A 107362-nucleotide genomic window follows, 5' to 3' on the forward strand; every position below is an offset into this window, starting at 1 on the left:
GCGGCGGCCTGGAGGACCTTGGCGATGTCCAGGTAGCTGGCGGCCGGGGTGTCACCGCCCAGGGCGAACGCCTCGTCGGCCGCGCGGACGTGCAATGCGTCCCGGTCCGGGTCGGCGTAGACGGCTACGCTGGCGATCCCGGCGTCCCGACACGCCCGGGCAACGCGGACAGCGATTTCGCCACGGTTGGCGATGAGCACCTTGCGCACGATGGCTCCCTCCTTGAAAACAAGCTGAGTTTAGGGAAGCCGTACACCGGCGCACGACCCGTCCCCCGTGGTGAGGTTGCCCACACGGAGTGTGACGCGCGGCTCGCTCATGTCGCGAAATCCCTTGTCGCACCACGGTACGCCGGGTCCCTGCCCGGCACATTAGCCTTCCGGTGTGGTCAAGGTCTCTGTCCCGAAGGCCAGGGGGCGCCTCACATTCTTTGTGGAGTCCCTACGAATGGCCGAATGATTCTTTGCCGTCACGAGATCGTGGTCCCCCTCGGCGTGCAGGACCCTTGCCCAGGGGTTTACCCATGAGTAGCGTTCGGTTGTCAGACGTACTACCGGTAACAGGGGCTGGGTGTCAGCAGGGGGGTGGTGCGCCGTGGCGCGCAGAGCGGTGGCCGTGGTGGGCGCGATCGTTCTTCTGGGCGAGGCCGTCGGCTTCGTGCTGGTGAACTGGTTCCTCGGCCGGGTCGTGCACGAGCAGAACATGTCGCTGGGCGGGATCGACTCGGGCACCATGTCGACCGCCACGTACGTCATGGGCGCGGTCTTCGGCCTCTATCTGGCCGTGTGCGGCGCCATCCTGCTGTTCACCGGCGTACGCGACCGCGCGCCCGGCCGGTTCGGCCGGATCCTGCTCATCACCTGCGCGGTGGTGCACGGCGTGCTGGGGGCGCTGACGGTCGGGCTGATGGGCTGGCCCGCGTTCGCCTTCATGATGCTGGTGCTGGCCCTGGTCGTCCTCGCCCTGCTGATGTACGCCGCGCCCCCGCTGCCGGCCGAGCCCGAGGACGGGCAGCCCGTCGAGGCCCCGCCGGGCAACGGGACCCCGCCGGAGCCGGCCGCCGCCTGAGCGCCGGTCAGCGGTCCGCCCACAGGTCCGTGATCGCGATGTCCAGCTCCGCCAGCAGCGTGCGCAGCAGCGGCAGGGAGAGGCCGATGACGTTGCCGGGGTCGCCGTCGATGCCGTTCACGAACGGGGCCGAGCGGCCGTCCAGGGTGAACGCGCCCGCCACGTGAAGGGGTTCGCCGCTCGCCACGTACGCGGCCACCTCCGCGTCGCTGGGCTCGCCGAAGCGGACCGTGGTGGACGCGGTGGCCGAGGCGCGGCGGCCGGTCGCTGTGTCGATCACGCAGTGGCCCGTGCGCAGCACGCCGGAGCGCCCGCGCATGGACTTCCAGCGGGCCGTGGCCTCCTCGGCGTCGGCGGGCTTGCCCAGCGCCTCGCCGTCCAGCTCCAGCACCGAGTCGCAGCCGATGAGCAGGGCTCCGGCGGCCTCCGGGCGGGCGGCCACCGCGTCGGCCTTGGCCTCGGCGAGGACCAGGGCGAGCTCGCCGGGGGTGGGGGCGGTGAGGGCGTCCTCGTCGACCCCGCTGACGATGACCTCCGGCGCGAGACCGGCCTGGCGCAGCAGACCGAGCCGGGCGGGGGAGGCGGAGGCGAGGACGAGGCGGCGTGCGGGGGCAGTCATACGGTCATCGTAGACAGCGCTCAGCGGATGCTGACGACGAACATCGCCAGCACCATGAGCAGGGCGAGGACGAGGCCCGCGCGGCGCATCTTCGCCTGCGCCTCGCGCAGTTCCTCGGGCGGCTCGTTCTTCGGGTCGGACCACAGCATGCTTTCGATACTGCGGCGGGAAACGGCCGGGCGCCTGAGTACGGGTACTCAAGGCGGGCCGCCTCCGTACGTACGGAGGCGGCCCGCCCTGGAGAGGGCCTAGGCCGGCCAGTAGGTGCGCGCCCAGGAGCGCGGGCCCGGACGCGGCACCGGGTGGCGGGCGATGCGCGCCGGGTCGGACCAGTCCTCGGGGGGCAGCGGCGCGCCGGACGGCGCGGAAGCCGTCGCCGCGGCGCGCGCGCGGACCACCGCCAGTGCGGCGGCGAGCTCCTCCGGAGTGGGATTGCCCCGTACGACCTTGATCATGACCGCTCCTTGGGGCCTAGAGGGGGATGTTGCCGTGCTTCTTGGGAGGAAGGCTTTCCCGCTTCGTCCGCAGCTGACGCAGACCCCGTACGACGTGGGCACGGGTTTCGGACGGCATGATCACGGCGTCCACGTAGCCGCGCTCGGCCGCGATGTACGGGTTGAGGAGCGTGTCCTCGTACTCCGAGATCAGCTGCGCGCGGGTCGCCTCCTGATCGTCGGCGGCGGCGATCGTGCGCCGGTGCAGGATGTTCACCGCGCCCTGCGCGCCCATCACCGCGATCTGCGCGGTCGGCCAGGCCACGTTGAGGTCGGCGCCCAGGTGCTTGGAGCCCATGACGTCGTACGCGCCGCCGAACGCCTTGCGGGTGATGACCGTGATCAGCGGGACGGTCGCCTCGGCGTACGCGTAGATCAGCTTGGCGCCGCGCCGGATGATGCCGCCGTACTCCTGGTCCACGCCCGGCAGGAAGCCCGGCACGTCCACGAAGGTGATCACCGGGACGTTGAAGGCGTCGCAGGTCCGCACGAAACGCGCGGCCTTCTCCGAGGCGTTGATGTCCAGACAGCCCGCGAACTGCATCGGCTGGTTGGCGACGATGCCGACCGGGTAGCCCTCGACGCGCCCGAACCCGGTGATGATGTTCGGCGCGAACAGCGCCTGCGTCTCCAGGAACTCGCCGTCGTCCAGGACGTGCTCGATGGCCGTGTGCATGTCGTACGGCTGGTTCGCGGAGTCCGGGATGAGGGTGTCCAGCTCCCGGTCGGAGTCGGAGACCTCCAGGTCGGCCTCCTCGGGGAAGGCCGGGGCCTCGCTCAGGTTGTTCGAAGGCAGGTACGAGAGCAGCGACTTGACGTACTCGATCGCGTCCTTCTCGTCGCCCGCCATGTGGTGCGCCACGCCCGAGGTGGTGTTGTGGGTGCGCGCGCCGCCCAGCTCCTCGAAGCCGACGTCCTCGCCGGTGACCGTCTTGATGACGTCCGGTCCCGTGATGAACATGTGCGAGGTCTGGTCGACCATCACCGTGAAGTCCGTGATGGCGGGCGAGTAGACCGCGCCGCCCGCGCAGGGGCCGACGATCAGCGAGATCTGCGGGATCACACCCGAGGCGTGCACGTTGCGGCGGAAGATCTCGGCGAACAGGCCGAGCGCGACCACGCCCTCCTGGATACGGGCGCCGCCGCCGTCGTTGATGCCGATGACCGGGCAGCCGGTCTTCAGCGCGAAGTCCATGACCTTGACGATCTTCTCGCCGTAGACCTCGCCGAGCGAGCCGCCGAAGATGGTGAAGTCCTGGGAGTAGACGCAGACCGGGCGCCCGTCGACCGTGCCGTACCCGGTGACGACACCGTCTCCGTACGGACGGTTCTTCTCGATGCCGAAGTTGGTCGAGCGGTGCCGGGCGAACTCGTCGAGCTCGACGAAGGACCCCTCGTCGAGGAGCAGGTCGACCCGCTCGCGCGCGGTCAACTTGCCCTTGGCGTGCTGCTTTTCCACCGCGCGCTCGGATCCGGCGTGCGTCGCCTCCCCGATGCGGCGCCGCAGATCCGCGAGCTTGCCCGCGGTCGTGTGGATGTCGGTCACTTCTTGCTGCTCCGGCTCGGACATCGGGACGCGGCTCCCTGCCTGGTCACGGGTTTTCGGCTGGCTACTGACTCGTAGGGTAGTGGCGCGCCTACCGTTCGGCAGTGCGTCGTTTGCCACACCGGGGTGCGCTTGCGCCCGCGCGCCTAACCTGGGCCGTATGACGCCCCAGGACGCATCCGAAAGCCGCTGGTCCGACCTCGACCGGCCCCCTCTCAACGCCTCCGCGCTGCGCCACGCCCTGGTGCGGCCCGGCGCCCTGTGGACCTCCCTGGAGGTGGTCGGGGCGACCGGCTCGACCAACTCCGACCTGACCGCCCGGGCCGACGAGCTGCCCGAGGGCGCGGTCCTGATCGCCGAGGAGCAGACCGCCGGGCGCGGCCGCCTGGACCGCAGCTGGTCGGCGCCGCCCCGCTCGGGCCTGTTCTTCTCCGTGCTGCTGCGGCCCGGCGCGGGCGTCCCGGTGGAGCGCTGGGGGTGGCTGCCGCTGCTCACCGGGGTGGCGGTGGCCACCGGTCTGTCCCGCGCCGCCGGGGTGGACACCGCGCTGAAGTGGCCCAACGACCTCCTGGTCACGGTCGGCGGCGAGGAGCGCAAGGCGGGCGGGATCCTGGCCGAGCGGGCGGGCCGGGACGCGGTGGTGGTCGGCATCGGCCTCAACGTCACCCTGCGCGCCGACGAACTCCCGGTGCCCGCCGCCGGTTCGCTGGCACTGGCGGACGCGGTCTCCACCGACCGCGAGACGCTGCTGCGCGCCGTGCTGCGCTCCCTGGAGCAGTGGTACGTGGACTGGCGCGAGGCGGGCGGCGACCCGGCCGCCTCCCGCCTCCAGGAGACGTACGCGGCGGGCTGCGCCACCCTCGGCCGGACCGTGCGCGCCGAGCTCCCGGGCGACCGCGCCCTGACCGGCGAGGCGGTCGCGGTCGACGGCGACGGGCGTCTGGTGCTGGCCACCGAGGAGGGCGTGCGCGAGCCGGTGGCGGCGGGCGACATCGTCCACCTGCGCCCGGCGGCGGGCTGAGCGCGTGCGCGCCGGGCCCGCCCCGCGCGCGCTCCCTCGCCCCCCTGCACCGCCCCGGGGACAAAGGCAACGGGTGCGAGGACGTGAGCTACGGCACACCTGCCGTATCGTGGAGCCCGATCCAGCGACAGATCGGCAGGGAATGCGCAGGGAACGGGCAGGAGGCGGCTGGTGACCGTCGACGACACGCAGTCCGGCGAGGGTGACGGCCCCCACTCGGAGCCGGCGCCCTCCGCCTACCCGACCCCGCACCACGTCGTGGACCACACCGCCGAGCCCACCGCCGATCCGCTCGCCATCCGTCTGGAGCAGCTGATCCTGGGCGCGGACCGGCGGTACACGCCGTTCCAGGCCGCCCGGACCGCCGGTGTCTCCATGGAGCTGGCCTCCCGGTTCTGGCGGGCCATGGGCTTCGCCGACATCGGCCAGGCCAAGGCGCTCACCGAGGCCGACGTGCTGGCGCTGCGCCGGCTGGCCGGTCTGGTCGAGGCGGGGCTGCTCAGCGAGCCCATGGCGGTCCAGGTGGCCCGCTCCACCGGGCAGACCACCGCCCGGCTGGCCGAATGGCAGATCGATTCCTTCCTGGAGGGCCTGACCGAGCCGCCCGAGCCCGGCATGACCCGCACGGAGGTCACGTATCCGCTGGTCGAGCTGCTGCTGCCGGAGCTGGAGGAGTTCCTCGTCTATGTGTGGCGGCGCCAGCTGGCCGCCGCCACCGGGCGCGTGGTGCAGGCCGCCGACGACGAGGAGATGGTCGACCGGCGCCTGGCCGTCGGCTTCGCGGACCTCGTCGGCTTCACCCGGCTGACCCGCCGCCTGGAGGAGGAGGAGCTCGGCGAGCTCGTCGAGGCCTTCGAGACGACCGCCGCCGACCTGGTGGCCGCGCACGGCGGCCGGCTCATCAAGACGCTGGGCGACGAGGTCCTGTTCGCGGCCGACGACGCCGGGACGGCCGCGGAGATATCGCTCCGGCTGATCGAGACCATGGGCCACGACGAGACGATGCCGGCGCTGCGCGTGGGCATCGCCTTCGGCACGGTCACCACCCGGATGGGCGATGTGTTCGGTACGACCGTGAACCTGGCCAGCAGGCTCACCTCGATAGCGCCCAAGGACTCGGTGCTGGTCGACGGCGCCTTCGCGGAGGAACTGGCGCGTACGGGCGACGCGCCGGTCTCCGAGACGCAGGCGGCGGAGGAGGCCGCGCGGGCGGAGAAGGAGGGTGAGGAGCCCCCCAAGTACCGCTTCGCGCTCCAGCCCATGTGGCAGCGGCCGGTGCGCGGGCTCGGCGTGGTCGAGCCGTGGATGCTGCACCGCCGGGGCGCGTAGCGGCCCCTTACGGGGCGCGCGCCCGCCTGCCTAAGATCCCGACGTAACGTTCGTTAACGTCGGTCGGGAGGGTCTCATGGGCACGGATGAGCAGCGGTACGGGGAGTTCGTCGGCGTCAGGCGGCACGCATACGTCGCCGAGCTGGTCCTCGACCGGCCCAAGGCGATGAACGCGGTGTCCACCGAGATGGCCCGCTCGATCGCCGCCGCCTGCGACGCGCTCGCGGCCGACCCCACCGTCCGCGTGACCGTGCTGACCTCCACGCACGAGCGGGCCTTCTGTGTGGGCGCCGACCTCAAGGAGCGCAACTCCCTCACCGACGCCGAGCTGGTGCGCCAGCGCCCCACGGCGCGCGCCTGCTACACCGGCGTCCTGGAGCTGCCCATGCCGACGGTGGCCGCCGTGCACGGGTTCGCGCTCGGCGGCGGGTTCGAGCTGGCGCTCGCCTGCGACCTGATCGTGGCGGACGCGACGGCCGTCGTCGGCCTGCCGGAGGTCTCGGTCGGCGTCATCCCCGGCGGCGGCGGTACGCAGCTGCTGCCCCGGCGCGTGGGCGCGGCCCGGGCCGCCGAACTGGTCTTCACCGCACGGCGGGTGGAGGCCGCCGAGGCCCGCGAGCTGAACCTCGTCGACATGCTGGTGGACGCGGGCGAGGACCGTACGCGGGCGCTGGAGCTGGCGGGGCGGATCGCGGCGAACTCGCCGGTCGGGCTGCGGGCCGCCAAGCGCGCGATGCGCCTGGGCCACGGGCTGGACCTGCGGGCCGGGCTGGAGGTCGAGGACGCGGCGTGGCGGTCCGTGGCGTTCTCCGGGGACCGGGCGGAGGGCGTCGCGGCGTTCAACGAGAAGCGGAAGCCGCAGTGGCCCGGGGAGTGAGGAGTGCGCCGTCCCGGGTATCTGTGCATGACCGACCTTGATCGAATGTGATCGATCTGGCCCAGCCTAACCGATCAAACCGGGGCAAACCTCCCTAAGCTGGAGGGATGCGCGGTGAGGGTGAGGGTGTGGGCGGGACCGAGGACGCACGGCTGCGGGCGGTGGTGTCGCTGGCGCAGGCCATGGCGGCGGCCCACACCCCGCGCGAGTCCTGGCGGGCGGCGGCGCTCGGCGCGCGCGACGCCCTCGGCGGGAGCTTCGCCGCGCTCTCCACCTGGGAGCGGGAGCTGGGGCGGCTGCGGGTGCTGGTGAACGCGGGCGAACGGGCCGCGGGGGAGGAGGAGTTCCCCGAGGACGAGACGTATCCGGTCCACCAGTTCCCCGAGATCACCGAGTTCCTGCACGAGCGGTGGGCGGGCGGGGGCGAGCCCAACGCGTGGGTCGAGACGGCCGCCGGGCCCGCCGACTCGGCGGGCTACTGCCACGAGCGCGTCACCGCCCTGCGCCGGCGCGGGCGCGGCTGCTGCGTGGTCGCGCCGATCGTGCTGCACGGGCGCGCCTGGGGCGAGCTGTACGTGGCCCGGCCGGTGGGCGCGCCCGTCTTCGGCGCCTCCGACGCGGACTTCGCCACCGTGCTGGCGTCCGTCGCGGCCGCCGGGATCGCCCAGACCGAACGCCTGGAGGAGGTCCGCCGCCTCGCCTTCACCGACCCGCTGACCGGCCTGGCCAACCGGCGGGCGGTGGACGTACGTCTCGACGAGGCGATCGAGGCGCACCGGCGGGACGGGTCGGTGGTGAGCCTGGTGGTGTGCGACCTGAACGGGCTGAAGCGGGTCAACGACACCCGGGGGCACGCGGTGGGGGACCGGCTGCTCGAGCGCTTCGGCTCGGTGCTGTCCCTGTGCGGCGCGATACTGCCGGGCGCGCTGGCCGCGCGGCTCGGCGGCGACGAGTTCTGCCTCCTCTCGACCGGGCCGCAGGCGGACGAGGTGGTCGAGGTGGCGTCCGAACTGTGCCTGCGGGCCGGGGAGTTGGAGCTGGGGGACGGGGTGGCGTGCGGGGTGGCGTCCACGGGCGACCCCATCGGCCAGGTCCGCTCGGCCCGCCGCCTGTTCCGCCTGGCGGACGCGGCGCAGTACCGGGCGAAGGCGGCCCGTTCGACGACGCCGGTGGTGGCGGGGCGGGACGGGGCGGTGGTGCAGCTCGCGGATTCGGCGGGGCCGGAGCGGGGGGAGCGCCGCCGCTTCCGCGGCCGCGGCACACCCTGACCCGCGGGCCGCATCCCCGGGGCCCCCGCCCCCCTGAAGCCCCCGCACCCCGCGGCCGGCCCCTGGACCCCCTTTTCCGTCTGCGGCCCGGTGGTGGGTTGCTCGCGCAGTTCCCCGCGCCCCTTGAAGGTGCCTGCGGCTCCCGGGTCTCGTGTACGCCTGCGGGCGGGTGGGGGTTGCCCGCGCAGTTCCCCGCGCCCCTTGAAGGGGCCTGCGGCCCCCCCCGGGTCTCGTGTACGCCTGCGGGCGGGTGGGGGTTGCCCGCGCAGTTCCCCGCGCCCCTTAAGGGCCTGCGGCCCCCGGGGGCGCCGGACAGGCCGAGCGCACTGGCGCCGGAGCCCCGGACCTCCCAGGGGCGCGGGGAACTCCGCGAGCAACCCTCCACTCACCCGCAGTCGAACCTGGGCCGGGGGCGCGGCCGGCCCCCGCTTACCCGCAGGGCGAGCCCCGGACCGCCAGGGGTGCGGGGAACTGCGCGAGCAACCCACCCCCACCCGCACACGAACCCGGGCCGGGGGGCGCGACCGGTCCCAGCTCATCCGCAGGGCGAGCCCCGGACCCCCAGGGGCGCGGGGAACTGCGCGAGCAACCCCCCACCCACCCGCACACGAACCCCGGGCCCCACCCCGCCCCACCCCGCCCCCCACTAGTGACACGCGCCGATTCAATCCGTACGCTGCTGAATATGGATATGCACACTGTCGTGGTGGGGACGTCCGGGACGACCCCGGAGGACGTCGTCGCCGTCGCTCGTCGCAACGCCAGGGTCGAGCTCTCGGCCGACGCCCTCGACGCCCTCGCCCGAGCCCGCGGGATCGTCGACGCCCTGGCCGCCAAGCCGGCGCCCGTCTACGGCGTCTCCACCGGGTTCGGCGCCCTCGCCACCCGGCACATCAGCCCCGACCTGCGCGCCCAGCTCCAGCGCAACATCGTGCGCTCGCACGCCGCCGGCATGGGCCCGCGCGTGGAGCGCGAGGTCGTGCGCGCGCTGATGTTCCTGCGGCTCAAGACCGTCGCCTCCGGTCACACCGGCGTACGCCCGTCCGTCGCGCAGACCATGGCGGACATCCTGAACGCCGGGATCACGCCCGTCGTCCACGAGTACGGCTCGCTCGGCTGCTCCGGCGACCTCGCGCCGCTCTCGCACTGTGCCATGACCCTGATGGGCGAGGGCGACGCGGAGGGCCCCGACGGCGTCGTCCGGCCCGCCGGCGAGCTGCTCGCCGAGGCCGGCATCGAGCCCGTCGAGCTGCGCGAGAAGGAGGGCCTGGCCCTCCTCAACGGCACCGACGGCATGCTCGGCATGCTGGTCATGGCCCTCGCGGACCTCAAGAAGCTCTACACCTCCGCCGACATCACCGCCGCGCTCTCCCTGGAGGCGCTGCTCGGCACCGCCAAGGTCCTCGCCCCCGAGCTGCACGCGATCCGCCCGCACCCGGGCCAGGGCGCCTCCGCCGCCAACATGCTGGCCGTGCTGAAGGGTTCCGGTCTGACCGGGCACTTCCAGGAGGACGAGGCCCCGCGCGTCCAGGACGCGTACTCGGTGCGCTGCGCCCCGCAGGTCGCCGGCGCCGGACGCGACACCATCGCGTACGCCCTCACCGTCGCCGAGCGCGAGCTGGCCTCGGCCGTCGACAACCCCGTCGTCCTGCCGGACGGCCGCGTGGAGTCCAACGGCAACTTCCACGGCGCCCCCGTCGCCTACGTCCTGGACTTCCTGGCGATCGCCGCCGCCGACCTCGGCTCCATCGCCGAGCGCCGCACCGACCGCCTGCTCGACAAGAACCGCTCGCACGGCCTGCCGCCGTTCCTCGCGGACGACGCCGGTGTCGACTCCGGTCTGATGATCGCCCAGTACACCCAGGCCGCCCTGGTCAGCGAGATGAAGCGGCTGGCCGTCCCCGCCTCGGCCGACTCCATCCCGTCCTCCGCCATGCAGGAGGACCACGTCTCCATGGGCTGGTCGGCCGCCCGCAAGCTGCGCACCGCGATCGACAACCTGACCCGGATCATCGCCGTCGAGCTGTACGCGGCGACCCGGGGCATCGAGCTGCGCCACGGCCTCACCCCCGCGCCCGCCTCCCGGGCCGCCATCAGCGCCGCCCGGGAAGCGGGAGTCGGCGGCCCCGGCCCGGACCGCTTCCTCGCCCCCGACCTGGCCGCCGCCGACGCGTTCGTACGCGGCGGGCACCTGGTCGCGGCGGTGGAGACGGTCACCGGTCCGCTGGCCTGACCGCCGCGCGGTACACGTGAAGGGGCGCCCGGGAACTTCCCGGGCGCCCCTTCACGTCCGCGTGCCTCGGCCGGTACCGCCGCGGTCAGTACTGCTGGCGCGCCCTGCGCACCGAGAAGACGACGAACCCGGCCCCCAGGCCGAGGAAGGCCGTGCCGCCGAAGAGGTACGGGGACGTGTCCACCGAACCCGTGTCGGCGAGGGCGGGACCCGTCTGCGTGCCCGGTGCGGCGCCCGCCGCGGCCCCGGGCACGGCGGAGGGCGCGGCGGCCGCCGGGCGGGCCGGGGCCGACTGTGGCTTCTCGTCCGTGGCGTTGGCGGACGGGACGAACCACAGAGCGCAGAGCAGCGAGCCCGCCGCGGTGGCGGTGAGCAGAGGCCGGCGAGCGACGGACACCTAGTCGATCCCCCTTGTGGATACGGCGAATTGGTGGTGTACGCCGATGCTAGTGAAAGCAGCGGGTCGCAGGAAAGTCGCGGAGGTCGCGAGGCCTACGCTCCGACGCATGACGACTGAAGAGACACCACGCTATGTCCGCCTCCGGGTGGATTTGGTACTGGAGATCGATGACGCGGAGGCGCTGACCGGCGCGGCCCTGGAGCGCATCGCGGCGGACGAGCTCCTTCCGGATCAGGAACGCGCGCATGCCCGGTCCGCCGTACGGGAAGACGAGGCGGAGGCCCTGGCGTATCTGGTCGATCCCTTCGACCTGGTCGCCCAGGTGCCGGGGGTCGAACTCGCGCAGGCCTCCTGGAGCAGCGAGGAGATCGCGTACGACCCCGACGACGAGGACTGGGACCTCGACGAGGAAGATGAGGGCGACGAAGAGGACGAAGAGGGCGGCGAAGAGGACGGCGAAGAGGGCGAAGCGGGCAGGGGCGACGGCCCGCGGCTGTGACGTCCGGGGGCGCCCCGGGCCGGCCGGTCCGTCCGGCCCGGGTGGCGTTTCCCACACCTCCCCCGGAAGGGGAACCACAGCTTCAGTGACTATGTTGTTCAGTCGATGGCCTGGGGGACCGGCAACGATGGAGAAGCGTGTGATAACGGAGAGTAAGCGGCGCAAGGGTCTTGTGGCCGCGTCCGCGGTGCTCGGCGGTGTACTGCTGCTGTCGGCCTGCAACGACGACGGCAAGGACGGGGGCAGCGCCGACGCCTCGAAGTCGTCGCAGTCCCAGGTCGACAAGGCGGCCGAGAAGGACACCTCCGACGCGAAGATCACCATCACGCCCAAGAACGGCGCCGACAACGTCGGCATCAACAACGACACCAAGGTGTCGGTGGTCGACGGCAAGCTGACCTCGGTGGTCATGACGTCCGCCGAGGGCACGCCGGTCGCGGGGAAGATATCCGCGGACGGGCTGAGCTGGACGCCGGACAAGCAGCTCAAGCGCTCCGCCAAGTACAAGATCTCGGCGACCGCCGAGGACGCCAAGGGCCGTCAGGCGCACGAGAACTCCGCGTTCGCGACCGTCTCGCCCGCCAACAGCTTCATCGGCAACTTCACGCCCGAGTCCGGCTCCACGGTCGGCGTGGGCATGCCGGTGTCGGTGACCTTCGACAAGGCCGTCACCAACAAGAAGGACGTCCAGTCCCACATCTCGGTGACCTCCAGCAGCGGCCAGGAGGTCGTCGGGCACTGGTTCGGCGCCCAGCGCCTGGACTTCCGCCCGCAGGACTACTGGAAGTCCGGCTCGACGGTGACCATGAAGCTCGACCTCGACGGCGTCGAGGCCAAGCCGGGCGTCACCGGCGTCCAGGAGAAGACGGTCACCTTCAAGGTCGGCCGCAACCAGGTCTCCACGGTCGACGCCAAGACCCACCAGATGACCGTCACCCAGGACGGCAGGACCGTCAAGACGATCCCGATCTCGGCGGGCGCGCCCGACCACAAGACGTACAACGGCACCATGGTGATCTCCGAGAAGTTCAAGGAGACCCGGATGAACGGCGCCACCGTCGGCTTCACGGACGGCGACGGCAAGGGCGAGTACGACATCAAGGACGTCCCGCACGCCATGCGCCTGTCGGCCTCCGGCACGTTCATCCACGGCAACTACTGGGGCGCCAAGTCCATCTTCGGCAGCGCCAACACCAGCCACGGCTGTGTCGGCCTGTCCGACACCAAGGGCGCCGGCGACCCGAACACCGCGGCCGCCTGGTTCTACGAGCACTCCATCGTCGGTGACGTGGTCGTCGTCAAGAACACCGGCGACAAGACCATCACGCCCGACAACGGCTTCAGCGACTGGAACATGAGCTGGTCGGCGTGGAAGGCCGGTTCGGCGGTCTGATCCCTACCCCGTACGGCTCCGTACGGCCGTCGGTACCCCGCACACGGCCGTACGACCTGTACAGCAGCGGCGACGGCCGCGCCCGGTCTCCCCGGGCGCGGCCGTCGCCGTTCTCGTGCGGCCGTGGCCGTCCTCGGGTCACGAGGAGCGCGTCGGCGGTGCGACCGGAGCGGGGCGGCCACCGGAATCCGCGTCGTCCGGGTCCGGAGCGGCCGCCCAGCTCGCCAGCAGCCGCAGCGAGTCCGCCGAGGGCGAGCCCGGCTCCGCGTAGTACGTCACCAGCGACAGGTCGTGCTCCTCGGGCAGCTTCAGCGTCTCGTACGACAGCGTCAGCTCGCCCACCACCGGGTGGTGCAGCCGCTTCGTGCCGTGGCCCTTCTGGCGGACGGTGTGGGCGGCCCACAGCGTACGGAACTCGTCGCTCTTCACCGACAGCTCGCCCACCAGCGCCGTGAGCAGCGGGTCGTCCGGGTAGCAGCCCGCGCACAGCCGCAGCACGCCGACCACCTCGGCCGCCTTGTCCTCCCACTCCAGATACCGCTCGCGGGCGACCGGGTCGAGGAAGACGTGCCGGGCGAGGTTGCGCTCCTCCGCCGGGAGCGAGACGAAGTCGCCGATCAGGGCGGCGGCCATCCGGTTCCAGGCCAGCAGGTCCAGCCGGCGGCCCAGGACGTACGCGGGCACCGACTCCATGGAGTCGATCAGATGCCTCAGCTGCGGCCTGAGCTGCACCTGACGGGAGAGCCCGGCCTTCTTCTTCTTGGCCGCGGTCGGCTTCGCCAGGTGCGTGAGGTGCTGCTGCTCGGCGTCGGTCAGCCGCAGCGCCCGCGCGATGGCGTCGAGCACCTCGGCCGACACGTTCTGCCCGTTCCCCTGCTCAAGCCGGGTGTAGTACGCCACCGACACCCCGGCGAGCTGGGCCAGCTCCTCCCGGCGCAGCCCCGGCACACGGCGGTGCCGCCCGAAGTCGGGCAGGCCCACGTCCCCGGGCTTGAGCCGGGCCCGGCGGGAGCGGAGGAATTCGCTGAGTTCGGCACGCTGGTCCATGACATCCAAGTATCCGCCGTCGTACGACCGTGAGCCTGACCCTGCCAGTGGTACGCACAGCGGACGTACGAAGGACAGGGGGGTGGGTGGCACGCGCAAGGTGGGGCAGCGTGGTGGACGTACCCGACAAGCACGAGGAGTCAAGGCAATGACCACCGTCGCCGCCTACGCCGCCCCCGCCGCCAAGGCCCCGCTGGAGCGCACCACGATCGAGCGCCGCCCCGTCGGCCCCCACGACATCCTGATCGAGATCAAGTACGCCGGTATCTGCCACTCCGACATCCACCAGGTCCGCGAGGGCTGGGGCGAGGCCATCTTCCCGATGGTCCCCGGCCACGAGATCGCCGGTGTGGTCACCGAGGTGGGCTCCGGCGTCACCAAGTACGCCGTCGGCGACCGGGTCGGCGTCGGCTGCTTCGTCGACTCCTGCGGCGAGTGCGAGCAGTGCGCGGCCGGGCAGGAGCAGTTCTGCGCCCAGGCCGTGGGCACGTACAACGCCGTCGGCCGCGACGGGGAGCCCACCTACGGCGGCTACTCCACCCACGTCGTGGTCAGCGACCGCTTCGCCGTCCGCATCCCCGACGCCCTCGCCCTCGACGTGGCCGCGCCGCTGCTGTGCGCCGGAATCACCCTGTACTCGCCGCTCAAGCGCTGGCAGGCGGGCCCGGGGAAGAAGGTCGCGATCCTGGGCCTGGGCGGCCTCGGCCACATGGGCGTCAAGATCGCGCACGCGCTCGGCGCCGAGGTGACCGTGCTCAGCCAGACGCTGCGCAAGCAGGAGGACGGGCTGAAGCTGGGCGCGGACCACTTCCACGCCACCAGCGACCCGGAGACCTTCACCAAGCTCGCCGGCTCCCTCGACCTGATCGTCTCGACGGTCTCGGCCCCGCTGGACCTCGGCGCCTACCTCTCGCTCCTCAAGCCCGGCGGCGCGCTGGTGAACGTCGGCGCCCCCGAGGAGCCGAACTCCCTCAACATGTTCGGCCTCATCGGCGGCAACAAGATCCTCGCCGGTTCGATGATCGGCGGCATCGCGGAGACCCAGGAGATGCTGGACTTCTGCGCCGAGCACGGCCTGGGCGCGGAGATCGAACTGATCCGCGCGGACCAGGTGAACGAGGCGTACGAGCGGGTACAGGCGAGCGACGTGCGCTACCGCTTCGTGATCGACACGGCGACGATCTGAGCTGAGCTGAGCTGAGCTGAGGGGAGGGGGGCTGGGGGGTGGGGAGCGGGCCCGGATTCCGGGCTGAACCTGCCTCTCCGGGTGCCCCGTCCCCCTGGGCGCGCGTCAACGCTCCGGGTGCGCCGGGTCCTTGGAGGGGGCGCGGGGCGCCGGGGGCGGGGCTGGCCTTCCCGCCCGGGGGGCACCCGTCCCCCTGAGGGGCGCGGGGACGCCGGGGCTGACTTTTACGCTTCGGGGCACCCGTCCCCTTGACGGGCGGGGGGCTGACCTTCACGCCCCGGGTGCCCCGTCCCCCTCAGGGGCGCGGGGAACTGCGCGCTCAGCCCCCCACGGCCCGCGGCCGAAATCGGGGTTGAGGGGCGCGGGGAACGGCGCGACCAGCCACACACGGCCCGCCCCCGCACAACAGCCCGACCCCCCCGGGTCAGCACCCCCGCCCCCACCGATAGGAAGACCCCACCCGATACACCCCCGCCCGCCGCACGGCGACCCGCACGAACTCCCCGTCCCGGGACAGACACGCCCCCCCGTCCACCCGCAACCACGGCGAGTACGCGACCCGCAAGGTCACCGACCCCGCCCGGGGCATCCGCACCACCACCGACGCGTCGTCCCCCCGCACCACCACCCCCGGCGCCGACACCAGCGGCACGGCCCCCCGCACCCGGTACACGGTCCAGTGCGCGTCCCCCCACACCCGCTCCAGCCACTCCGGCCCGCTGCGCACCAGGGCCGCCTCCGCCGTGGCGGGCCCGTCCGGCAGCCCGTCGTGGAGGACGACGAACCCGACGGCCCACCGGTCCAGCCACGCCCGGTACGTCCCGGCGGAGAACGACCCGTCGTAGAACAGCCGCCCCCGCTCCACGTCCAGCTGCCGGTTCCAGCCGCGCGCGGTGTTGACGTACGCCGAGAGCACCGCCGCCTCGCGGTGGTTGCGCGCGGGCACCACCTCCACCCGCGTCCGGTCCGCGCCGAGCCGGCGCAGCTCACCGACGAGCCCGTCGGTCTCCACAGCCCACGCGGGCGTGGCGGTGGACACCCGGAGGTCGTCGTCGGTCTTGTCCCGCAGCCAGTTGACGGAGACGAGCAGGACCACCACCAGCACGACCCGCCGTACCTTGCCGAGCCCGGGCGCGAGGACCGCGGCGAGCAGCACGGGCGGCCCAGCGAGCCCGAGGAGCCGCTCGACGTTGGTGCCGACGGGCGAGGCCACGAGGTACGTGAGGACGACCCCCAGCGCGTACACGGCCGCCCCGAGGCGCACGACCCGCCAGGTACGCGAGGGCGGCGCGGCGAGCAGCAGCGCGGCGCAGACGGCGAGCGGCATCCACAACTTGCCGACCGCCATGGGCTGTTCGCCCTCGAAGGGGAAGAGGAGGGTGGTGGCGCCGACGACCGCGCAGGGCGGCACGCCCAGGACGGCGGCCTTGCCCCACTGCCGGTCCAGCGCGTACGCGGCGGCCACCACGACCAGGAAGAGCCCGGCAACGGGGCTGGCCATCGTCGCGAGAGCACTGCTCACCCCCGCGAGCACCAGCCTCCTCCGAGAGCGCCGCTCCCCAGCGGGCCCCACCGCACCCCGCGTGAGCCCCTGCACCAGCACGCATCCCGCCAGCGCGAAGACGACCCCCGTGGCGAAGGTCGTACGCCCCGACACGACGTTGCACCACAACGCCGCCGCAGCGAGCACCGCGGGCCACACGCCCCGGCCACCCCGCGCACCCTCCGCGCGCACGAAGAGCAACGCCATCAGCCACGTACCGCACAGTCCCGCCGCCACCGACACCGTGCGCACCCCGAACGCAGCCATCAACCACGGCGTCAGCAGGCTGTAGTTGGCGGTATGCGCGCCGCCGTACCACGAGAGGTTGTACGCCGACCCCGGGTGCCGGGAGGCGAACCCGGCCCAGGCGAGCTGAGCGGCCAGATCCCCGCCCCCGGTGGCGAGAACGAGCGCCCACACCACGTACAGCGGCAGCACCGCCAGCGTCACCACCACCGGCACACGCCACCCGGCCCGCCGCCCCCTGCCGAACAGGGTCGAGCCCGCCGCGCCTGTGCCAGGATCGGTCCCCAGGACCTGACTGATGCCCATCCGCACACCCTACGGTCCCGCAGGGAAGCACTCCGCTGAAGCAAGTGAGCGAGCCCGGCCGCTGCCTCAGACGTTCCCGGCCACCACCGCCTCCGCGATCCGCACAGCCACGTGCGCGGGGACCATGCCGACGTCCACCCAGGGCGTGCCCCGGCCACTGACGGTGGGCCGCAACCGAACCGTCTGCCCCTCGGGCACCCCGAGCCCCTCAAGGGCCGATTTCAGGGCCTGAGTGGCTTCCTGAGCCCGGTCCCATCCGCCCCGCCATTCATGCATCTCCACCCTGCGCCGCCTCTCGCCGCGTTCGCCGCGCGCATTCCGTTCCGCGCCGCGGATCCCCATGCTCCAGCCGCCCGCCGACTCGGGCTAGGGGCTTTCCTGTTGGGGCAAGAAGCCGTCCCGAACATGGGCGACCAGCGTGCGCATGGGCTCGCCGTAAAGGGCGACGGCCGCGAACCGTGCGAACGTCCGGACGTAGGTCTGGATGTCCTTGGGATCTCTGGTGGTCAGCTCGGAGTGGAACGTCTCCACGATGACCAGCCGGTCGTCGTGCAGGCTGAAGCAGGTCATGGGGAAGTCCGGCATTCGGGCGTCGAGCGGCACCACTCCGATGCGTACGGCCGGGAGCCGGGACAGCGACATCAGACGGTCGAGCTGCAGAGCCATCACGACGGGTTCGCAGATCAGCCACCGCACGACGTGCTCGCAGATCAGGAAGTGAAAGGACCGGCCGGATTCGTACAGGACGGCTTGCCGTTCCATGCGGGCCGCCACCGTGCGGGTCCTGGTTTCCTCGGGAAGCGCCGGAGGCAGGGAGAGTACGGCCGACGCGTACTCCGGCGTCTGAAGGAGCCCGGGGATCAACTGACCCTGAAACAGCCTGAGAACGGTGGTTCCCGCCTCGATGGCCCTGATGGTCTGCTGGTGTTTCCACGGGCCCAGGCGGCGCAGCAGGCGCCACGCCGTCTCCTCGGTGGCGGCTGCCCTGGCGGTTTCCAGGAACCCTGCCTTGACGTCGTCCGACACACCGAGAGCCGACAGGATCAGATCGACGTCCTGGACGGTCGGCAGGACCCGGCCGTGTTCGATCTTCGAGAGCTTGCTCGCGGACATGGAGGCCCTGCGGGCCACGGTCTCGCCGGTGAGTCGCGATGCCGCGCGCAGTGCCCGCAGGGCCTTGCCGAGGGATCCGTCCGCGGTCAGCGGTGGCGCTCCCAGTACTCCGAGAAGGGCACGGCGGCAGTCTGTGCGGCGTCCCGGTACGCGCGGTACTCGGGCAGCCGGGGGGACGTCAACGGCTCCGCGCCGATGAACCTGCCCGCGCTCGTGTAGTGCATGCGGTACACCTCACGGTCGTCGAAGAGCCAGAAGTCGTGATCCGGCAGAGCGGGACCGGGGCCGTCCGCCAGATCGATGATCCCGATGCTCTCCCCAGCACTGATGTTGCCGGGATACGCGGAGAGTTCGTAGCGCAGATAGTCCGTGAGCGGCGAGGTCAGCACGTGGACCCGGGCCACCTGCTTGCCCCTGTCGGTCATCGACCGGATCCAGGGATTGTCCTCCCACTCCGGGCCCATGGGTTCACCGGCCAGGAAACGGCCGAACTCGTCCGCCTCCTCCTCGACGTCGTACACGGCCAGAGTCTCCAGCCGGAACGCCGTCCGCTCGAAGGACTCGAAGAGCCGCCCGAACTGCTCACCGGCGAGCACGGAAGTACTCCTCCAGTACGGAAGCGGGCACGACGACGGCACTCTCCCCGTCGGGAAGGCCGAGCTGCGCCAGTCGCTCGGGGTCGGTGACGACGTACCCCTGGACGACGTAGTGCTCGGCGTCCTCAGTGCCCCACAGGGTCGGACAGGTCCCGTTCTTGCAGTCCGGGTCGCCGGACAGCTTCCGTAGCATCTTGCCCCCGGGGCGTGGAGTACGACTGCCGTAGTCGATGCTCCCGGCCGGGGGCTGCCGGGGTCAACCGCCCCAGGTTTCCACAACAGGAAAGAAGACGGGCCTCACCCCTCCGCCCGAGCCACCCCGATCGGGCACGAAACCCCCGTCCCGCCGATCCCGCAGTACCCCCCGGGGTTCTTGTCCAGGTACTGCTGGTGGTACGGCTCCGCCGGGTAGAAGGGGCGGCCCTGCGCCGGGAGGATTTCCGTCGTGATCGTGCCGTGGCCCGCACCCGTGAGGACCCGCTGGTAGGCCTCGCGGGACGCTTCCGCCTCCGCCGCCTGGGACGGGGTGTGGGTGTAGATCGCGGAGCGGTACTGGGTGCCCACGTCGTTGCCCTGGCGGAAGCCCTGGGTGGGGTTGTGGGACTCCCAGAAGAGCTTCAGGAGCGAGGCGTACGAAACGACCGCCGGGTCGTAGACCACGCGGACCGCCTCCGTGTGGCCCGTCAGGCCCGAGCAGACCTCCTCGTACGCCGGGTTCTGCGTGTAGCCGCCCTGGTAGCCGACCAGGGTCGTCCACACGCCTTCCGTCTGCCAGAACTTGCGCTCGGCGCCCCAGAAGCAGCCGAGGCCGAAGTCCGCGACCTCCAGGCCCTCGGGGTAGGGGCCGAGCAGCGGGTTGCCCAGGACCGTGTGGCGCTCGGGGACGGTGAACTCCGGCTCCGGGCGGCCCTTGAGGGCCTCCTCGGGCTGGGGGAGGACGGGGGTGCGGCTGTTCAGGAACATGCTGGGCTCCTCGGCGGGCGGGGGGCGGTGGTCCACCCCGTGCAACGCGGGAGCGCGGGGAGGGATTCCCCCCGGCCCGAGCCGACCGAGCCGCGCTCCCACGCCCGTGCGGCCGGACCGACGCCCCCCACGCCCACAGGCGCGCCCTACTGCGGCAGCGTCGCCGGGTTCCCCCCGTTCGCCTCGTACCCCGCCACCGCCAGGGCTCGGTATATCGCGTACTCCGCGGCCGGGTCCTCGGACAGGGTCCACGGGAGGGCGCCCACGAAGCCGTCCAGGTGGGCGAACTGGTCCATCGCCTCCGACCAGCGCTCCGCGCGCACCAGGAAGAACGCCAGCAGATGGCGGACGTGGGCCGCGACCGGGTCGTCGGGGCGGGCCGAGTGGACCGCGTGCAGGGCGCCCTCCAGGGCGCGGCTGACCACCTGCGTGCGGTGGAAGTCCGTGACCATGACGATGTCGGGCATGTGCTCGTACACCGCGAAGAGCGGCAGCGCGGCCAGCAGCGAGCCGTGCGGCGCCCGCGCCGCCGCCGACGTCGCGAACTCGTCCGCCAGCACGCGCGAGCCGTGCCACTTCTCGCACCAGTAGTGCAGGGCCGCCAGGTGCGCCCCCATATGGGTCGGCGCGCGGTCGATCACCTTCGCCCACAGCTGCTCGAACTCGGGCTGGGAGTAGGCGAGGCCGCGCGCCACCGCCAGCTCCGTGAGGTACGGAACGGGGTCGCCGGGGGCCAGCAGCGCCGCCTCCGCGCAGACCGCGCGCGCCTCCTCCAGGATGATCCGGAAGTCGTCCTGGCCGGCCGACGAGGAGCGCCACGCCTGCTGGACCAGGAACTCCGCGTGCACCTGCGCCGCGCCCGCGTCCTTGGGGGCCTCCGAGCGCCACTTGCGCAGCCACGCCCCGCCCACGCCGGGGCGCTGCGCGAGCTCCAGGGAGGCCGCGCCCGCGAAGGCCTGGACGCGCTGCCAGCGCAGCTCGCCCTCCTTCGGCGTGCCCGCGAGCAGCTGCGCCGCCGCCCGCCACTCCTGGGTGGCCTGCACCACGTCCAGCACGTCCAGGAGGTCCTGGTCCGGGCCGGGCAGCCGCACGTCCAGCTCCTCCTGGCGCGCGAAGCCGTACGCCGCGGGGTCCGCCGCGTCGGGCGCGCCGGGCTCGGCCAGCTGGATGCCGAGCCGGCGGCGGCGCATCGCCCACGGGCCCAGGGCCATCGTCAGCATGCACGCGGCGATCAGGATCCAGAGAATCTCCATGCCTCAAGCGAACCAGACCCCACGGACTTCTGGCCAACCCGCACCCCGCCCTGTGGAAAACCCGGCGCCCGCGGTCTCACGAAATCGCGACCCGGGTCTCACCCAACGGCGACCGCGCCCGCCCGCGCCACCGGCGAACTACGCTCTGGACCCATGAGCCACGAGCACCTCGACAAGAGCTTCGAGACCATCGCGATCCACGCCGGCAACACCGCGGATCCGCTGACCGGCGCGGTCGTACCCCCGATCTACCAGGTCTCCACCTACAAGCAGGACGGCGTCGGCGGGCTGCGCGGCGGCTACGAGTACAGCCGCAGCGCCAACCCGACGCGCACCGCCCTCGAAGAGAACCTGGCGGCCCTGGAGGGCGGTGTCCGCGGACTCGCCTTCGCCTCCGGCCTCGCCGCCGAGGACTGCCTGCTGCGCGCGCTGCTGGCCCCCGGCGACCACGTGGTCATCCCCAACGACGCGTACGGCGGTACGTTCCGCCTCTTCGCCAAGGTGGTCTCGCGCTGGGGCGTGGAGTGGTCGGTCGCCGACACCTCCGACCCGGCGGCGGTACGGGCCGCGGTCACCGACCGTACGAAGGCGATCTGGGTCGAGACGCCCTCGAACCCGCTGCTCGGCATCACCGACATCGCGGCCGTCGCGGCCGTCGCCAAGGACGTCGGCGCCAAGCTGGTCGTCGACAACACCTTCGCGAGCCCCTACCTCCAGCAGCCGCTGGCGCTCGGCGCGGACGTCGTCGTGCACTCCCTGACCAAGTACATGGGCGGCCACTCCGACGTCGTGGGCGGCGCCCTCGTCACCAACTCGGTGGAGCTGGGCGAGGAGCTGGCGTACCACCAGAACGCCATGGGCGCGGTCGCCGGGCCGTTCGACTCCTGGCTGGTGCTGCGCGGCATCAAGACGCTGGCGGTGCGCATGGACCGGCACAGTGAGAACGCCGGGAAGATCGCGGAGATGCTGAACCGCCACCCCAAGGTGTCGCAGGTGCTCTACCCGGGGCTGCCCGAGCACCCCGGCCACGAGGTCGCGGCCAAGCAGATGCGTGCCTTCGGCGGCATGATCTCCTTCCGGGTCGCGGGCGGCGAGCAGGAGGCGGTCGACCTGTGCGCCCGCACCAAGGTCTTCACGCTGGGCGAGTCGCTGGGCGGTGTGGAGTCGCTGATCGAGCACCCGGGCCGGATGACGCACGCCAGCGTCGTCGGCTCCGCCCTGGAGGTGCCGGGTGACCTGGTGCGCCTCTCGGTCGGCATCGAGAACGTCGACGACCTGCTGGCCGACCTCCAGCAGGCGCTCGGCTGACGCTTCCGCTCCCGCTGTCGGCGGCGGTCCCGGAGCCCGGCCCCGCTCCGGGACCGCCCACGCGCGCGTGGAGCGCCGGAAGTCCGCCGACCGGGCGCGAGCCCGTTCCGGGGCCGGGCCACGGACGCGTGGAGCGCGCCGGTGCGAAGCGAGTCTTCAGGACCTGGTGGTCCGGGACCCTCAGAACCCCTCCACCGGTGGCGCCACCGTCGACGGCGGCGTCGCCCACGGATGCACCCGCCACGCCCACACCGTGAAGACGGCCGCCGCCGCCACGATCACCAGCCACATCAGCCGCCGCGCGGCCTGTCGGCGGCGCAGCAGGCGGCGGCCCAACTCGGCCGCGCGTACGGCGAGTTCGGGCGGAACCGGCGGATGCGGCCCCTCCAGCAGGCGGCGGACCTCCGCCTCCTTGCGGTCCGGCGGGCTCACGGCTGCCCCACGCCCATGGGCACCTCTCCGCTCATGCCCCCTGCGCTCGTGGCCCCCGTATTCGCGATCCCCGCCCTCCTGGCCGCCGCCCTCATGAGGCCCCCTCCGGCGTCGGCCTGGGCAGCGGGCGGCGGGGCGGCGCGGACGCGCTGCGCATCGTCGCGATCGCGCGCGTGCACAGCACCCGGACGCGCTCGGCCGGCAGTCCCATCAGCGCGGCCACCTGCTCCTCGGCGACGCCCTCGTACAGTCGCAGGACCAGGACGATCCGCTCCTGCGGGGTGAGCCGGGCCAGTACGCCGCCCGCACGGTCGCGGTGGCGGTGGTGGCGCCAGGCGGTGCTCGCGAAGCGGGCCGCCAGCTCCCGGCGGGTGCGGTCGTACGGGTCCTCGCCGCGCTCGGGGTCCCAGTGCGCGTACGTCCGTGCCAGAGCGGCGGTCAGCAGGCGGCGGGCCCGGTCGTTGTGTTCGGGCGGCTCGCCGGTGAGCAGGGTCGCGGCATGCAGCAGCCGGCCCCCCGCGCCCGCCACGAACGCCTCGAACTCGCGGGCACCGCGGCGCTGCCGTTCCGTCTGCCGCTCGCGCATGGCCTCATATGAAGCCCGTGCGCGCGGCAGGTCAAGAGGTCGGCGCCGCCGGGTCCTGGGCGGCCGACTGCCGGGCCGACAGAGCGGAGTTGAAGCGGGTCAGGAGGGTGCAGAAGGACTCCCGTTCCGCCTCGGTCCAGCCGTCGGTCACCTGGGCCATGAGCTCGCGGCGCGAGGAGCGGACCTCTTCGAGGCGGGTCTGGCCGCGTGGGGACAGCTGGAGCACGACGGCCCGGCCGTCCTCGGGGTGCGAGGTCCGCTTCACCAGGCCCGTGTCGACCAGCGGGGCGACCTGGCGGGTGACCGTCGAGGAGTCGATGCCCATGCCGGCGGCGAGGGCCTTGACGCCCATCGGGCCTTCCTGGTCGAGCCTGTTGAGCAGCAGGTACGCCGCGCGGTCCATCGAGTTGCGGACCTGGCCGACGCCGCCGAGACGGGTCTGCTCCGCGCGGCGCGCGAAGACGGCCACCTGGTGCTGGAGGGCATCGAGGAGACCTGGGTCGAGATGGGAAGTCATGTCCTGAGTAGTGGGCATGGCCGGGGCTCTCTTGTGCGGCGGTCGGTGTGGTGGGGGACAGAGTACGCGGCCCGGCCGGTACGCGTACCGGCCCTGCGCAAAGCTGTGGACAACTGCCGCGGGGATCCGGTCCGCCCCGGCCGCCGGGCCCATGAGCTGCGAGACTTGAGGGCATGAACTTCCGTACGCCCGGCCCCGCGCATCCCCTGATCCTCGACGATGTGCGAGGCGCGCAGAAGATGCTCGCGGGGGTCGCCAGGATGACCGCCCTCGAGGGGTCGCGGCACCTGACCGGGCTGGTCGGCGCCCCGGTTCACCTCAAGTGCGAGAACCTCCAGCGCACCGGGTCGTTCAAGCTCAGGGGCGCCTACGTACGGATCGCCGGGCTGCGCCCCGAGGAGCGCGCGGCCGGGGTGGTGGCCGCGAGCGCGGGCAACCACGCGCAGGGCGTGGCGCTGGCCTCCTCGCTCCTGGGCGTGCGCTCCACGGTGTTCATGCCGGTCGGCGCGCCCCTGCCGAAGGTCGCCGCGACCCGGGAGTACGGCGCGGAGGTCGTCCTGCGCGGCACGGTCGTCGACGAGACGCTGGCGGCGGCCGAGGCGTACGCGCGCGAGACGGGCGCGGTCTTCATCCACCCCTTCGACCACCCGGACATCATCGCGGGCCAGGGCACCGTCGGTCTGGAGATCCTGGAGCAGTGCCCGGAGGTGCGCACCATCGTCGTCGGGGTCGGCGGCGGCGGTCTGGCCGCGGGCATCGCGGTCGCGGTGAAGGCGGTCCGCCCCGATGTGCGGGTGGTCGGCGTGCAGGCGGCGGCCTCGGCGGCGTATCCGCCCTCGCTGGCGGCCGGGCGCCCGGTGGTGATCGACCCGGCCCCGACGATGGCCGACGGGATCAAGGTGGGGCGGCCCGGGGACGTGCCGTTCGCGCTGGTCCAGGAGCTGGTGGACGAGATCCGTACGGTCTCCGAGGACGAGCTGTCCAGCGCCCTGCTGCTCTGTATGGAGCGGGCCAAGCTGGTCGTGGAGCCCGCCGGGGCGAGCCCGGTGGCGGCGCTGCTGAGCGACCCCGGGGCGTTCCGGGGCCCGGTGGTGGCGGTGCTGTCGGGCGGCAACGTGGACCCCGTGCTGCTCCAGCGCATCCTGCGGCACGGCATGGCGGCGGCCGGGCGGTATCTGAGCCTGCGGCTGCGCCTGCCGGACCGGCCGGGGGCGCTGGCGGCCCTGCTCGCCTCGCTGTCGGTGGCCGACGCCAACGTCCTCGACGTGAGCCACGTACGGACCGATCCGCGGCTCGGACTGACCGAGGTGGAGGTGGAGGTGCACCTGGAGACGAAGGGGCCGGAGCACTGCCTGGAGGTCGGGGCGGTGCTGCGGGCCGAGGGGTACCGGGTCATCTCCTGACCGCCCGCTCCGCGGCGGCGTATCTGCGCCGCACCCCTTGAGTAAACGCGATACATCGCGTTAGCGTGTGTCCTGCGCCACAGCTCCGCCGGGCATCAGCTGCCCGGCAATCCTAGGATTTGTGTACGAATCGACACCCAACTCTGGGGGTACCCGATATGCCAGGCGCCATCTATGCCGAAGGCCTGGTGAAGACGTTCGGCGACGTCAAGGCTCTGGACGGCGTGGACCTCGATGTCCCCGAGGGCACGGTTCTGGGCCTCCTCGGCCCCAACGGCGCCGGCAAGACCACCACCGTGCGCGTCCTGACCACCCTGCTCCGGCCCGACAGCGGCCGGGCCACGGTCGCGGGCATCGACGTGCTCAAGCATCCCAACGAGGTGCGCCGCGCGATCGGCCTGTCCGGCCAGTTCGCGGCCGTGGACGAGTATCTGACCGGCCGTGAGAACCTTCGGATGGTCGGTCAGCTGTACCAGATGAAGGCCAAGGAGGCGAAGGCCAGGGCGGGCGAGCTGCTGGAGAAGTTCCACCTCGCCGACGCGGCCGACCGCCCCGCCAAGACGTACTCGGGCGGTATGCGCCGCCGCCTCGACCTGGCCGCGGCCCTCGTCGTCTCGCCGCCCGTGATGTTCATGGACGAGCCGACCACCGGCCTCGACCCGCGCAACCGCCAGCAGCTCTGGGAGGTCATCCAGGAGCTCGTCGCGGGCGGCACCACCCTGCTGCTCACCACGCAGTACCTGGAGGAGGCCGACCACCTCGCCCACGACATCTGCGTCGTCGACCACGGCCGGGTGATCGAACGCGGCACCGCCGACCAGCTCAAGGCCCGCACCGGCGGCGAGCGCGTCGAGGTCGTGGTGCACCAGCGGGAGGAGATCGAGCCCGCCCGCGCGGTGCTCGCCGGGTTCGGCAAGGGCGAGGTCGCCGTCGCCGCGCACACCCGCAAGCTCACCGTGCCGGTCACCGGCGGCGTCAAGCTGCTCGCCGAGGTCATCCGGGAGCTCGACAACCGCGGAGTGGAGATCGACGACATCGGGCTGCGCCGCCCGACCCTGGACGACGTCTTCATCTCCCTCACCGGCCACGCGGCCGAACAGAAGGAAGAAGACGAGAAGGAGGACGCCAAGTGACCGCCGTCGTCGAAACGCCGCGCCTCGCCGCCCCGCAGCCGCGCGGCGGAGTCGTCCAGTCGGTCAACGACTCGCTGGTCGTCGCCAAGCGCAACCTCATAAGGATGATGCGCATACCCGAGATGATCATCTTCGGGCTGATCCAGCCGATCATGTTCGTCGTGCTGTTCAGCTACGTGTTCGGCGGCTCGGTCAGCATCGGCGGCTCCCTGGACCCCGCCGGGTACCGCGAGTTCCTGATGGCGGGCATCTTCGCGCAGACCGTCACCTTCGCCACGGCCGGCGCGGGCGCGGGCATCGCGGACGACATGCACAAGGGGCTCATCGACCGCTTCCGGTCGCTGCCCATGGCCCGCGGGGCGGTCCTCACCGGCCGCACCCTGGCCGACCTGGTACAGACGGCGCTCACCGTCGTGGTGCTCGCCGTCGTCGGCCTGCTGGTCGGCTGGCGGGTCCACCACGGCATCCCCAAGGCGCTCGGCGCGTTCGCGCTGCTGCTCCTGCTCGGCTACGCGTTCTCCTGGATCGGCGCCCTGATCGGCCTCTCGGTGCGTACCCCGGAGGCCGCCACCTCGGGCGGGCTGATCTGGCTCTTCCCGGTGACCTTCGTGTCCAACGCCTTCGTCGCCACCTCCGGGATGACGCCGTGGCTGCGGCACGTCGCCGAGTGGAACCCGTTCAGCGCCACCGTCCAGGCCTGCCGCGACCTCTTCGGCAACCCGGGCGTGGTGCCGTCCGACGCCTGGCCGATGCAGCACCCGGTGATCGCCTCGCTGCTCTGGTCGCTGCTGATCATCGTGGTGTTCCGGACGCTGGCGGTGCGCAAGTACCGCTCGGCGACGGCCTGAGGCACACGGCGAAGCCCCCGGCGGCCCTGGAAAGGGGCCGCCGGGGGCTTCTCGTGTGCGGGGCGGGGCTCAGCCCGTGTAGGGCGTGGCCGCGAGGATCTTCACCGAGGCCTTGCGGCCGTTCGGCAGCTCGTACTGGGCGTCCTCGCCGACCTTCTTGCCGTTGACGCCGGAGCCGAGCGGCGACTGCGGCGAGTACGTCTCGATCTCCGTCGACGCGTACTCGCGCGAGGCGAGGAGGAACTCCAGGGTGTCGTCCTCGTCGCCGTCGAAGGCGATGGTGACGAGCATGCCGGGGGCCACCACGCCGTCCGCGGCGGGCGCCTCGCCGACCTTCGCGTGCTCGAGGAGCTGGGTCAGCTGGCGGACCCGGAGCTCCATCTTGCCCTGCTCCTCCTTGGCCGCGTGGTACCCGCCGTTCTCCCGGAGGTCACCCTCCTCACGGGCCGCCGCGATCTTTACGGCGATCTCCGTGCGCGCGGGACCAGACAGATACTCCAGCTCGGCCTTGAGCTGGTTGTACGCCTCCTGGGTCAGCCAGGTGACGTTGTCGCTGGTCTGGGTCACAGGTGCTCCTCGTCGGTACTGGGAATACAAGCGCATCGCCCTACCCAGAAGAATGTGCCTTCTCGGGCGGGCGAAACCACGAGCCTAACAATTCAGGGCGCGTAGGGGGAGGACGAAAACCGTGGGGACATCGTCGGCGCAGGTCAGCGGGGACGATACGGCGGCGTCGCCCGGCGGGCCACACCGGGGCCGGGCGGAAGCTCCGGGGGCGCGCGGTGCGGGTGATGCGGGTGATGCAGGTGGTGCGGGGTGGGTGCGGGTCAGACCGACTTGCAGCCGACCAGGTCGACCGCGGTCGCCCGCTCGGTGGTCTGCACGGTGATCAGCTCGTCGATACGGCTCTTCTTCTGCTCGAAGCGCACGTCCTTGCGGCCCACCTCGTCGCCGCCGGTCTCCAGCGCGCGCAGGGTGCAGACACCGGTCTCACCGCTGTCCTTGCGCACTTCCAGATGGACCTCGACGGCCTTGGCGGAGACCACCTTGAACTTGATGACCTCGGCGGACACCGACTGGCCGCCCACGTAGTCGTAGCCGATCCAGCCGACCACACCGAGCAGCGCGACGCCCAGGACCGAGCCGATGATCTTGAGCTTGCGGTCGGCGCGCTGGTCCGCGGTGCGCCCGTAGCGCCCCTCGGGAAGCGGTTGGCTTGCCGCGGCCATGGTCGTCCTCCTGCTGCTGGGGGTGCCGGAATTTTCCGCCCCCCGATTCGGTCACTATAGAAGCCGCCCGACGCGCCGGATCACGGAGGGCGACACCCAGGGCGCCGAATCACTGAGGATCTTGTCTTGACTGAGCAGCTGCGACTGATGGCCGTGCACGCCCACCCCGACGACGAGTCGAGCAAGGGCGCGGCCACCATGGCGAAGTACGTGTCCGAGGGGGTGGACGTGCTGGTGGTGACCTGCACCGGAGGCGAGCGCGGCTCCATCCTCAACCCGAAGCTCCAGGGCGACAAGTACATCGAGGAGCACATCCACGAGGTGCGCAAGAAGGAGATGGACGAGGCCCGCGAGATCCTCGGGGTCAAGCAGGAGTGGCTGGGGTTCATCGACTCGGGGCTGCCGGAGGGCGACCCGCTGCCGCCGCTGCCGGAGGGCTGCTTCGCCCTGGAGGACGTGGACCGGGCGGCGGGTGAGCTGGTCCGCAAGATCCGCGCCTTCCGTCCGCAGGTGATCACCACGTACGACGAGAACGGTGGCTATCCGCACCCCGACCACATCATGACCCACAAGATCTCCATGGTGGCGTTCGACGGGGCGGCCGACACGGAGAAGTTCCCGGAGGACGAGTACGGCCCGGCCTACCAGCCGCGGAAGCTGTACTACAACCAGGGCTTCAACAAGCCGCGCACGCTGGCGCTGCACCACGCCCTGCTGGAGCGCGGCATGGAGTCCCCGTACGCGGAGTGGCTGGAGCGGTGGAAGGAGTTCGAGCGGGTCGAGCGCACGCTGACCACGCACGTTCCGTGCGGCGACTTCTTCGAGATCCGCGACAAGGCGCTGATCGCGCACGCCACGCAGATCGACCCCGACGGCGGCTGGTTCCGGGTTCCGATGGAGATCCAGCGGGAGGTCTGGCCGACGGAGGAGTACGAGCTGGCGAAGTCGCTCGTGGACACTTCCCTCCCCGAGGACGACCTCTTCGCGGGCGTACGCGAGAATGCCTGATATGAGCGCAAGCCTGGCACTGACGCATCTGGTCCCGCTGGCCAAGGAGATCGACAACGACAAGGTGACGCCCGGCGTCCTCGGGTTCATCGTCTTCGCGGCGCTGGCCGTGGGGGTGTGGCTGCTGATGAAGTCCATGAACCGGCACATGGGGAAGGTGGACTTCGAGGAGGCGCCCGACCCGGGCGCGTCCGCGTCCCCCTCCGCCTCGGCCTCCGCTTCCGCCTCCACCGCTGTCTCCGCCTCCGGCGAGGGTGGGGCGAAGAAGGTCTGAGGGTGGCCGGGGTGTGGGGTCGGCCGCGGGTTGTGGGTGGCTGGTCGCGCAGTTCCCCGCGCCCCTAGGGGGTTGGGGGCGGCCCTGGTGGCAGGTTCGGGTCTGAGCTGTGCCGGTCGCGCGGTTCCTCGCGTCCCTGGGGGGTGGGGACGGCCCTGATGGCAGGTTCGGGGCTGCCCCCGTGCCCGCCTGGAGGGGGCTGGGGACCCCCCCACGCGTGGTCGCCGGGGACTAGCGGGCCGCCCCCACCGGTACCCCCATCACCTCCCGGGAGTGGCGGGTCGGGACCAGGCCCAGGTGCCAGGCCTGCCAGTTGTCCTCCAGGTCCACCCCGCGCTCCAGCATGAGCGCGTACGCCTCCGCGCAGTCCTCCAGTTTGCTGTCCCGGGTCGGGTGGTCGGCGCGGATCAGCTGCGAGAGCTCCTCCTGGGCCACCGCCACCCCGATCTCCGAGCCGCCCGCCGAGGCGTACGGCAGCAGGGTGCAGCGCAGGAAGCGGGCCCAGTCGCCGCCCCTGCGGTCCCCGTAGGAGTCGAACAGCCCGACCGCCTCGTCGCACAGCCGCAGCGCCTGGGGCGCGCGGTTGTTGCCCGCGTCGATCAGGGCCAGCTCCAGACAGGTCCAGGCCTCGCCGTGAGCCACCCCGATCCGGTGGAAGTCGGCGCGGGCGTCGACCAGGAGCTGGCGGGCGAAGCCGGAGTTGCGCAGGTTGCCGGTCTGCGCGGCGCGCTGGTCGCGGGTGACGCGGCCCGAGTGGTGGCGGGCGCAGGCCAGGCCGTACACGTCCCGCATCCGCGAGAACATCGTCCGGGCCCGCTCCAGCTCGCGGACCGCCTGGTCGCGGTCGCCGCGCTCCTCCAGGGCCTGGCCCAGGTAGTACAGCGTCCACGCCTCGCCCCGCGCGTCCTCCTGGTCGCGGTGGCGCGACAGCGCCTGGCGCAGCCCGTCGACGGCCGGGGACGGGTCGCCGTCCACCAGGCGGGCACGGGCCAGCTGGGTCAGCGCCCAGGCCTCGCCGCGGCCGTCCCGGGTGCGGCCGTACAGGTCGAGCGCGGTGCGCAGGGCCTCCTCCGCGCGGGGCACCTCGCCCATCCGCAGGAACACCTGGCCCAGCTGGAAGTGGGTCCACGCCTCGCCGTGCAGCGACTCGCCCTCGCGGTGCAGGGCGAGCGCCGTGTCCAGCAGGGTCAGGGCGTCCGCCAGGTTCGCCCGGTCGCGCTCGACGGCCGCCAGCGCGTGCAGGGACCAGGCCCGGTCCTCGTCCTGCTCGGGCGCGGCCTGGAGGTCGATGGCCTCGCGCAGCTTGAGCGCCGCCTCGGTGAGGTTGCCCTGGTGGTGCAGGGTGATGCCGAGCGAGGCGAGCGCGAGGGCCGCGCCCGCGTCGTTCTGTGCCTCCCGGTAGAGGCCGACCACCGAGGTCAGGGTGGTGCGGGCGGTGTCGAGCTCGCCGAGCTGACGGGCCGCGATGCCGGTGCGCCAGCGCACCGAGCGTTCGAGGAGGCCCTGGTCGACGGCCTGGGAGAGCTCGCTGATCTCGCCGAGCCGGTACAGGTCGCCGCGCAGCAGGCAGTAGTCGCAGAGCGCGCCCAGCAGGTTGAGCACGGCCTGCTGGTTCACGTCCTCCGCGTCGCGCAGCGCGGCCGTGATGAAGCTCGACTCGTCGTCCAGCCAGCGCAGGGCCGCGTCCAGCGAGGTGAAGCCGTGGCCGCCGAACTGCCCGGCGCGGGTGGAGAGTTTGCCGTCGACCATACGGATCACGGCGTCGGCGAGGTCCGCGTAGTTCTGGATCAGCCGCTCCTGCGCGGCGGTGCGCTCGGCGGCCTCCTCCTCGTCGAGCAGCCGGGCCCGTGCGAACGTCCGTACGGTGTCGTGCAGCCGGTAGCGGTCGGCGCGGACCCGGTCGATCAGACCCGCCCGCGCCAGGTCGGCCAGCAGCCGGCCGGCCTCCGCCTCGCCGGTGGCGAGCAGCGCCGCGGCGGCCGCCGCGCCGAGCGAGGCCCGCCCGGCGAGCGCCAGGCGCCGCAGCAGCCGGCGCGCCGGCTCGCCCTGGTCGGTGTAGCGCAGCCACAGGGCCCGCTCCACGGGCGCCACCGGGCCGTACGCCCCGAGGTCCGCCGCGAGCGTCCGGGCGTCGCGCGCGCCCAGCGAGGAGCCCGCGACGCGCAGCGCGAGCGGCAGCCCGCCGCACAACTCCCGTACGAGCGCGACCGCTTCCCGGTCATCGAAGGCGTACGGCTCCTTGGGGTCCTCCTGCGCCGACTCGCGCAGCAGCTCCTCCGCGCCCGCCTCGTCCAGCGGCTCCACCGCCAGGTGGTGCACCCAGGCCGGGAGGTCCTCGGGCAGCTCCAGCGGCCGCGCGGCCGTCACCAGGACCAGGCTGTCGGAGCGTTCGGGCACCAGGGTGCGCACCTGCTCGGCGTCGACGGCGTCGTCCAGGACCACCGTGACCGGAAGGCCCGTCAGATGCTGGTGGTAGAGCTCGGCGAGGCGGCGCACCTGCTGGTCGGCGGACGACCTTCCCCGAGCTTTCGACTCCGCTCGACCAGAAGAGACCCCATCCCTGAACAGCAGTTGCTCACGGGGCGCGCCGAGCCGGTTGAGCAGGTGCAGCAGCGCGTCACGGGTCGGCAGGGGGGCCTGGGTGCCCCGGCCGCCGCCGCGCAGGTCCACCAGGCAGGCGCCCCGGAACTGGTCCCGCAGCTGGTGGGTCGCGCGCACCGCGAGCGTGGTGCGGCCCACGCCCGCCGGGCCGTGCAGCACCACCACCGTGGGCCGGGTCTCGGTCGCGGCGCGCGCCGAGTGCACCCACTGGGCGATGCGGGTGATCTCCGCGCGCCGCCCCGCGAACGGGCCCTGTGGTTCGGGCAGATGGCCGAAGGACTGCTCCAGGACCGAGCGCCGCCGGGCCGCCGCGCTCTTGTCGGTGCCGCGCAGCTGGGTGGGGACGGAGGTGCTCGCCTTCTTGCCGGTCCGGGCCGCCGGGGCCGTCATGCGCTGCTGGTCGAGGAACGGGCGGATGCCCCGTACGTCCAGGGCGGTCAGCCACTGGAGCCGCAGCTGTTCGGCGCCGCCCGGCCGGCCGAGTTCGCCCGCGCGCCGGTGGGCGGCCGGCCAGTGCGCGGCGGTGACCCGCAGGACGGTGGCCGCGGCCCCGGCGACGGCCACGGCCGCCCCGGCGCCGACCGCGGGTCCGGCGCCGGTGCCCAGCGCCGCGTCGGCGACGACGGCGGCGACCGCCCCGACGGCGGTCACCAGGAACGCCGTGCCCGCCTTCTCGCGCGCGAACAGCGCGCCGAGCGTCGGCTTCCCGGCCTCGGCCTCGTCCAGCGCCCGGGTGTACGCCGTGTACTCCTCCTCGGCGCTCGCGGCCAGCGCGTCCAGCGCCGCCCGGCCGCGGGCCATCAGCGCGTCGGCGTCGGCCCGCCCGCCGGAGCGGCGCACCTCCTCCTCGACCGCGCGTGCCAACAGCCGTTCGGCCTCCGCCCGATGGCCGTCCCGCATGTGGTCCCCCTCCGAGAGCGTCCGGTGCGACATCAGTCCTGGTCGAGTGTGCCGGTGGTGTCAAGTGTTCCGCGTGCCGCGCGTCGGCGCGAGGGAGCCGCCGGATCGGCCCGCCCGTGGGGGAGGATGGGCCCATGTCGAACCGCCTGGCCCATGAGACGTCCCCGTATCTGCTCCAGCACGCCGACAATCCCGTCGACTGGTGGCCCTGGTCGCCCGAGGCGTTCGCCGAGGCGCGCGAGCGCGGGGTGCCGGTGCTGCTCAGCGTCGGGTACAGCAGTTGCCACTGGTGCCATGTGATGGCCCATGAGTCGTTCGAGGACGACGCGACCGCCGCGTACCTCAACGAGCACTTCGTCAACGTCAAGGTCGACCGCGAGGAGCGCCCGGACGTCGACGCCGTCTACATGGAGGCGGTGCAGGCGGCGACCGGCCGGGGCGGCTGGCCGATGACCGTCTTCCTCACCCCGGGCGCCGAGCCGTTCTACTTCGGCACCTACTTCCCGCCCGAGCCGCGCCACGGCATGCCCTCCTTCCGGCAGGTCCTGGAGGGGGTGCGGGCCGCGTGGACGGACCGGCGCGCGGAGGTGGACGAGGTCGCCGCGAAGGTCGTACGGGACCTGTCCGAGCGCGAGCTGGTGTACGGCGGGGGCGCCGGGGTGCCCGGCGAGGAGGAGCTGGCGGGGGCGCTGCTGGGGCTGACGCGGGACTACGACGAGCGGCACGGCGGCTTCGGCGGCGCGCCCAAGTTCCCGCCGTCGATGACGCTGGAGTTCCTGCTGCGCCACCACGCGCGTACGGGCGCCGAGGGCGCGCTGGAGATGGCCGCCGACACCTGCGAGCGGATGGCGCGCGGCGGCATCTACGACCAGCTCGGCGGAGGTTTCGCCCGCTACTCGGTGGACCGCGAGTGGGTGGTGCCGCACTTCGAGAAGATGCTCTACGACAACGCGCTGCTGTGCCGGGTCTACGCGCACCTTTGGCGGGCCACCGGCTCGGAGCTCGCGCGCCGCGTCGCCCTGGAGACGGCCGACTTCATGGTGCGCGAGCTGCGCACCGCCGAGGGCGGCTACGCCTCGGCCCTGGACGCCGACAGCGACGACGGCAGCGGCCGGCACGTCGAGGGCGCGTTCTACGTGTGGACGCCCGCGCAGCTCGCCGAAGCGCTGGGGGAGAAGGACGCCGAGGCGGCGGCGCGGCACTACGGGGTCACCGAGGAGGGCACCTTCGAGGAGGGCGCCTCCGTCCTGCAACTCCCCTCCGGCGGCGGCCCGGTGGCGGCGGACGTACGGGAGCGGCTCCTGGCGGCGCGCGAGCTGCGGCCGCGTCCGGGCCGGGACGACAAGGTGGTGGCCGCCTGGAACGGCCTGGCGATCGCCGCGCTGGCGGAGACCGGCGCGTACTTCGACCGGCCCGACCTGATCGAGCGGGCGACCGAGGCGGCGGACCTGCTGGTGCGCGTCCACATGGACGACCGCGCGCGCCTGGCGCGCACGTCCAAGGACGGCCGGGTGGGCGCCAACGACGGGGTCCTGGAGGACTACGCCGACGTGGCGGAGGGCTTCCTCGCGCTGGCGTCGGTGACGGGGGAGGGGGCCTGGCTGGAGTTCGCCGGGTTCCTGCTCGACATCGTGCTCGACCGGTTCACCGGCGGCGGCGGGGTGCTCTACGACACCGCGCACGACGCCGAGCGGCTGATCCGGCGCCCGCAGGACCCCACGGACAGCGCCACCCCGTCGGGCTGGACGGCGGCGGCTGGCGCGCTGCTCTCGTACGCCGCGCACACCGGCTCCAGCCCGCACCGGGCGGCGGCGGAGGCCGCGCTGGGCGTGGTGAAGGCGCTGGGCCCGCGCGCGCCGAGGTTCATCGGCTGGGGCCTGGCGACCGCCGAGGCGCTGCTCGACGGTCCCCGCGAGGTGGCCGTGGTGGGCGAGCCCGGGAGCGAGCTGCACCGGGCGGCGCTGCTGGGCCGGGCGCCGGGCGCGGTGGTGGCGGTGGGCGAGCCGGGCGGCGCGGAGTTCCCGCTGCTGGTGGACCGGCCCCGGGTCGACGGGGGCCCGGCGGCGTACGTGTGCCGCCACTTCACCTGCGAGGCGCCGGTCACCGGCGCGGACGACCTGGCGCGGGCGCTGTCCTGACAGCCTGCCGTCGCCGCCCCCGCCGTCCGCCCGGAGGGCCGGCGCGGCGACGCTCAGGCGTGCCGGTAGGCGACCAGCGAGATGCCGATGTAGTGGACGATGAACGCGGCCAGCGTGAGGGAGTGGAAGACCTCGTGGAAGCCGAACCACTGCGGCGAGGGGTTGGGGCGTTTGATGCCGTAGATCACACCGCCCGCGCTGTAGAGCAGCCCGCCGACCACGATCAGCACGAGCACCGCGACGCCCCCGGTGTGCAGGAAGTCGGGGAGGAAGAAGACCGCCGCCCAGCCCATCGCTATGTAGCAGGGCGTGTAGAGCCAGCGCGGGGCGCCGACCCAGAAGACGCGGAACGCGATGCCGGCGAGCGCCGCCGCCCACACCGCCCAGAGCAGGACGCGTCCGCTGGAGTCCGGGAGCAGCAGCAGGGTGAGCGGGGTGTAGGTGCCCGCGATGATCAGGAAGATGTTGGCGTGGTCGAGCCGGCGCAGGATCGCCTCGCCCCGCGGCCCCCACTCGCCCCGGTGGTAGAGGGCGCTGACGCCGAAGAGCAGGCAGGCGGTCAGGGCGTAGATCCCGCAGGCGACACGCCCGCGGGTGGAGTGCGCGAACGCGGTGAGTACGAGGCCGGAGACCACGGCCGCCGGGAACATCCCGGCATGCAGCCAGCCGCGCAGTTTCGGCTTCAACGGCTCGGTCGGCGAGAGCGCCGTCACCTGATCAGTCATGTCCAGCATGCTACCTACGCCTCCGTAAGTTACGGATAGGGGCGGCCCGTAACCCTATGCCCCGACCTCCTACCCGGAGGTGAACGCCGGATGCCGAGTGGCGATGCTCACGTGAGAGTGCCTCTGGACATATGGGCGAGCGGCACGGATGATCAGATGAGTGCGGTCGGCACCGGATGAGCGCCAGGTAACACCGAAGCGTCCGGGTCGCAGCCCCCACGGGGCAACGAACGAAGAGACCCTCACCAGGGAATCACCGAACCCTCTACAAGGAGCGATCGTGGCGCGCGACATCGCGGCTCCCCTTTCCGTCCCGACCAACCACCAGGAACTGATCTCCTGGGTAGACGAGATCGCGGCCATCACCCAGCCGGACCGGGTGGTCTGGTGCGACGGTTCCGAGGCCGAGTACGAGCGCCTGTGCGAGGAGCTCGTCGCCCGGGGGACGTTCAAGAAGCTCGACCCGATCAAGCGCCCGAACTCGTACTACGCGGCGTCCGACCCGACCGATGTCGCCCGGGTCGAGGACCGCACCTTCATCTGCTCCGAGAAGGAGGAGGACGCGGGGCCGACCAACCACTGGAAGGCTCCGGCGGAGATGAAGGAGATCTTCGCGGGGGAGAAGGGGATCTTCCGGGGCTCGATGCGTGGCCGCACCATGTACGTCGTGCCCTTCTGCATGGGCCCGCTCGGCTCGGACCTCTCCGCCATCGGCGTCGAGATCACCGACTCCGCGTACGTCGCCGTCTCCATGCGCACCATGACCCGTATGGGACAGCCCGTCCTCGACGAGCTCGGCACCGACGGCTTCTTCGTCAAGGCCGTCCACACGCTCGGCGCGCCGCTGGCCGAGGGCGAGGCCGACGTGCCGTGGCCCTGCAACTCCACCAAGTACATCTCGCACTTCCCCGAGACCCGCGAGATCTGGTCCTACGGCTCCGGCTACGGCGGCAACGCCCTGCTCGGCAAGAAGTGCTACGCGCTGCGCATCGCCTCCGTCATGGCGCGTGACGAGGGCTGGCTCGCCGAGCACATGCTCATCCTCAAGCTGACCCCGCCGCAGGGCGAGGCGAAGTACGTCGCCGCGGCCTTCCCGTCCGCCTGCGGCAAGACCAACCTCGCCATGCTGGAGCCCACGATCTCCGGCTGGACCGTCGAGACCATCGGCGACGACATCGCGTGGATGCGGTTCGGCGAGGACGGCCGGCTGTACGCGATCAACCCCGAGGCCGGGTTCTTCGGCGTCGCGCCCGGCACCGGTGAGCACACCAACGCCAACGCGATGAAGACCCTGTGGGGCAACTCCGTCTTCACCAACGTCGCGCTCACCGAGGACGGCGACGTGTGGTGGGAGGGCATGACCGAGGAGGCGCCCGCGCGCCTGACGGACTGGAAGGGCAACGCCTGGACGCCGGAGTCCGAGACGCCGGCCGCCCACCCCAACGCCCGCTTCACCGTCCCGGCCGGCCAGTGCCCGACGATCGCCCCCGAGTGGGAGGACCCCAAGGGCGTCCCGATCTCCGCGATCCTCTTCGGCGGCCGCCGCGCCTCCGCCGTCCCGCTGGTGACCGAGTCCCTCGACTGGAACCACGGCGTCTTCCTCGGCGCCAACGTGGCCTCCGAGAAGACCGCCGCCGCCGAGGGCAAGGTTGGCGAGCTGCGCCGCGACCCCTTCGCGATGCTGCCGTTCTGCGGCTACAACATGGGCGACTACATGGCCCACTGGATCGACGTGGCCAAGGACAAGGACCAGTCCAAGCTGCCCAAGATCTACTACGTGAACTGGTTCCGCAAGAACGACGCCGGCAAGTTCGTCTGGCCCGGCTTCGGCGAGAACAGCCGCGTCCTGAAGTGGATCGTGGAGCGCCTGGAGGGCAGGGCCGAGGGCGTCGAGACCCCGATCGGCATCCTGCCGACGAAGGAGTCCCTGGACACCGACGGCCTGGACCTGGCCGAGTCGGACCTGGAGTTCCTCCTCAAGGTCGACACCGAGGTCTGGCGCGAGGAGGCGGCGCTGATCCCCGAGCACCTCAACACCTTCGGCGACCACACGCCCGAGGAGCTGTGGGACGAGTACCGCGCGCTGGTCGCCCGCCTGGGCTGACCCGCCCGCCCGAGACTCGTGGCGGGCTGCCCCGAACACCGCCCTGACCAGTGGGGTCACGACGGTCCGCCACGTTCGCGTCCGGCCCCCGGAGCCCCCTCACGGCTCCGGGGGCCGGACGCTTTTCCGGACGGCCGCGCCCCGGCCGTCCCGCCCCCGGCCGTCCCGCCCGGCGGTTTCCCCGGGTGGTTTTTCGCCAGGGTGGCTGCCGGGGACGGGCGTTCGCGGGACACTCGGTCCCGGAGCGCGTGGGGCCGAGTGAGGGGGCGCGGAGGATGCGCACACCGGTGAGTGATCCGCTGCGGGTGGGGCCGTACCGCATCGTGGGGCGGCTGGGGTCCGGCGGGATGGGCTGGGTGTATCTGGGGCGGTCGCCCGCGGGCCGGGCCGTCGCCGTCAAGGTCGTCCGCCCCGAACTCGCCGCCGACGAGGAGTTCCGGCGCCGCTTCGCGCGCGAGGTGGCCGCCGCGCGGCTGGTCGGCGGGGCCTTCACGGCGGCGGTCGTCGACGCCGACCCGGAGGCCGACCTGCCCTGGCTGGCCACGGCGTACGTACCGGGGCCCGCGCTGTCCGAGGCGGTCGGCTCGGACGGGCCGCTCACCGGCGGCCAGGCCCGCAGGCTCGGCGCCGGTCTGGTGGAGGCGCTCCAGGCCATCCACGGCGCCGGGGTCGTCCACCGCGACCTCAAGCCCTCGAACGTGCTGCTCGCCGCCGACGGCCCGCGCGTCATCGACTTCGGCATCTCCATGGTGGCCGGGGCGACCGGGCTGACCCGCGCCGGGACGCTGATGGGCACCCCGCCCTACATGTCGCCCGAGCAGATGACCGGCGCCCGGGTCGGGCCCGCCAGCGACGTCTTCTCGCTCGGCGGGGTCCTCGTCTACGCCGTCACCGGGAACGCGCCCTTCCTGCACGGCGCCGGAGTGGCCTACCGGGTGGTGCACGCCGAGCCCGAACTCGACGACGTGCCCGCCGAGTTGCGGCCCCTGGTCGAGGAGTGCCTGGCCAAGCGGCCCGAGGACCGGCCGGACCTGGACGCGTTGCTGAGCGGGCTGCTCGGCCCGGACGCGGGCAGCGCGCGGGCGCTGACCTGGCCCCCGCCGACCGTGGCCCGCCGCATCCGGGTGCGCACCGGAGAGCTGGACGGCCGGCGGGCCGCCGGGGACCGGGCCTCCCTGCCGTCCTGTCTGCTGCTGCACGCCCAAACGCTCCTGGACGCCGGGCTCAGCGACGCCATGGTGATCGAGGCGGTGGGCCGTGCGGCACTCTGAGGGGACACCGGCCGGCGCCGGGGCCGAACTGGGCGTGCGGTGGCGCCCGCTGGTCCACACCTGGGCCTCCGGACGCCATCTGCACTGCGAGGAGGACACCGTCTCCGTCTCGCTCCGCTTCGACCTCGCCGACGCGGACCGGGCCGTCACCGTCCGGTTCATGACCACCACCAAGCTGCTGGTCGCGTTCATGACCGACGGCCGGTTCCTGCGCGGCGATCAGCTGGCGACGGCCGCCGCCGCGGCCAACGCGTGGAACACCGAGCAGTTGGTCCCGATGCTGTCGGTGTGGGACGTACGAGGCCCCCGACCCTGTATCGCCGGGGTCTGCACGCTGCCGCTCAACTGCCGGATGGACCAGCGGGAATTCGATTCCCTGGCGGCCGACTGGGTGGAACAGGCGAGACAGATGTTCCTCCGGTGCCATCAGGTGTTCCAGCTGTAGAAGAGGTGTTCGGATATCGCCCGGGAGTTGTCCCGGAAAGCCCGCGCTAAAACCCGGGAATGGCCTCGGAACGGTTGCGGAACAGCCCGGGAATCGCCCCGGAATGGCCAAAACCCTTACGCGCGGCGGCCGGTGGCGCCATATTTGCGATGTGCTTTTCCGGGGGACGGGGAGGTTTTCGCCCATGGGGCTGCTGTGTGGTCCGCGCGGTGCGTGGCGGACGGGGGCGACGGCCGGGCTGCTGGCCGCGGCCCTGTTCGCCGCGGCCCTTCCGGCCGCCGCCGGCGAGGGGTCCTGTTCGGGGAAGCTGGCCGAGCGGCTGGGCTGCTGGGCCGGCCGGGTGGACGCCCAGGACCCGGCCGTGCTCGTCACGCTGCACAGGCCGCTGGCGCTCGACGGCAAGGCCGCCGACTGGAAGCTCTCCCAGCGCAAGGCCGCCTTCGACCGGGGCCCGCTCGTCCTGACGGTCCCGGCCGGGCATCCCACCGGCGCGGGCGGCACCCTGCTGCTCGTCCTCGCCGGCGACCGGCTCGTCGACCCGGACGCCGAGATCACCCGCCTCGACGACAGGACGCTGGGCGCGCTGCGCGAGGCGGGCGTCTGCGAGCCCGGACTGTGCGAACTCGTCGCCGACGGCAAGAAGGCCAAGACCCTGCACGGCCAGGACCTGCTGGACGCGAAGCTGGCCGCCGAGCTCGGCCGCAACTCCGACAGCGTCGGCGGCGCGGACGACGGCTCCTCGCTGCTCGTCCCCCTGCTCGGCACCGCCGCCCTGCTGCTCCTCCTGATGGCCGCGCTGGTCTACGCGGTCCGCCGCTCCCGGGGCCCGCGCCTGGCGTACGCCGTCCCGGCCGGGCCGGGTCCGGCCGCCGTGCCCGCCGCCCGTACGGGCCCGGCGGGCACCGCCGCGGCGCCCGGCAGGCACCGCGCGCCCGGCCGCGAGGTCGCCAGGCCGGGCGCGCCCGGCCGGATCGCCGTCGTCCGCACCGCGCTGCACCCGCAGGGATACGTCGAGCTCGACCAGTGCCTGCGCCGGGCGGTGTGGGCCGAGCCCGCCGCGCCCGCGCCCGCCCCCGGCGCCCGCGTCGAGGTGAGCGAGGGCCGGGGCGAGGACGCCGGGATCCTGTACGCCCACACGTACGCCGACGACGGACGCAACGTCACCAGCAGGGCGCCGCACGGCCGGTGAGGCGCGGCGAGGACACCGAAGGACGGGGAGAGGCCAGATGCGCAGGCAGCAGCCACCGAGGACGCTTCCGGCGGAGTACGCCGACATCGAGTTCGAGAACAACGCCCAGCGGCTGCCGCTGGTGCTGTGCCTGGACACCTCCAGCTCCATGGCGGGCCCGCCCATCGAGGCGCTGAACCAGGCCCTGAACGAGTGGACCCGCGAGCTCCACGACGACGTCAGCCTCAGCTACAGCGTCGAGGTCGCCGTCATCACCTTCGGCGGCCGGGGCGTCACCGCCTGGCGGTCCGGCCAGCCCCTCGAACCCGGCTCGCCGGTCGGCCCGTTCGTCGCCGCCCACATGTTCGAGCCGCCGCGGCTCGCCGCCTCCGGGGTCACCCTGATGACCGAGGCCCTGGAGCTGGCCATGCACGTGGTCGCCGCCCGCAAGACCGAGCTGCGCTCGCAGGGCTTCCAGTACTACCGCCCGCAGATCTGCCTCGTCACCGACGGCCTGCCGACCGACGGCACCGGCCACATCAGCCGCACCTGGCAGCGGCTCGTCCCGGTCCTCGCCGAGGAGCAGGCGGCCCGCCGCTTCCGGCTGTACGCGATCGGCGTCGGCGGCCTCACCGACCTCGCCGAACAGGTGCTCCAGGCGTACGCGCCGAAGTTCAACGCCCGCCTCCAGGGCTTCCCCTTCCGCCAGTTGCTCCAGATGATGTCGGCGAGCGCCAGCGCCGAGACCAAGGGCGCGGGCGACGAGGTCTTCGAGAAGATCTTCAGCCAGTTCAAGACGCAGCGCCCGGCCTGGGAAGCCTGAGCGGGCCATGGCGACGCGGACGCACGGGAGCTGGCGGGTGCACGGGCTGAGCGTGGAGGGCTACCGGCATCGCCGGGACGGCATCCCCTGCCAGGACGCCTGGCGGTGCTCGACGGACGGGCCCGTCACGGTCCTGGCCGTCGCGGACGGCGCGGGCAGCCGGCCGCGCTCCGGCGAGGGCTCCCTGCTCGCGGTCCGCCTCGCGGTGGAGCACTTCGGCAGACTGCCCGCCTCCGGGGCCGACGGCCCCACCGCGCACCGGCTGCTGCGCCGGTGCTTCCAGCGGGTCGTGGACGACTTCCTCGACCGTACGGGCGAGGGGGCCGGGGACCACGCGACCACCCTGACCGTGGTGGTCCTCGCGTCCGGGTGGCTGGGGTACTGCACCGTCGGGGACGGGTTCGTGGTGCTGCGGGCCGGGACCGAGGACGGCGAACGGCAGTTCCACCTCCTGCCGCAGCCCGCCGCGGTGAGCGAGTACAGCAACGAGACGGTCTTCCTCACCACCCCGGACGCGGCCCGCTGGGTGCGGACCGACTGCGTACGGGACGAGGGCGTCGACGGCGTGCTGCTCTCCACCGACGGCCTCGCGCAGGCCGCGCTCTCCTGGTCCGGGGGCGCCCCGCAGGCCCCCAACGGATCCTTCGCGGCGTCGGTACTGCGCTCGCTCGACATCGGCGGGGGCGTGCCGGACGACGAGGACGACCGGCTCGCCGCGCTGCTCCGCTCCGACCGGCTGACCGCGCTCAACGGGGACGACAAGACACTGCTGCGGGCGGTGCGGGACGGAGGGGGCGGATGAGCGGGCCCGCGCAGGGGCGGACCGTGCTGCTCGGCGGGGTGCCGGTGGTCCTCGCCGCCGAGCCGCTGAAGGGGGGCGGGCAGGCGGCCGTCTACCCCGTGGAGGGCGACGACCGGACCGTCGTCAAGCTCTACCGGGACCCGCCCGGCCCCGAGCAGGAGCGGCGGCTGACCCGGATGCTCACCATGTCCCCGCTCGGCGGACGCCCCACCGACCGCTCCCAGCGGCCCGAGCTGGCCTGGCCGACCGCGCCCGCGCGGGCGCCGGGCGGGGCGTTCCTCGGATACGCGATGCAGCGGTTCGGGGAGCCCGAACACGTCCAGCTGGTCGGCCTGTTCACGCGCGCCCAGCGCGTCCGGCTCTTCCACGGGCGGGCCGACTGGCGCTTCCTGCTGGGCGTCGCGTGGAACCTGGCGTTCATGACGGCGCGGATGCACCACGAGGGGCTGGTCATCGGGGACTTCTCCAGCAGCAACGTGGTGGTCGACGCGAACGGCTTCATCACGTTCCTGGACTGCGACTCCATCGCCTTCACCGACGCGGTCACCGGGGAGCTGTTCCCCTGCCTGATGCACACCACGGACTACTCGGCGCCCGAACGGCAGGCGGGCGGCCCCGCCACCCGGGCCAGCGACGACTTCGCGCTGGCGGTCCTCGTCTACCAGCTGCTGACGGCCGGCAACCACCCCTTCGGGGGTGTGCCGCGCGACAGCGCGCCGGAGTCGACGGTCCAGGACAACATCGCGGCGAGCATCAGTTACGTGGTGCGGCCCGAGGGGGTCGTGGTGCCGCGGGGGACCGTGGACCCGTCCGTGCTGCCGCCCGAACTGCTGGACCTGTCCCGGGCGGCGTTCGGCCCCGGCGTCCTGGACCCCGGGGCCCGCCCGTCGGCGGAGGACTGGTTGCGGGCGCTGGACCGGGAGCGGGGCCGGGTACGGGTCTGCCCGGCCCGCCCGGGCCACACGTACGGCTCGCACCTGACGGGGTGCCCCTGGTGCGTCCGGGCGACCCTGACAGGCCACGACGTCTTCAACCCGTCCCCTTTGCCGCCACCCCCCCCGCCTCCATCCAGCCTGCGGCCTGCACTGCTGATCGCCCTGGCGGTGCTGATCCTGCTGATCCTGGTGGCACTGACGAGGGGGTGACCCTGCGGGGCGGCCCGGGGTTCGTCTGCGGCCCGGTGGCCGGTTGCTCGCGCAGTTCCCCGCGCCCCTTTTGGCCCGGGGTTCGTCTGCGGGCGGTCTGTGGCTGGTCGCGCAGTTCCCCGCGCCCCTTGGGGGGCTTGCGGTGCGTGGTTTTGTGCGGCTCGGTGGTGGGCTGGTCACGCCGTTCCCCGCGCCCCTATAGGGCGCCCCGGAGGGGCGCATTTGAGGGGCGCGGGGAACTGCGCGAGCAACCGGCCACGGTCCGCAGACGACGACGGTTTTGGGGGCGCGGGGAACTGCGCGAGCAGCCCACCACCCGGCGGCAGACGAAATCCGTCGCACTCGTACCCCGCGTACGCGAAACGTGGCACCCGGTCCGCGGACCTCCGCGGCGCGCGGACCGGGGCCGATCAGAGGGCGGCGGTCGCCGCCGAGTGGGCGTCCATACGCTCCGCCGCCAGGATCGCCGCCGCCGTGTCCGCGCGCGAGGCGGCGACCACCAGCGCGCGCCCCGCGAGCGCGTGCGCGCGCCCGTGCAGGGCCGGCGCCGCAGCCCGGCTCAGACCCGCGTGCCGCACTGGCGGATGCCCGCCCCGCAGCCGCGCGACCTGCGACGCGATCGCGTCCCCGGCCTCGGTCAGTCCCAGTTCGTCCGTGACCGCGAGCAGCGCCGCGAGGTGCCCGGCGAGCTGGATGTCCAGCTCCTCCTCACGGGAGCGGCGCGGAACACGCGCGTCGGCGGCCATCGTGCTGTGCACCGACTTCGTCCGGATCGGCTCGTACATGAGATGACCTCCTTCTGACGCAGGAGGCCATCCTATCTTAGATTCTGTCTAAAGTTGAGTACGGGCCAGCACCTGGCTACATCTGGCTGTAGCCGTCCAGGAAGCTGCCGATCCGGGTCACCGCACCCGCCAGATCCTGCGCCGAGGGAAGCGTCACGATGCGGAAGTGGTCGGGCTCGGGCCAGTTGAAGCCGGTGCCGTGCACCACCATGATTTTCTCGGCCCGCAGCAGGTCCAGGACCATCTGGCGGTCGTCCTTGACCTTGTAGACCGCCGGGTCGAGCCTCGGGAACAGGTACAGCGCGCCCTTCGGCTTCACGCACGTCACGCCGGGGATCTGCGTGAGCAGGTCATACGCCGTGTCGCGCTGCTCCAGCAACCGCCCGCCCGGCAGCACCAGGTCCTCGATCGACTGGCGCCCGCCCAGCGCCGTGGCCACCGCGTACTGCGACGGCATGTTCGCGCACAGCCGCATGTTGGCGAGGATGGTGAGGCCCTCGATGTACGAGGAGGCGTGGGCCTTGGGGCCGCAGACCGCCATCCAGCCGGAGCGGTAACCGGCCACCCGGTAGTTCTTGGACAGACCGTTGAACGTCAGCACCATCAGGTCCGGCGCGATGACCGCCGTCGGCGTGTGCGTGGCGCCGTCGTAGAGGATCCGGTCGTAGATCTCGTCCGAGCAGACGACCAGGTTGTGGCGGCGGGCGATCTCCGTGAGACTCCGCAGCATCTCCTCGTCGTAGACCGCGCCCGTCGGGTTGTTCGGGTTGATGATCACCAGAGCCTTGGTACGGTCCGTGATCTTCCGCTCGATGTCGGCGAGGTCCGGCATCCAGTCGGCCTGCTCGTCGCAGCGGTAGTGCACGGCGGTGCCGCCGGCCAGCGAGACCGAGGCCGTCCACAGCGGGTAGTCCGGGGCCGGGACCAGCACCTCGTCGCCGTCGTCGAGCAGCGCCTGCATCGACATCTGGATCAGTTCGGAGACGCCGTTGCCGAGGTAGATGTCCTCGACGTCGAGGTCGATGCCCTTGGTCTGGTAGTGCTGCATCACCGCGCGGCGCGCCGAGAGCAGGCCCTTCGCGTCGCCGTAGCCGTGCGCCCCGGAGAGGTTGCGGAGCATGTCCTCCAGGATCTCCGGCGGGCACTCGAAGCCGAACGCGGCGGGGTTGCCGGTGTTGAGCTTGAGGATGCGGTGCCCTGCCGCTTCCAGCCGCATGGCTTCTTCGAGAACCGGGCCGCGGATCTCGTAACAGACATTGGCGAGCTTGGTCGACTGGATCACCTGCATGACAGTCACCTTACGGGCGCGTTTCGGGGGACGCGCGGGGTTTGCCCGTGGGGTGCGCCGGTCGGGGGTGCCCGGGCGGATGCATGGCTTCCATCGGAATGCGGTCCTGGGGGCGTGGCCGTGGGATCGCCGGTCGGGGGTGGGGTACCGGCTTGGAATGCGCCCCCGGCGGCACGGCGGGTGAGATGCACCACGGCGCGCCGCCCCCTTTGGCCGGGGGCCCGCCTGCGGCCCGGTGCTGGGCTGGCCGCGCAGTTCCCCGCGCCCCTTTTCGGGCCGGGTGTTTGTCCGCGGGTGGTCTGTGGCTGGTCGCGCAGTTCCCCGCGCCCCTGAAACCAGTCGTCGTCCGCGGGCCGTGGTGGGTTGCTCGCGCCGTTCCCCGCGCCCCTTGAAGCGCCCCTTCGGGGCGCCCGGGGAATGCCGCGCAGCGGCATGTGAGGGGCGCGGGGAACTGCGCGAGAAGCCCCACCGGCCCGCAGCCGGAGTCCGACCCCTGAAGGGGCGCGGGGAACTGCGCGAGCAACCGACCACCGGCCCGCACGCAAGCACCCGGCCGAACAGGGGCGCGGGGAACTGCGCGAGCAACCGACCACCGGCTCGCACCCAAACACCCGGCCGAACAGGGGCGCGGGGAACTGCGCGAGCAACCGACCACCGGCCCGCACCCAAACACCCGGCCGAACAGGGGCGCGGGGAACTGCGCGAGCGAGCCGCCACCGGGCCGCAGACGAAACGCGGGCCGGAAAGGGGTGCGGGGAACTGCGCGGCCGGGCCACCCCGCTACCGGCCCCCACACCGCCCACATCTCGGCCACGCACCCCCTCGCCCCCTTTCATCCCCCCTCCCCACAGCGTTACGTTCCCGCCCCGCGACGCCCCGAGGAGGCAGCCCATGACCAACGGCAGCAACGGCGCGCAGCACCACCCCCAAGCCCAGGCCCACCCCCAAGCCCAGGCCCACCCCCAAGCCCAGCCCCACCCCACCGCCCAGCCCCACCCCGTCGAACCGACCCCGTACGTCATCCGCAGCAACCGCCCCGCGGGGCCGCACGGCGTCCCCTCGGACGTCTCCGACTTCCGCAACGCCTCGCAGGGGCTCGTCGCCCGCCCGGGCGTGGCCGCGATCCCGGCCCGGGACGGGGGAACCGCCTGGGACTTCGCCCGGTTCGACTTCCTGCGCGACGAGGACGCCGACATACCGCCCTCCGTCAACGCGCGCGTATGGCGCCAGGGCCGCATGAACGCCATGGCCGGCCTCTACCTGGTCACCCGCCCGGACCACGGCCGCGGCGGCGTCCACCAGATCCGCGGCCACGACCTCGCCAACATGACGATCGTCGAGGGCCGCACCGGACTCGTCGTCATCGACCCCCTCGGCTCCTACGAGACCGCCCAGTACGCCCTCCGCCTCTACCGCGAGACCACCGACGACCGCCGTCCGGTGAAGGCCCTCGTCTACACCGCGAGCTGCGTCGACCACTTCGGCGGCTCCCGCGGCCTCTTCGCCGAGCGCGGCGACACCGTCCCCGAGGACCTCGCCGTCTACGCGCCCGACGGCTTCCTCGACGACGCGGTCCGCCGCCACGTCGTGGAGGGCCTCGCCACCGCCTGCCTGGTCGACCACACCTACGGCACCCGGCTGGAGGCCGGACCGTACGGCCTGATCGACAGCGGCCCCGGCCTCACCGTCTCGGCCGGCGAGCCCACTCTCGTACCGCCCACCCACCAGCTGTCCGGCGAGGTCGAGGCCGACGGCGTACGGATGGTCCTCCAGCCCGCCGCCGGCCTCCAGTCCCCGGCCGAGATGAACGTCTACCTCCCCGGCCACAAGGTCCTCTACCTCACCGCCCCCGGCCTCCTCGGCGGCCTCGGGGACGTACGCGCCCGCCACCTCGACGAGACCCTGAAGGCATTCGGCGGCGTCGCGGAGATCGTGGCCGGGGCGTACGAGTGGCCCGGCTGGGGCGCGAAGGCCGTCACCGCCCGTCTCGCCGCCCGCCGCGACGCCTGGGTCAGGCGCCAGACCCAGCCCTCGAACCAGCCGTTCTACGCCGCCGGGTACGTCGGCACCGCCACCCAGGCCGCCCGCCAGACCTGGCTGCGCCTGCTCGGCCACGAGTTCGTCGCCGCCACCGACGCGGTCGCCGCGACCCCCGCGTCCGCCGCGACCGCCAAGCGGTACGTGGTGGCCCTGGGCGGCGCCGAGGCGGTGCTGGCCACCGCCCGCGAGGAGTACGACGCGGCGACGCCCCGCTACGAGCGGACCGTCGAGCTCCTCGACCACGTGGTGGCCGCCGCCTGCGACCCGGCGACGGTCCCGCCCGCCGTCCTGGACGCCGCCACCTCACTCCAGGCGCTGGCGCTGACCCAACTGGGGTACCTCGCCGAGTACGGCCCGCTGCGCAACGCCTATCTCACGGCCGCCCAGGACCTCCGCCCCGGCCCGCGTCCGCCCGGCGCCCGTCCCGTCGTCGGCGACCTGGTGCACCACGCCAACCCCGCCCAGTACTTCGCGGCCCTCGCCGCCCGCCTTGACGGTCCGAGCGCGGCGGAGCTGCGCGATCCGGTCGTCCTGCTGTGGACCTTCACCAACACCGGCCAGTCGGGCGTCACGGTCCTGCGCGACGGCGTCCTCGTCTACACCGACACCCGCGGCGACACCATGCCGCCGGGCGTGGACAAGCCGCACGCCACGATCGTGCTGACGCGCGACACCCTGGACCGGCTCCTGGCGTCGGGCCCGGACTTCGCCGCGAACTTCGACGAAGCCGTACGCGCGGGCCGCGCCCAGATGGACGACCGCGGCCCGGCGGACACGGTCTTCGGCTATCTGCTCCCGGCTATCCCGGCCGTGAACTGAGCCCAGGCGGCGGCGGGGACGGCGAACGTCGGACTGTCCCCGCCGAGCTTGGAATCGCGTACGTGGACGGTGTGGGGGCAGGTGGCGACCTCGACGCAGGCGCCGCCCTGGGAGTCGCTGTGGCTGGACTTCCGCCAGTCCAGGGCGACTTCGACGCAGGCGCTCCCTTCGCTGTCGCTGTAACTGGACTTGAACCATACGAGCTGATCGCTCATAGCTCCTCCGCCAATTTGCTGATGAACTCCGCCGATTCCTCGACGCTGAGAGCGTGCAAGCGGATCATGCCATGCGTCTGGGTCAGTTCACTTACCGTGGCGGGATCGGCGTACAGCGCGCTCGTCTTCTGCCCTTCGGCGAAGGCGTGTTGCTCGTGGTCAGGGGATTCCAGCAGAATCAATGGTCCGTTCAATGCCACGCCCGGACACCGCCCCATCGGCAGCACCTGCACCGAAACATTCCGCAACTCGCCCATTTCCAACACGTGTTCGAGCTGTCGCTTCATCACGACCCGGCCCCCGACCAAAGTGCGCAAAGCGGCCTCGTACACCACGAAGTTGAAAACGGTCGACTTTCGCGTCCGCAGGGTTTCCTGCCTGCGGAGCCGCGCGTTCACCCGTTCCTCGACCGTCTCGTCATCCAACGGCGGGTAGCTCTCGCTGATCAGCGTCCGCGCGTACTCCTCCGTCTGCAACAAACCCGGGATGAGTAGCGGCTCGTACCAGTGGACGGCGATGGCCTCCGCCTCCACCTGCATGAACTCCTGCGACCGCGCAGGGAACGGCTCCGGCTTCAGATACTGGTTCGCAGCCAGCAACTTCCCCTGCGCCCCGCACATCTGATCGGCCACCGTCAGCAGCCGCAGAGTAGGCTTGCGGCGGCCGTTCTCCATCGACTTGACGTACTCGTACTGGTAATCCGCCGCCTTGCAGAGGTCGTTGCGGGACACCCCGGCGCCCTCCCGCCAGCGCTTCACCTGGTCGCCGCAGTAGCGCCACGCGATCGGCGGCAGGGAAGTCGGCTCGGTCATTGAACCCGCCCTTCGGGTACCTCGCGGGTACAGCCGGGAATGTACCCACTTTGATACTCCCAGAGGCTATGCCCGGCCCAGCACGGTATGAGCCATGGATTGCACAACTTCCCCCCTTCCGAAGGACGTTGCGTGGCGGCTTCCCTGCGGGCCCCGCAGCGTCTCGCGGGCGCGAGCGCTGCTCGCGGAGCAGGCGCGCGCCTGGAAGGTCCCCGACGAACCGGCCGCCACCGCCGTCCTGCTCCTCAGCGAGCTGATGACGAACGCCGTGCGCCACGCGCGCGTGCCCGTCGGCCGCGAGATCGTCGCCCGGTGCGTGCTCGGCGGGGACCTCTTCCGGGTCGAGGTGATCGACGCGAACGCCGCGCCGCCGTGTCCGAGGGCGGCCGGTCCGGACGACGAGTCCGGGCGCGGGCTCGCGCTGGTGGAGGCGCTGTCCGACGCCTGGGGCGCCAACCCGCGGCCGTACGGGATCGGCAAGACGGTCTGGTTCGAACTGATCGTCGGCGGGGGGCTATGATCCGCTGACTTTCCACAGCATTCGCACACACCCGGGGGGGAACCGCGTGCGTTCCATGTCTTCACGCCTCGTACGCGGCGGGCTCGCGGCCGCCGTCACCGCAGGACTGGCGGCCGCCGTCACCACCGTCACCACCGCGCCCGCCCGGGCCGCGAGCGGCTACGACCGCTGCGCCTACGGCAAGCTGTGCGTCTTCAGCGACCCGATGGGCCGGGGCGACATGCTGGTCGTCACCGGGTCCATGCTGCGGCTCGGGTCCTGGGACAACCGCATCAGCTCGTTCGTGAACCGCACCGACATGCCGGTCTGCTTCAACAGCGAGCCGGACCTGGAAGGCGACCCGGGGCGGGCCAGGGCCACGCACTACTACTCCGCCCAGGTGTCGTTCGACGAGAGCTCCCGGCCGGACCTCGACAACAGCGTCAGCTCGCTCGACCTGGACCGCGAGGCGGACTACTTCTGCGGTACCGAGGGACGTTTCCCGACGTACTCGGGGGACTTCGAGAGCAAGCCCCGTCCGGCCGGGCAGCCCGCCGCGGCCGCGTTCGGTGACATGGACGGCGACGGCTTCGGCGACCTCTACGCGCGCGACGCCTTCGGACGGCTGTGGGCGGACCACTCGTACGTGAGCAAGAGCGGCAACCGCCTCGTGGGCGGCGGCTGGAACGCGATGACCCGGCTCACCCGGCACGGCGACTACGACGGGGACGCCAAGGAGGACCTGTTCGCCCGGGACCGCTCGGGCGTCCTGTGGTTCTACCCGGGTCGGGGCGACGGCGCCCTCGGTGACCGCGTCAGGGTCGGCGGGGGCTGGAACGCCATGAGCGACGTGGCCGCCGCCGGGGATCTGACCGGCGACGGCCGCGCCGACCTGCTCGCCGCCGACACCACCGGCACCCTGTGGACGTACCCCGGCGACGGGCACGGCACCTTCGGTGACCGCCGGAAGGTCGGCGGGGGCTGGAAGGTCATGAACGAGCTGGTCGGGGCCGGTGACATGAACGCCGACCAGCGTTCCGACCTGGTGGCCCGGGACACCGCGGGGAAGCTGTGGTTCTACCCCGGCACCGGGCGCGGCACGTTCGGTGACCGCAGGCTCATCGGCACCGGCGGCTGGAACGGGCTCACCGAGCTGGCGGGCGTCGGTGACGTCACCGGCGACGGCCACCCGGACCTGCTCGCGCACGCGCCGGGGCAGAAGGAGCTGCGCGTCTACCCGGACACGGGCGCGGCGGACGGCGGCCTGCGGGCGCCCCGGCAGTACGCCCAGGCCCGCTCCACCCACCTCGTCTTCTGACCCTCCGGGGTCCTGCGACCTCCTGGGCGCCCCCCACCCTCGGGTCCTGCGACCTCCGGGAGCCCGTCACCTCCCGGTCCTGCGACCTCCGGGTTCCTTTGATCCTCTGATTCCGAACGGAGTTCGGCCCATGCTCGGCACCACCCAGGCCCGGCGGCTGATCGGGACGGCCGCCGCCGTCGCCGCGTCGCTGGCCGCCCTTCTCACCTCGGCCCCGCCGGCGGCCGCGGAGAACTACGACCGCTGCCCGGCGCGCAAGCTCTGCGTGTTCCAGTACGCGAACTTCACGGGCAAGATGGAGATCATCTCCTCCAGCCGCCCCACCCTCGGCATCTGGAACAACTCGATCTCGTCCTTCGTCAACAACAGCGACCTCTACGTCGCGCTGGCCACGGAGGCGAACTACGAGGGCGAGCGCTACTACATCCACCCGCACAGCGGCCCCAACGACCTCACCGGCGGCACCATCGGCCGGGCGTGGGACAACAAGGTCAGCTCCCTCCGCATGGCGACCACCGACTACGAGGTCACCCAGGGCGTGCCGTGGATGGAATGGTTCGTCCAGGACGAGGAGAAGCGGCCCGCCGGGCTGCCGGCGGTCGCGCAGTTCGGTGACCTGAACAACGACGCCCGCCCCGACCTGCTGGAGCGGGCGGACGACGGGCGGCTGTGGTTCCTGTCGGGCGCCGGCGACGCCAACTGGGTGACCAAGGGCAGGCTCGTCGGCGGCGGCTGGAACGCGATGACCCAGCTGACGCGGCACGGCGACCACAACGGGGACGCCAAGGAGGACATCTACGCCCGCGACGGCTCGGGCACCCTGTGGTTCTACCCGGGCCGTGGCGACGGCGCCTTCGGCGACCGCGTGAAGGTCGGCGGCGGCTGGAACTCCATGCGCGAGATCAGCGCGGCGGGCGACCTCAACGGCGACGGCCGCCGGGACCTGCTGGCCCCGGGACACCTCCGGGGTGCTGTGGACCTACCCGGGCAACGGCCGGGGCACCTTCGGCGACCGTGTGAAGGTCGGCGGCGGCTGGAACTCCATGAACCAGCTCGCCTCGCCCGGTGACCTCAACGGCGACGGCAGGGCGGACCTGGTGGCCCGGGACGGGTCCCGGAACCTGTGGCTGTACCCGGGTAACGGCCGGGGCACCTTCGGCGACCGCGCCAAGCTCCCGTACGCCTGGCCCGCCGACGCCCCGGTGCTGGCCACCGGCGACGTCAACGGGGACGGGGTGTCCGACCTCATGCGGCCCATCAACTACCAGCTGTACGTCTACCACGGTGACGGGCACGGCGGCCTCGGCAGCCCGGCGGCGGACATGCTGTGGGACACCGCCCGTAACGTACGGGTCTTCTGACGGTACGTCAGGCCGCGGGCGGGGTGGGCGTTCTGCGGACCGCGCGCCCCGCCAGGACGTCCGTGCGCCGCCCGTCCTCGATGACGAACCGCCCGTCGATCAACACGTACGGGATGCCGGTGGGCAGCGTCCTGGGCCGCTCGAAGGTGGCGCCCGCCGCGACCGTGCGCGGGTCGAACAGCACGAGGTCCGCGCGGTAGCCCTCGCGGACCAGGCCCCGGTCGGTGAGCCGCAGCCGGGCCGCCGGGCGCGAGGTCAGATGGGCCACCATCTCCTCCAGGGAGAGGATGCCCAGGTCACGGGCGTAGTGCCCGAGGTAGTGCGGGAAGGTGCCGTAGGCGCGCGGATGCGGCTTGGCGCCCTGGAGGATGCCGTCGCTGCCGCCGGTGTGGACGCGGTGGCGCATGATCGCCCGCACGTTCTCCTCGTGGCCCACGTGCTGGAGGATCGTCGAACCGAGGCGGTCGTCGATCAGCAGCCGGCGGGCGGTCGTCCACGGCGTCTCGCCGCGCTCGCGCGCGGACCGGGCGACCGTCCTGCCCACGAAGGACGCGAGGGCCGGATCGCCCACCCCCGAGATCTCGATCGTCTCCCACTCGATGGGCACGCCGTGGCAGCCGTCCGCCCCGGCCACCTCCAGGTCGTGGCGGATCCGCTCGGCCGTCGCCTCGTCGCGCAGCCGCGCCAGCACCGCCCCGGGTCCGCCCGCGCCCGCCCAGCTCGGCAGCATCGCGGCGAGCGTCGTGCAGCCCGGGGTGTACGGATAGGTGTCCAGCGTGATGTCCGAGCCGGTGGCCAGCGCCCGGTCGAGCAGGGCCAGCAGCTCGGGGGCGCGGCCCTCGTTCACGCCGAAGTTCATCGTGGTGTGCGCCAGGTGCAGCGCGCAGCCCGCCGCCCGGGTCAGCTCCACCATCTCCTCGTACGCGCGCAGGGCGCCCGCCCCGTACGAGCGGTGGTGCGGGCAGTAGTAGCCGCCGTACCGCGCCACCACCTCGCACAGCGCGGTCAGTTCGGCGTCCAGGGCGTACATGCCGGGTGTGTAGGTGAGCCCGGAGGACAGGCCGACCGCGCCCTGCTCCAGGCCCTCGGCCACCAGCCGCCGCATCCGCTCCAGCTCCCGGGGCGTGGCCGCCCGGTCCTCCCAGCCCACCGCGTACATCCGGACCGTGCCCTGGGGGACCAGATAGGCGGCGTTGACGGCGATGCCCTCGCCGTCGAAGCCGTGGTCGAGGCGGTCCAGGTACTCGCCGACCGTGCGCCAGTCGAAGGCGAGGTCCGTGTCCCCGGGCGCGCCGCCGTTCCAGCCCGCGACGGCCGTGCGGACCTCGGCGAGGGTGCGGTCGTCGACGGGCGCGTAGGAGAGCCCGTCCTGGCCGAGGACTTCGAGCGTGACGCCCTGCGCGGCCTTGGCGCTGTGGTCCGGGTCGCGCAGCAGGGCCAGGTCGGAGTGGGCGTGCATGTCGATGAAGCCGGGGGCCAGGACCAGCCCGTCGGCGTCCAGGACGCGGGCGCCGGCCGGCCGGGGGCGGCCGTCGCCGTCGCGGCGCAGCACCGCGATCCGTCCGTCCCGGAGGCCGACGTCGGCGCGGAACGAGGGTCCGCCGCCGCCGTCGACCACCCGGGCGTCCCGTATGACGAGGTCCATCAGGGGCCTCAGAAGTAGGTACGGATGTAGTCGACGACCGTGCCGTCCGCCTCCACCAGCGGGATCAGCGGCCATTTGTCGAAACTGGTGCACGGGTGGGAGAGGCCGAGGCCCACCCAGTCGCCGACCTCCAGCTCCACGCCCGGGCCGGTGCGCAGCCAGGCGTGCTGGTCGGACAGGGCGGTGACCTCGATGCCGGTCGCCGGACGCTCGGTCCCGTCCGCCGCGCGCACCACCTGCGCCTCGGGCAGGTCGAGGTCGTGCGCCGCGTCCCGCTTGCCCGCGTTCACGAACGCCTGGCCGGGGCCGGGCCGCGAGACGACCTGCGCCCACAGGCGGAAGGCGGGGTGCAGGGCGCCCTCCTCGGGGATGCGGTTGAAGGGCGTGACGCGGCGGTACTGGCCGTCGTCGTGGCTGACGTACGCCCCCGAGCGCAGCAACTTCAGGACGGGCAGCGACAGTTCGGGGAGGTCGGCGAAGACCTCCGCCACCGCGTCGAACCAGGCGCTGCCGCCCGCGCTGACGACGATCTCGTCGAGGCCCGTCCCCGAGAAGCGGCCCGCCCGGTCGAACTCCGCCGCCAGCGCGGTCAGCCTGCGCAGCCATGCCGTGACGCGCTCGGGGGTGGCCCCCGGGACCTCGGCCTCGTACCCCGCCACGCCCACCAGGCGCAGGGTGCGGGTGGCGGCCACGGCGTCGGCGACTGCCGTGCAGTCGGCCTCGGTGCGGGCGCCGGTGCGCGCGCCCTCGCCCGCGCCCAGCTCGACCACCACGTCCACCGGGCGGGGCGCCCCGGTCAGCGCCGCGTCCATCAGCTCGACCCCGCGCACCGAGTCGACGTAGCAGATGAACCGGAAGGCGGCGTCGCGGGCCAGCTCGGCGGCGATCCACTTCAGGGCCGCCGCGTCCACCAGCTCGTTGCCGAGGAAGATCCGCTCGACGCCGAACGCGCGGGCCACGCGCACCTGGTGGGGCACGGCCAGGGTGATGCCCCAGGCGCCGTGGTCGAGCTGGCGGGCGAAGAGCGCGGGGGCCATCGTGGTCTTGCCGTGCGGGGCGAAGGCGAGGCCGTGCCGGGTCGCGTACGTCTCCATCAGCGCCAGGTTGTGCTCCAGGCGTTCGGCGGAGAGGGCCAGGACGGGGGTGGTGAAGCCGTCCGTGAACAGGTTCCGGCGCTGGGCCGCCAGCTCGCCCACGGTCAGTCCCTCGGCGTCCGGGGGCAGCCCCTTGAAGCGGTGGTCGACGCGCTCTTCGGCCAGTCCTGCCAGGAACCCCATGGAAGCCTCCGTGATCGCTGCTGCGCCGGGTGTTGCACTATGTGCAACACCCGTTGCGTATCTCGCTGACCGCTGTCTAACATCCGGGCCAACGCCGGGTCAATGGTGAGGGGCCGGGGTCCAGGGTGAAGGGAGCGCCGACGGGTGGACGTGGATGCCGTCTGTCTCGGGGAGTCCATGGTCGCGTTCCTGCCCGCCCGGCCGGGACGCCTCGCCGATGTGCCCTCCTTCGAACGGGGCGTCGGCGGCGCCGAGTCCAACGTGGCCTGCGCGCTCGCGGGCGCCGGGCACACGGTGAAGTGGGTCAGCCGGGTGGGCGCGGACGGCTTCGGGGACCACCTCGTCTCGGCGGTCGGCGCGTACGGCGTGGACACGTCCGGGGTGCGCCGGGACCCCGTACGGCCGACCGGCGTGTACTTCCGCACGGCCGACGACCGTTCGGACGGCGCTCACGAGGTCGCGTACTACCGGACCGGGTCGGCCGCCTCCGCGCTGTCCGTGGCGAACGTGCCCTGGGATTCCGTGTGGTCCGGGCGGGTGCTGCACCTCTCCGGCATCACCGCCGCGCTGTCGGACGACTGCCTGGAGCTGATGCGGGCGCTGCTGACGCGCCGCCCCGGGCGTCCGCTGGTGTCCTTCGACGTCAACCACCGGGCGGGGCTGTGGCGTCCGGGCTCCGACCCCCGGGTGTCGCTGGAGCTGGCGCGGGGCGCCGACGTGGTGTTCGTGGGGGAGGACGAGGCGGAGGAGGCGTGGGGGGTGCGGGGGGCGTCGGCGGTGCGGGCGGCTCTGCCGGAGGTGGGGGTGGTGGTGGTCAAGCGGGGCGCGCTGGGGGTGACCGTGTGTCAATCCCCCACCGCGCCCCTTCCCGAAGGCCTCCGGCGGCTGTCGGCCGGGCGCGGGCCGTCCGGGGCCGGTCGTGCGGTTCCCCGCGCCCCTGGCAGCCTGGGGGCGCGGGGAACCGCACGCTCGGCCCAGCACGGTCCGCGGCCCGACGTCACCGTCGTCCCCGCCCCCCGCGTGGACGTCGTCGCCCCCACCGGTGCCGGGGACGCCTTCGCCGCCGGGTTCCTCCACGGCACCTTGCGCGGACTGCCCGTACGGGAGCGGGCGCGGCACGGGCACCTCATGGCCGCGGCCGTGCTGACCGTGCCCGGCGACCACACCGCCCCACCCACCCGCACCCGCGCCGACCGGCTCGCCGCCCTGGACGACGACGCCTGGGGGAGACTTCGACTCGGCCCCGGCTGGACGGGGGAGGAAAGGGAGGTACGGAAGCCATGAGCCAGACCGTCGACCGGGCGCTGAGCATCCTGCCGCTGCTGGCGCAGGGCCCCGCCGACCTCGGCCGGGTAGCCGAGCGGCTCGGGGTGCACAAGTCGACCGCCCTGCGGCTGCTGCGCACCCTGCACGAGCACGGCCTCGTCTACCGGCAGGAGGACCAGCGCTACCGCCTCGGCGCGCGCCTGTTCGCGCTCGCCCAGGAGGCCGTCGAGAACCTCGACGTACGGGAGATCGCCCACCCCCACCTCGTCGCGCTCAATGAGCGCATCGGGCACACCGTCCACCTCGCGGTGTACGAGGACGGCGAGGTGCTCTACATCGACAAGGTGGAGAGCCGCTACCCCGTCCGCATGTACTCGCGGGTCGGCAAGCCCGTCGCCATCACCGTCGCCGCCGTCGCCAAGCTGCTCCTCGCCGACCTGCCCGAGGCCGAGCGCCGGACGGTGGCCGACCGGCTCGACTACCCGCTGTACACGTCCCGTTCGACGCCGAACGCCGCCGCGTTCCTGAAGGAACTCGCGGCCGTACGCGAACAGGGCTGGGCCACCGACCTCGGCGGCCACGAGGAGTCCATCAACTGCGTGGCCGCGCCCGTGACCGGCACCGACGGCCGCGTGGTCGCCGCGATGTCCGTCTCCGCGCCGAACGTCGTCGTCACCGCCGAGGAACTCCTCGCCCTGCTCCCGCTGGTGCGCCGCACCGCGGAGGCCATCAGCCGGGAGTACTCCGGCACCATCCCCCCAGAGGAAGGCAGTTCATGACCGGCACTAGCAAGGGGCCCGAGAAGACCGCCCTGGTCCCCGCCACCCACACCGCCCCGCCCGCGAAGTTCTCGCACGGCGTGCGCAAGGGCAACATCCTCCAGGTCGCCGGGCAGGTCGGGTTCCTGCCGGCGGCCGACGGCCGGGCCCCCGTCGTCGCCGGCCCCACCCTGCGCGAGCAGACCCTCCAGACCTTCGCCAACGTCAAGGCGGTCCTGGAGGAGGGCGGCGCCACCTGGGACGACGTGATGATGATGCGCGTCTACCTCACGGACGTCGCCCACTTCGCCGAGATGAACGAGATCTACAACGCCTACTTCGAGGAGCAGGGCCTGAAGGCCCCCGCCTCGGCGCGGACGACGGTCTACGTGGGCCTGCCCCCGGGCCTGCTCATCGAGATCGACGCGCTGGCGGTCCTGGACGACTGACCGCCGTATGCGCTTGGCACGACCACAGCACAGGCCGCACGGAGCGGCGCCCCGGACCGCCGGGGCGCCGCCCCGCGGTCCCCCACGCCCCGGAACAGCCCCGTCGAACACCGGAGTCGCCGTATGTCGTTCCCGCTCGCCACCACACCACCCCCGCCGCCCCCGCCGCACACCGGCGGCATCCTCCCGCTGATCGGCGGCACCACGGGCCTGCTGACGGTCGCGGTCCTGGGCATAGCGCTGCTGCTCCACCTCATCATCAAGATCAGACTCCAGCCGTTCGTGGCACTCCTCGCGGTCTCCATAGCCGTGGGCCTGGGCGCCGGCCTGTCGGTGACCGAGCTCTTCGGTACGGTCCAGAAGTCCGCCGCCGTCTCCACGGTCGAGGCGGGCATGGGCGGCATCCTCGGCCATGTCGCGATCATCATCGGGCTCGGCACGATGCTGGGCGCGATCCTCGAAGTCAGCGGCGGCGCCGAGGTGTTGAGCGCCCGGCTGCTGGCGCTGTCCGGAGAGGAACGCGCCCCGCTCGCCATGGGCCTGACCGGCCTGGTCTTCGGCATCCCGGTCTTCTTCGACGTGGGCATCTTCGTCCTCGCCCCGATCGTGTACGCGGCGGCGAAACGCTCCGGGAAGTCGATCCTCCTCTTCTGCATGCCGCTGCTGGCGGGCCTGTCGATGACCCACGCCTTCCTGCCCCCGCACCCCGGCCCGGTCGCGGCGGCCGGCCTCTTCCACGTCTCGCTCGGCTGGGTGATCCTCATGGGCGCGCTCGTGGGGCTGCCGGCGGTGCTGGCGGCCTGGGCGTACGCCGCGTGGATCGGGAAGCGGATCTTCGTGGAGGTGCCGCAGGACATGGTGGAGGCGGCGCGGGAGGCGCGGGCCGCGGTCGAGGCGGAACGGACGGCGGCGGGGCTGCCGCCCGCGTCCGGGGAGAAGCCGGTGCCGCTGACGACGGTCCTGGCCGTGATCGGCACGCCGCTGCTGCTGATCCTGGCGGCCACGTTCTCCTCGATCGCGCTGGACCCCTCCCGCATCCGCTCGGTGATCGAGTTCTTCGGCCACCCGTTCGTGGCGCTGACGATCGCGCTGGTGCTCGCGTACTACCTGCTGGGGATTCGGAGGGGATGGACCCGCACCTCCCTGGAGCGGGTCTCCACCGCCTCGCTGAAGCCGGTGGGGAACATTCTGCTGGTGGTGGGCGCGGGCGGGGTCTTCGGCGCGGTCCTGAAGGCGTCCGGCATCGCGGACGCCCTCGCCAGGACCTTCCACGACGTGGGCCTCCCGGTGATCGTGCTCGCCTGGCTGATCTCGGTGGCGCTGAGGGTGGCGCAGGGCTCGGCGACGGTGGCGATCGTGACGACGGCGGGGATCGTGGTGCCGCTGGTGGAGGGGTCCGGGTACTCCCAGGCGCATCTGGCGCTGGTGATCATGGCGATCTCGGCGGGGTCGATCTTCGCGTCGCATGTGAACGACGGGGGGTTCTGGATGGTGGCGAAGTACTTCGGGATCAGTGAGCGGGATACGTTGCGGTCGTGGACGGTGCTGGAGAGTGTGCTGTCGGTGACGGGGTTCGGGGCGGCGGCCCTCTTGAGCCTGCTGCTTTAGCCCCCACCCCGCCCGTTCCCTCAACCCCTCAGGCGGGCGGCCGGGGGGGGGCTCCGCCCCGGGGCCGGGGTTTCTGTCTGCGGGTGGTGGTGGGTTGCTCGCGCAGTTCCCCGCGCCCCTGTAGGGGTCCGGTGTTTGTCTGCGGGTGGTGGTGGGCTGGTCGCGCAGTTCCCCGCGCCCCTATAGGTACTTGCGGCCGCTCTATTTCGGATCCTCGGGCGGGGTGGTTCAGACCCTGCGGCGGCTGAGGAGCCGCGTCCGGGGCGGGCCGTAGGCCCGCCTTTCAGGGGCGCGGGGAACTGCGCGACCAGCCCCCCACCGGCCCGCAGGTTGACGCGCAGCGGGACGCGGGGGCCGCAGGCCCGGCTGTTAGGGGCGCGGGGAACTGCGCGACCAGCCCCCACCCGCCCGCAAGCTGACGCGCAGCGGGACGCGGGGGCCGCAGGCCCCGCCTGGTCCGGGGGGCCGGGGGCGGAGCCTCCTCCGCCCCCGCCCCGCCCCCGGAGGGTTTAGGGAAGGGGCGGGGTGGGGGCTCACCCCGGGGTCACGCACCCGCGCAGTACTGCGACTCCTTCCCGATCGACCGGTACATGCAGTCCGCGTTCTCCAGCAACTGCAACACCGCGTCCCGGTTCCGAGCGGTCTCCCGCTCGATCACCTCGTCGGGCGGATAGAACCCGCCCCCCGCCCCGGACTCCCCCGGATACATCTCGAAGGTGAAGTCGAAGATCTTCTGGGCGCCCCAGAGGTAGTCGTCGATCGTGCCGTCCGTGATGTACAGGTCACTGGACTGCTCCGGCGTGTACCCGTTGGACGCCGCCATCTTCCCCCCGACCGCCGCGAACGCGTCGTGGTCGTCCTTCGTCAGCCCGGTCGCCGTGTCGTTGTACGTGTAGCCGAACGGCCACAGCACCAGCTCGCTGTAGGTGTGGAAGTCGATCCCGGCCTTGATCTGCTGCTTGCCCCCCACCACCCGGCTGCGGGCGAAGTCGGCGACGACCTTCACCTCGGGCGCGGACTCGGCGGCCGAGCCGCGGTACGTCTCGGAGCCCTTGCTGCCCGAGGAGCCGCCGCAGCAGCCCCACTTGTAGTTCCAGTTGCGGTTCAGGTCCGTACCGACGTACGACGAACCGGAGTTGGGCTGGCGGTTCTTGCGCCAGCTGCGGTACGACCCGGTGGCGATGTCGTACTCGCCGCCGTCCGGGTTGAGGTCCGGCACGATCCAGATCTCGCGGTTGTTCACCATGTTGGTGATCCGCGAGTCCTGGCCGTACCCCGCGCCGAACTCCCGTAGCAGATACAGCGCCATCTCCACCGTGAGGTGCTCACGGGCGTGCTGGTGGAAGGTGAACAGGACCTCGGGCTCGTTCTCGTCGGTGGCCACATTGTCGCTCACCTTGATGGCGACGATGTCCCGGCCCTGGTACGACTTGCCGATCACGCGCCTGCTCATGATCGAGGGGTACTGGGCGAGGCGCTGGTCGATCTCCGCCGTCATCTCCGCGTAGTTGTGGTACTTCGCGTCCGCCGGCGGGAAGTCGAAGGGCACCGCCTTCAGGCCGCCGCTGCGGTCGGGCGGTCCGGGCAGCGCCTTGAGCGTGTAGCCGAGCGTGCGCAGGTTCCGTGCCTGGCGGGCGTCGGCGCTGACCACGACGGAGTGCTCGCGCACCTCGTCGATGGAGACCCCGGTGGCCGCGAGGGCGGTGCGCGCGGCGGGGGTGGCCGGGCCGTGGATCTCGTACTGGACGGTGGCCTCGTCGGCGGCCACGTCCGCGCGCTCGCGCGGGGAGGGCGCCGGGGACGCGGTGGCGTGGGAGGTCAGCGGGGCGGCCAGGGCCATCGCCAGGAGAGCCGCGAGGCCCGCCGAACGTCTGGCACCGCCGCGTGGCGCGTGGGTGGCGCGCGTACGCGTACGAAGTCGCATGAATGCTCCTGGGGATCCAGAGGTGGGGGTGTTCATGTCGACGTTGCTGGGGTGGTGCGTCGCACCCTGAGCTTCCGGGCATGGCATGTCAGCGTCAAGGTGCGCCGTTCCTCACCCGGTCCGGGTGGGCGATATCCCGTCAAGGTCGTTCCGGCGCGGCTCCATGGAGTGCATGGTGCTCGGCGGAGCCGCCGATCCGATCGTCCGACCGGTCCCGGTGGGCCGTACGGGCGTACGGGATGCCCCGTACCGCTCCCGTCTAAAGCCGCGCGCGTACGTGACCGGCGATCGGCGCGAGCGGCCCGACTGGCCCGAACCGGACGGTTGCCCCCGGGGGTTGGGGCGCCCAACAATGCTCATGACAACTTCAGGAACCCACTCCTGAAGCCCTTCAGAACCCTTCAGAGGGGAACCCCCACATGAAGAAGCCTCTCGTCGGCACGGTGCTGGCGCTGCTGCTCGTCGGAGCGGGCGCGGCGCCGGTCGTCGCGGCGCCGCACACCCACAGCGGCGCCAAGGCGACGGTCAAGGCGGTCGACTTCGCCGGAACGGTCGCGCTGAGCAACTGTTCCGGGTCGCTGATCCGCACCCCGAGCTCCCAGCCGACCGACCCCGCTCTCATCCTCTCGAACGGCCACTGCCTGGAGACCGGCTTCCCGGCCGCCGGCGAGGTCATCACCGACCAGCCCTCCTCGCGCAGCTTCTCGCTGCTCAACGGCTCGGGCAGCAAGGTCGGCACCCTGCGGGCCACCAAGGTCAGCTACGCGACGATGACCGACACCGACATCACGGTCTATCAGCTGGGCAAGACGTACGCGCAGATCCAGAGCCAGTACGGGATCGGCGCGCTCACCCTCAACGACCAGCACCCGGTCGCGGGCACCGCCATCAAGGTGGTCTCCGGCTACTGGAAGCGCACCTACAGCTGCGCCATCGACGGGTTCGCGTACCGCCTCAAGGAGGGCGACTGGACCTGGAAGGACTCCGTCCGCTACACCTCCGCCTGCCAGACCATCGGCGGCACCTCGGGCTCCCCGGTCATCGACACGGCCACCGGCAAGGTGGTGGCGGTGAACAACACCGGCAACGAGGACGGTCAGCGCTGCACGGAGAACAACCCGTGCGAGGTGGACCAGAACGGCAACGTCACCGTTCACTACAAGATCAACTACGCCCAGGAGACGTACATCATCGTCCCCTGCATAGGCGCCGGCAACCGGTTCGACCTGAGCCGCCCGGGCTGCACCCTGCCCAAGCCCTGACCCACGTCTCCCCGCGCCCCGGTCCGGGGCGCGGGGAGAGGTGCCGCTACGGCAGGGCGTGGACGTGCGGTCCCACCGCGTTCGACCAGGCGTTGCCCGCCTTCGCGTCCCAGTTGGTCGACCAGGTCATGGCGCCGCGCAGCCCCGGCCAGGTCCGCGGGGGCTTGAAGGAGCCGCAGTTGGTCCCGGCGGTCAGGCAGTCCAGGGCCGCGTTCACCACCGACGGGGAGACGTAGCCGCTGCCCGCGCCGCTGGGGGAGGCGGGCAGACCGAGGCCCACCTGGGACGGGTCGAGGCCGCCCTGGAGCTGGATGCAGGCGAGCGCGGTCAGGAAGTCGACCGTTCCCTGCGAGTAGACCTTGCCGTCGCAGCCCAGCATCGAACCGCTGTTGTAGTACTGCATGTTGACGACGGTCAGGATGTCCTTGATGTTGAGCGCCGTCCTGAAGTACTCGCCCGACGTCGACTGCATGTCGATGGTCTGCGGCGCCATCGTGATGACGAGCCTGCTGCCCGCCTTCGACGCCAGCGAGCGCAGGGCCTGCGTCATATAGGTCGAGTTGAGGCCGTTCTCCAGGTCGATGTCGACGCCGTCGAAGCCGTACGTCTGCATCAGCGCGTAGACGGAGTTGGCGAAGTTCGCCGCCGACGTCGCGTCGTTGACCGACACCGTGCCGTTCTGCCCGCCGATGGAGATGATCACCGACTTGCCGGCCGTGTGCTTGGCGGCGATGTCCGCCTTGAACTGGTCGACGGTGTATCCGCCGAGGCCGGCCGTGTCGAGGTTGAAGGTCACCCCGCCCGGCGTGCCGGTGGCGTCCGCGAAGGAGACCGCGATGATGTCGTAGGCCGCGGGCACGTCGCTGATCTTCTGGACGGTGGCGCCGTTGTTGAAGTTCTGCCAGTACCCGGTCACCGCGTGCTTGGGCACGGTCCCGCCGCCCGGGTTGCCGGTCGCGGAGGTCTTCGCGGTCACCGCCGCCGACCTGGCGGACTCCCCGGCGGCGTTGGTCGCGCTCACCTGGAACTGGTACGACGTCGACGCGCTCAGCCCCGTCACGGTCGCCGAGGCGCCGCTCACCGACTGCACCTTGGCGCCGTCGCGGTAGACGTTGTAGCCGGTCGCGCCCGAGACCGCGCCCCAGGACAGGTCCACGGAGGAGGAGCTCACCGCGCCGACCGCGAGGCCGCCCGGAGCCGCCGGGACCGTCGGGGCCGGGTCGCCGCCCCCGCCGCCGTCCGGGCCGAAGACGGAGACGTCGTCGGCGTAGTAGGCGCTCTGGCCGTACCAGCCGTGGGTGTAGATCTGCACGGAGGTGGTGGAGGCCCCGGTCCTGAACGTGGTCGACAGCTGGTTCCAGCCGCCGCCGGTGCCGGGCGTCCAGGTGGAGACGTCGCCGGTACCCGTCCCGGAGGCGCCGAGGTAGACGTAACTGCCCTGTACCCAGGAGCTCAGCGTGTACGTGGAGTTGGGCTTCACGGCGACGCTCTGGACGCACTGGCCCGTGTCGGAGCCGGACGGGCTCGCCTTGAGGGCGGCGGCTCCGCCGTGCACGGGCGAGGAGACGACGGATCCGCTACCGGCCGTACAGCTCCAGCCCGTCAGGCCCGACTCGAAGCCCGCGTTGCGGGCGTTGTTGACGTCCGCCGCGTGGGCGGTGCCGGTGAGCCCGGCTATGGACAGGGCGCCTGCGGCGGCAACGGCCAGGCCGACTCTGCCGCTTGCTCGTTTCACTTGCTGCCTCCGGTGGGGGAGTGGGGAGGGCGGTGGGGAGGGGAGCGCGCGCTGTGCGTACAAGTTGGTCCAGACCAATCCGGTTGTCAAGACCTCTGGCGCCCCTCGTGGCATCACAGAAACGAGAAGACTGTTCACGCGCAGCTATCTCGTGGATACAGTGCTGCTTCAGGGGGGAAGTGCGGTGGTCACGTACGGCTGAGGGGGCCCGTCTCGGGCCGAGGGAACGGGGACTTGATGTGCCAACCGCGATAGCCGTCACCAGCCCGGACCTGGTGTTGCCCGCGGCCGATCCACACACGCCGCCACCCGCGGTCCTCTCGTCCCCCGACATCCAGCCGCTCGACGACGCCCTCGCCCACGCGCACCGCCTGCTCGACCTGCACGGGCATCTCGTCGTCCTCCACCCGCGGTCGCTCGCGCCCGCCCACCAACGGCGGCTGCACACCGTCCGCTCGCTCCTGGAGAGCGACCGGATCGCGCTGGTCGCCTCGCCGCTGCCGCCGCTCGGCCTGGCCGTGCTCGCCCGCCAGCTGTGCCAGCTGTCGGTGTGCGACTTCAGCCCCGGCGTGCTCGCCTCCTCGGCCCGGCTGCTCGCGCACTACGTGCACGCCGGGGCCGTGCTGAACTCCGTCACCCGGCTCGACCACGTGCCGGTCGGCCTCAAGACCCACGCCAAGTCCTGGCTGCCCGGCAGCCAGTTCGCGGTCGTCGCCCACCCGGAGCCGCAGCTGGTCCGCGTCGGCGCGGGCGAACTGGAAGGCCCCGACTACGCCTGCCGGCTGCTGGTGGCGGGCGCCGCGGCGCCCGCCGAGTGGGTCACCGTCCACCTCGCCGCCGCCTGGCGGGTCGGCGCGGTGCTCGAAGCGCCGCTGCCGGGGTACTCGCCCTCGTGGTGGGGGACGTCCAAGCTCACCGAGTTCGCCGCGTACCTCTCCGATCTGTCCGTGCTCTACCAGCTCGTGGCATCCGTACGACGGGAGTCGTGCCGGTGGTGCGGCATGGAACTGATCGGCGACCGCTGCGGGTTCTGCGCCTCCCCCGTCCCCGCCCCCGAGCACCGGCTGCCCGCGGGAGGCACGTACAGCTAGCCGCCGCGCAGCCCGCCCGGTGGCCCGTCCGCCCAGTCCCACGTCATCGAACGAGGTCGTACGGTCAATGAACTCCCGTCAGCGCCGCGGCGTCATCCTTCTCCTGGTCTCGGTCCTGTGTGCCGCCGGGGCCTTCGCCGGGGTCCTCTCGGTGATCCACGACGCCGACTCCAAGGTCGGCCCCGAGGTGACGGCGTACCGGGTGAAGAGCGACATCAAGCCCAACACCGAACTGCGGCCCGGGCTCTTCACCCGGACGGCCATGCCGAAGCGGTGGCTCTCGCGCAACGCCGTCACCGACCTCTCCGCGATCCGCGGCAAGGTCGCCGTCGCCGCCCTGCGCTCCGGCTCGCTGCTCCAGACCGACATGATCGCCGAGCGGCCCGCACTGCGCCCCGGCGAGCAGGAGATCGCCATCATGATCGACGCGTCCACCGGCGTCGCGGGCAAGATCCAGCGCGGCTCCTCCGTCAACATCTTCGCCACCTTCGCCGCCGCCAAGCAGGGCGAGACCCCCCAGTCGAAGATCATCGTCTCGGGCGCCCGGGTCCTCGACGTCGGCACGCTCACCCCCCTCGACCCCGGCCGCGACGACCGCAACAAGACCACCGAGGCGGTCCCGATCACCTTCGCGCTCGGCACCCTCGACGCCCAGCGCGTCGCGTACGCGGAGTCCTTCGCCCAGCACGTCCGGCTCGCGCTCGTCGCGCCCGGCGGCGACTCCACGGTGCCGCCCGGCGACCGCACGTACCGCCTCGAAAAGGACCAGTGAGGTTCGGATGACCACCAGGATCCTCCCGGCCGTCCAGGACGCCGACGCCGCCCGGTCCGTCACCACCCTGCTCAGCCAGCTCCCCGACGCCGAACCCGCCGCGCCCGTCGCGGACTCCACCCAGCTCCTGGACACCCTGGCCAGGCTCGCCGGGGACTCCCTGGACGAGCTGCCCGAGGTCGTCCTCGTCCACGAGCGCATCGGGCCCGTCCCCGCCCTGGACCTGGTGCGCGAGGTGGCCCTGCGCTTCCCCGCCGTCGGCGTCGTCCTGATCACCTCGGACGCGGGCCCCGGCCTGTTCGCCGCCGCCATGGACTCCGGCGCGCGCGGCCTGGTCACCCTGCCGCTCCACTACGAGGAGCTGGTCAGCCGGGTCCAGGCCGCCGCCCAGTGGTCGGTCGGCGTCCGCCGCCACCTCGGCGGCGGGGGCGAGGCCACCGGCGGCCCCGGCGGCACGCTCGTCACGGTCACCGGCGCCAAGGGCGGCGTCGGCGCCACCGTCACCGCGATCCACCTCGCCCTCGCGGCCCGCGCCTCGGGCCGCACCACCGCCCTGGTCGACATGGACCTCCAGGCCGGTGACGTCGCCTCCTACCTCGACGTCCAGTTCCGCCGCTCCGTCGCCGACCTCGCCGCCATCACCGACATCTCGCCCCGGGTCCTCCAGGACGCCCTCTTCAGCCACTCCACCGGCGTCGGCCTGCTGCTCGCCCCGGGCGACGGCGAACGCGCCGAGGAGGTCACCGACCGCGCGGCCCGCCAGATCCTCTCCGCCCTGCGCCACCGCTACGAGGTGGTGATCGCCGACTGCGGCACCCAGATGAACGCCGCCAACGCCGCCGCCGTGGAGATGGCCGACACCGCCCTGCTGGTCACCACCCCGGACGTGGTGGCGGTCCGGGCCGCCAAGCGGATCGTCCGGATGTGGGACCGCCTGCAGATCCGCAAGGCCGAGGAGACGACGACCGTGGTCAACCGGCACACCCGCGCCACCGAGATCCAGCCCGCCCTGGTCCAGAAGGTCACCGGCACCCGGGCCGCCCGCACCTCCGTCCCGGCGGCCTTCAAGGAGCTCCAGGCCGTCGTCGACGCGGGCCGGCTGCACGACCTGGACGCCAAGTCCACCGTCAAGCAGGCGCTGTGGACGCTCGCGGGCGAACTGGGCCTGGTCAAGGGCGTCGGCCCCGCGCCGGAGAAGAGCGGCCGCGGCACCCTCGTCCTGCGGCGCCGGGGGCACGGATGAGAGGCGTGAGGGGCATACGGACAGCGGCCGACCGGGACCGCGGGCAGATCGTGGTCGAGTTCACCGGCATGGTCCCGATCATCCTGGTGACCCTCGCCGCGATCTGGCAACTGGTCCTGACCGGTTACGCGTTCACCGTCGCCGGGCACGCGGCGGACGAGGGCGCCCGCGCGGGCGCGGCCCGGGACGGCGGCGCGGCGGCGTGCGCGGCGGCCGTGCGGGCGGCGGCGCCGGACGGCTGGGAGGTGTCCGCGCAGGAGTGCGGCGGCGGCGGGAAGGACGTCTTCACCGCCACGGTCGGCGTACGGGTCCCGGTGCTCTTCCCCGGCGCGTTCACCGTCCCCCTCACCACCGTGCACGGGCACGCCGGGGCGGCCCGCGAGGACGAGCCGTGAGCCGCCCGGGGCGCGCGGCCCGGCGGTCCGCCCGGGGCCGCGACCGGGGCTCGGCCGCCGTCGAGTACCTGGGCTTCCTGCCCCTGCTGCTGCTCGTCGCGCTCGCGGGCGTCCAGCTGGGGCTCGCCGCGTACGCCGCCCAGCAGGCGGGCACGGCCGCCCGCGCCGCCGCCCGTACGGCCGCCCAGCAGGAGCGGGCGGACGGGGCCGAACAGGCCGCCGGGGCGGCGGTCAGCGCCTGGGTGGCCCAGCGCAGCACCATCGGGAAGACCGGCGGCTGCCCCGGGGACGCGGTGACCGTCACCGTCACCGTGACCATCCCCTCCGTCTTCCCCGGCGTCGACGCCTTCGGCCCGGTCCACAAAAGCGCCACCATGCCCTGCGACGAGAGCAACTGACCGAGGAGGCACGCCCCATGAGCCTGCGGGCCCGTATCACCGCCCCCGAGGAGAACCGGGGCGGCGAGGGAGACGCGCACCTCGTCGCCACCTACCGGGGCAAGCTCCTGGAGGAGATCGACCTCGCGGAGATGTCCTCGCTGGCCGCCGCCGAGCGCCGGGCGCGGCTCGAACGCGTCCTCGGCCACATCCTCAGCCGCGAGGGACCGGTCCTGTCCACCGGCGAGCGGGCCCAGCTGATCCGCCGCGTCGTCGACGAGGCGCTGGGCCTCGGCGTCCTGGAACCGCTCCTGGAGGACGCGTCCGTCACCGAGATCATGGTCAACGGCCCCGACCAGATCTACGTGGAGCGCTCCGGGCGGGTCGAGCGGCTGCCGATGCGGTTCGCCTCGCACGAGCAGCTGATGCAGACGATCGAGCGGATCGTGTCGACGGTCAACCGCCGGGTCGACGAGTCCAACCCGATGGTCGACGCCCGGCTGCCGTCCGGCGAACGCGTCAACGTGATCATCCCGCCGCTCTCGCTGACCGGCGCCACCCTCACCATCCGCCGCTTCCCGCGCTCCTTCACGCTCCCCGAGCTGATCGCCTTCGGCTCGCTCGACGAGCCCATGCTGATGCTGCTCGCCGGGCTGATCCAGGCCAAGTTCAACGTGATCGTCTCCGGCGCCACCGGCACCGGCAAGACGACCCTGCTCAACGCCCTGTCCGGGCTCATCCCCGAGCACGAGCGGATCATCACCATCGAGGACTCCGCCGAACTCCAGCTCCAGCAGAGCCATGTGATCCGTCTGGAGGCCCGCCCCGCCAACGTCGAGGGCAAGGGCCACGTCTCCATCCGCGATCTGGTCCGCAACTCGCTGCGCATGCGCCCCGACCGGATCGTCGTCGGCGAGGTGCGCGGCGGGGAGTCCCTCGACATGCTCCAGGCGATGTCCACCGGACACGACGGCTCGCTGGCCACCGTCCACGCCAACAGCGCCGAGGACGCCCTGATGCGTCTCCAGACGCTGGCCTCCATGTCCGAGATCAAGATCCCCTTCGAGGCCCTGCACGACCAGATCAACTCGGCCGTCGACGTCCTGGTCCAGCTCACCCGGCACGCCGACGGCTCCCGCCGGGTCACCGAGATCGCCCTGCTCGACAGCCACGGCCGCGACCCCTACCGGCTCGCCACCGTCGCCCGGTTCGACCCCCGCCCGATGGCCGCCGACGGGCGCGTCCACGGCGAGTTCCGCCACCTCCCGCTCCCGCGCCGCGTCGCCGAACGCCTCTATCTGGCGGGTCTGCCCGTCCCCCAGGCGTTCGGCATCGCCGCGTTCGACGAACAGCTCGCCACCCGAGAGGCCAGGTAGCACCGCCCATGACCGCACTCACCCAGCTGACGACCGGGGTCACCCTGCTCGCCTGCACGGCGGCGGTCGCCGGTGTGCACGTGTACGCCAGTGGCCGCGCCCAGCGCCGGGCCCTGGTCGAACGGCTCTCCACCGCCGGGGAGCCGGAGTCCGCCGGGCGCCGCCGGCCCTTCGCCGGGGTGGACCGCAGGCTGCGCCGCACCTCCGCCGGCCGGCGCGTCGCCCGCAAGCTGGCGGTGACCGGCCTCGACCTCAGCCCCGGCGAGTTCGCCGTCTACGTCCTGGCCGCCGTCGTCGGGCTGTGGGTGGTGGCGGCCTCGGTGCTCGCCTCGTTCTTCGGCCCGCTCGCCGCGCTCGCCGGGCTGTGGGCCGCCAACACCTTCCTGAACTGGCAGCGCACCCGGCGCACCGAGGCCTTCATCAACCAGCTCCCCGAGATCTCCCGGGTCATCGCCAACGCCACCCAGGCCGGGCTCGCCCTGCGGACCGCGATCGCCATGGCGGCGGACGAGCTGGAGGCCCCGGCGGGCGACGAGCTGAAGACCGTCGCCGACCAGCTCGCCGTCGGCCGCACCCTGGACGACGCGCTCGGCGAGCTCGCCAAGCGGCTCCCCTCGCGCGAACTGGTCGTCCTCGTCTCGACGTTGATCCTCTCCAACCGGGCGGGCGGCGCCGTCGTCCACTCGCTGCGCAACCTCACCACCACCCTGGAGGAGCGCAAGGAGACCCGCCGCGAGGTGCGCACCCAGCTGTCCCAGGTGAACACCACGGCGTACGCGGTCCCGGCGATCGGGGTCGGCGCGATGCTGCTCGTCAACCAGATCGCGCCGGGCTCGCTCGCCAAGATGACCGGCTCGTTCCTGGGCCAGGCGGCGGTCGTGGTGGCCCTCGCGCTCTACGCGCTGGGCTTCGTCGCGATCCGCCGCATCTCGAAGATCGACGTGTGAGGGGGCGGGCATGGAACTGATCCTGGGACTCATCGTCGCCCTCGGCGTCCTGGGCGCCTTCGAGGGCGTACGGATGTACCGCGCCGAGGTCAAGCTGCCCAGCGACCTCGTCCTCGCCCTGGAGGTCGGCGCCACCCGCACCACCCGCACCGGCGGCGCCATCGACCGCCTCGGCATCCGCTGGGCCCCGCTGGTCCTGCGGCTGATGGGCCCCCGGCGGGTCGCCGAGAAGCGGCGCAGGATCGACATGGCGGGCAACCCCGGCGGCCTGACCATCGACCGGTACGCGGCGCGGCGCGCGGTGTACGGGGCGCTGGGCGCGGTCGGCGCGGTGGTGATGGTCTCGGGCGGCAACTACCTGCTGGCCCTGCTGATGGTCGCGTTCGCGTACTACTGGGTCGAGGTCGGCATCTGGGCGGCCGTGCGCCGCCGCCGCGACGACATCGAGCGCACCCTGCCGGACTTCCTCGACGTGCTCGCCGTGGTGGTCTCCGCCGGACTGGGCTTCCGCCAGGCCCTGGAGCGGGTCGCGGAGAAGTACGAGGGCCCGTGGGCGGACGAGGTACGGATAGCGCTGCGCCAGATGGACATGGGCGTCAGCCGCCGCCAGGCCTTCGACGACCTGCGCCGGCGCAACGACTCCGAGCAGGTCGCCATGTTCGTCACCGCGCTCCAGCAGGGCGAGGAGCTGGGCGCGCCCATCGTGGACACCCTGATCGCCATCGCCACCGACATGCGCCGCACCGACGCCCAGAACGCCCGCCGCAAGGCCGCCAAGGCGGTGCCCAAGGCGACGCTGATGGTCACCACGTTCATGGTGCCCGCCACCATGATCCTGATGGCCTCCGCGATGCTGCTCGGCTCCGAGGCCGACATCGGCTCGCTCACGGGGAAGTGAGGGGTCCGCCATGCGGAAGCAGTCGCAGTCGCAGGCGCAGGCGTATTCGCCGGTGCCCGTGAAGGGCGGGCCGCCGTCCGGGCCCGGGCCCGAGCCCGAGGTGTCCCTCCAGCTCAACGCGCTCCAGGCGCTGTGCCGCCAGGTCTTCCTGTTCCGGCTCGCGATGATAGGGCTCGGCACCCCCTTCGCCCTGGCCAACTCGGCGCGCGGGGTGGCCACCTGGCTGGTCTCCGGGGCCGTCCTGATCACCTTCATGGGCTCGTACGCGCTCTACCGCGACTGGGAGCGCTTCGGCCCGCTCCTGCTGCTGCATCCGTGGCTGCTCGGCGTGGACACGGCGTTCGGCGCGCTGCTGGTCTTCACCGCGACCCCCGACTCCCCGCTCGGCTATGTGGTCGTCTGCACCCCGCTGCTCGCCGGCCTGGTGTACGGGTGGCGGGGCGCCGGCGTCTTCGCCGGGCTCCAGTGCGTGGTCCTGGCGCTGGCGTACATGGCCCAGCACCGCCACCACCAGCCGCTCGCCCCCGCCCTGCTGCTGCCCGGCTTCTGTGTGCTGGCGGGCGCGGCCGGGGTGGCGCTGCGGGGCCTGCTGCTGCGGTTCGGACTGGCCTCCCGGGCGCTCACCGAGGCGCGGGCCAGGCTGGCGGTGGAGGAGGAACGCGCGCGCCTCGCCCGCGAGCTGCACGACTCGGTCGCCAAGACCCTGCACGGGGTGGCGCTCGCCGCCGAGGGCCTGGCGGCCTCGGCCGACCGCACCGACCCGGTGACCGTCCGCCGGGGCGCGACGCTGGTGGCCCGCTCGGCGCGGCGGGCCGCCGCCGAGTCCCGCGAACTCCTCGCCGACCTGCGCCGCGAGCCGGGCCCGGACGGGGGAGTGGACGTCCTGGCGGAACTGGCCGCGCGCGTACGGGACTTCGCGGCGCGCGGCGAGAAGGTCGGCGTGAGCTACCGCTGCCTCTCCCTCCCCCTCGACGGCCCCGCGACCCGGGTCCCGTACCCCGTCGCCCGCCAGCTCCTGACGATCGCCTCCGAGGCCCTGGAGAACGCCCACCGCCACGCGGGCCCGGCGCGCGTGGACGTCTCGGCGGGCGTGGTGGGCGACGTGCTGCGCATCAGCGTGTACGACGACGGGCGCGGCCTGCCCCCCGGCACCACGCTCGACGGGCTGCGCCGGGCGGGCCACTTCGGCCTGGTCGGCATGGTCGAGCGCGCGGCGGACCTCGGCGCGCGCATCCGCATCGGCCGGGGCGAGGCGGCGCGCGGCACCGAGGTCCGCCTCGACGTGCCGCTGGCCGCGCTGGAGAGGAGCGGGGTGTGACCCGGGTGGTGGTGGCGGACGACAACCCGGTCGTACGGGCCGGGCTCACCGCGCTGCTGGAGAGCCACGGCGGCACGGAGGTCGTGGCGGAGGCGGCGGACGGCCGCCAGGCGTACGAGGCGGCCCTGCTGCACCGGCCGGACGTGGTCCTGCTCGATGTGCGGATGCCGGGCGTGGACGGCCTCACGGCCCTGCCCCGCCTGGTGCGGGTGGCGCCGGTGATGATGCTGACGTACAGCGCCGAGGCGGAGACCGTACGCGAGGCGCTGCGGCTGGGCGCGCGCGGCTATCTGGTGCACGGTGAGTTCACGGTGGAACAACTGGTCGGCGCGGTACGGGACATCGCCCGGGGCGGGCTGTCCGCCGTCGCCCCGCCGGGTGTCATGGGTGTCATGGCCCGGTCCATTTCATTAAATCCGAACGAAGAGGCTTCGCGGATGCAACCGGATGTGGGACAGTCGTCGACGGGACACCGGAGCCGAACTCCGCTCCGGCGCCCCGAACTTGGGGCACACCGGCTGAGCAGGAGGGAGGTGGAGGTGATGGAGCTGATCGCGGCGGGCATGAGCAATCAGCAGATCGCCGCCGCCTGCTTCATCAGCGAGAAGACGGTGAAGAACCACATCAACCGCATCTTCGCGAAGCTACACAGCAACAGCCGCGCCCAGGCGCTGGCGACCTGGCTGGGTACGCGGGCGGGGCGGGGGGCGGCGGGATGAGGCGCGCGAGCCGTAAGGTCACCGCCCGCCGCCGGAATTGGGCCCAGGGGCCCTGTGCCGGAACCGGAGGGCCCGGGTACGGTGCGGCTGTCGAGCGCGGCACCGCCGTAGACCCCGGAGGGGACCACCATGAACGACAAGCTCCTCAAGCCCGCGACCGCCACCAGGATCCGGGTCCACGGCTGGCTGAACACCACGGCGACGGCGCTGCGGCGGCGGGGGGACCGGGGGCAGGGCGCGGTCGAGTACATGGGGATCATCATCGTGGTGGTGGCGATCATTCTGGTGCTCACGCAGACGAATTTCGGCACGACGATCGCCGGGAAGATCACGGCGGCGATCAACAAGATCAATCCCTGATCCCACGCGCCACCCGCCGGCTCACCGGCGACCGCGGGCAGGCCTTCCCCGTCTACATCACGGCGGTGGCGGGCCTGCTCTTCCTCGCGTTCGCGTACTTCGCGGTCGGCCAGGCGGCGACGAAGCGCAACGAGGCCGAGACGGCGGCGGACGCGGCGGCCCTCGCGGCGGCCCAGGACTTCCGCGACCAGCTGAGAAAGGGTCTGCTCGGCGGCTTCGACCTCGTGCGCTGGCAGAAGCTGCTCGACGGTGACCGGGGCGGCCTGCTGCCGCACGACTCCTGCCCCGCGGCGCGTGAGCTCGCCGCGCGCAACGACGCCACGGCTGGCCTCTGCGAGCTCTCCTTCCAGCCCGAGCCCACCTACCGGGTGGCCGTGCAGACCAACAGGACGGCGGGCCACTCGGTCATCGCCGCGACCCAGGACCACAAGGGCGCGGCGAAGGCGGCCGCCGTGGTCGTGCCGCGCTGCCACATCCGGGACGCGTCCGGGACGGGGCCCACCACCCTGCCCGCGGAGCCGGGGCCGGCCCCCGAGCCCGGGGAGTCGCCCGGGCCCGACGGGCCGGGGGACGAGCCGAAGGGGGCGTATGTGCTCGTGTGCGAGAAGAAGAAGGACTTCGAGGTCGATCCCGCCCACCTGGAGCTCCTGCCGAAGGCGTCCGACCTGTTCTCCGTCCATCTGGCCGACAAGTAAGCGTATGAAGTGCGCAGCACGAAGGACCGAGGGGGCTTCACTCATGGACAACGCCACGATCAGGGCGCGGGCCAGAGACACGGCGGTCGCGGTGGCCGCCGCCGCCCTGGCGCTCGCGCTCACCGCCTGCGGGGGAGACGGCGGCGACAAGCCGAAGGCCGGGGACAAGGCCTCCACTCCCGCGGCGGCGTCCGGCGGGAACAGCTCCCCGTCCGGCGGCCCGTCCGCCCAGAGCACCGAGGTCCTCGCGACCATCACCGGCACCGGTGGTGTCGAGGTGGTGATCAACTCGGCCAGGCGGGACCCGGGAGGGTTCGTCACGGTCCAGGGCGTGGTGAAGAACGGGTCCAAGGACCTGTTCTCCGCACCCGGATGGCAGGGCAGCGAGCAGGAGTTGAGGAACAACGGCGCCTCCATGGCAGGCGCGGCGCTGGTCGACAAGGCGGGCAAGAAGCGGTACCTGATCCTGCGCGACACGGACGGACGCTGTCTGTGCTCGCAGTTCACGACCGGCATCCAGGCCGGGCAGGAGGCGCCCTTCTACACGCAGTTCCCCGCACCCCCCACCCCCGTCCAAGAAGTCGACTTCCAGCTCCCCACCATGCCCACCGCCACCATCAAGATCTCCGGCTGAGGCTGAGGCCCCCCATGCAGGCCACTCGGACAACCGCGAACCAGGCAGCCGCGACCGCGCCCCCGGCGACCGCACCCTCGGCCCCCTCGACCGCGCCCACGGCAAACGCGCCCCAGGCAGCCGCGACCGCGCCCCCGGCAACCCCCGCCCCCCGCCGCCACCGGCACCCCCGCCCCGCCGCCTTCGTCGTCGCCGCGCTGCTCCTCGTCGGGACGGGGGCGGGAGCGGGAACGGCCGGGGCCGATGAGCCGAATCCGACCGCCGTGCCCGCCGCCGCCCCGCCTGTGAAGGTCGACGCCAACGCGCCGGGGCTCAAGCTCTCCGACGGGGCGACGCTCGCCGCGCCGAGGGTGCTCGACATCAAGTCGGTCGTCGAGGACATGGGCGGCGAGGAGCGCCGCTCCGACACCAACGCCGACATCTCCTTCGCCCTCCAGGCCGAAGTCCTCTTCGGCAAGGACAGCGCCGCGCTCTCCGCCGAGGCCACCGGCCGCATCCAGGCCATCGCGGAAGAGATCAAGAAGCAGAAGGCCACGAACGTCCGTGTGTTCGGCTTCACGGACAACCTCGGCACGCACGAGCACGGCGTCGTCCTGTCCAAGCAGCGCGCGGACGCCGTCCAGGGCGCGCTCGCGCAGGCGGCGGGCGGGGCGGTCACCTTCGACATCCGGGGATACGCGGAGGACTACCCGATCGCGGACAACTCCTCCGAGGACGGCCGGCGCAAGAACCGCCGGGTCGAGGTGTCGTTCCCGCGCGGCGCGACCGGCTAGGCGCCGGGCGGCGGACGGGCCCGGCCGGCCGGGTGGAGGTGCGGTCGGCCGGGCCCCGTATGTGCGCGGGCCCCCGTCAACGTCCGTAGGAAGTGACGCTCCCGCGCACCACAGAGGCTGCCAGCCGCACCCCGCCCCGGACTTGGAAAAAAGCGCACGCCGGGACGGGACGGCCGGTTATCGACGCTCTGGCGCGATGAGGCCCACAAGGAGTGCGGGGGAGTGGGGGCGCGGGCGGGAGGGGCGGACAGGGGTGGGTGCGGTCTGGACAGATGATCTGCGCGCAGATAATCTGTGCACAGGTCAAAACGCGGCACGCGAACGCGGACGCGAACCCTGCGGAGGAGTCGACATGTGGGTGTACGAGCACGGTGTGGAGACCAGTGCGGCCCCCGAGGCCGTCTGGCGGCTGTGGGCCGACGTGGAGAACTGGGGCGACTGGAACGCGGACATCCAGAAGATCGAGATCCGGGGCCCGTTCGCGGCCGGGACCGAGATCACCATGGGGGCCGAGGGCCAGGACCCGATCGAGCTGCGGCTCACCGAAGTGGCCGAGAACGAGCTGTTCGTGGACGAGGCCCGCTTCGAGGGACTGGTCCTGCGGACCACGCACCGGCTGGACCGGCTCGGCCCGGACCGTACGCGGGTGGTGTACCGGATGGAGATCACCGGCCCGGCGGCCGACGACATGGGCCCGCGGATCGGCCCGGCCGTCACCGCCGACTGGCCGGAGACGACGGCCGCGCTCGTCCGGCTCGCGCAGACGCGCTGATGGCGCTCGCGCCCGGGGAGAGCCCCGGCTTCCTGCTCTGGCACGCCACGCTCCGCTGGCAGCGCGGGGTGACCGCCGCCCTGACGCCGCTGGGCCTGACGCATGTGCAGTTCGTGCTGCTCGCGTGCACCTGGTGGCTCAACGGGCAGGGCGAGCATCCCAACCAACTGGCGGTCGCCCGCCAGGCCGGCACCGACGTCAAGATGACGTCCCAGGTGGTGCGCACCCTGGAGGCGAAGGGCCTGCTCGTACGGGAGACCGACCCGGCGGACACCCGGGCCAAGCGGCTGCGGGTGACCGAGGCGGGCGCGGAGCTGGCGCCCCGGGCGGTCGCGGCGGTGGAGGCGGTGGACGCGGAGTTCTTCCGGCCGGTGCCGGTGGGCGATGCGGTGGCGCTGCTGGCGGCGCTGGCCCGGCCGGACGGCGAGTGAGCCGCGCGGCTACGCCGTACCGCCGCCGGCGCCCGTACCGCCGCTTCCGCTTCCGTACGGCCTGGTGATCATCTCCATGGCGTGGCCCGACGGGTCGAGGAAGTAGACGCCCCGGCCGCCGTCGTTGTGGTTGATCTCGTCGGGGCGCTTCATGTACGGATCGGCGAAGTAGCGGACGCCCCACTGCTTGATCTTCTCGAAACCGGCGTCGAACTCGTCCTCGGAGACGAGGAAGGCGTAGTGCTGCGGCACGATCCGGTCCGGGTCGCCGGTGGCGAAGTCCAGGGTGACGCCGTTGCCGGTCTCGACGGGGATGAACGGTCCCCACGCGTCGCCGACCCGCAGTCCCAGGATGTCCGCCAGGAACTCGGCGGAGGCCCGCTTGTCGCGGGAGTGGACGATGGTGTGGTTCAGCTCGACTGACACGGTGGAATGCCTCCAAAGTCAGCGGTCGTCGGACCCGCCGGGCTGGGCGCGGCCCCCGTCCGGATGTACGCGTACCCGTACGTGTACGCCGGGCCGCATCCCCCATCCCGCCATCGCGCCCGCCCCGGCCTCCAGGACGTGGCGGGAGCGGAGGCGGGGGGCGGTGAGGCGGTTCGGGGGGACGGTGTGGAGGGCGATCACGCGCAGGTGGCGGTCGAGGTAGGCGATGTCGAGGGGGAAGCGCATACGGAAGGTGTGGACGGAGGCGGCGGGGGTGAGGAGGAGCGCGCCCTCGACGCGGGTGCGGCCGAGGAGGCCGCGGGTGCGGGCGCGGTAGGAGGAGGCGATTTCGAGGGGAACGCGGACACCCCCCTCGACCGCCAACTCCCCGTGCCCGTCACCCCATGCGCGCATATCCCCACGGTACATACCCCCGCCCCCGGAACCACCCCCCAAACCCGCCGACGACACGACCCCACCCACACAATTCCCGCCACCCCGCTACCCAGGGGCGCGGGGAACGGCGCGAGCAACCCCCCACGACCGGCGGACGACCACCGGCCCCGATAGGGGGCGCGGGAAACGGCGCGAGCAACCCACCCCAACCGGCAGCCAACCACCGGCCCCGACAGGGGCGCGGGGAACGGCGCGAGCAACCCACCCCAACCGGCGGAAGACCACCGGCCCCGATAGGGGGCGCGGGGAACGTCGCGAGCAACCGACCCCAACCGGCAGCCAACCACCGGCCCCGACAGGGGCACGGGGAACGTCGCGAGCAACCCCCCACGACCGGCAGATGACCACCGGCCCCGATAGGGGCACGGGGAACGGCGCGAGCAACCCGCCACGACCCGCAGCCAACCACCGGCCCCCAAAGGGGCGCGGGGAACTGCGCGCTCGGCCCCCACGGACCCGCAGCCGAACACCCGCCCCGGCCCGCCCCGCCCCCGCCCCCCCGGAGGGCCACCCCGCCCCCGCCAGGGCCCACCCCCGGAGGGTTACGGGAAGGGGCGGGGTGGGGAAAGGAACCCCGACGGCCCTAGGGTTCCCCCGTGCCCCCACTGACCCTCCTGGCCGCCACCACCGCCGCCCTCTGGGGCGCCACCCTCGGCCGGCTGGTCCCCCGCGCCGCCTACCGGCTCGCCGTCGAGCCCGGTGCGCCGCCCCGGGACGTCTGCCCCAGGGGGCACCCCCTGACCCGCTGGCCCGGCGGACCGGTGTGCGCGACGCGCGGCACGGGGTGGGCCGCCGTCTGCGCCGCCGCCGCGGCCGGGCTCGCCGCCACCACCGGCCCCCGCCCCGAACTCGCCGTCTGGCTGCTCCTGCTGCCCCCTGCCGCCCTCCTCGCCGCCGTCGACGCCCGGGTGAACCGCCTGCCGGACGTCCTCACCCTCCCCCTCGCCGCCGCGGCCGCCCTCCTCCTCGGCGCCGCCGCCCTCGCCCCGCACCCGGCGGGATCCTGGCGACACGCCCTGCTCGGCGGACTCGCCCTGGGCGGCGGGTACTTCGTGCTCTTCCTCCTCCACCCCGCCGGCCTCGGCTTCGGTGACGTCAAGCTCGCCGTGGGCCTCGGCGTGGTGCTCGGCTGGTACGGCTGGGGCATCCTCCTCACCGGCGCCTTCGCGGGATTCGCGGCCGGCGGCACGTACGGTCTGGGGCTGATCCTGGCGCGCCGCGCCGACCGCGGCACGGCCATCCCGTTCGGCCCCTTCATGATCGGCGGGACCTATCTCGGCCTGCTGCTCGGCGGCCTCGGCACGTAGCGGACGCGCGGACCTTCGGCCCCTCGGCCGCACAAGACGCGTAGGGTCCGGAATATGGCGCAAACCATCCGCAACCACAACACCCGCACTTTCGAAGACCTGATCGACGAGGCGGCGTCCGCCCCGGTGGACGGCTGGGACTTCTCCTGGCTGGACGGACGGGCCACCGAGGAGCGCCCGTCCTGGGGGTACGCCCGTGCCATGGCGGCGCGCTGGGCCCGGGCCACGGCCGCCCTCGACGTGCAGACCGGCGGCGGCGAGGTCCTGGCCGCCGTCCCGCAGCTGCCGCCGCTCGCCGTCGCGACCGAGGGGTGGCCGCCGAACGTCGCGCGGGCCACCTCCCTGCTCCATCCGCGCGGCGTCGCGGTGGTCGCCGACGCCGACGAGCCGCCGCTGCCGTTCGGCGACGGCGCCTTCGACCTGGTGACCAGCCGTCACCCCGTCCAGACCTGGTGGCCGGAGATCGCCCGGGTCCTCACCCCCGGCGGCACGTACTTCTCCCAACAGGTCGGACCCGCCAGTGTGTTCGAGCTGGTGGAGTACTTCCTGGGTCCGCAGTCCGCCGACGTCCGGGGCAGGCGCGACCCGGGCAGGGCGCGCGCCGAGGCCGAGGCCGCCGGGCTCCAGGTCTCCGACCTGCGCCAGGAGAAGCTGCGCGCCGAGTTCCACGACATCGGCGCCGTCGTGTACTTCCTGCGCAAGGTGGTCTGGATGGTGCCGGGTTTCACGGTCGAGGAGTACCGCGACCGGCTGGCGGAGCTGGACGAGCAGATCCGTACGGACGGGCCCTTCGTCGCCCATGCGACACGGTTCCTCATCGAGGCCAGGAAGCCGCTCCGCTCCTCCTGAGCCGCCTAGCATCCGGCCCTATGGAACGGATGCGGACAGTGCGGACAAGACGGACAGTCGGGGTGGCCAGGGCGGCCAGGGCGATCAGATCCGCGGGCACCATCCGGGTCGTCAGCCGTGATCCGGCGCCCCGCCGGTCCCTCGCCGCCGCCCTCGCCGACTGGCGGAACACCCACACGCGGCGGCCCGCCCTCCTGTGGTGGGGGTGGGCCGCCGCGCTCTTCGCGCTGTACGCGACGGTCGGCGCCCGCCGCCAGGCGCTGATCCGCACCACCGGCTACGACCTCGGCATCTTCGAGCAGGCCGTGAAGGCGTACGCCCAACTGCGCGCCCCCGTCTCCCCGTTGCGCGGCGAGGGGTTCAACCTGCTCGGGGACCACTTCCACCCCGTGCTCGTCGTCCTCGCGCCGCTCTACCGCCTCGCCCCCTCCCCGTACACCCTGCTCTTCGCGCAGGCCGCGCTGCTCGCCGTCGCCGTCGTGCCGCTCGCCCGCCGCGCCCGGCAGGCGCTGGGGCGGCGCGCGGCCCACGTCGTGGCCTTCGCGTACGGGCTGAGCTGGGGCATCGCCTCGGCCGTCGCCTTCGACTTCCACGAGGTGTGCTTCGCGGTGCCGCTCGTCTCCTTCGCCCTGGAGGCGCTGGCGCTGCGGCGCTGGGGGGCGGCGGTGGCCTGGGCGGCGCCGCTGCTGCTCGTCAAGGAGGACCTGGGGCTCACGCTCGCCGCGATCGGCGGGTACATCGCCTGGAAGGGGCGGCGCCGGCTGGGGCTGACGACCGCCGCCGCGGGGCTGCTCGGCAGCGCGCTGGAGTTCAAGGTGCTGATGCCGTTCTTCAGCCCGGCCGGCACCTACGCCCACGCCGCCAACCTGGAGCCCGCCCACGGCTCCCTGCTCGCCACCCTGGCCTTCGCCCCGCTGGACGCCGTGCGCCCCGAGGTGAAGGCCACCACCCTGGTCCTCGTCTTCGCCCCGGCGGCCCTGATCGCCCTGCGCTCGCCGCTCGCCTGGATCGCGGTGCCCACCCTCGGCTGGCGGATGCTCTCGCAGAACCCGTTCCACTGGGGCACCTCGTTCCACTACACGGCCGTGCTCATGCCGGTCGTGCTGGCCGCCATGACGGATGCCCTCGCCCCCTACCGGCGCGCCGGCGACGCCCTGGGCCGCCGCCATGTGCGCGCCTCGCTCGCCACCACCGCCGCCGTCACCCTCGTCCTGATCCCGTCCTTCCCGCTCGCCCAGGTCGTCCACCGCTCCACCTGGCGCTCCACCGAGCACGTCGCCGCCGCCCGCGCGCTCCTGGACCGCATCCCCGACGGCGCCACCGTCGCCGCCTCCAACCGGCTGGCCCCGCAGCTCACCTCCCGTACCGACGTGGTGCTCTTCCCGACCTACCCGGTCCACTGGCGGCTGTACGACACGGGCCGGCAGGTGCCGCCGCCGAGCGCCGAGTGGATCGTGTACGACCGGGTGCCGCCGGAGTCCTGGCCCTATCCGCCGGGCTACTGGCCGTACCCGAGGGAACGTCAGGAGGCCGAGCTGGTCAAGGCCGAACAGGCCTACGGCTACCGGGTCGTCGCCCAGCGCGACGGCATCACCCTGCTCCGGCGCTGAGGCTCCCCGGGCCGGCCCCGGCCCCGCTCACCCACCCGGGTGAGTGGGGTGTCGCACACGCGGAGGCGGTTTCGGCCCCGCGGCGGGGGGCGCGCGGTCCGGCCGGAGCCGGTTGGTACCGCTCTGACCTGCACGGTCAAGGAAGCGCGCGGCCCCCGGACCCCCCGTGCGGGGGTACCCCCGGCGGTGCCCGCGCGGTGCCCGGCCGATTTCGGAGCGTAGTTCCGGCACGCCGTGGCACCCACCATCACTTACGAAGGGTTATGGTGGAAACCCCCCCTCGGGCCGGTCCGTATCCCCCCCACGGACCGGCCCGTTTTTTTGGGGCGCGTCGGCCGCGGCGGTTCCTGTGGACCCGCTGTGCGCCGGCGGTCGGGCCTTGATCAGCCGCGCCCGGCCCAGATGTTGGTGCCCGCGGTGTCCACCGCGAAGGTGTCGATCTCCTTCAGCTCCTCGGCCGTCAGCGGCGCCCCGGCGAGGGCCGCCACGTTCTCCTCCAGCTGCTTCACGCTCGACGCGCCGATCAGCGCCGACGTCATCCGCGGGTCGCGCAGCACCCACGAGATCGCCAGCTGGGCGAGCGACTGGCCGCGCCGGGCCGCGATGTCGTTCAGCCCGTTCAGCCGCCGCACCACCTCCTCGCTGAGCAGACCCGGGTCGAGCGACTTGCCCTGGGTGGCCCGCGAGCCCTCCGGGATGCCCTTGAGGTACTTGTCGGTGAGCAGCCCCTGCGCCAGCGGCACGAAGGAGATGCAGCCCATCCCGGCCTCTTCCAGGGTGTCGAGCAGGCCGTCGTCCTCGGTCCAGCGGTTGATCATCGAGTAGGACGGCTGGTGGATGAGGGCCGGGACGCCCATCTCCCTGAGGATCCGCGCCGCCTCGGCGGTCTGCTCGCTGGTGTACGAGGACACGCCCACGTACAGCGCCTTGCCCTGCTGGACGGCGGACGCCAGCGCGCCCATCGTCTCCTCCAGCGGGGTCTCCGGGTCGAAGCGGTGCGAGTAGAAGATGTCGACGTACTCCAGGCCCATGCGGGCGAGCGAGGCGTCCAGCGAGGAGAGCAGGTACTTGCGCGAGCCCCACTCCCCGTACGGCCCCGGGTGCATCTGGTAGCCGGCCTTGGTGGAGATGATCAGCTCGTCCCGGTACGGCCGGAAGTCCTGGGCGAAGATCTTCCCGAAGTTGAGCTCGGCCGAGCCGGGCGGCGGCCCGTAGTTGTTGGCCAGGTCGAAGTGGGTGACGCCCAGGTCGAAGGCGCGGCGCAGGATCGCGCGCTGGGAGCCCAGGGAGCGGTCGTCACCGAAGTTGTGCCACAGGCCCAGGGAGAGCGCGGGGAGCTTCAGACCGCTGCGGCCGGTTCGCCGGTACTCCATGGAGTCGTAGCGGTCGTCGGCGGCGATGTGGTGGAGGGGGAGGGATTCAGTCACGTTTCCCTGCTTATCACGGACTTGTGACAGGCCGAGTTGGGCCCCTGTGACCCGTCCGCAGTACTGTGCCTTCCTTGGGGGTGCCCTCAGGCCGTACAGGTACTGGGGGAGGGCCGTATGCGGTGCTGCGGCGGCTCCCGGAAGCAACGAGAGGGTGGAATCGGTGAACTTGCGCGACCTGGTGTACGGGCTCTACGCACGCCGGGTGGAAGGTCGCCTCGACCACGACCAGGCGCCCAAGCACATCGGCGTCATCCTGGACGGGAACAGGCGCTGGGCCAAGGCCTCCGGCGGCAGCCCCGAACAGGGGCACCAGGCGGGCGCCAGCAAGATCCACGAACTGCTCGGCTGGTGCGCGGAGACGGACGTCGAGGTCGTGACGTTGTGGATGCTCTCCACGGACAACCTCGACCGGCCCGACAACGAGCTGGTCCCGCTGCTCGGCATCATCGAGGGCGTGGTGCGCGACCTGGCGGCGGACGGGCGGTGGCGCGTCCACCACGTGGGCCAGATGGACCTGCTGCCCGCGCGCACCCAGTCGGTGCTCAAGGAGGCCGAGCAGGCCACGCACGACGTCGGCGGCATACTCGTCAACGTCGCCGTGGGCTACGGCGGCCGCCAGGAGATCGCGGACGCGGTCCGCTCGCTGCTGCTCGACGCGGCGGCCAAGGGCACCAGCTTCGAGGAGCTGGCCGAGACCGTCTCCATCGACAGCATCTCCGAACACCTCTACACCCGCGGCCAGCCCGACCCGGACCTGGTCATCCGCACCAGCGGCGAGCAGCGCCTGTCCGGATTCATGCTGTGGCAGTCGGCCCATTCCGAGTACTACTTCTGCGAAGTGTTCTGGCCCGCCTTCCGCAAGGTGGACTTCCTGCGCGCCCTGCGCGACTACGCGGCGCGCCACCGGCGCTACGGGACCTGACCCGTCCCGTCCGTCCCCTCATGTCATGACCTGTCCGGCGGGTCCTGACCGGGAGTCAATCCCTTTGGTCCCCACCAAGCGCATATGCCTGTGCATGGCCGCGCTTGTTCGAGGGAATACCCCCTCCAGTTGAACGGCCAGAAGTGGCCGCTCACCCGGGAGGCCCTTTGCACCAGGACGCGCGTGCACTGTGCACGTACGGAGCGGAGGGCCGGTGCTCGGCCCGCGCAGCGTGGCCACAGCCCGGCCCCCACCCCCGCGACGCCGTCGCACCCCGACCTCTTCCGAGGGGGTACGTCCTTCCGTGGTGACCAGCACAAAGCGCCGCATGCCCGACCGGCGCACCTACGTCCTCGACACCAGCGTCCTGCTGGCCGACCCCAACGCCATGGCCCGGTTCGACGAGCACGAGGTGGTGCTCCCGATCGTCGTGGTCACGGAACTGGAGGCGAAGAGGCACCATCCGGAACTCGGCTACTTCGCGCGCCAGGCCCTGCGCCTGCTCGACGACTTCCGGGTCCGGTACGGACGCCTCGACGCACCCATCCCGCTGGGCGATCTCGGCGGCACGCTCCGCGTCGAACTCAACCATTCCGATCCCGGCGTCCTGCCCGCCGGCTACAGGCTGGGGGACAACGACTCACGGATCCTCGCCGTCGCCCGCAACCTCCAGGCCGAGGGGTACGACGTCACCGTCGTCTCCAAGGACCTGCCGCTGCGGATCAAGGCGTCGTCGGTCGGCCTGCTCGCCGAGGAGTACCGGGCGGAACTGGCCATCACCGACTCGGGTTTCACCGGGATGTCCGACCTGTCGCTCTCGGGCGAGCAGGTGGACCTTCTCTACGAGGAGGAGACGCTCTTCGTGCCGGAGGCCGCGGGCCTGCCGGTCCACAACGGCCTGGTGCTCCAGTCCGAGCGCGGCAAGGCCCTCGGCCGCGTCACGGCCGACGGCAACGTGAAGCTGGTGCGCGGGGACCGGGAGGCGTTCGGTCTGCGCGGCCGCAGCGCCGAGCAGCGCATCGCGCTGGACCTGCTGCTCGACCCGGACATCGGCATCGTGTCGATGGGCGGCCGGGCCGGCACCGGCAAGTCCGCGCTGGCCCTCTGCGCGGGCCTGGAGGCGGTCCTGGAGCGCCGCCAGCACAAGAAGGTGATGGTCTTCCGCCCGCTGTACGCGGTGGGCGGGCAGGAGCTCGGCTATCTGCCCGGCTCCGAGGCCGAGAAGATGGGCCCCTGGGCGCAGGCGGTCTTCGACACGCTCTCGGCGGTCACCACGCGGGAGGTGATCGAGGAGGTGACGTCGCGCGGCATGCTGGAGGTCCTGCCGCTCACCCACATCCGCGGCCGCTCGCTGCACGACGCGTTCGTGATCGTGGACGAGGCCCAGTCGCTCGAACGGAACGTTCTGCTGACCGTGTTGTCCCGTATTGGGGCGAACTCACGTGTGGTGCTCACCCATGACGTGGCGCAGCGGGACAACCTGCGGGTCGGCCGGTACGACGGAGTGGTCGCCGTCGTCGAGAAGCTGAAGGGCCATCCGCTCTTCGCGCACGTCACCCTCACCCGCTCCGAGCGGTCGCAGATCGCCGCACTGGTGACCGAAATGCTGGAGGACGGCCAGATCTGATACCGAACGCCCGAATCGGCGCCGCCCGCGAAGCCGTTGAGCTTAGCCGGGCGGCGCCTTTTCGTGGGCCGGATACGCCAAAACACGTGGGGCTGAAGGGGTGTGAGGTTTCACACGCGGTGGGGAATTGCCTTGCGGCGCCGCTCTCGGGCAAAGTCTTGCATCCGTCAGGCCCCGCATACGGCACACCTGTACCTCGTAACTCCATAGCGTCGCCGTATGCCGCCCGAGCACCACGCGGCGCTCCCGCAAGGGAGTTGCCCACCGGGTCAGTTCCTCCCGTGACCTGAGCAGTTGGGAGGAGAGAGCCAGGGGCACGATTGCGTCCGCTCAGGTCACCAGTGCGGGCGCTGCTGGAAGGAAACCGTGTGAGCCGGATCTCGGTCCGGGGATTCGCGGTGGCGTCAGCCACCGCGGTCACCACCGTCGGTGCCGTCGTGGGCGTCGCCTCGGGCGCGCCCCAGTCCGCTTCGAACGACAACGTCGAGGCGACCGCCGCCGACACGACGCTTCTCGCGGACATCCCCGCGGGCCAGCAGGCCCAGGTGCAGACCGCGTCCCTGACACAGCAGGCGGACGCCCAGTCGGCCCAGGCGAGCGCCGCGGCGAAGAAGTCCGCCGAGGAGGCCGCCCGCCTCCAGGCCGCCAAGGACGCCAAGTCCAAGAAGGAGTCGGCTGAGGAGAAGGCGAAGGAGCGCGAGAAGGAGCAGGTCGCCAGCCGCTCCGCGACCCGCGACCCCGCGTCGTTCCCCGTCCAGGGCTCGTACACGGTCGCGCAGGTCCAGGCCATCGCCCGGCAGATCGTGCCGGCGGACCAGTTCCAGTGCTTCAGCAACATCGTGAACCACGAGTCGACCTGGAACTACCAGGCGGTCAACTCCGGGTCCGGCGCGTACGGCCTGGTCCAGGCGCTTCCCGGCTCCAAGATGTCCTCGGCGGGCGCCGACTGGCGGACCAACCCCGCCACCCAGATCAAGTGGGGCCTGAACTACATGAACTCCCGGTACCACAGCCCCTGTGGCGCCTGGTCGTTCTGGCAGGCCAACACCTGGTACTAGGGGCCGGCAGTCTTCGCTCCGGGCACTCAACCTTTCGAAGCCCCTTACCGTCCTTCGGTGAGGGGCTTTGCCCGTGTACGGTCGGAGGCGACGACTCCGGTGTGGGGGGAGTGGTGGGGACACACAGCGGGGGAAAGGGAAACGGCAGCATCATGTCGAAGGTTCCGGGGCTGCTCGGGGCGCTGGGCGCCGGTCTGACCCGTATGGGAGAACGTCTGGACGAGCGCCGGGCGGAGGCCGAGGCGCGGGCCGACGCGGACGTGGGCCTGGACGGCTCCGCCGCGCTCGGCAGTGACGATTCACCGGCCCCGGCCGAGGAACCGCCCGCGCCCGAACACGTGCCCGCCCCGCCCGCCTACGCCCCCGCGGTCGCCGCGCGGCCCGACCCCGTGGACGCCGTGCCGTGGGGGATGCGGGTGGCCGCCGAGATCGGCTGGCGGCTGCTGGTCCTCGCGGGGACGCTGTGGGTGCTGATGCGGGTCATCAGCGCCGTACGGCTGGTGGTCCTCGCGTTCGTGGCCGCGCTGTTCATCACCGCGCTGCTCCAGCCGACCGTCTCGCGCCTCAAGCGGATGGGACTGCCCCGGGGCCTCGCCACCGCCGTGACCGCGATCTCGGGCTTCATCGTGATGGGCCTGATCGGCTGGTTCGTGGTCTGGCAGGTCATGGACAACCTGGACACCCTCTCCGAGAAGGTGCAGCGGGGCATCGACGAGCTCAAACGCTGGCTCCTCAACAGCCCCTTCCACGTCACCGAGGACCAGATCAACCAGGTCGCCAAGAACCTCAGCGACACCATCGGCCACAACACCAACGAGATCACCTCGGCGGGCCTCCAGGGCGTGACCGTCCTCGTCGAGGTCCTCACCGGCATCCTGCTGGCGATGTTCTCGACGCTGTTCCTGCTCTACGACGGCCCGCGCATCTGGAAGTGGGTCCTGCACCTGGTCCCCGCCCAGGCCCGGCCGGGCGTCGCCGGAGCGGGGCCGCGCGCCTGGCGCACGCTCACCGCGTACGTACGGGGCACGGTGATAGTGGCGCTGATCGACGCGATCTTCATCGGCCTCGGCATCTACTTCCTGCACGTCCCGATGGCCGTGCCGCTCTCCGTCTTCATCTTCCTGTTCGCCTTCGTCCCGCTGGTCGGCGCGGTGGTCTCGGGCGCGCTGGCGGTGGTGGTCGCGCTGGTCACCGAGGGCGTGTTCACCGCGGTGATGGTGCTGCTCGTGGTGCTGCTGGTCCAGCAGATCGAGGGCCATGTGCTCCAGCCCTTCATCCTGGGCCGGGCGGTACGGGTCCACCCGCTCGCGGTGGTCCTCTCGGTCGCCGCGGGCGGCCTGATCGGCGGCATCGGCGGCTCGGTGGTGGCGGTCCCGCTGGTGGCGGTGACGAACACGGTGGTCGGCTATCTGCGGGCGCACGCGAAGGAGAACGCGCTGCGCAGCGCGCGGCAGGCGGCGCAGCCGCCGCCGGACGAGGAGCCGGAGCCCGGCCCGGACCTGGCGCCGGCCCCGGCGGAGAAGTGACGAAGGCCCCCGCCGACGATGTCGGCGGGGGCCTTCGCACGTACCGGTACGGACCTACTCGGCCAGGACGGCTTCCGCGTCCAGCGTGACGCCGACCGCCTGGATCACCGAGGCGACCTTGAAGGCCTCCTGGATGGTCTCGCGGGAGACGCCGGCCTTGCGCAGCACCTGCTCGTGCGAGTCGAGGCACTGGCCGCAGCCGTTGACCGCGGAGACGGCCAGCGACCACAGCTCGAAGTCGACCTTCTCCACGCCCGGGTTGCCGATGACGTTCATCCGCAGACCGGCCCGCAGCGTCCCGTACTCCGGGTCGGAGAGCAGGTGGCGGGTGCGGTAGAAGACGTTGTTCATCGCCATGATCGCCGCGGCGGACTTGGCGGCGGTGTACGCCTCGGGGGAGAGGTTGGCCTTGGCCTCGGGCTCCAGCTCACGCAGCACCTTCGGCGAGCGCGAGGCGATCGCGCAGGCGAGGACCGTGCCCCACAGCTGCTGGGCCGGGAGCTCGCTGTTGCCGATGACCGAGCCGAGGTTCAGCTTGAGGTCCTTGGCGTAGTCCGGCAGGGCGGACTTCAGTTCGTCGAGAGCCATGTCGTACTCCCGTTCACTCGCCCGAGAGGAGCGCGACCGGGTCCAGGGTCTCGTCGCCCTTGGACCAGTTGCACGGGCACAGCTCGTCGGTCTGGAGGGCGTCCAGGACCCGCAGGACCTCCTTGGGGTTACGGCCGACGGAGCCGGCGGTCACCATGGAGAACTGGATCTCGTTGTTCTGGTCGACGATGAAGACGGCGCGCTTGGCGTAGCCGTCCTCGCCCTCGATGCCGAGGTCACGCATGAGCTCGTGCTTCGGGTCGGCCATCATCGGGAAGGGCAGGTCGGTCAGGTCCGGGTGGTCCTTGCGCCAGGCGTGGTGGACGAACTCGGAGTCGCCGGAGAAGCCGAGGACCTGAGCGTCACGGTCGGCGAACTCCTCGTTCAGCTTGCCGAAGGCGGCGATCTCGGTCGGGCACACGAAGGTGAAGTCCTTGGGCCACGCGAAGACGATCTTCCACTTGCCCTCGTAGGTCTTGTGGTCGATCTGCTGGAACTCCTTGCCGCTCTCCAGCGACACGCAGGCGGTCAGGTCGAACTCGGGGAACTTGTCACCAACAGTGAGCACGCGCTCTCCTTGCGTTCGGGAAGGGTCCTTTTTGGGGGCTTCCCTCGGGGTTGGACGGATTAGCGATGGTGTCACAGGAGGCATTGATCAGGGAAATAGCTAGACTCGGTCATCGTGATCGGAGGTGCTTATCAGTGACAGGAGATAGAGGAGTGCCGGGGAGGCCGGGGATGCCGGGGACGGCGCCCGGGACGCCGGGCGGCCGGGGGAAGCGGGCGCAGCCGCCGGTGAAGCCGGTAAAGCTGGTGAAACCCGCCAAACCGCTCAAGCAGCCGAGCCTGGCGCAGCTGCGGGCGTTCGCGGCGGTGGCCGAGCACCTGCACTTCCGGGACGCGGCGGCGGCGATCGGGATGAGCCAGCCCGCGCTGTCCGGGGCGGTCTCGGCGCTGGAGGAGGCGCTGGGGGTGCAGCTCCTGGAGCGCACCACGCGCCGGGTGCTCCTGTCGCCCGCCGGCGAGCGGCTCGCGGTGCGGGCGAAGGCGGTGCTGGACGCGGTGGGGGTGCTCCTGGAGGAGGCCGAGGCGGTACGGGCGCCGTTCACCGGGGTGCTGCGGCTCGGGGTGATCCCGACGGTGGCGCCGTATCTGCTGCCGACGGTGCTGCGGCTGGTCCACGAGCGGTATCCGGAGCTGGACCTCCAGGTCCACGAGGAGCAGACGTCCTCGCTGCTGGACGGGCTGGCGGCGGGGCGGCTCGACGTGCTGCTCCTCGCCGTTCCGCTGGGCGTTCCCGGGGTGACCGAACTCCCGCTCTTCGACGAGGACTTCGTCCTGGTGATGCCGAGCGAGCATTGGCTGGGCGGGCGGGAGGACGTGCCGCGCGAGGCCCTGCGGGAGCTGGACCTCCTGCTCCTCGACGAGGGCCACTGCCTGCGCGACCAGGCGCTGGACATCTGCCGGGAGGCGGGCCGGGACGAGGGGGCCGCGGTGACGACGACGGCGGCGGGGCTGTCCACGCTGGTGCAGTTGGTGGCGGGCGGGCTGGGGGTGACGTTGCTGCCGCGAACGGCTGTACGGGTGGAGACGGACCGGAACGAGCGGTTGGTGACGGGGTACTTCGCGGAGCCCGCGCCCTCGCGGAGGGTGGCGCTGGCGATCCGGTCCGGCGCGGCGCGCCAGGCGGAGTTCGAGGAGTTCGCGGGGGCGTTGCGGGGGGCGATGGGGGGTTTGCCCGTACGCCTGTGCCCCGCCCCACCGGCTCCGTGACGCCCGGGGGCGGGGGCTCCGCCGGATCGGGGAGCGCCTACCCCGGGGCTGCACCCCAACCCCCCTTCCACCCGCGGACCGTACGGGGTCGCCCGCGCAGTTCCCCGCGCCCCTGAAGGGGGGGGCTGCGCCCCCAGGGCTGGTTTCGTCTGCGGGCCGGTGGGGGGCTGGTCGCGCAGTTCCCCGCGCCCCTCAAAGGGGCTGCGCCCCCGAGGGCTCATGTCGTCTGCGGGCCGGTGGGGGCCGGTCGCGCAGTTCCCCGCGCCCCTGGGCGGCCCGGCCCCTGGTACGCCGGAGGAGCCGAACCCGCTAGGGGCGCGGGGAACTGCGCGCTCGGCCCTCCACCGGCGGATGGATGACGGGCTGCCTCTCAGGGGCGCGGGGAACTGCGCGCTCGGCCCTCCACCGGCCGGTGGTTGACCGACCGCCTCTCAGGGGCGCGGGGAACTGCGCAACCAGCCACCCACCCACCCCCCGGCGCAGCCGTAACCCGCCGCCCGGCAGAGGGCTTACGGGGAGGGGCGGGGTGGGGGAAACACCCCGCCCCCCACCACCCCTACTCCGTACGCAACCCATCCGCCCGCATCAACCTCCACAGCGGCGGCAGCGACAACACCGTCACCAGCACCACCACACCACCCCCGATCCCCACCATCCCCAGCACCGACGTCCAGTCGACGAGGATCGGGTGGCCCACCATGCGGAGCAGGACCGCCCCCAGGCCCAGGCCCACCCCCGTCGCCAGGGTGAGCCCCAGCGCCACCGGGACCGCCGTCTGCCACAGGACCGACCAGCTCAGGGTCGTGCGGCGGGTGCCGAAGGCGACCAGGGACGACAGCAGGCGCTTGCGTTCGCGCAGTTGCTCCAGCATCGACACCAGCAGGCTCGTGCCGATCAGCAGCAGGACCGCCGCCGCCCCGATGTACAGCCCCCGCCGCACCCCGGCGAACTTCGCCGCCGTCTTGACGTCGTCGAGCGCCCGCGCCTGCGTGAACGGGTCCGCCGCCCAGGCCGCGTTCAGGACCCGGTCGGCCACCAGCGGGTCGCCGGGGCGCGTGGTCACGTACGTCGTGGAGAAGACGCGCACCTTCGTGAGGCCGCGCAGCGCCCCCGGCGTCGCCAGCAGGCCGCCCCGCCTGGTGCCCATGGGGTCCACCCGCGCCGGGACGACCCGGGCGTCACGCGGCACCGTGTACGGGATCCGCGTGCCCGGGCGGCCGCCCTGCGACGGGGTCTCGAAGAACAGCTTCGCTCCCGGCGCCGCGCCGTCCCCGCCGAAGTCGCCCCCGGACGTGACGAACACGTCCCCGTCCCGGCACGAGGGCAGCTCGCCCACCTCGCGCAGCGCGCGGCAGTCCCCGACCGCCATCTCGACGTACTTCTGCGACTCCGGGTCCTTGGACTCGGTGTGCAGGCCCACGTTGCCCAGCGTCGTCGTGCCGGTCACCCCGGGCACCGCCTTCAGGTTCGCCTCGCGGCGCTCCTGCTCGGCCTTGGACAGGTTCGCCGACATCGGTACGACCAGCTGCGCCCGCGCCGTGTCCTCGCCGCTGGAGGTCACGTAGTCGCCCTCGATGCCGCTGAAGAGCATCTGGAGCGCGATCGCCCCGGCCACCGCCACGGCGATGCCGTTGACCAGGCGGGCCGCGGCGCCCGAGTTCATCTGGAGGCGGCGGACCGCCAGTTGCCAGCCGACCCCGCCGCCGCCGAGCCGCCGCACCACCGTCTCGATCACCCACGGCAGCAGCGCCGTGACCCCGATGAGGAGCAGGACCGTACCGCCGATCACCTGGCCCTGGTTGTAGAAGCCGGTGTCACGGCCCTTGTCGAACATCGGGACGAGCAGGCCGAGTCCGACCACCGGCAGCAGCAGCCGCCACCACAGGCGCCGCGGGCGCGGCACCGACGTCCGTACGACGCCCAGCGGCTCGATCACCACCCCGCGCAGCGCGAACAGCGTCACCGCGACGGCCGCAGCCGGCACCGCCGCGCCCACCAGGAGCGCCAGGCCCAGGCTGGGGTCGAGGTCGGAGGGGAAGATGTTGAGCCGGGCGACGGTGACCTCACCCACGTACTGGCGGGCGATGAGGAAGAACACCGTGCCGAGGGCGAGTCCGAGGACCGAGCCCGCCAGCGCCTCGCCCGCCGCGATCCAGCGGGTCATCCGGCTGTCCGCGCCCACCAGGCGCAGCGCCGCGAGCCGCTTGTCGCGCCGGTCGCCGCCGAACCGTACGGCCGCCGCGATGAACACCGCGACCGGCAGCAGCAGCACCACGAAGATGATCACGATGAGCAGGGCCAGGATCGGGTCGATCGGCTCGGACAGCGGCTTGTCGGGGAAGGACTTGATCCGCTCGACGTCGATCCGGTCCGCGTCGAGCGCCTCGTGGCCCTTGAGCGTGTCGCTGCCCGCGTAGTAGGCCAGTTCGTGCGGGCCGAGGAGACCGGCGTCCTTGATGGTGCCGGTGATCCTGTACGGGACGCGCTCGCGCAGCAGCTTCCCGCCGGGCGATTCCAGCAGCGCGCGCAGGTCGGGCGAGACCACCATGGTGCCGGGCGCGGGATGCGCGGAGAGCCCCGGCGGCACGGGCGCGCGGTCGCCCTCGGGCTGGAGCAGCCGGCCGCGGATGTCCTTGCCGCCGAAGACCGTGTCGGTACGGGCGAGCAGCATGGTGTCGGCGCCCGCGGACACCTGCTGGGCGCCGTAGTCGTTGCGGGCGTTGTCGCGCGCGTCCCGGGCCGCGAGCGCGCCCGGCAGGGCGGTGGTGGCGAGCAGCAGCGCCACGCCGAGGCCGACACCGACCGCCGTCATCAGGGTGCGCGTCCACCCCTCGCGGCCGCCCGTGAGCGCGAACCTGGCGCCCAGCGCGAGTTCGCGGGCCCGGTTCGCCGCGTGTGCGGCCCTTCCCGCGCGTGCCTGGGTCATACGGAGTGCTCCAGCATCATGTCGCGGGACCGGCCGTCGCGTACGACGATCTCGCGGTCGGAGTAGGCGGCGACCCGGGCCTCGTGGGTGACCAGGACGACCGCCGCGTTGGTGGACCGGGCGGCCTCGGTGAGCAGGTGCATCACGCGTTCGCCGTTGAGCGAGTCGAGGGCGCCGGTGGGCTCGTCGGCGAAGACCACCCGCGGCGAGGTGACCAGCGAGCGGGCCACCGCGACGCGCTGGCCCTGGCCGCCGGAGACCTCGCCGGGCCGCTTGCGGGCCAGGTCGTCGACCTCCAGGCGCTCCATCCAGGCGAGCGCCGTGCGCTCGGCCTCCTTGCGCCGCGTCCCGGTCAGCCGCAGCGGCAGGGCCACGTTCTCCACGCAGGTCAGCTCGGGGACGAGCTGGCCGAACTGGAAGACGAAGCCGAACTCGCCGCGGCGCAGGGCGCTGCGCTCGGCGTCCTTCATCGACGACAGTTCGCGGCCGTCGTAGAGGATCGACCCCGAGTCGGGCGTGACGATCCCGGCGAGGCAGTGCAGCAGCGTCGACTTGCCCGAGCCGGAGGGGCCCATGACGGCGACGACCTCGCCGGGGTGGATGGAGAACTCGGCGCCGTCGAGCGCGGGCGTGGGCCCGTACGACTTGCGCAGGTCCTTGGCGAGGAGCAGGGAGCCGGCGGGCGTCATGCGCGTACCTCCGTGGCGAGCTGGTCGAGACGGGCCGCGGTGAGTTCGAGCCAGCGCAGGTCCGCCTCCAGGTGGAAGAGCGCGTGGTCGCAGATCAGCTGGTCGGAGAGGTCACCGCGGCGCTTGCGGTCGGTGAGGATGCGCATCAGGCGCAGATGCTCGGCGCGCTGGGTGTCGAGCAGGTCCCCGGCGCTGCGGCCGGTGAGCAGGGCGAGGACGACCTTGGTGTAGAGCGTCGACTGGAGGTACGGCTCGGGCTTCTCCGGCTGCCTGAGCCACGCCTCGACATCGGTGACGCCGGCCTCGGTGATCGCGTACCGCTTGCGCTCGGGGCCGCCGCCGGCCTCCACGCCGTCGACCTCCACGAGACCGTTCTTCAGCAGGCGCGACATGGTCGAGTAGACCTGCCCGTAGTGCAGCGGGCGGTCGTGCCCGAACTTCTCGTCGAAGGCGCGCTTGAGGTCGTACCCATGGCGCGGGCCCGACTCCAGGAGTCCGAGGAGGGTGTGGCCGATGGACATGCTCAGATGCCTTTCTGCTGGTACGGCTGCTGGTACGGCTGCGGACGGGAGGGGCGGGCGGGCGTGGGACCGAACGCCTTGCACAGCCCGCTCGCGCCGAGCAGGGGCGTGTACGCGGCGGGACCGGGGGACGGGCCGAGTGACATGGGGAGGACTATACGCACCAGGTATACGCGGAGTGTATACCCCCGGTGTATAGCCCATGAGGAACATGACATTCCGTGGCAAAAAAGGGCAGGATCCTGGGTTCTGGCAACCCTCGGGGCCGTTTGTCAGTCGGTTCCCATGGGCCGGGTGCTGATTGTCACGTACGGAAAAGACGTGATGGGCTCCTCTTTGTCCACAGGTGCGGTGTTAGTTTTCTGAGCTGATCTGGCGAGTCAAGAAGGCGAGCGACTGAGGTTATGGGCCGAGCGGAAGAGCGGCGGGCCCGGCAGCGCGGGGCGCGCCGGACCCAGCAGACGAAGGGCGGCCGAATACGCAGGCTCTTCACCTGGAAGAAGATGCTCGGCACCTTCTTCGGGCTCGTCCTGCTCGGCATGGGCGGCTTCTACATCATCTACACGATGACGCCGATCCCGGAGCCCAACGACCAGGCCAAGATGGAGAGCAACGTCTACAAGCTCCCCAACGGCAAGATCATCGCCCGGACCGGGCAGCTCAACCGCGAGGTCGTCGGGCTCGACAAGATCCCCGAGAAGGTCCAGCTCGACTTTGTCGCCGCCGAGAACATGTCCTTCTACAAGGACTCCGGCGTCGACCTCAAGGGCACCGCCCGAGGCCTGCTGAACACCGTCTCCGGCAAGGGCAAGCAGGGTGGTTCGACCATCACCCAGCAGTACGTCAAGAACTTCTACCTGAGCCAGGACCAGACGGTCACCCGCAAGCTCAAGGAGCTGGTGATCTCCCTCAAGGTCGACCGGAAGTACTCCAAGAAGGAGATCCTGGCCGGCTACATCAACACCAGCTTCTACGGCCGCAACTCCTACGGCATCCAGGCCGCGGCGCAGGCGTACTACGGCGTGGACTCCTCCAAGCTGACCATCGAGCAGGGCGCCTATCTGGCGGCCCTGCTCCAGGCGCCCAGCCAGTACGACTGGGCGGTGGCCTCGGAGACCGGCAAGAAGCTGGTGACGGCCCGCTGGAACTACGTCCTCGACAACATGGTCAAGATGAAGGAGCTGGACGAGGGCCAGCGGGCCGGGATGAAGTTCCCGGTGCCCGTCGAGCCCAAGCCCGACCCCGGCATGGACGGCCAGACCGGCTACATGGTCAGGGCCGCCAAGGATGAGATGGAACGCAACGGCATCAGCCCCGCGGACCTCGCCAAGGGCGGCTGGACCATCACCCTCAACATCGACCCCAAGAAGCAGAAGCTCCTTGAGGACGCTGTGAAGCAGGAGCTGACCAGCAAGCTGGACAAGAAGAAGAGGAAGGTCGACCAGGACATCCAGGCGGGTGCCGTCTCGGTGGACCCCAAGACCGGTTCGGTGGTCGCGCTGTACGGCGGCCAGGACTACATGAAGCACCAGATCAGCAACGCCACCACGGCCACCTACCAGCCCGCCTCCACCTTCAAGCCGCTGATCCTCGCCACCGCGCTCAACGACAAGGCCGAGACGCAGGACGGCAAGGAGATCCGCGCCAACACCATCTACAACGGCGACAACAAGCGGCCGGTGAAGGGCGAGGGCGGCAAGGGCTACGCGCCGCCCAACGAGGACGGCGACAGCTACGGTCCCATCACCGTCCAGACGGCGATGAACAAGTCCGTCAACAGCGTCTTCGCGCAGATGGGCGTGGACGTGGGGCTTCCCAAGCTGCGGGACACGGCCGTCGCGCTGGGGCTCAACCACATGAAGGGCGTCAGCGCCGAGCCCGCCATGACCCTGGGCTCCTACGGCGCGAGCCCGATGGAGATGGCCGGCGCGTACGCCACGCTGGACAACCACGGCAAGAAGATCACGCCGTCCATCGTCAAGTCGGCCCAGCACAAGGTGGCCAAGTACAACAAGCCGGACCCCGTCGGCGACCAGGTGATCAGCCGGGACGCGGCGGACGCCGTCACCTCGGTGCTCACCGGTGTGGTCGACGACGGTACGGCCAAGAGGTCGGTGCGGGACGCCGAGAACCGCGACGGGCAGCCGGTCGCGGGCAAGACCGGTACCTCCGACGACAACAAGTCGGCCTGGTTCACCGGGTACACGCCCTCGCTGGTGACCTCGGTCGGCCTGTGGGGCGAGGCGGCCGAGGCGCGCCAGGTGGACGGGCACACGGTGCCCAAGGGCGGCCAGGTGAGCATCGCGGGCGCCACCGGAAACGAGGGACCCGCCAACGGCCGTATCAACGGTGGTGCCATCCCGGCGAAGATCTGGGCCGCGTACACCTTCGACGCCGTAGGCAGCGACGACTCCAAGTTCGACCTGGAGACCGACCAGGGCGCGGCCGTGGAGCCCGATGTGACGCCGGTGACGACGCCGTCCGGGACCCCGTCCAACACGCCCTCGCGCACCCCGTCGCACACCCCGTCCAAGACGCCTTCCTCGCACCCGCCGACGCACAAGCCGACGAAGACGCCGACGACGGGCGGTCAGACGACCGGGGGCCAGACCACCGGCGGTCCGACGACGGGCGGTCAGACGACCGGGGGCCAGACCACCGGCGGTCCGACGACGGGCGGTCAGACGACCGGGGGCCAGACCAACGGCGGCCAGACCACCGGAGGCCAGACCACCGGGGGCACCACCACCGGCACGACCGACGGCGGAGCCACCCAGGGCACCATCGAGGGCGCCGGCAGCACGCCGTAGCCCCGGCCCGTGACGTACGGCGGCCCCCCACCCGCACGGGTGGGGGGCCGAACCGTCTGCCGGGGCGGCCTCGCCGCCCGTCCGCCTCTCAGGGGCGGGTCGGCAGCTCGAACCAGACCACCTTGCCGCCGGAGAGCCGGGTCGCGCCCCACCGCCTGGCCAGCCGGTTCACCAGGAACAGCCCGCGCCCGCCCTCGTCGGTGTCGCGCGCCCGCCGCTGGCGGGGCAGCTGCGGGGAGTCGTCGCCGACCTCGCAGCGCAGTACGTCCGTCTTGAGCAGCCGCAGGGTCACCGGGCGCTCCGCGTACCGCACGGCGTTGGTGACCACCTCGCTGACCAGCAGCTCCACCGAGTCCGTCAGCTCCTCAAGGCCCCAGCGGTCCAGGGCGCGCCGGGCCAGGCGCCGGGCCCGGCCGGGGGCGGAGTCCTCCGGGTCCAGGAACCAGTACGCCACGTCGCTCGGCGCGATCCCGTCGAAGCGGGCCGCGAGCAGCGCGATGTCGTCGTCCCGGTCGCCGGGGCCCAGCATGTCCAGGACGTCGTCGCAGAGCGCCTCCAGGGGCGGCGGATGGTCCGGGCCGGTCAGCTGCGCGGTGGCGGCCAGGCGCTCCCGCAGCTGCTCGATGCCGGTCCACACGTCCCGCAGCCGGGACTCGACCAGGCCGTCGGTGTACAGGAGCAGGGTGGCGCCCGCCGGGGCGTCCAGTTCGACCGCCTCGAAGTCGACCCCGCCCACGCCGATCGGGGCGCCCGGCGGCACCCGCAGCACCTCGGCGCGCCCGCCCAGATGCAGCAGCACCGGCGGCGGGTGCCCGGCGTTGGCGATGGTGATGCGGTGGGCGACCGGGTCGTACACCGCGTAGAGGCAGGTCGCCATCCGGTCGGTGCCCAGGCGCTGGGCCTGCTCGTCGAGGTGGTGCAGCACCTCCTGCGGCGGCAGGTCGAGCCCGGCCAGCGTCTGCGCGGTGGTGCGCAGCTGGCCCATGATCGCGGCCGAGGTCATGGAGTGGCCCATCACGTCGCCGACGACCAGCGCCACCCGGCTGCCGGGCAGCGGGATCGCGTCGTACCAGTCGCCGCCGACCCGGGCGGTCTCGGCGGCGGGCAGATAGCGCGAGGCCAGCCGTACCCCGGTGGGCTGGGGCAGCGAGTCCGGCAGCATGGTCCGCTGGAGCTCGTCCGCGATGTACGCCTCGCGCCCGTACAGCACGGCCTTGTCGATGCCGAGCGCGGTGTGGGTGGCGAGCTGGGCCGCCACCAGCAGGTCGTTCGCCTCGAACGCGGGCCGCTCCAGGCCGCGGACGAACACGGCGGCGCCGATCACCCGGCGCCGGCCCCGGAGCGGGGCAAGTATGGTCCGGTGCCCGCCGGGGACCGGGCGGTCGGGGCCGAGCAGCTCGGCCAGGGCGAGACGGGCGGGCACGGAGTCCCCGAAGACCGGCCGCACCCCGCGCAGCACCTCGGCGAGGGCGCCGCCGGTGCGGACCTCGCAGAGCTCGGCGGTCGGGGTCAGATCGGTCTGGGAGTTCAGCGGGGACAGGGCGTCGGCCGCCTCCGGCTCCTGGAGCGACTCGTCGACTAAACGCAGCCGGTCGGTTCGGCGCAGCCGCAGCACGAAGGGGCTGGCGGGCCGCTCGTCCCCGACCGGCAGCGGGTCGCGCAGATGCACGAGGATCGCGTCCGAGAAGGTGGGGACGGTGGCCCGGCACAGCCCCAGCACGATCTCGTCGAGGTCTATGCCGCGCGCGATCCGGCGGGTGGCCGCGCCCACGAACCGCAGCCGGTCGCCCTCGCGCCGGGCCACCGCGGCGCCGTCCCCGCCGGGCACCTCGCCGCCGCTCCCGGCCCCGGTCGCGCCGGAGGCCGGGCCGCCGGGCACACCCCCGCCCGGGGACGGCGAGGGACTCCGTCCGGGCGGCGCCCCCATCGCTCCGGCGGCCGCCGCGGCGCCGAGGTCCCGGGCGAGGTCGCGCGAGCCGGGTTCGGGCTGGCCGGGCACGGACGCGGTGACCGGGCGGGCCTGCCGTCGGGCGGCCGGGGAGGCGACCTGGCCGGCGGGCGCGCCGGAGTGCGCGGCGGAGGCCGCGCCCGGCTCGTCCGGGCGCGGCCGGGCCGCCTCAGGAGGCCGGGCCAACTGCTCCTGGTGCCGGCTCTCGTGCGAAGTGGGCTGATGCTCCGTCACGCGTCGGGTTCCGTCCGTCCGGAGTGAGACATCCACCGTGCTGGGGGCAGGACAGGGATGCGCGAGGCAGTCGCTTCGTGCGGTATACCCGCTCCACGGGCGGCCGCGACACCCCTCACGTCCCGACCCCCCTCGAGGTGACATACGGTCAATGTGCGCCCTGGGTTCCCTCGTTGTCGATGCGCAGCCTTGCGGAGGACGATCCTACGTTTGAACCCCGGGGGCGCATCAAGGGTCTCACGACGGCATATGCGCCGGGGTGCGATCCCAGTCCGCCGGGAGCGCGGGAACCGGCCACCGCGGATCGGGCCGCCACTCCTCCCATCCGTCCGAGAAGGGCCTGCCCCAGGCGCGGATCACCTCCACCGCCGCCGCCCCGGCCGCCCGCACCCGCCGGGCGCGGGCCGCGTCCATCAGCCCCACCCGCTGGGCCTGCGCGAACTCGTCCTCGTCCCGCCACTGCCAGGTGCGGTCCGGGTAGACGGAGATGTCGAGGAAGTGGTCCTCGGAGTCGACCCCGCCCGACCACCGGGCGCGCGGCTCCTCCAGGTTCACGTACCAGCTCCGGAAGCGCCAGCCCCGCTCCCAGAACAGCCAGACCGACCAGGGCTCGCCGGGACGCGCCAGCTTGAGCACCCCCGTGCCGAACCACCGGGCGCGCTCGGTGGTGCGCGGGGCGGTGTAGCGGGTCGCCAGCGGTTCCTCGTGCACGGGGGTGCCGTCCGCGAGCACCGGCTTGACGCACTCGGTGCCGGGCGCCATCCAGACCGCGAGCAGGTCGTCGGTGTCCTGGACGACGGTGACCGGGCGGCAGATGTGGACACGGCTCCTCAGGTCCGGGCCGTTGCCGCGGTAGCGCCAGAGGATCTGGTCCCCCGGCGCCCAGTGGTGCATGCCTGAGGTACCTGTCATGCGCAGATCTTAGGAGCACGGTCAAGTGCGCGCTGCGACCCGCGTCACGGCCGCGGTCACCGCCCGGTCATCGCCCCCGGTGGGGCCCGCCTGTCACGGCCGGGTCATCCGCAGCACGTCCAGCGCCTCGTCCAGCTGCGCCTCGGTGAGGTCGCCGCGCTCCACGTAACCGCCCTCCAGGACCACCTCGCGGATGGTCTTCCGCTCGGCCAGCGACTTCTTGGCGACCTTCGCGGCTTCCTCGTACCCGATGTACTTGTTGAGCGGGGTGACCACCGAGGGCGAGGACTCCGCGTACTCGCGCGCCCGCTCGCGGTGGGCGGTGATCCCGTCGATGGTCCGGTCGGCCAGCAGCCGGGAGACGTTCGCGAGCAGCCGCACCGACTCCAGCAGGTTCTTGGCGATGACCGGGAGCATCACGTTCAGCTCGAAGTTGCCGGCCGCGCCCGCCGCCGCCACCGTGGCGTCGTTGCCGGTCACCTGGGCCGCGACCATGAGCACGGCCTCGGGGATGACCGGGTTGACCTTGCCGGGCATGATCGAGGAGCCCGGCTGGAGGTCGGGCAGGCTGATCTCGGCCAGGCCGGTGCGCGGCCCCGAAGCCATCCAGCGCAGATCGTTGGAGATCTTGGTGAGCGAGACGCCGATGGTGCGGAGCTGGCCGGACGTCTCCACCAGGCCGTCCCGCGCGCCCTGCGCCTCGAAGTGGTCGCGGGCCTCGGTCAGCGGCAGCCCGGTCGTCCGCGCAACCTCCGCGATGACGGCCGCCGAGAATCCGGGCGGGGTGTTGATGCCGGTGCCGACGGCGGTGCCGCCGAGGGGGAGCTCCGCGAGCCGGGGCAGCGAGGCCCGCAGCCGCTCCACGCCGTAGCGCACGGCCGCCGCGTAGCCGCCGAACTCCTGGCCGAGGGTGACGGGAGTGGCGTCCATCAGATGCGTACGCCCGGACTTGACCACGTCCGCGAACTCGGCGGCCTTGCGCTCCAGCGCCTCGGCGAGGTGGTCGAGGGCCGGGATCAGATCGCCGGTGACGGCGGCCGTGGCGGCGATGTGGATGGAGGAGGGGAAGACGTCGTTGGACGACTGCGAGGCGTTGACGTGGTCGTTGGGGTGGACGTCCCGGCCGAGACGCTCGCTCGCCAAGGTGGCGACGACCTCGTTCATGTTCATGTTGGACGAGGTGCCCGAGCCGGTCTGGAAGACGTCGACCGGGAAGTGCTCGTCCCAGCGCCCCTCGGCGACCTCCGAGGCCGCCTGCTGGACCGCCTTCGCGATGTCCCCGTCCAGCACGCCGAGTTCGGCGTTCACCTTGGCCGCGGCCGCCTTGATCCTGGCCAGCGCCTCGATGTGGGCGCGCTCCAGGCGCTGTCCCGAGACGGGGAAGTTCTCCACCGCCCGCTGGGTCTGGGCCCGCCACTTGGCGTGCGCGGGGACCCGCACCTCGCCCATGGAGTCGTGCTCGACGCGGTACTCACTGTCGTTCATGTGCTTGAACCTCCTGGTAAAGATGAGCACTTGTCTTGTTCCAGCTATTCCCCAGCGCCCCTACCGGCCGGTAAATACCGGGGGTAACTCATCACCGGGGAGGCGCAATGACGCGCACCAGGCACAGACTCCGCCGTACGTTCGCCGCCGCCGCGGTCACGGCGGCCGCGTTCGGCGGCATGACGGCGACGGCCGCGGCGGCACCCGCCGCGACGGTACAGTCCACCCCCCTTCCGCCCGAGCTGGAGAAGATCCGCGCCGCCGAGGCGCTGAAGCTGTACGGGGATTCCGCCGAGCGGCCCAGGGAACGGCGCAGAACGGCGCTGATCTCGCTCGGCGACAGCGAGATCTCCGGCGAGGGCGTCGGCACCTACGAGGCCGGCACCAACGGCCCCGACAACTGGTGCCACCGGGCGCCCGACGCCGCGATCCACCGCACGGGGATCCCCGCCGACGAGACGTACAACGTGGCCTGTTCCGGCGCGTACACCGGCAACATCCGGATAGGCGGCTCCAAGCAGTACGCCGACGAGCTGGTCCAGAGCGACAGCCTCGCCATCAAGGCCCGCAACACCCGGATCAAGATGGTGCTGCTGGTCGCCGGGGCCAACGACGACCTCCAGTTCGGCCCGGTGATGACCGACTGCGTGGAGCGGTACCTGCTGCTCCAGGGCCCCTGCGCGGCCAAGTACGCGCCGGGCTGGCAGGCGCGGGTCGACGCGCTCGTGCCCAAGGTCGAGCAGACGGTCACCGACCTGAAGACCGTGATGCGCGACGCCGGGTACGCCGACGGCGACTACAAGCTGGTCGTGATGGGCTACCCGAGCCCCATCGGCCCCGACTTCCACGACAACCCCGGCTTCCCCGGCAAGCTCGTCTGCGGCGGCCTCGGCTACGACTCCGACACCGTCTGGGGCCGCGACACCGCGGTACCCGCCTTCGAACGCGGGATGCGCAGGGCGGCCGCCGACACCGGCGCCGTCTACCTCGACAACTCGCGCCTCTTCCACGGCCACGAGGTGTGCATGGAGGACACCTGGGCGCGCGGCCTCTACATCGACCTCTCCAAGCCCGGCCTGCCGGACTCCAACTCCGTCCGCCAGTCCTTCCACCCCAACTACCGCGGCCACGGCGCCTTCGCCTCCTGCCTCACCCAGCTCTACGACTCGGGCCTGCGCGAGGCCGGCTGCGCCGACCCGGCCTCCACCGGCTCGCCGGTCCTCTCCCCGCTCGCCTGGGACGACGCCTACCGGCCGCTGACGAACGCGGCGACCGGCAGCTGCCTGGACGTGAGCGGCGCGAGCAGCGCCGACAACACGGCCGTGCTCGGCTGGGACTGCCACGGCGGCCGCAACCAGGGCTGGTGGTACGACGGCGCGCGCAGGTCGCTGCACACCCAGCTCACCCAGGACCGCTGCCTGGACGTGCCGGGCGCGGCCTACACGGCCGGGGCCAGGCTGATCATCTGGAACTGCCACGGCGGCGCCAACCAGGAGTTCGTCCGGGACGGCTCCACCCTGCGCCCGGCGGCGGCCACCGGGCTGTGCGCCACGCTGGCGGCGGCCAAGGACCCGCTGACGCTGCGGCCGTGCGACGGCTCCCCGGCGCAGCGCTTCGCGTAACGGCTGCCGGGGCACGACCGCCCTCCACATCGCCGCCCCCTCCCTTTAGGTTAGGCTGTCCTAACTTACAGGGAGGGGATCGGGCGTGAACGCCGAGGTCTATCGCGACAGCTGGGGCGTCCCGCATCTACGGGCGGACGACCCCCGCGCGCTGGCGTACGCCCAGGGCCGGGTCACCGCCGTCGACCGGGCCTGGCAGCTGGAGGTCGAACGGCACCGGGTGCAGGGCACCACGGCCGCCTTCCTCGGCCCCGACGCGGCCGGCTGGGACGTCTTCGCCCGCCGCGCCCGCCTGGCCGACACCGCCCGGCGCTGCTTCGCGGCGCTGGACGCGGAGACGGCCGACTGGGTCACCGCCTACACGGAGGGCGTCAACGACGGACTCGCCGAGGGCGCCGCCGCGCAGCCCGGCTTCGCCACGACGGGCCTGACCCCCGGCCGCTGGGAGCCGTGGACCCCGCTCGGCGTCTGGCTCTCCACCCACATCCTCTTCGCGGGCTTCCCCACCAAGCTCTGGCGCGAGCGGGCCGTCGCCGCGCTCGGCCCCGGCGCGGTGGAGCTGTTCGCCACCGACGGCCCCGGCACCGCCGGCTCCAACGGCTGGCTGATCACCGGCGAGCACACCGCGTCCGGTGCCGCGATCCTCGCCGGCGACCCGCACCGCTTCATCGAGGACCCCGGCGTCTACCAGCAGATCCGCCTCGCCTGCCCCGAGTTCGACGTCGTGGGCCTCGCCGTCCCCGGTGTCCCCGGCATCGCCCACTTCGGCCACACCGGCTCGGTCGCCTGGGCCATCACCAACGCCATGGCCGACTACCAGGACCTCTACCGCGAACGCCTGCGGCGCGACGGTACGGGCGTGGCCGCGTTCGGCCCCGACGGCTGGGCCCCCGCCGCCGTCCACACCGAGACGGTGGAGGTGGCGGGCGCGGCCCCGGTGACGGTCGAGGTCATCGAGACGGACCGGGGGCCGGTGATCATCGGCGGCCCCGACGCGCCCGACGCCATCAGCCTGCGCCACCCGCCCCGCGTCACCGCCGCCCTCGGCTTCGCCGCGCTCCCGGCGCTGCTGCGCGCCCGGACCGCCGACGACGTCGACCGCGCCTTCGACGACTGGGTCGAGCCCGTCAACGTGGTCCAGGCCGCCGACACCGCGGGCGGCCGGCTGCACCGGGTGGCGGGCCGCGTACCGCTGCGGCACGCGACCAACCGCGTACGGGTCGTACCGGCCTGGGAGGCGGACCACGCCTGGACGGGCTGGGCCCCCCTGCCGCGCGCGGAGGTGCGCGGGACGGCGGTGATGGCCAACGAGCGGGGCCTGGCGGCGCCGCTGGGCGTGGAGTTCGCGCCCCCGTACCGCGCGGAGCGCATCGCGGAACTGCTCGCCGGCTCCCGCTCCTGGACGCCCGCGGACATGTCCTCCCTCCACATGGACACCCACCTGGCGTCGACGCGCCCGCTGCTGAAGCTCCTCGCGTCCCTGGAGGACCTCACCCCCGGGGCGGCGGCGCTCCGGGACCGCCTGGGCGCCTGGAACCGCCGGATGGACGCGGACTCGACGGACGCGACGGCGTACGCGGCGGTACGGGACCGGCTGGCACGGGCGCTGGCCGCCCACCCCTGCTTCGCGGACCTCGCCGACCTCCCGCCGCTGCCCGACCTGTTCCTGCCCTGGCTGGCGCTGACGCCGAGGATCGCCTTCGCACTGGAGACGATCCTGACCACACCGATGCTGCCGGAGCTGGACAGGCCGCACCTCGTCAGGGTGGCGCTGGAGGAAGTGGCGGCCGGGGGCGCGGAGTTCGGCCCCTGGGCCGAGGCGCACCGGCTGGCGCCGTGGCAGGCGGTGCCGACTCGCGAGGAGTGGCCGGGTCTGGCGGGCGACCACGACTGCGTCCTGTCGACGAGCAGCGTCCCGGGCGTGACCCACCACAGCGCCCGCGGCCCGGCGGCGCGATACGTCTGGGACCTGGCCGATCGTCAGAACAGCCTGTGGGTCGTCCCGTTCGGCGCCTCGGGCACCCCCGGCAGCCCGCACCACCGCGACCAGACGCGGCTGTGGACGGCGGGAGAGTCGGCGCGGGTGGAGACGCGTTGGAGCGAGCTGAGAAGAGAACGGACGGTGACGGAGCGTATGGACGAGCGGATACCCGGGCGGACGGCGGAGGACGCTGAGGTCTACGAGGAGAAGATCCCGGACTTCGGAACGGTCCGGCTGCGCCGGCTGGACCCCTCCGGCGACGCGGAGTTGATCCACTCCTGGGTCACCGAGGAGCGGGCACGCTTCTGGGGGATGCTGGACGCGGACCGCGCGTACGTGGAGGAGACCTACGCGTACGTGGACTCCCTCCCCACCCACCACGCCTTCCTCCTCCTCCTGGACGACGAGCCGGTGGGGCTGTTCCAGACGTACGAGCCCGGGGCGGACCCACTGGGGGAGTGCTACGAGGTGCGCCCCGGCGACGTGGGCGTCCACATCCTGCTGGCCCCCGCGCCGGGCCCCAAGCGCCCCGGCTTCACGGGCACGCTGATGGGCTCCCTGATCCGCTACGTCCTCTCCGACCCGTCCCACCGGCGGATCGTGGTGGAACCGGACGTCCGGAACGAGAAGTCGATCGCCCGGATGGTGCGGGCGGGGTTCGTGCTGGGGGAGGAAGTGCAAAAACCGGAGAAGAGGGCCCGCCTGGCGTTCTTGGAAAGACCCCCCACCCCGCCCCTCCCCTGAAGCCCTCTGGCGGGCGGCCCTACCGGCCGGGGCGACTGGGGGCCGGGGGTTCGCCTGCGGGCCGGTGATGGCTGGTCGCGCAGTTCCCTGCGCCCCTTTTGGGCCGGTGGTTCGTCTGCGGGTAGACCATGGCTGATCGCGCAGTTCCCCGCGCCCCTATAGGGCGCCCCGAAGGGGCGCTTCAAGGGGCGCGGGG

Annotated in this window: 101 protein-coding genes; 60 read left to right on the forward strand and 41 right to left on the reverse strand. The window is 72.7% G+C overall.

What is annotated here, in order from left to right; translation table 11 throughout:
* A partial coding sequence (locus ABZ404_RS30465; protein WP_358837777.1) for a biotin carboxylase N-terminal domain-containing protein occupies window positions 1-209 on the reverse strand: 209 nt, incomplete at its 3' end.
* 385 nt (window positions 210-594) lie between these two features.
* Here ABZ404_RS30465 and ABZ404_RS30470 point away from each other — a divergent pair.
* A complete protein-coding gene (locus ABZ404_RS30470) occupies window positions 595-1068 on the forward strand; it encodes a hypothetical protein (protein WP_358837857.1) in 474 nt (157 codons plus the stop codon).
* A 7-nt stretch (window positions 1069-1075) separates the two neighbouring features.
* Here the strand turns inward: ABZ404_RS30470 and ABZ404_RS30475 are convergent, their stop codons facing one another.
* The 4 genes from ABZ404_RS30475 to ABZ404_RS30490 form a co-directional block, all read right to left on the reverse strand.
* The gene (locus ABZ404_RS30475; RefSeq protein WP_358837858.1) at window positions 1076-1687 is read right to left on the reverse strand and encodes a nucleoside triphosphate pyrophosphatase; all 612 of its coding nucleotides are present in this window, start codon (window positions 1685-1687) and stop codon (window positions 1076-1078) included.
* Between the two features lie 20 nt (window positions 1688-1707).
* Window positions 1708-1836: a hypothetical protein gene (locus tag ABZ404_RS30480; protein WP_358837859.1), complete on the reverse strand. Its 129-nt coding sequence runs from the start codon at window positions 1834-1836 to the stop codon at window positions 1708-1710.
* A gap of 99 nt (window positions 1837-1935) precedes the next feature.
* Window positions 1936-2142 (reverse strand): acyl-CoA carboxylase epsilon subunit, encoded by a 207-nt coding sequence (locus ABZ404_RS30485; RefSeq protein WP_358836262.1) that lies wholly within the window; start codon window positions 2140-2142, stop codon window positions 1936-1938.
* Window positions 2143-2158: 16 nt separating this feature from the next.
* Window positions 2159-3751 (reverse strand): acyl-CoA carboxylase subunit beta, encoded by a 1593-nt coding sequence (locus ABZ404_RS30490; protein WP_358836261.1) that lies wholly within the window; start codon window positions 3749-3751, stop codon window positions 2159-2161.
* 136 nt (window positions 3752-3887) lie between these two features.
* On the opposite strand from ABZ404_RS30490, the gene ABZ404_RS30495 reads away from it, so the two are divergent.
* The 5 genes from ABZ404_RS30495 to hutH all read left to right on the forward strand — a co-directional run bounded on the left by ABZ404_RS30495 (window position 3888) and on the right by hutH (window position 10455).
* On the forward strand, window positions 3888-4748 hold the full coding sequence (locus ABZ404_RS30495) for a biotin--[acetyl-CoA-carboxylase] ligase (RefSeq protein ID WP_358836260.1): 861 nt from the start codon (window positions 3888-3890) through the stop codon (window positions 4746-4748).
* Window positions 4749-4919: 171 nt separating this feature from the next.
* Complete coding sequence (locus ABZ404_RS30500) at window positions 4920-6077, forward strand: adenylate/guanylate cyclase domain-containing protein (protein WP_358836259.1); 1158 nt, start codon at window positions 4920-4922, stop codon at window positions 6075-6077.
* A 76-nt stretch (window positions 6078-6153) separates the two neighbouring features.
* Window positions 6154-6954: an enoyl-CoA hydratase-related protein gene (locus ABZ404_RS30505; protein WP_358836258.1), complete on the forward strand. Its 801-nt coding sequence runs from the start codon at window positions 6154-6156 to the stop codon at window positions 6952-6954.
* Between the two features lie 107 nt (window positions 6955-7061).
* Window positions 7062-8222, forward strand: coding sequence for a sensor domain-containing diguanylate cyclase (locus tag ABZ404_RS30510; protein WP_358836257.1), 1161 nt, complete (start codon window positions 7062-7064; stop codon window positions 8220-8222).
* Window positions 8223-8913: 691 nt separating this feature from the next.
* On the forward strand, window positions 8914-10455 hold the full coding sequence (hutH, locus tag ABZ404_RS30515; protein WP_358836263.1) for a histidine ammonia-lyase: 1542 nt from the start codon (window positions 8914-8916) through the stop codon (window positions 10453-10455).
* A gap of 85 nt (window positions 10456-10540) precedes the next feature.
* Here hutH and ABZ404_RS30520 read toward each other — a convergent pair whose 3' ends face one another.
* Window positions 10541-10852 (reverse strand): hypothetical protein, encoded by a 312-nt coding sequence (locus tag ABZ404_RS30520; protein WP_358836256.1) that lies wholly within the window; start codon window positions 10850-10852, stop codon window positions 10541-10543.
* 109 nt (window positions 10853-10961) lie between these two features.
* Between ABZ404_RS30520 and ABZ404_RS30525 the strand changes: the two genes are divergently transcribed.
* Together ABZ404_RS30525 and ABZ404_RS30530 are read left to right on the forward strand one after the other, a co-directional pair.
* On the forward strand, window positions 10962-11354 hold the full coding sequence (locus ABZ404_RS30525; protein WP_358836255.1) for a hypothetical protein: 393 nt from the start codon (window positions 10962-10964) through the stop codon (window positions 11352-11354).
* A 127-nt stretch (window positions 11355-11481) separates the two neighbouring features.
* Window positions 11482-12747: an Ig-like domain-containing protein gene (locus ABZ404_RS30530; RefSeq protein ID WP_358836254.1), complete on the forward strand. Its 1266-nt coding sequence runs from the start codon at window positions 11482-11484 to the stop codon at window positions 12745-12747.
* Window positions 12748-12885: 138 nt separating this feature from the next.
* Here ABZ404_RS30530 and ABZ404_RS30535 read toward each other — a convergent pair whose 3' ends face one another.
* A complete protein-coding gene (locus ABZ404_RS30535; RefSeq protein ID WP_358834829.1) occupies window positions 12886-13794 on the reverse strand; it encodes a helix-turn-helix transcriptional regulator in 909 nt (302 codons plus the stop codon).
* 148 nt (window positions 13795-13942) lie between these two features.
* Here ABZ404_RS30535 and ABZ404_RS30540 point away from each other — a divergent pair, with 148 nt between their 5' ends.
* On the forward strand, window positions 13943-14980 hold the full coding sequence (locus ABZ404_RS30540) for an NAD(P)-dependent alcohol dehydrogenase (RefSeq protein WP_358834830.1): 1038 nt from the start codon (window positions 13943-13945) through the stop codon (window positions 14978-14980).
* A 424-nt stretch (window positions 14981-15404) separates the two neighbouring features.
* On the opposite strand, the gene ABZ404_RS30545 is transcribed toward ABZ404_RS30540, so the two are convergent.
* From ABZ404_RS30545 to ABZ404_RS30575, 7 genes are all read right to left on the reverse strand, one after another.
* The gene (locus ABZ404_RS30545) at window positions 15405-16985 is read right to left on the reverse strand and encodes a hypothetical protein (RefSeq protein ID WP_358834848.1); all 1581 of its coding nucleotides are present in this window, start codon (window positions 16983-16985) and stop codon (window positions 15405-15407) included.
* Between the two features lie 156 nt (window positions 16986-17141).
* Window positions 17142-17273, reverse strand: a complete 132-nt coding sequence (locus ABZ404_RS30550; RefSeq protein WP_358834831.1) for a hypothetical protein — start codon at window positions 17271-17273, stop codon at window positions 17142-17144.
* A gap of 168 nt (window positions 17274-17441) precedes the next feature.
* Window positions 17442-18293 (reverse strand): helix-turn-helix transcriptional regulator, encoded by an 852-nt coding sequence (locus ABZ404_RS30555; RefSeq protein WP_358834849.1) that lies wholly within the window; start codon window positions 18291-18293, stop codon window positions 17442-17444.
* Window positions 18275-18784 carry a DUF6879 family protein gene (locus ABZ404_RS30560; protein WP_358834832.1) on the reverse strand — a complete coding sequence of 170 codons (510 nt, stop codon included), beginning with the start codon at window positions 18782-18784 and terminating at the stop codon, window positions 18275-18277. The genes ABZ404_RS30555 and ABZ404_RS30560 overlap by 19 nt, the downstream gene beginning before the upstream one ends.
* Window positions 18771-18977, reverse strand: a complete 207-nt coding sequence (locus ABZ404_RS30565; protein ID WP_358834833.1) for a hypothetical protein — start codon at window positions 18975-18977, stop codon at window positions 18771-18773. Before ABZ404_RS30565 ends, ABZ404_RS30560 begins: the two co-directional genes overlap by 14 nt.
* A gap of 104 nt (window positions 18978-19081) precedes the next feature.
* Entirely contained in the window at window positions 19082-19747 is a 666-nt protein-coding gene (gene msrA, locus ABZ404_RS30570; RefSeq protein WP_358834834.1) for a peptide-methionine (S)-S-oxide reductase MsrA, read from the reverse strand.
* A gap of 146 nt (window positions 19748-19893) precedes the next feature.
* On the reverse strand, window positions 19894-21000 hold the full coding sequence (locus ABZ404_RS30575; RefSeq protein ID WP_358834835.1) for a hypothetical protein: 1107 nt from the start codon (window positions 20998-21000) through the stop codon (window positions 19894-19896).
* A gap of 153 nt (window positions 21001-21153) precedes the next feature.
* Between ABZ404_RS30575 and ABZ404_RS30580 the strand changes: the two genes are divergently transcribed.
* Complete coding sequence (locus tag ABZ404_RS30580) at window positions 21154-22308, forward strand: cystathionine gamma-synthase (RefSeq protein WP_358834836.1); 1155 nt, start codon at window positions 21154-21156, stop codon at window positions 22306-22308.
* 180 nt (window positions 22309-22488) lie between these two features.
* Here the strand turns inward: ABZ404_RS30580 and ABZ404_RS30585 are convergent, their stop codons facing one another.
* From ABZ404_RS30585 to ABZ404_RS30595, 3 genes are all read right to left on the reverse strand, one after another.
* Window positions 22489-22740, reverse strand: coding sequence for a hypothetical protein (locus ABZ404_RS30585; RefSeq protein ID WP_358834837.1), 252 nt, complete (start codon window positions 22738-22740; stop codon window positions 22489-22491).
* Between the two features lie 91 nt (window positions 22741-22831).
* Window positions 22832-23326 (reverse strand): sigma factor-like helix-turn-helix DNA-binding protein, encoded by a 495-nt coding sequence (locus ABZ404_RS30590; RefSeq protein WP_358834838.1) that lies wholly within the window; start codon window positions 23324-23326, stop codon window positions 22832-22834.
* Window positions 23327-23357: 31 nt separating this feature from the next.
* Window positions 23358-23861 carry a MarR family transcriptional regulator gene (locus ABZ404_RS30595; RefSeq protein ID WP_358834839.1) on the reverse strand — a complete coding sequence of 168 codons (504 nt, stop codon included), beginning with the start codon at window positions 23859-23861 and terminating at the stop codon, window positions 23358-23360.
* A gap of 155 nt (window positions 23862-24016) precedes the next feature.
* Between ABZ404_RS30595 and ilvA the strand changes: the two genes are divergently transcribed.
* The 3 genes from ilvA to ABZ404_RS30610 all read left to right on the forward strand — a co-directional run bounded on the left by ilvA (window position 24017) and on the right by ABZ404_RS30610 (window position 27227).
* Window positions 24017-25246: a threonine ammonia-lyase gene (ilvA, locus tag ABZ404_RS30600; RefSeq protein ID WP_358834840.1), complete on the forward strand. Its 1230-nt coding sequence runs from the start codon at window positions 24017-24019 to the stop codon at window positions 25244-25246.
* A gap of 158 nt (window positions 25247-25404) precedes the next feature.
* Window positions 25405-26379 (forward strand): ATP-binding cassette domain-containing protein, encoded by a 975-nt coding sequence (locus ABZ404_RS30605; RefSeq protein ID WP_358834841.1) that lies wholly within the window; start codon window positions 25405-25407, stop codon window positions 26377-26379.
* Window positions 26376-27227, forward strand: coding sequence for an ABC transporter permease (locus ABZ404_RS30610; RefSeq protein WP_358834842.1), 852 nt, complete (start codon window positions 26376-26378; stop codon window positions 27225-27227). Before ABZ404_RS30605 ends, ABZ404_RS30610 begins: the two co-directional genes overlap by 4 nt.
* Window positions 27228-27296: 69 nt before the next feature.
* On the opposite strand, the gene greA is transcribed toward ABZ404_RS30610, so the two are convergent.
* Together greA and ABZ404_RS30620 are read right to left on the reverse strand one after the other, a co-directional pair.
* A complete protein-coding gene (gene greA, locus ABZ404_RS30615) occupies window positions 27297-27794 on the reverse strand; it encodes a transcription elongation factor GreA (RefSeq protein WP_358834843.1) in 498 nt (165 codons plus the stop codon).
* 260 nt (window positions 27795-28054) lie between these two features.
* Window positions 28055-28456 (reverse strand): DUF4307 domain-containing protein, encoded by a 402-nt coding sequence (locus ABZ404_RS30620; protein ID WP_358834844.1) that lies wholly within the window; start codon window positions 28454-28456, stop codon window positions 28055-28057.
* Between the two features lie 126 nt (window positions 28457-28582).
* Between ABZ404_RS30620 and mca the strand changes: the two genes are divergently transcribed.
* Complete coding sequence (mca, locus tag ABZ404_RS30625; RefSeq protein WP_358834845.1) at window positions 28583-29464, forward strand: mycothiol conjugate amidase Mca; 882 nt, start codon at window positions 28583-28585, stop codon at window positions 29462-29464.
* Window positions 29457-29738 carry a hypothetical protein gene (locus tag ABZ404_RS30630; protein WP_358834846.1) on the forward strand — a complete coding sequence of 94 codons (282 nt, stop codon included), beginning with the start codon at window positions 29457-29459 and terminating at the stop codon, window positions 29736-29738. The genes mca and ABZ404_RS30630 overlap by 8 nt, the downstream gene beginning before the upstream one ends.
* Before the next feature lie 231 nt (window positions 29739-29969).
* Here the strand turns inward: ABZ404_RS30630 and ABZ404_RS30635 are convergent, their stop codons facing one another.
* Entirely contained in the window at window positions 29970-33239 is a 3270-nt protein-coding gene (locus ABZ404_RS30635; RefSeq protein WP_358991095.1) for a tetratricopeptide repeat protein, read from the reverse strand.
* Between the two features lie 134 nt (window positions 33240-33373).
* Here ABZ404_RS30635 and ABZ404_RS30640 point away from each other — a divergent pair, with 134 nt between their 5' ends.
* Window positions 33374-35377, forward strand: coding sequence for a thioredoxin domain-containing protein (locus ABZ404_RS30640; RefSeq protein WP_358837070.1), 2004 nt, complete (start codon window positions 33374-33376; stop codon window positions 35375-35377).
* Window positions 35378-35430: 53 nt separating this feature from the next.
* Here the strand turns inward: ABZ404_RS30640 and ABZ404_RS30645 are convergent, their stop codons facing one another.
* Window positions 35431-36111, reverse strand: a complete 681-nt coding sequence (locus ABZ404_RS30645; RefSeq protein WP_358837071.1) for a hemolysin III family protein — start codon at window positions 36109-36111, stop codon at window positions 35431-35433.
* Window positions 36112-36382: 271 nt separating this feature from the next.
* Here ABZ404_RS30645 and ABZ404_RS30650 point away from each other — a divergent pair, with 271 nt between their 5' ends.
* From ABZ404_RS30650 to ABZ404_RS30680, 7 genes are all read left to right on the forward strand, one after another.
* Entirely contained in the window at window positions 36383-38206 is a 1824-nt protein-coding gene (locus ABZ404_RS30650; protein ID WP_358837072.1) for a phosphoenolpyruvate carboxykinase (GTP), read from the forward strand.
* A gap of 287 nt (window positions 38207-38493) precedes the next feature.
* The gene (locus ABZ404_RS30655) at window positions 38494-39477 is read left to right on the forward strand and encodes a serine/threonine-protein kinase (protein ID WP_358837770.1); all 984 of its coding nucleotides are present in this window, start codon (window positions 38494-38496) and stop codon (window positions 39475-39477) included.
* A complete protein-coding gene (locus tag ABZ404_RS30660) occupies window positions 39464-39922 on the forward strand; it encodes a hypothetical protein (protein ID WP_358837769.1) in 459 nt (152 codons plus the stop codon). Before ABZ404_RS30655 ends, ABZ404_RS30660 begins: the two co-directional genes overlap by 14 nt.
* 184 nt (window positions 39923-40106) lie before the next feature.
* Window positions 40107-41111, forward strand: coding sequence for a hypothetical protein (locus tag ABZ404_RS30665; RefSeq protein WP_358991098.1), 1005 nt, complete (start codon window positions 40107-40109; stop codon window positions 41109-41111).
* Between the two features lie 37 nt (window positions 41112-41148).
* Entirely contained in the window at window positions 41149-41913 is a 765-nt protein-coding gene (locus ABZ404_RS30670) for a hypothetical protein (protein ID WP_358832964.1), read from the forward strand.
* 7 nt (window positions 41914-41920) lie between these two features.
* A complete protein-coding gene (locus ABZ404_RS30675) occupies window positions 41921-42715 on the forward strand; it encodes a PP2C family serine/threonine-protein phosphatase (RefSeq protein ID WP_358832965.1) in 795 nt (264 codons plus the stop codon).
* Window positions 42712-43860, forward strand: a complete 1149-nt coding sequence (locus ABZ404_RS30680) for a hypothetical protein (protein WP_358832966.1) — start codon at window positions 42712-42714, stop codon at window positions 43858-43860. The genes ABZ404_RS30675 and ABZ404_RS30680 overlap by 4 nt, the downstream gene beginning before the upstream one ends.
* A 410-nt stretch (window positions 43861-44270) precedes the next feature.
* Here the strand turns inward: ABZ404_RS30680 and ABZ404_RS30685 are convergent, their stop codons facing one another.
* A complete protein-coding gene (locus ABZ404_RS30685; protein WP_358832967.1) occupies window positions 44271-44645 on the reverse strand; it encodes a hypothetical protein in 375 nt (124 codons plus the stop codon).
* Window positions 44646-44721: 76 nt separating this feature from the next.
* The gene (locus ABZ404_RS30690; protein WP_358832968.1) at window positions 44722-45933 is read right to left on the reverse strand and encodes a pyridoxal phosphate-dependent aminotransferase; all 1212 of its coding nucleotides are present in this window, start codon (window positions 45931-45933) and stop codon (window positions 44722-44724) included.
* A gap of 891 nt (window positions 45934-46824) precedes the next feature.
* Here ABZ404_RS30690 and ABZ404_RS30695 point away from each other — a divergent pair.
* On the forward strand, window positions 46825-48792 hold the full coding sequence (locus ABZ404_RS30695) for an alkyl sulfatase dimerization domain-containing protein (protein ID WP_358832969.1): 1968 nt from the start codon (window positions 46825-46827) through the stop codon (window positions 48790-48792).
* Here ABZ404_RS30695 and ABZ404_RS30700 read toward each other — a convergent pair.
* Both ABZ404_RS30700 and ABZ404_RS30705 read right to left on the reverse strand, forming a co-directional pair.
* Complete coding sequence (locus tag ABZ404_RS30700; protein ID WP_358832970.1) at window positions 48759-49007, reverse strand: DUF397 domain-containing protein; 249 nt, start codon at window positions 49005-49007, stop codon at window positions 48759-48761. The two genes, ABZ404_RS30695 and ABZ404_RS30700, sit on opposite strands and share 34 nt — an antisense overlap.
* Window positions 49004-49819 (reverse strand): helix-turn-helix transcriptional regulator, encoded by an 816-nt coding sequence (locus ABZ404_RS30705; protein ID WP_358832971.1) that lies wholly within the window; start codon window positions 49817-49819, stop codon window positions 49004-49006. Before ABZ404_RS30705 ends, ABZ404_RS30700 begins: the two co-directional genes overlap by 4 nt.
* Window positions 49820-49913: 94 nt before the next feature.
* Here ABZ404_RS30705 and ABZ404_RS30710 point away from each other — a divergent pair, with 94 nt between their 5' ends.
* The 4 genes from ABZ404_RS30710 (at window position 49914) to ABZ404_RS30725 (ending at window position 52997) form a co-directional block, all read left to right on the forward strand.
* On the forward strand, window positions 49914-50339 hold the full coding sequence (locus ABZ404_RS30710) for an ATP-binding protein (protein WP_358832972.1): 426 nt from the start codon (window positions 49914-49916) through the stop codon (window positions 50337-50339).
* 55 nt (window positions 50340-50394) lie between these two features.
* Window positions 50395-51636, forward strand: a complete 1242-nt coding sequence (locus tag ABZ404_RS30715) for an FG-GAP-like repeat-containing protein (RefSeq protein ID WP_358832973.1) — start codon at window positions 50395-50397, stop codon at window positions 51634-51636.
* A 130-nt stretch (window positions 51637-51766) separates the two neighbouring features.
* The gene (locus ABZ404_RS30720; protein WP_358832974.1) at window positions 51767-52705 is read left to right on the forward strand and encodes a peptidase inhibitor family I36 protein; all 939 of its coding nucleotides are present in this window, start codon (window positions 51767-51769) and stop codon (window positions 52703-52705) included.
* Window positions 52653-52997 (forward strand): VCBS repeat-containing protein, encoded by a 345-nt coding sequence (locus ABZ404_RS30725; RefSeq protein ID WP_358832975.1) that lies wholly within the window; start codon window positions 52653-52655, stop codon window positions 52995-52997. The genes ABZ404_RS30720 and ABZ404_RS30725 overlap by 53 nt, the downstream gene beginning before the upstream one ends.
* A 7-nt stretch (window positions 52998-53004) precedes the next feature.
* Here the strand turns inward: ABZ404_RS30725 and ABZ404_RS30730 are convergent, their stop codons facing one another.
* Complete coding sequence (locus ABZ404_RS30730; RefSeq protein WP_358832976.1) at window positions 53005-54642, reverse strand: D-aminoacylase; 1638 nt, start codon at window positions 54640-54642, stop codon at window positions 53005-53007.
* 8 nt (window positions 54643-54650) lie between these two features.
* Window positions 54651-55919, reverse strand: a complete 1269-nt coding sequence (locus ABZ404_RS30735; protein WP_358832977.1) for an amino acid deaminase — start codon at window positions 55917-55919, stop codon at window positions 54651-54653.
* A 144-nt stretch (window positions 55920-56063) separates the two neighbouring features.
* Between ABZ404_RS30735 and ABZ404_RS30740 the strand changes: the two genes are divergently transcribed.
* The 4 genes from ABZ404_RS30740 (at window position 56064) to ABZ404_RS30755 (ending at window position 60000) form a co-directional block, all read left to right on the forward strand.
* Window positions 56064-57203 carry a sugar kinase gene (locus ABZ404_RS30740; RefSeq protein WP_358832978.1) on the forward strand — a complete coding sequence of 380 codons (1140 nt, stop codon included), beginning with the start codon at window positions 56064-56066 and terminating at the stop codon, window positions 57201-57203.
* Window positions 57200-57964, forward strand: a complete 765-nt coding sequence (locus ABZ404_RS30745) for an IclR family transcriptional regulator (RefSeq protein WP_358832979.1) — start codon at window positions 57200-57202, stop codon at window positions 57962-57964. Before ABZ404_RS30740 ends, ABZ404_RS30745 begins: the two co-directional genes overlap by 4 nt.
* Complete coding sequence (locus tag ABZ404_RS30750) at window positions 57961-58392, forward strand: RidA family protein (protein WP_358832980.1); 432 nt, start codon at window positions 57961-57963, stop codon at window positions 58390-58392. The genes ABZ404_RS30745 and ABZ404_RS30750 overlap by 4 nt, the downstream gene beginning before the upstream one ends.
* A 123-nt stretch (window positions 58393-58515) precedes the next feature.
* Complete coding sequence (locus ABZ404_RS30755) at window positions 58516-60000, forward strand: gluconate:H+ symporter (RefSeq protein ID WP_358832981.1); 1485 nt, start codon at window positions 58516-58518, stop codon at window positions 59998-60000.
* A gap of 544 nt (window positions 60001-60544) precedes the next feature.
* On the opposite strand, the gene ABZ404_RS30760 is transcribed toward ABZ404_RS30755, so the two are convergent.
* Entirely contained in the window at window positions 60545-61924 is a 1380-nt protein-coding gene (locus tag ABZ404_RS30760; protein WP_358832982.1) for a M14 family metallopeptidase, read from the reverse strand.
* Between the two features lie 419 nt (window positions 61925-62343).
* Here ABZ404_RS30760 and ABZ404_RS30765 point away from each other — a divergent pair, with 419 nt between their 5' ends.
* Window positions 62344-63186 carry a serine protease gene (locus tag ABZ404_RS30765; RefSeq protein WP_358832983.1) on the forward strand — a complete coding sequence of 281 codons (843 nt, stop codon included), beginning with the start codon at window positions 62344-62346 and terminating at the stop codon, window positions 63184-63186.
* A 46-nt stretch (window positions 63187-63232) separates the two neighbouring features.
* Here the strand turns inward: ABZ404_RS30765 and ABZ404_RS30770 are convergent, their stop codons facing one another.
* Window positions 63233-65035: a glycoside hydrolase family 18 protein gene (locus ABZ404_RS30770; RefSeq protein WP_358832984.1), complete on the reverse strand. Its 1803-nt coding sequence runs from the start codon at window positions 65033-65035 to the stop codon at window positions 63233-63235.
* A 125-nt stretch (window positions 65036-65160) separates the two neighbouring features.
* Between ABZ404_RS30770 and ABZ404_RS30775 the strand changes: the two genes are divergently transcribed.
* The 16 genes from ABZ404_RS30775 to ABZ404_RS30850 all read left to right on the forward strand — a co-directional run bounded on the left by ABZ404_RS30775 (window position 65161) and on the right by ABZ404_RS30850 (window position 77722).
* Window positions 65161-66012, forward strand: a complete 852-nt coding sequence (locus ABZ404_RS30775) for a hypothetical protein (protein ID WP_358832985.1) — start codon at window positions 65161-65163, stop codon at window positions 66010-66012.
* 67 nt (window positions 66013-66079) lie between these two features.
* A complete protein-coding gene (cpaB, locus tag ABZ404_RS30780) occupies window positions 66080-66784 on the forward strand; it encodes a Flp pilus assembly protein CpaB (RefSeq protein WP_358832986.1) in 705 nt (234 codons plus the stop codon).
* Window positions 66785-66791: 7 nt separating this feature from the next.
* Window positions 66792-68027 carry an AAA family ATPase gene (locus tag ABZ404_RS30785; protein WP_358832987.1) on the forward strand — a complete coding sequence of 412 codons (1236 nt, stop codon included), beginning with the start codon at window positions 66792-66794 and terminating at the stop codon, window positions 68025-68027.
* A gap of 5 nt (window positions 68028-68032) precedes the next feature.
* Entirely contained in the window at window positions 68033-68422 is a 390-nt protein-coding gene (locus ABZ404_RS30790) for a TadE/TadG family type IV pilus assembly protein (RefSeq protein ID WP_358832988.1), read from the forward strand.
* Window positions 68419-68820 (forward strand): TadE/TadG family type IV pilus assembly protein, encoded by a 402-nt coding sequence (locus tag ABZ404_RS30795; RefSeq protein ID WP_358832989.1) that lies wholly within the window; start codon window positions 68419-68421, stop codon window positions 68818-68820. The genes ABZ404_RS30790 and ABZ404_RS30795 overlap by 4 nt, the downstream gene beginning before the upstream one ends.
* 17 nt (window positions 68821-68837) lie before the next feature.
* Window positions 68838-70175 (forward strand): CpaF family protein, encoded by a 1338-nt coding sequence (locus tag ABZ404_RS30800; protein ID WP_358832990.1) that lies wholly within the window; start codon window positions 68838-68840, stop codon window positions 70173-70175.
* An 8-nt stretch (window positions 70176-70183) separates the two neighbouring features.
* On the forward strand, window positions 70184-71122 hold the full coding sequence (locus ABZ404_RS30805) for a type II secretion system F family protein (RefSeq protein ID WP_358832991.1): 939 nt from the start codon (window positions 70184-70186) through the stop codon (window positions 71120-71122).
* Window positions 71123-71132: 10 nt separating this feature from the next.
* A complete protein-coding gene (locus ABZ404_RS30810) occupies window positions 71133-72020 on the forward strand; it encodes a DUF5936 domain-containing protein (RefSeq protein ID WP_358832992.1) in 888 nt (295 codons plus the stop codon).
* 10 nt (window positions 72021-72030) lie between these two features.
* Complete coding sequence (locus tag ABZ404_RS30815) at window positions 72031-73338, forward strand: histidine kinase (RefSeq protein ID WP_358991101.1); 1308 nt, start codon at window positions 72031-72033, stop codon at window positions 73336-73338.
* Window positions 73335-74057 (forward strand): response regulator transcription factor, encoded by a 723-nt coding sequence (locus ABZ404_RS30820; protein WP_358833106.1) that lies wholly within the window; start codon window positions 73335-73337, stop codon window positions 74055-74057. The genes ABZ404_RS30815 and ABZ404_RS30820 overlap by 4 nt, the downstream gene beginning before the upstream one ends.
* A 129-nt stretch (window positions 74058-74186) precedes the next feature.
* Window positions 74187-74417 carry a hypothetical protein gene (locus tag ABZ404_RS30825; protein WP_358833109.1) on the forward strand — a complete coding sequence of 77 codons (231 nt, stop codon included), beginning with the start codon at window positions 74187-74189 and terminating at the stop codon, window positions 74415-74417.
* Entirely contained in the window at window positions 74417-75112 is a 696-nt protein-coding gene (locus ABZ404_RS30830; protein ID WP_358991107.1) for a pilus assembly protein TadG-related protein, read from the forward strand. The genes ABZ404_RS30825 and ABZ404_RS30830 overlap by 1 nt, the downstream gene beginning before the upstream one ends.
* A gap of 43 nt (window positions 75113-75155) precedes the next feature.
* Window positions 75156-75746, forward strand: coding sequence for a hypothetical protein (locus ABZ404_RS30835; protein ID WP_358833105.1), 591 nt, complete (start codon window positions 75156-75158; stop codon window positions 75744-75746).
* A gap of 14 nt (window positions 75747-75760) precedes the next feature.
* Window positions 75761-76519, forward strand: a complete 759-nt coding sequence (locus ABZ404_RS30840) for an OmpA family protein (protein WP_358991104.1) — start codon at window positions 75761-75763, stop codon at window positions 76517-76519.
* Window positions 76520-76871: 352 nt separating this feature from the next.
* Complete coding sequence (locus ABZ404_RS30845) at window positions 76872-77291, forward strand: SRPBCC family protein (protein ID WP_358833104.1); 420 nt, start codon at window positions 76872-76874, stop codon at window positions 77289-77291.
* On the forward strand, window positions 77291-77722 hold the full coding sequence (locus ABZ404_RS30850) for a MarR family winged helix-turn-helix transcriptional regulator (protein WP_358833103.1): 432 nt from the start codon (window positions 77291-77293) through the stop codon (window positions 77720-77722). Before ABZ404_RS30845 ends, ABZ404_RS30850 begins: the two co-directional genes overlap by 1 nt.
* Window positions 77723-77731: 9 nt before the next feature.
* On the opposite strand, the gene ABZ404_RS30855 is transcribed toward ABZ404_RS30850, so the two are convergent.
* Window positions 77732-78148: a VOC family protein gene (locus tag ABZ404_RS30855; RefSeq protein ID WP_358833102.1), complete on the reverse strand. Its 417-nt coding sequence runs from the start codon at window positions 78146-78148 to the stop codon at window positions 77732-77734.
* Between the two features lie 18 nt (window positions 78149-78166).
* Window positions 78167-78562, reverse strand: coding sequence for a DUF192 domain-containing protein (locus ABZ404_RS30860; protein ID WP_358833101.1), 396 nt, complete (start codon window positions 78560-78562; stop codon window positions 78167-78169).
* 638 nt (window positions 78563-79200) lie between these two features.
* Between ABZ404_RS30860 and ABZ404_RS30865 the strand changes: the two genes are divergently transcribed.
* The 3 genes from ABZ404_RS30865 to ABZ404_RS30875 all read left to right on the forward strand — a co-directional run bounded on the left by ABZ404_RS30865 (window position 79201) and on the right by ABZ404_RS30875 (window position 82370).
* Window positions 79201-79911 carry an A24 family peptidase gene (locus ABZ404_RS30865; protein ID WP_358833100.1) on the forward strand — a complete coding sequence of 237 codons (711 nt, stop codon included), beginning with the start codon at window positions 79201-79203 and terminating at the stop codon, window positions 79909-79911.
* Window positions 79912-79965: 54 nt separating this feature from the next.
* Window positions 79966-80760, forward strand: coding sequence for a class I SAM-dependent methyltransferase (locus ABZ404_RS30870; RefSeq protein WP_358833099.1), 795 nt, complete (start codon window positions 79966-79968; stop codon window positions 80758-80760).
* A 62-nt stretch (window positions 80761-80822) separates the two neighbouring features.
* Entirely contained in the window at window positions 80823-82370 is a 1548-nt protein-coding gene (locus ABZ404_RS30875; protein ID WP_358833098.1) for a DUF2079 domain-containing protein, read from the forward strand.
* Window positions 82371-82753: 383 nt separating this feature from the next.
* On the opposite strand, the gene mgrA is transcribed toward ABZ404_RS30875, so the two are convergent.
* Window positions 82754-83797, reverse strand: coding sequence for an L-glyceraldehyde 3-phosphate reductase (gene mgrA / locus ABZ404_RS30880; RefSeq protein ID WP_358833097.1), 1044 nt, complete (start codon window positions 83795-83797; stop codon window positions 82754-82756).
* A 163-nt stretch (window positions 83798-83960) separates the two neighbouring features.
* Here mgrA and ABZ404_RS30885 point away from each other — a divergent pair, with 163 nt between their 5' ends.
* The 4 genes from ABZ404_RS30885 (at window position 83961) to ABZ404_RS30900 (ending at window position 88933) form a co-directional block, all read left to right on the forward strand.
* Window positions 83961-84722, forward strand: a complete 762-nt coding sequence (locus tag ABZ404_RS30885; protein WP_358833096.1) for an isoprenyl transferase — start codon at window positions 83961-83963, stop codon at window positions 84720-84722.
* Window positions 84723-85026: 304 nt separating this feature from the next.
* A complete protein-coding gene (locus ABZ404_RS30890) occupies window positions 85027-86349 on the forward strand; it encodes a PhoH family protein (RefSeq protein ID WP_358833095.1) in 1323 nt (440 codons plus the stop codon).
* A 368-nt stretch (window positions 86350-86717) separates the two neighbouring features.
* Window positions 86718-87407 carry a transglycosylase SLT domain-containing protein gene (locus tag ABZ404_RS30895; protein WP_358833094.1) on the forward strand — a complete coding sequence of 230 codons (690 nt, stop codon included), beginning with the start codon at window positions 86718-86720 and terminating at the stop codon, window positions 87405-87407.
* 152 nt (window positions 87408-87559) lie between these two features.
* Complete coding sequence (locus ABZ404_RS30900; protein ID WP_358833093.1) at window positions 87560-88933, forward strand: AI-2E family transporter; 1374 nt, start codon at window positions 87560-87562, stop codon at window positions 88931-88933.
* 54 nt (window positions 88934-88987) lie between these two features.
* On the opposite strand, the gene ABZ404_RS30905 is transcribed toward ABZ404_RS30900, so the two are convergent.
* Window positions 88988-89521, reverse strand: a complete 534-nt coding sequence (locus ABZ404_RS30905) for an alkyl hydroperoxide reductase (RefSeq protein WP_358833092.1) — start codon at window positions 89519-89521, stop codon at window positions 88988-88990.
* A 13-nt stretch (window positions 89522-89534) separates the two neighbouring features.
* A complete protein-coding gene (locus tag ABZ404_RS30910) occupies window positions 89535-90089 on the reverse strand; it encodes a peroxiredoxin (RefSeq protein ID WP_358833091.1) in 555 nt (184 codons plus the stop codon).
* Between the two features lie 170 nt (window positions 90090-90259).
* Between ABZ404_RS30910 and ABZ404_RS30915 the strand changes: the two genes are divergently transcribed.
* Window positions 90260-91294 carry a LysR substrate-binding domain-containing protein gene (locus ABZ404_RS30915; RefSeq protein ID WP_358833090.1) on the forward strand — a complete coding sequence of 345 codons (1035 nt, stop codon included), beginning with the start codon at window positions 90260-90262 and terminating at the stop codon, window positions 91292-91294.
* A gap of 556 nt (window positions 91295-91850) precedes the next feature.
* Here the strand turns inward: ABZ404_RS30915 and ABZ404_RS30920 are convergent.
* Genes ABZ404_RS30920 through ABZ404_RS30935 form a run of 4 tightly spaced genes read right to left on the reverse strand, consistent with a single transcriptional unit; the run spans window position 91851 to window position 95576 of the window.
* Window positions 91851-94220, reverse strand: a complete 2370-nt coding sequence (locus tag ABZ404_RS30920) for an FtsX-like permease family protein (RefSeq protein ID WP_358833089.1) — start codon at window positions 94218-94220, stop codon at window positions 91851-91853.
* Window positions 94217-94909: an ABC transporter ATP-binding protein gene (locus tag ABZ404_RS30925; protein ID WP_358833088.1), complete on the reverse strand. Its 693-nt coding sequence runs from the start codon at window positions 94907-94909 to the stop codon at window positions 94217-94219. The genes ABZ404_RS30920 and ABZ404_RS30925 overlap by 4 nt, the downstream gene beginning before the upstream one ends.
* Window positions 94906-95430, reverse strand: coding sequence for a PadR family transcriptional regulator (locus ABZ404_RS30930; RefSeq protein WP_358833087.1), 525 nt, complete (start codon window positions 95428-95430; stop codon window positions 94906-94908). The genes ABZ404_RS30925 and ABZ404_RS30930 overlap by 4 nt, the downstream gene beginning before the upstream one ends.
* Before the next feature lie 2 nt (window positions 95431-95432).
* Window positions 95433-95576, reverse strand: a complete 144-nt coding sequence (locus ABZ404_RS30935) for a hypothetical protein (RefSeq protein WP_358833086.1) — start codon at window positions 95574-95576, stop codon at window positions 95433-95435.
* 258 nt (window positions 95577-95834) lie between these two features.
* Between ABZ404_RS30935 and ABZ404_RS30940 the strand changes: the two genes are divergently transcribed.
* Window positions 95835-98240, forward strand: a complete 2406-nt coding sequence (locus ABZ404_RS30940) for a transglycosylase domain-containing protein (RefSeq protein WP_358833085.1) — start codon at window positions 95835-95837, stop codon at window positions 98238-98240.
* Between the two features lie 88 nt (window positions 98241-98328).
* On the opposite strand, the gene ABZ404_RS30945 is transcribed toward ABZ404_RS30940, so the two are convergent.
* From ABZ404_RS30945 to ABZ404_RS30955, 3 genes are all read right to left on the reverse strand, one after another.
* On the reverse strand, window positions 98329-100422 hold the full coding sequence (locus ABZ404_RS30945) for a SpoIIE family protein phosphatase (RefSeq protein WP_358833084.1): 2094 nt from the start codon (window positions 100420-100422) through the stop codon (window positions 98329-98331).
* A gap of 237 nt (window positions 100423-100659) precedes the next feature.
* A complete protein-coding gene (locus ABZ404_RS30950; RefSeq protein WP_358833083.1) occupies window positions 100660-101334 on the reverse strand; it encodes a DUF402 domain-containing protein in 675 nt (224 codons plus the stop codon).
* Between the two features lie 93 nt (window positions 101335-101427).
* Window positions 101428-102819, reverse strand: coding sequence for a class II fumarate hydratase (locus ABZ404_RS30955; RefSeq protein ID WP_358833082.1), 1392 nt, complete (start codon window positions 102817-102819; stop codon window positions 101428-101430).
* Between the two features lie 107 nt (window positions 102820-102926).
* Here ABZ404_RS30955 and ABZ404_RS30960 point away from each other — a divergent pair, with 107 nt between their 5' ends.
* Entirely contained in the window at window positions 102927-104441 is a 1515-nt protein-coding gene (locus ABZ404_RS30960) for a ricin-type beta-trefoil lectin domain protein (protein WP_358833081.1), read from the forward strand.
* An 85-nt stretch (window positions 104442-104526) separates the two neighbouring features.
* Complete coding sequence (locus tag ABZ404_RS30965; RefSeq protein WP_358833080.1) at window positions 104527-107166, forward strand: GNAT family N-acetyltransferase; 2640 nt, start codon at window positions 104527-104529, stop codon at window positions 107164-107166.
* The last annotated feature ends 196 nt before the right edge of the window (window positions 107167-107362 follow it).

This window comes from Streptomyces sp. NPDC005878, from assembly GCF_040629815.1.
GTDB lineage: Bacteria > Actinomycetota > Actinomycetes > Streptomycetales > Streptomycetaceae > Streptomyces.

Bases quoted from the DNA above. Each gene is read 5' to 3' on its own strand.
- ABZ404_RS30940 (WP_358833085.1), top strand. From the start codon at position 95,835: ATGGGCCGAGCGGAAGAGCGGCGGGCCCGGCAGCGCGGGGCGCGCCGG.
- ABZ404_RS30835 (WP_358833105.1), top strand. From the start codon at position 75,156: ATGGACAACGCCACGATCAGGGCGCGGGCCAGAGACACGGCGGTCGCG.
- ABZ404_RS30620 (WP_358834844.1), bottom strand. From the start codon at position 28,456: ATGGCCGCGGCAAGCCAACCGCTTCCCGAGGGGCGCTACGGGCGCACC.
- ABZ404_RS30485 (WP_358836262.1), bottom strand. From the start codon at position 2,142: ATGATCAAGGTCGTACGGGGCAATCCCACTCCGGAGGAGCTCGCCGCC.
- ABZ404_RS30745 (WP_358832979.1), top strand. From the start codon at position 57,200: ATGAGCCAGACCGTCGACCGGGCGCTGAGCATCCTGCCGCTGCTGGCG.
- ABZ404_RS30525 (WP_358836255.1), top strand. From the start codon at position 10,962: ATGACGACTGAAGAGACACCACGCTATGTCCGCCTCCGGGTGGATTTG.
- ABZ404_RS30735 (WP_358832977.1), bottom strand. From the start codon at position 55,919: ATGGGGTTCCTGGCAGGACTGGCCGAAGAGCGCGTCGACCACCGCTTC.
- ABZ404_RS30930 (WP_358833087.1), bottom strand. From the start codon at position 95,430: ATGTCCATCGGCCACACCCTCCTCGGACTCCTGGAGTCGGGCCCGCGC.
- ABZ404_RS30480 (WP_358837859.1), bottom strand. From the start codon at position 1,836: ATGCTGTGGTCCGACCCGAAGAACGAGCCGCCCGAGGAACTGCGCGAG.
- ABZ404_RS30595 (WP_358834839.1), bottom strand. From the start codon at position 23,861: ATGCCCACTACTCAGGACATGACTTCCCATCTCGACCCAGGTCTCCTC.
- ABZ404_RS30705 (WP_358832971.1), bottom strand. From the start codon at position 49,819: ATGACCGAGCCGACTTCCCTGCCGCCGATCGCGTGGCGCTACTGCGGC.
- ABZ404_RS30845 (WP_358833104.1), top strand. From the start codon at position 76,872: ATGTGGGTGTACGAGCACGGTGTGGAGACCAGTGCGGCCCCCGAGGCC.
- ABZ404_RS30640 (WP_358837070.1), top strand. From the start codon at position 33,374: ATGTCGAACCGCCTGGCCCATGAGACGTCCCCGTATCTGCTCCAGCAC.
- ABZ404_RS30755 (WP_358832981.1), top strand. From the start codon at position 58,516: ATGTCGTTCCCGCTCGCCACCACACCACCCCCGCCGCCCCCGCCGCAC.
- ABZ404_RS30800 (WP_358832990.1), top strand. From the start codon at position 68,838: ATGAGCCTGCGGGCCCGTATCACCGCCCCCGAGGAGAACCGGGGCGGC.
- ABZ404_RS30850 (WP_358833103.1), top strand. From the start codon at position 77,291: ATGGCGCTCGCGCCCGGGGAGAGCCCCGGCTTCCTGCTCTGGCACGCC.
- ABZ404_RS30900 (WP_358833093.1), top strand. From the start codon at position 87,560: ATGTCGAAGGTTCCGGGGCTGCTCGGGGCGCTGGGCGCCGGTCTGACC.
- ABZ404_RS30935 (WP_358833086.1), bottom strand. From the start codon at position 95,576: ATGTCACTCGGCCCGTCCCCCGGTCCCGCCGCGTACACGCCCCTGCTC.
- ABZ404_RS30805 (WP_358832991.1), top strand. From the start codon at position 70,184: ATGACCGCACTCACCCAGCTGACGACCGGGGTCACCCTGCTCGCCTGC.
- ilvA (WP_358834840.1), top strand. From the start codon at position 24,017: ATGAACTTCCGTACGCCCGGCCCCGCGCATCCCCTGATCCTCGACGAT.
- ABZ404_RS30605 (WP_358834841.1), top strand. From the start codon at position 25,405: ATGCCAGGCGCCATCTATGCCGAAGGCCTGGTGAAGACGTTCGGCGAC.
- ABZ404_RS30955 (WP_358833082.1), bottom strand. From the start codon at position 102,819: ATGAACGACAGTGAGTACCGCGTCGAGCACGACTCCATGGGCGAGGTG.
- ABZ404_RS30750 (WP_358832980.1), top strand. From the start codon at position 57,961: ATGACCGGCACTAGCAAGGGGCCCGAGAAGACCGCCCTGGTCCCCGCC.
- msrA (WP_358834834.1), bottom strand. From the start codon at position 19,747: ATGTTCCTGAACAGCCGCACCCCCGTCCTCCCCCAGCCCGAGGAGGCC.
- ABZ404_RS30720 (WP_358832974.1), top strand. From the start codon at position 51,767: ATGCTCGGCACCACCCAGGCCCGGCGGCTGATCGGGACGGCCGCCGCC.
- ABZ404_RS30645 (WP_358837071.1), bottom strand. From the start codon at position 36,111: ATGCTGGACATGACTGATCAGGTGACGGCGCTCTCGCCGACCGAGCCG.
- ABZ404_RS30825 (WP_358833109.1), top strand. From the start codon at position 74,187: ATGAACGACAAGCTCCTCAAGCCCGCGACCGCCACCAGGATCCGGGTC.
- ABZ404_RS30770 (WP_358832984.1), bottom strand. From the start codon at position 65,035: ATGCCACGAGGGGCGCCAGAGGTCTTGACAACCGGATTGGTCTGGACC.
- ABZ404_RS30905 (WP_358833092.1), bottom strand. From the start codon at position 89,521: ATGGCTCTCGACGAACTGAAGTCCGCCCTGCCGGACTACGCCAAGGAC.
- ABZ404_RS30785 (WP_358832987.1), top strand. From the start codon at position 66,792: ATGACCACCAGGATCCTCCCGGCCGTCCAGGACGCCGACGCCGCCCGG.
- ABZ404_RS30840 (WP_358991104.1), top strand. From the start codon at position 75,761: ATGCAGGCCACTCGGACAACCGCGAACCAGGCAGCCGCGACCGCGCCC.
- ABZ404_RS30635 (WP_358991095.1), bottom strand. From the start codon at position 33,239: ATGCGGGACGGCCATCGGGCGGAGGCCGAACGGCTGTTGGCACGCGCG.
- ABZ404_RS30510 (WP_358836257.1), top strand. From the start codon at position 7,062: ATGCGCGGTGAGGGTGAGGGTGTGGGCGGGACCGAGGACGCACGGCTG.
- hutH (WP_358836263.1), top strand. From the start codon at position 8,914: ATGCACACTGTCGTGGTGGGGACGTCCGGGACGACCCCGGAGGACGTC.
- ABZ404_RS30590 (WP_358834838.1), bottom strand. From the start codon at position 23,326: ATGCGCGAGCGGCAGACGGAACGGCAGCGCCGCGGTGCCCGCGAGTTC.
- ABZ404_RS30665 (WP_358991098.1), top strand. From the start codon at position 40,107: ATGGGGCTGCTGTGTGGTCCGCGCGGTGCGTGGCGGACGGGGGCGACG.
- ABZ404_RS30700 (WP_358832970.1), bottom strand. From the start codon at position 49,007: ATGAGCGATCAGCTCGTATGGTTCAAGTCCAGTTACAGCGACAGCGAA.
- ABZ404_RS30540 (WP_358834830.1), top strand. From the start codon at position 13,943: ATGACCACCGTCGCCGCCTACGCCGCCCCCGCCGCCAAGGCCCCGCTG.
- ABZ404_RS30580 (WP_358834836.1), top strand. From the start codon at position 21,154: ATGAGCCACGAGCACCTCGACAAGAGCTTCGAGACCATCGCGATCCAC.
- ABZ404_RS30675 (WP_358832965.1), top strand. From the start codon at position 41,921: ATGGCGACGCGGACGCACGGGAGCTGGCGGGTGCACGGGCTGAGCGTG.
- ABZ404_RS30810 (WP_358832992.1), top strand. From the start codon at position 71,133: ATGGAACTGATCCTGGGACTCATCGTCGCCCTCGGCGTCCTGGGCGCC.
- ABZ404_RS30695 (WP_358832969.1), top strand. From the start codon at position 46,825: ATGACCAACGGCAGCAACGGCGCGCAGCACCACCCCCAAGCCCAGGCC.
- ABZ404_RS30815 (WP_358991101.1), top strand. From the start codon at position 72,031: ATGCGGAAGCAGTCGCAGTCGCAGGCGCAGGCGTATTCGCCGGTGCCC.
- ABZ404_RS30535 (WP_358834829.1), bottom strand. From the start codon at position 13,794: ATGGACCAGCGTGCCGAACTCAGCGAATTCCTCCGCTCCCGCCGGGCC.
- ABZ404_RS30760 (WP_358832982.1), bottom strand. From the start codon at position 61,924: ATGCGACTTCGTACGCGTACGCGCGCCACCCACGCGCCACGCGGCGGT.
- ABZ404_RS30870 (WP_358833099.1), top strand. From the start codon at position 79,966: ATGGCGCAAACCATCCGCAACCACAACACCCGCACTTTCGAAGACCTG.
- ABZ404_RS30950 (WP_358833083.1), bottom strand. From the start codon at position 101,334: ATGACAGGTACCTCAGGCATGCACCACTGGGCGCCGGGGGACCAGATC.
- ABZ404_RS30920 (WP_358833089.1), bottom strand. From the start codon at position 94,220: ATGACCCAGGCACGCGCGGGAAGGGCCGCACACGCGGCGAACCGGGCC.
- cpaB (WP_358832986.1), top strand. From the start codon at position 66,080: ATGAACTCCCGTCAGCGCCGCGGCGTCATCCTTCTCCTGGTCTCGGTC.
- ABZ404_RS30670 (WP_358832964.1), top strand. From the start codon at position 41,149: ATGCGCAGGCAGCAGCCACCGAGGACGCTTCCGGCGGAGTACGCCGAC.
- ABZ404_RS30680 (WP_358832966.1), top strand. From the start codon at position 42,712: ATGAGCGGGCCCGCGCAGGGGCGGACCGTGCTGCTCGGCGGGGTGCCG.
- ABZ404_RS30925 (WP_358833088.1), bottom strand. From the start codon at position 94,909: ATGACGCCCGCCGGCTCCCTGCTCCTCGCCAAGGACCTGCGCAAGTCG.
- ABZ404_RS30530 (WP_358836254.1), top strand. From the start codon at position 11,482: ATGGAGAAGCGTGTGATAACGGAGAGTAAGCGGCGCAAGGGTCTTGTG.
- ABZ404_RS30915 (WP_358833090.1), top strand. From the start codon at position 90,260: ATGCCGGGGACGGCGCCCGGGACGCCGGGCGGCCGGGGGAAGCGGGCG.
- ABZ404_RS30685 (WP_358832967.1), bottom strand. From the start codon at position 44,645: ATGTACGAGCCGATCCGGACGAAGTCGGTGCACAGCACGATGGCCGCC.
- ABZ404_RS30575 (WP_358834835.1), bottom strand. From the start codon at position 21,000: ATGGAGATTCTCTGGATCCTGATCGCCGCGTGCATGCTGACGATGGCC.
- ABZ404_RS30730 (WP_358832976.1), bottom strand. From the start codon at position 54,642: ATGGACCTCGTCATACGGGACGCCCGGGTGGTCGACGGCGGCGGCGGA.
- ABZ404_RS30690 (WP_358832968.1), bottom strand. From the start codon at position 45,933: ATGCAGGTGATCCAGTCGACCAAGCTCGCCAATGTCTGTTACGAGATC.
- ABZ404_RS30475 (WP_358837858.1), bottom strand. From the start codon at position 1,687: ATGACTGCCCCCGCACGCCGCCTCGTCCTCGCCTCCGCCTCCCCCGCC.
- ABZ404_RS30765 (WP_358832983.1), top strand. From the start codon at position 62,344: ATGAAGAAGCCTCTCGTCGGCACGGTGCTGGCGCTGCTGCTCGTCGGA.
- ABZ404_RS30960 (WP_358833081.1), top strand. From the start codon at position 102,927: ATGACGCGCACCAGGCACAGACTCCGCCGTACGTTCGCCGCCGCCGCG.
- ABZ404_RS30860 (WP_358833101.1), bottom strand. From the start codon at position 78,562: ATGCGCGCATGGGGTGACGGGCACGGGGAGTTGGCGGTCGAGGGGGGT.
- ABZ404_RS30495 (WP_358836260.1), top strand. From the start codon at position 3,888: ATGACGCCCCAGGACGCATCCGAAAGCCGCTGGTCCGACCTCGACCGG.
- ABZ404_RS30630 (WP_358834846.1), top strand. From the start codon at position 29,457: ATGCCTGATATGAGCGCAAGCCTGGCACTGACGCATCTGGTCCCGCTG.
- ABZ404_RS30505 (WP_358836258.1), top strand. From the start codon at position 6,154: ATGGGCACGGATGAGCAGCGGTACGGGGAGTTCGTCGGCGTCAGGCGG.
- ABZ404_RS30715 (WP_358832973.1), top strand. From the start codon at position 50,395: ATGTCTTCACGCCTCGTACGCGGCGGGCTCGCGGCCGCCGTCACCGCA.
- ABZ404_RS30710 (WP_358832972.1), top strand. From the start codon at position 49,914: ATGGATTGCACAACTTCCCCCCTTCCGAAGGACGTTGCGTGGCGGCTT.
- ABZ404_RS30565 (WP_358834833.1), bottom strand. From the start codon at position 18,977: ATGCTACGGAAGCTGTCCGGCGACCCGGACTGCAAGAACGGGACCTGT.
- ABZ404_RS30490 (WP_358836261.1), bottom strand. From the start codon at position 3,751: ATGTCCGAGCCGGAGCAGCAAGAAGTGACCGACATCCACACGACCGCG.